Origin of the sequence: Neisseria animalis (assembly GCF_900636515.1) — a bacterium.
In the GTDB taxonomy this organism is placed as follows: domain Bacteria; phylum Pseudomonadota; class Gammaproteobacteria; order Burkholderiales; family Neisseriaceae; genus Neisseria; species Neisseria animalis.
Map to the genome: position 1 here is coordinate 2015563 of NZ_LR134287.1, position 115343 is coordinate 2130905.

Below are 115343 nucleotides of genomic sequence, written 5' to 3' on the forward strand. Positions count from 1 at the left end.
ATGTTCTTGGTGCACCCGACTTTGACCGATGAGGAAATCGCGTTCTGTCAACAAGAGATTGCCAAGGTTCTGACGCGCGCCACCCGCACCTGAATTTGATGATACAACCCATTTTGCAGACGGCCTGAAACCCCGATACCGCAGCCGGAAACCGAATATATGGCTGCAAAATACGCTTTTGACGCCGAAAGGCCGTCTGCACATTCCGCACACAAACCGATATGATTTTGGAACACCTGCTTGCCCTGCCGCGCACCGCCAAGAAAGTCTTGTTTGTCGGCCACGACATCATGATGATTTTCGCCGCGTTCTGGTTTACCCAGCGTTTGAAGGCAGACTATTACCAAGAATGGAGCGATCCGGCCAACTGGCTGGCATTCGCCGCTACGGTTGTCCCGACACTGCTGGTCTTTATGCGCTTGGGGCTGTACCGGGCTGTGATCCGTTATCTCAATATGCGCGTACTGGCGGTTGCAGTGGCCGGCAGTTTATCATCCACCGTATTCTTCTTTCTCAGCGTTCTGTATTTCGAGCAGCTCCGGCTGGCTTTGCCTGTCGTGTATTTCGTCTTGCTGCTGGTACTTACAAGCGGCTCGCGCCTGCTGCTGCGTGCCGTTTTGGCAGAGCGGCGCGGCCACTCCGTACCCGTTTTGATTTACGGTGCGGGCAAATCAGGTCGCCAGCTTTCGGAAGCCCTCCGCCAGAATGCCGCCTACCGCCCCGCCGCCTTTATTGACGATGCGCCGGACAACCGCCACATCAATATCCGTGATTTGACCGTTTATCCGCCGTCCGAAATCGGGCGGCTGGTGCAAAAATACGGTATCCGCAAAATCCTGCTCGCCCTGCCGCACACCGCTGCCGACAAGCGCGCCGCCATTATCCGCAGTCTCGAACCTTACGGCTGCGAAGTGCTGACCATTCCGGCGGTAAACGATTGGATAGGCGGGAAAATCAGCGCCGGTTCGCTGCAGAAAATCTCCGTCTCCGATTTGCTCGGCAGAGCCAGCGTTGCCCCCGTGCCCGAACTGATGCGCGCCGACATCAGCGGCAAAACCGTGATGGTTACCGGTGCGGGCGGCTCTATCGGCGCGGAATTGTGCCGCCAGATTGTGCAACAGCAGCCCGACCGCTTGGTGTTGTTCGAGCTGTCGGAATTTGCACTTTACAACATCGAACGCGAATTATCGGAATTTCAAACGGCCTCGGGCGGCCAAACCGAAATTCTGCCTCTGCTCGGCTCCGTGCAGGACGAAGGCCGTCTGCATCAGATTATGGCTGCTTTCCGTGTCGATACCGTTTACCATGCCGCCGCCTACAAACACGTTCCCTTGGTCGAATTGAATACCGTAGAAGGCATACGCAACAATATTTGGGGTACGCTCCACTGCGCCCGTGCCGCCCGCGCCGCCGGTGTAACCACATTCGTGCTGATTTCCACCGACAAAGCCGTCCGCCCCACCAATACCATGGGCGCCAGCAAGCGCATGGCCGAGTTGGTTTTACAGGCGATGGCGGCGGAACCCGGGCAAACCACCCGCTTCTGTATGGTACGTTTCGGCAATGTTTTGGGTTCGTCGGGATCGGTTGTTCCTCTGTTTGAGCAGCAAATCTCACGAGGCGGCCCGATTACCCTGACACACCCCGACATCACCCGTTATTTCATGACCATACCCGAAGCCGCCCAACTGGTCATACAGGCAGGCGCGATGGGCAAAGGCGGCGATGTATTCGTACTCGACATGGGCGAGCCTGTCCGCATCATGGATTTGGCCGAACAAATGATCAGATTGAGCGGCATGAAACTGAAAAACAGCCAACACCCCGAAGGCGACATCGAAATCCGTATCAGCGGTTTGCGCCCCGGCGAAAAACTCTACGAAGAACTGCTTATCGGAGACAATGTCAGCCCGACCGGCCACCCGCGCATTTTAACCGCCAACGAAACCATGCTTCCCGCCGCCGAGTTGGGCAGCCTGCTCGAACGCATCGACACCGCCTGCCGCCAAGCCGACCAAGCCGCACTGCGCGCACTGCTTTTGGAAGCACCCACCGGTTTTGCACCGAAAGACGGCATCTGTGATTTACTTTGGCAGCAAAAGGCCGTCTGAAAAACAGGCATTTTGCAGACGGCCTTTTATCGTTATCACACGGAATCAAACCGACCGCAAAGCCGCATACAGTACAAAAAATACAAACAATACGGCTCGGCAGCCCGGCCGCGCGCCAACGGCTTGGTTCAGCCTTTGCTTTGAGCAAGGCGCAACCGCGCTGTATCATGCCGTGTGAAACCATCATATCCTTTGAACATCACGGATTGAATATCATTGGCCGCATGGCCGGCGATAGAATCCAATCCTACCGTTTTCCCTGCTACCGCCATGAACCTGCATTTCCTGCTTTCCGCCGCCCTCGCCTTTTTGTCCGTTACCGCCCATGCCGCGCACGGCTTGAGCTTGGGGCAGCCGCTGCAATATGCGGCAGACTTTCAGGCTTTCCGTTATGTCAATCCCAACGCTCCCAAAGGCGGCACGTTCACCCTGCCTGCCGCCGGAAGTTTCGATACGCTGAACCCGTTTACCCTCAAAGGCGACCACGAGGTCGGCATTACCATGCTGACTTTGGATACGCTGCTGGAAAAAAGCTGGGACGAGCCGTTTGCCATGTACGGGCTGCTGGCACAAGATGTCCGCGTGGCGGCAGACGGCCTGTCAGTAACATTCACCCTCAACCCCAAAGCAACATTCCACAACGGCGACCCCGTATTGGCAAAAGACGTTGCCGCATCGTTCCGCACGCTGACCGCCGACCCTGCTGCGGCACCGATGTATAAATTCTACTGGGGCGATGTCTCCAAAGTGGAAACCCCGTCTCCCCGCACCGTTGTGTTCCGTTTCAAACAGCGCAATTCCGAACTGCCGCTGATTCTGGGCGAACTGCCGGTGTTTTCCCATAAAAGCTATCCGCAAGATCTGGCGGCCGCGGCCAATACCCTGCCCATCGGTTCCGGCCCTTACCGTTTTGCCAAAGCCGAAAGCGGCCGGTTAAGCGAATACCGCCGCGACCCGCACTATTGGGCGCAAAACCTGCCCACGCGCAAAGGACGTTACAACTTCGATACCGTCCGCTTCCGCTATTACAAAGACGACAGCGTCCGTATCGAAGGCATCAAGGGCGGCCGGTATGACTTCATGCAGGAAAATGTCGCGCGAAACTGGGAGCGCGCCTATCCCGACAGCGCATTGCACAAACGCCATCTCTCCAAACACGAATGGGCGCACCGCAACACCGCCGGTATGCAGGGTTTTGTGATGAACACGCGCAAACCGCCGTTCGACAATATCCTTGTACGCCGCGCGATGGTGGAAAGTTTCGACTTTGAAACCGTCAACAGCCGTCTGTTTTACGGTTCATACCGCCGCAGCAACAGCTTTTTTACCAACAGCACGCTGGCTGCTGCCGGCAAACCGCAGGGCGCGGAGCTTGCTCTGTTGAACACGTTGAAACCGCAACTGCCGCCGCAAGTGTTCGACGAAAAAGTCCCCGAACCGCCGCAAACCAATCCCGCTTCAGGTGTCCGCCCCAACCTGCTCAAAGCGCGCGCGCTGCTGGAGCAGGCAGGCTACCGCTACCATCAAGGCATACTGAAGGATAAAAACGGCAAACCGCTGACCTTTGAATTTTTATCGCCAAGCAAAACCTACGAACGTGTTACCGCCAAATGGCAGCGCGATTTGGCAAAACTCGGCATTAAAATGACCGTCCGCATCGCCGATCCCGCCGTTTACCAAAAACGCATGAACGGTTTTGATTTCGACATGACCATCACCGTCTATGCCAACAGCAACAGCCCGGGCAACGAGCAAGCCGTGTATTTCGGTTGCGAGGCCGCCAAAACAGACGGCAGCCGCAACTGGGCGGGCGTGTGCAACCCTGCTGTTGAAAAGCTGCTCAAGCGTTTCGAGCATTTCAACAGCCGCGCCGAGCTGGAAACCGCTGCCCGCGCCCTCGACCGCGTGATCCGCCACCAATACATCATTGTACCGAACTGGTATGCCGATACATTCCGCGTCGTTTATCGCGACAACTTGGGCATTCCCGCCCGTATGCCCTTGTATTATTACCCGACCGAATGGGCATTAAGCAGCGGTTGGCGCAAAGCCCGTCCGTAACACGCAACCGCTCCATTCAGAAGCTGTCGCCCTGTTTGGGAAGGTGTGGCAATCAAAGAACAAAAAGGCCGTCTGCAAAATACGATATTTTGTCCATCGTATTTTACAGACGGCCTTTTCAGCATTTTATAGTCGAATAAAATAAGAATGAGACAAGGCAGCGAAGCCGCAGACAGTACACATAGTACGGCAAGGCAAAGCAACGCTGTATCATTCTTATTTTAAATGACTATATCGGCAATCTGTCGGACTGCCGCCCGATTTCAATACCGCATCCGATTTGCCGACCGCGTGTTAACGCAAACTGCTGACAATACCGTTCACACCGGCTGCTTCCGCCAAACGGTACAGCACTTCCTGCGGCATATCGTTGTGCCACAGGCGCGTAATATTGGCGATAACCGGCAAATGGGTCACACGGCGCACCCGCACGATAGCGTCCGTATCCAAACGATAAGCGTGTTCCGGCTCAAAACTGAGCGTACCGGCTTCACCCAAAATAATATGGCGGTTGCCGCGCAGGGCAATATGTTCCGCCGCCACCAGCCAATCATCGGCGCGGTGGTGTTTGTCTTTGCACAACACCACCGGCGTATTCAGACGGCCTACTTCGTCCTGAAGCGCGCGGTTGCTCATCAACTCCCCGCCCAAATACAAAATATCCGCCTCCGCATTCAAAGCCGCCTCAATCTGGCGCACATCACGGATACGCACCAGCACCGGCTTGCCCGCCTCATGCAGCCGCACAATATCCGCCTTCATTGCCTCGGTTTGCGCCTTCTCGCTGCTGGTATCCACTTCCGCATAAGGGCGGACCGACAAATAAAACGGATCGAGAAACACCGCGTCCGCACGATCCGCACGGCTGTCGTGTGCAGCAATGTCCAGCATACGGTCTGCACCGAAGGCCACCCCGCGGACTTGAATCACGCTGTTTTCCGCTTGGCTTTCGCGGCTGATGATTTTCCAATCGTTCAACACACGCACCACCCGCTCTACCCCGGGCAGATTTTCCAAATCATTCGGGCTGAACACACGCTCGTCGCCCACCGCACCGATAATCGTCCGCTCTTCGCCGCGTGAAATATGCTCCTGCAAGCCGCGGCTGCGGATAAAATCCACGACACCGCCCACCGCCGCATCACCCGCCTGCTTCTGCATCACAATAATCATGTTTGTTCCTTTTCAAGCAATGCGCCGATATTAACACACTTCCTTATGCTCAGGCCGTCTGCAAACCGGTTTTGCAGACGGCCTTTAACAGCAAAACAAGGCCGTCTGCGGTTTTTCTTTGCCTTCTTTGTTAAACAATCATCAATTTATCCTGATTAATTTCAATAAGTTAAAAAGAAATCTGAAAATCAGCCGCCCAATACTGTTGACAAGTTCAAACACAATCTCTAAAATACGCAGCTTATCGGGTCGTTAGCTCAGTCGGTAGAGCAGCGGACTTTTAATCCGTTGGTCGAAGGTTCGAATCCTTCACGACCCACCAGATATTCAAAAAAGCCCAAACGAAAGTTTGGGCTTTTTTGTTTATTCGTATTTAAAACGGCGATACCGCGTATTTATAGTCGAATAAAATAAGAATGAGACAAGGCAGCGAAGCCGCAGACAGTACACATAGTACGGCAAGGCAAAGCAACGATGTATCATTCTTATTTTAAATGACTATACAACGCGATACCGCCGTACTCCAGTTTATCCGCTGTCAGTCCATCATCTTTTTGCCCAAAATCAGAATATCGGCCGGACTGCCGTCCAAATCGCAGACTTGCGGCAATCTGCCCCACTCCTGAAAACCTTCCCGATAAAACAAGCGCAAGCTGGCATGGTTGTGTGCAAAAATAACCGCCAGAATATTGCGTATGCCCAAAGACGGCGCGCGTTCCAGCATATCGCGCAACAATATCCCACCCACGCCGACACCGCGCATATCGCGGCGGACATAAATACTGATTTCGGCGCTGATATGATAGGCACGGCGCGGATAATAGTCGCTGAAACTGCCCCAGCCCAAGATTTCCCCCGCTTGATTTTTCAACACCAGCAGCGGCCGTTTGCCGCCATGCGCGTCAAACCAAGCCTGCCTATCCGCCACGCTGACCGCTTCCAAATCGGCAGTCGATTGCCGCGATGCAACCGTACTGTTGTAAATCTCAACGATGGACGGCAAATCCTGCTGTTTTGCTTCCGCGATAACATACTGCATTTTGCAGACGGCCTTTCTTCACAGCCATACAGACGGCAAACCACTTTCATGCCGTCTGTATTTTAAGGGTAACATCTTTTACTGAATCAGTTTCGATACAGTTTTGAATGCCGGATGCTTGGCATCTCCCAGCAGTTGGAACAATACGCTTTCGCTGTTGGAAACCACCGCCCCGGCATCGCGCATTTGCTGCAAGGCATTGGCTTTATTGTCGGGGTGGCGCGAGGTCGTACAGTCAAACGGCACATACACCGCCAAACCTTTTGCCCGCAAGTCCAAAACGGTTTGCAGCATACAAACGTGTGCTTCCGCACCCAGCAAAATCACATTCCGGATATTTTTTGCTGCCAACACCGCTGCCACTTCGTCGATCACAGCGGAAAAACGCGTTTTCTCAAATACCGGCGCATCACCCAACAGCAACTGCACCGCCGCCGTTGTTTTACCCAGACCTTTCGGGTATTGCTCGGTTGCGACAAGCGGTACGCCCAAAGCCTGCAATCCTTGCAGCACAATGCGGCTGCGCTCGACCATTTTCTCCGCTTCATAGAGCGCGGGCAACAAACGCTCCTGAATATCCACAACAATACACAAAGTATTTTCACTGTTCATTCTTTTCTCCTTTTTTGATGATTGTTCAGGCTTCCGGCAGGCGAATCATCCAAACGGCTACCGCGGCACAACATATACTGACTGCCGCCGGAATATGCCAAGCATCAAGATGCCAAAACAGAAAGCCGCAGGATAAAGTCATCATGCCGACTGCCAGAATTTTAGCGCGGCGCGGTACGGCGCGATTGCGCTGCCAGTTTTGCACCATCGGCCCGAAATAATGATGCCGGTACAGCCAGCGGTGGAAACGCGGCGAGGCTTTCGCCCAACACGCGGCGGCCAGCAGCACAAACGGCGTTGTCGGCAATACGGGCAGAAAAATACCGATAATGCCCAAAGCCAAGGCCAATGAGCCGCAACACCAGAAAAAATAACGGACCAGCATGGTCAAAACCTACTCTTGTCCCGCATGAAACGGGCAGCGCGGAATCTCCAGCTTGTCCCACCCTTCTTTACCCATGCGCTCCAGCAATTCGATATTGCGCCCGAAAATCGCTTCCGCATCAGGAAAAGCCTCGGCCGCCTTAGCAATGCTGTCTTCCCTGATTAAGTGCAGCGTAGGATACGGACTGCGGTTGGTATAGTTGCCGATGTCCTCTGCTTCCGTACCCTCAAATTGAAAATCAGGGTGAAACGGCGCAACCTGTATGACTCCCTCCAAGCCGTTATCCGATACCGCTTGGTCGGCAAGGTCGAGCATATCGTTAAACTGCAGAAAGTCTCCGAACAATGCAGGGTGTACCAACAGTGTGGTTTCCAACTCTTCCGGCGGCGTACTGCCCAATAATTGCAGCTCGCGGTCAAGATCTTCCAAAAATCCGTCCAAATGGCGGGCTTGGCTGACGGCAATCCGCACCAGATTTTTCACATACGGCGCTTTGGCAAACGGACAAAGATTCAGCCCGATAACGGCTTTTTCCAGCCATTGGCGGGTATGCTCGGTAACAATGGTTTGATCAGGCTGTGTCATATCCTACTCTGCTTAAAAATTATGCCCAAGTATAACAAAAACCCAAGCCGTCCGAACATCTTGCCCTTCACAACCCAAACAGCCGCATAATCCTACCGCCTGCGGTTTGCAGCCTGATTCGCGGCAACGGGTTTACTTGGCAAAAGCAGCATCGTCCACTTCGATTATTGTCCATGCGACTGCCTCGCAGTATTCGGATTGCGCCGTAATGGGCGATACTGCTTGGCTTGGAAGGCATATCCATGCCGTCTTCAATCATGCCCTCAATCTGGAAGGCTTCGGCAAGGCACGCATCGGCAACAGCAGCCTTTTCAGTATCGCCCGACGGGATAGCAGCCCGGCAAATCGGGAATCATGACACCATAATTGCCCTTGCCTTCGTCTCAATATAAAGCGGCCGGGTAATAAATCATCATCAACCTTTCCCGACAGGGCGGCGGGAGAACCCCCTTAGGCGGAACTCTTAAAGGATTGGTTGCAACTTGCCCCTATTCCGTTCAAACACCAATTTTGCAGACGGCCTGATAACAGCCCAAAGCCTGATTTTGCCGCACTCAAGCAGTATAGGCCGTCTGCAAATGCGGCAATGAAAATTTGATCTTGTCGGGAAAGGCAGTATAGAAAATCCCGTGCAGAACGCCGCCAATGTTTGCCTTTATCCTGCTTAAACACCAATTTTGCAGACGGCCTGATAACAGCCAAAAGCCTGATTTGACCGCATACAAGCAGCGCAGGCCGTCTGCAAATACGCAATCAGCGTTTGATACCGCTCAAACGTGCCCAACCTTCTTCAATTTGCGCCGGTTCGATGTCGAACCATTGTCCGTAGATTTCGCTCAATTCTCCGACCTGTTCGTCCAGCAGACCCGACAAGACAATGCGGCCGCCGGTTTTGGTACGCGCCGCCAGCATTTCGCCGAGCATACGCAGCGGGTTGGCGAGGATGTTTGCAACGACAACGTCAAACTGCCCTGCAGGCAGGCCGTCGGGCAGGAAGAAGCGGGCTTGGACATTGTTTTGCGCGGCATTGTCGTTGCTGGCGCGGATAGCCTGCTCGTCAATGTCCACACCGGTGGCGGAACCTGCGCCGAGTTTGAGTGCGGCAATCGCTAAAATGCCGGAGCCGCAGCCGTAATCGAGCACGCTTTCGCCGCCTTTAATCCCGCTGTCGAGCCATTGCAGGCACAGACGGGTGGTCGGGTGGCTGCCGGTGCCGAAGGCAAGACCGGGGTCGAGTTGCAGGTTGACAGCGTTGCCATCGGGCGCGTCGTGCCAAGACGGGGTAATCCACAGGCGGTCGGAAATCTGTATCGGGTCGAACTGGGCTTGTGTGAGGCGTACCCAGTCCTGATCCGGCAGGATGTCGTTACTGTATTCCGGATTCTGAAGGCCGCATATTTCGGCGGCGGCGGCAACGACGGCAGCGGCATCGTCGTGTTCGCCCAACAGCGCGACTACCTTGCTTTGTTGCCAGACTTGCTCTGCCGGCATACCCGGCTCGCCGAAAATGGCCTGCTCGTTTTCCGTACCGGCGTAAGCATCTTCGATGGCCGCCGAAAGTGCTCCGCACTCCATGAGTGCATCGGCCAAGCCTTCGGCGATGGAGTCGCTGACTGAGATGGTGATTTGTTGGTATGACATAAAAACTTTCTGAAAATGGGCAAGGTATGCAAAAACACCCTTGCCGGATAAAACATTCTTTAAAATGAAGCCGTATCCGCCCCGCCGTCTGAAAAGTTTTTCCCTTCGGTGCAGAGCAAGGAGAGCAGCTTGTCTTTTATAGTCGAATAAAATAAGAATGAGACAAGGCAGCGAAGCCGCAAACAGTACACATAGTACGGCAAGGCAAAGCAACGCTGTATCATTCTTATTTTAAATGACTATATATCGTGAATGAAAATAAAAAAGCTGAGGCGTTGGCTGCCCCTTGTTCAAAGAGGAGGTTTGGTCAAGCTACCGGGGCAAGTCAGCCCACCCGTACGCTTGTACGGTTTCCAACTTGCCAACTTGTCTCTTGCTGATGTCCATACACTATGTATCAGGGTATTTTAGCGGATAAAGTAAGGCTGAAAAAGCGGATTTCTCAATTTAAAGGCCGTCTGAACATGAGATTCAGACGGCCTTTAAGGTCGTTATCGGCGGGTAAGTCCTACTCAGCCAATTTTTCTTTGCGCGCTTCCAGCCAGTGTTCCAGATAGTGGATGCTCACGCCGCCTTCGGAAAAGCCGGGATCTTGGAACAAATCGCGGTGCAGCGGGGTGTTGGTTTTGATGCCGTTTACCGCCAGCTCCGCCAGTGCCACACGCATTTTTGCCATAGCCTGCTCGCGGTCTTTGCCGTGTACGCAGATTTTACCGATCAGGCTGTCGTAGTTGGGCGGAATGCGGTAGCCTTGGTAGATGTGGCTGTCCACGCGCACGCCCAAACCGCCCGGCAGGTGGCAGAATTCAATCAGGCCGGGGCTGGGGATAAAGTTGTACGGATCTTCGGCGTTGATGCGGCATTCAAATGCATGGCCTTCCAAAACAATATCGTCTTGCGTGTATTGCAGCGGCAGGCCGGCAGCCACGCGCAACTGTTCCTGCACGATGTCTACGCCGCTGATCAGCTCGGTAACAGGGTGTTCAACCTGTACGCGGGTGTTCATCTCGATAAAGAAAAACTCGCCGTCTTCATACAAAAATTCAAACGTACCCGCGCCGCGGTAGCCGATGCGTTTGCAGGCTTCCACGCAGGCTTCGCCGATTTTGGCGCGTTCTTCCGGCGTGATGCCCGGAGCGGGTGCTTCTTCGATGACTTTTTGGTGGCGGCGCTGCATCGAACAGTCGCGCTCGCCCAGATAAACCGCATTGCCGTGTTCGTCGGCCAAAACTTGGATTTCGACGTGCCGCGGGCGTTGCAGATAACGCTCCATATACACCATCGGATTGCCGAATGCGGCACCGGCTTCGGTTTTGGTCATTTCCACCGAGCGGATTAAATCTTCCCTTTTCTCTACCACGCGCATACCGCGGCCGCCGCCGCCGCCGGAGGCTTTGATGATGACGGGAAATCCGACCTTATCGGCAATTTTCAGAATCTCTTCTTCATCGTCGGGCAACGCACCGTCGGAACCGGGCACACAGGGCACGCCCGCTTCAATCATCGCGTGTTTTGCAGACACTTTGTCGCCCATCAGGCGGATGGTGTCGGCGCGCGGGCCGATAAAGATAAAGCCGGATTCTTCCACCTGTTCGGCGAAGTCGGCTCGTTCAGCCAAGAAGCCGTAACCGGGGTGAATGGCATCGGCACCGGTTACTTCGGCGGCGGCAATCAGCGCGGGAATGTGCAGATAACTTTGCGGAGAAGGTGCAGGGCCGATGCAGACGGATTCGTCTGCCAGTCTGACATGGAGGCTGTCTTTATCTGCCTCGGAGTGTACGGCAACGGTAGCAATGCCCATTTCACGGCAGGCACGCAGCACGCGCAGGGCGATTTCGCCGCGGTTGGCAATCAATACTTTTTTCAACATGATGGTTTTCCTGTGTTTTCAGACGGCATTACCGGCATCAGGCCGTCTGAAAAGTTTATACTTCAAATGTTCCATAAAAATTTCAGACGGCTTGAACCTGCCGTCTGAAACGGAATTATTCGATGATAAACAGCGGCTCGCCATACTCGACCGGCTGGCCGTTTTCCACCAAAATTTCTTTTACCACACCTGAAGTTTCCGCTTCGATTTCGTTCATCAGCTTCATGGCTTCGATGATGCACAAAGTGTCGCCGGCCTTAACAGTTTGACCCACTTCCACAAATACCGGAGAACTCGGGCTGGGTGCACGGTAAAACGTACCGACCATCGGTGATTTTTGCGCCTTGCTCAAATCGCGTACCGCCGGAGCAGCCGCTTCAGGAGCCGCCGCAGCAGCTGCCGGTGCGGCAGCCGGAGCAGATGCGGCAACGGCCGGAGCCGGAGCTGTATAAACCGTTTGAGCGGTGGCGCGGGTAATACGCACTTTCTCTTCGCCCTCGGTTACTTCGATTTCGGCAATGCCCGACTCTTCAACCAAATCAATCAGTTTTTTTAATTTGCGCAAATCCATTTTGTAGTCCTTTCCGAAACAGCGGAAGTGCCGTATTCAGCTTTTAATAGTTACCGCAGACAATGAAACACCTGTATTGTCTGTTGCCGCCGCCCGCAAAATCAAATATACAGACGGCATATAATCTCCATATTCCGACACGAAAACCTGACAATCAGTCGGATTTAAGCAGGCTATTTTCCCGAACTTGCCGACAAATGTCTAGCAAAATCTGGCAAAAAACTGCTTTTAAGCAAAAATTGCCGGATTTTGCCCGAAGCATGCAAAGTATGCCAAAAATAAGAGTATTTATTCTAATTTATTGGTTTGACACTCAAACAGGCCGTCTGCAAAAAACAAAATTGCGTATAATACGTCTGTTTTGATACCCCGCAACGACAATGAATATTTCAGACTTCGACTTCGCACTTCCCGAAGCGCTCATCGCCCAACATCCGCCCGAAATACGCGGCAGCAGCCGTCTGCTTGCCGCCCTGCCCGACACGCCGCTTGCCGACAGAAACTTTGCCGATATTACCGACTATATCGCCGCCGGCGACGTTTTGGTATTCAACAACACCAAAGTCATGAAAGCGCGGCTGTTCGGGCAAAAGGCCAGCGGCGGCAAAATCGAAGCCTTAATCGAACGCGTTTTGGACAACCATACCGCACTGGCACATATCCGTTCTTCCAAATCACCCAAGCCCGGCACCGAACTGATTTTTGAAAATGCCCTCCGCGCAGTGATGACAGAGCGCGCCGGCGAGCTCTTCTGTTTGCGTTTTGAAGGCACGCAAACCGTATACGAACTTTTGGAACAATACGGCAAACTGCCCCTGCCGCCCTATATCGAACGCGCCGCCGACGGCAGCGACGACAGCCGCTACCAAACCGTTTACGCTAAGCATCAGGGCGCAGTCGCCGCGCCCACTGCAGGCCTGCACTTTACCGATGAGTTGCTGACGGCATTGCGTGCCAAAGGCGTACAGACAGCAGAAGTTACCCTGCACGTCGGAGCCGGCACTTTCCAACCCGTGCGCGTTGAAAACATTGCCGAACACAAAATGCACAGCGAATGGTTCGACATTCCCTCCGAAACCGTTGCCGCCATACAAGCCGCCCAAGCACGCGGCAGCAAAATCTGGGCAGTCGGCACCACCTCCATGCGCGCACTCGAATCCGCCGCCCAAACAGGCAGCCTGAAAGCAGGACAGGGCGACACCGATATTTTCATCACCCCGGGCTACCGTTTCAAAGTCATCGACCGCCTGATTACCAACTTCCACCTGCCGAAATCCACCCTGCTGATGCTGGTCAGCGCATTTTCCGGCATGGAACACATCCGCAACGTCTACCGCCACGCCATCGAACAGCAATACCGTTTTTTCAGCTACGGCGATGCCATGATTTTGGGAAGAAAAGAAACAGAATAAACTTTCGGGGTTTGATGAGACAGAGCAACAAAGCGCGGCAAGGCTGTATCATGCCGTGAACATTACCCTAAATATAGTCGAATAAAATAAGAATGAGACAAGGCAGCGAAGCCGCAGACAGTACACATAGTACGGCAAGGCAAAGCAACGCTGTATCATTCTTATTTTAAATGACTATAGAACATTCGTCTCAAAACTCACTCCAAACAACCAAAGGCCGTCTGCAAAATCCCTATTTATCGGATTTTACAGACGGCCTTTCTTTCGTTTGACACACAAATCAAACGGCATCTGAGCAGACAAACACGATACCATCGAACCCGCTGTTTGCCCGACAGCAACCACCTATCCTGAGCAGCATGAATCCATACCCAAACTGATCTATCCTTTCCGCCCCATCTGCCGAAATTTGCGCCCATACCGTTTCCGAATATCCGCCCACAGCAAAAGGCCGTCTGCAAAATCCCTGTTTTATCGGATTTTACAGACGGCCTTTCTTTCGTTTGACACACAAATCAAACGCCATCTGAACAGACAAACACGACACCATCACGCCTGCTGTTTGCCCGACAACAATTACCTATCCTGAGCAGCATGAATCCATACCCAAACTGCTCTATCCTTTCCTCCCCATCTGCCGAAATTTGCGCCCATACCGTTTCCGAATATCCACCCCACAGCAAAAGGCCGTCTGCAAAACACCAAATCATTTTTGCGGCACAAAAAACCGCCGGTAATCCGCAGCCTTTGCAGCAGGGCGCAGCGGATCAGCCGTAGTGGAAACGGAACTCCTGCACCAAATCCGCGCTCAAACTTTTCGCCACCGGGCAGGTATATGCCGCCGCTTCCAAAACAGCGCGGCTTTTGCCGTCCAGAGCGGCACTCAGATAAAAATCCACCGCCACTTTCGCCACCCGGCGCGGATCGGCGGCCATCTCCTTCTCCACCTCCGCACGCGCCCCGGCCAAATCCAAGCCCATACTTTCGGCCTTGATGCCCATAATCGTCAGCGCACACGCCGCCAGCGAAGACGCCAGCAAATCCGTCGGCGAAAACGCCTCACCCTTGCCGTTGTTATCCGTCGGCGCATCGGTAGAAATCGTGTCGCCGCTTTGCAGATGGGTTAAATCGTTATGGAGTTGTCCGGTGTAGCGGATGGTAGCGATGTGGGGCATGGGTTATTCCTTTTCCATTGTTGCAGCGAATCCTTCGGACTCTAATCTTTTGATCAATAAAGGAAGGGTGTTTGCCTGATGCCAAAACCATTCCGGAAAAATACTGGATATGCCGTGTAAGTGGATAGCGTTTGTCTTACATCGGAAAACTCAGGCCGCAGGCGGCGAAGCGGCCGTTTTCCGATACTGTCCGCGTGCGCAGAATTCAATGATTCCGTGGTCGCGTAAGATTTGCAACTGTTGGCGGATTTTGTCTTTTACATGGTGGTTGTTGGGAAAACGGCTCTGCAAGTGCGCTTCAAACGCATACATTTGTGCAAGGGTAAATTGCGGCGGCAAAATGTCAATGCATTTCATGACAGCCAGCAACCATCCTTTCGCTTCGTTTCGTTGTGTGCGGAGAAACAGCGTCTCCCGCCATTGCCGCAATACTTGCTCCTGACTGACTGCTCCGTTTTCATCAAGTAAAACAATCTGTCCGTGCTTCGGTAAAGTACGCAGATTGATGGAACACATAATATAATCAGGCCGCCCTTTCAGCCCTTTGTTGCGCGGGACAATCATGTCTGCCGTCATAAAATGTTTGGGCACCAACACCAGCCGGTTAACCGTATACTGTTGTGCATTGTACGACAAAAAGAAAAAATTGGGATTACTGTCCGAGCGGATGCGTTCAAGCATGGTGTGGTACGCACCGTCGGCAATGCTGTTGCCGATACGTCTGCTTTTGCTTTTCAACTCATACTGCTCGCCGCAAACGGAGCAAAAAAAGTCTGCCACCGGCTGATTGTTAGCAAATCTGCCAATCGGCCTGCTTCCGCAGCTCGGGCAATATCCGTTTTCCTGCATCCATGTTTCCGTCAGTACCCGCATTTTCTGTGATTGGCTCCAGTATGCCTGCACCAGTTCAAGTTTAAAATCCAATTGCATAAATTCCCCAAGCCGCTTTCCGTAACAACACCAAAAATGCATGAAAAGGCCGTCTGCAAAAATCACTTGTAAAAAACTGCACGTTTTCAGACGGCATTGCAGCATTCACAATACTTCCAATTTCGCAAACTTGGTATCCAACTCCTTCACGCCCTCCTTGCCGAAGTTAATCGTCAGCCGTGCCGATTCGCCTTTGTCTACCGCATCGATGATAACGCCGGTGCCGAATTTGGGGTGGCGCACGTTTTGGCCGATTTTGAAGCCGCCGTAGGTTTTTGCTGCTTGGTAGGTTTCGGCGGCGCGGATGTCGCTGCGAGGTTTGGGCGTGTCGAAAGCGGCGAACGCCGTTTTTTTCGGCGATAGGTAGTGCAGTACTTCGGGCGGGATTTCTTCGACGAAGCGGGATACGATGCCGAATTGGGTTTGGCCGTGCAACATGCGCTGTTGCGCCATGGTGATGTAGAGGCGTTTGCGGGCGCGGGTGATGGCGACGTACATCAGGCGGCGTTCTTCTTCGAGGCCGCCGCGCTCGGCGAGGCTCATTTCGCTGGGGAAGCGGCCTTCTTCCATGCCGGTGAGGAAAACGGCATTAAATTCCAAGCCTTTGGAGGCGTGGACGGTCATGAGCTGCACGGCATCTTCGCCTTGTCCGGCTTGGTTTTCGCCGGATTCCAGCGCGGCGTTGCTGAGGAAGGCCAGCAGCGGGAAGGCGGGGTCGGCGGCGGTGTTTTCGGGCAGGATTTCAAAGTTGCTCTCTTCGGGTTTGAACTCGATGGCGGCGTTGACCAGCTCGTCGAGGTTGTCGAGGCGGTCTTGGTGGTCGCCTTTTTGGGTTTGGTAGTATTCGGTCAGGCCGCTGTCTTTGAGGATACCTGCAAGGATTTCAGGCAGACTGAGTTGGCCGACTTGGTTGCGGAAACTTTCAATCAGGCGCACAAAGGCGGCGGTTTTGGCGGCTTTCGCACCTGCATTGCAGGCGGCCTGCCAGAGTGAGATGCCTTGTTCGGCGGAGGCCGTCTGAAGATTTTCGATGGTGCGTGCGCCGATGCCGCGCGGGGGCATATTGATGACGCGCAAGAGGGCGTTGTCGTCGTCGGGGTTGACGGCGAGGCGCAGATACGCCAGCGCGTGCTTGATTTCCTGCCGTTCGTAAAAGCGCAGGCCGCCGTAGATTTTATACGGCACGCCGGCGCGGAACAGGGCTTGTTCGATGACGCGCGATTGGGCGTTGCTGCGGTAGAGTACGGCCATTTCGGAAAGCGGCCAGCCTTCGCGGTGCAGCGATTGGGCTTCTTCGGTGGTGAATTGGGCTTCTTCGAAATCGGTGGGAGCGGAGAGGTAGCGGATTTTTTCGCCGGCTTCGGCATCGGTGCGCAGGTTTTTGCCCAAGCGTTCGTCGTTGTTTTCAATCACGGCGTTGGCGGCGGCGAGGATGTTGCCGACGGAGCGGTAGTTTTGTTCGAGCTTGATTGGTGCGCCGATTTGAAATTCGTGCATCAGTGCGGTCATGTTGCCGACATTCGCGCCGCGGAAGCGGTAGATGCTTTGGTCGTCGTCGCCCACGGCAAACACCGCCGCCGAACTGCCCGCCATCAGTTTCAGCCAAGCGTATTGCAATTTGTTTGTATCTTGAAATTCGTCTACCAGAATATGGTTGAAGCGGTTTTGGTAGTGTTGGCGCAGGATGTCGTTGCGTTGCAGTATTTCGTAGCTGCGCAGCATCAGCTCGGCGAAATCGGCCACGCCTTCGCGCTGGCAGATTTTGTCGTATTCGGCGTAGCACTCGATCATGCGGCGGGTGTGCGGGTCTGGGGCATCCAGATGCTCCGCGCGCAGGCCGCTTTCTTTTTGCGCGTTGATAAAGCCTTGCAATGTGCGCGGGGCGATGATTTCTTCGGCGATATTCAGCGATTTGAGCAGGCGTTTGATGAGCGAAAGCTGGTCGCCGGAATCGAGAATTTGAAACGATGCGGGCAGATTTGCCTCGCGGTAGTGCAGGCGCAGAAAGCGGTGGCAGAGGCCGTGGAAAGTACCCAGCCACATGGCGCGCACGTTTACCGGAATCATTGCGCCCAGCCGGGTCTGCATTTCTTTGGCGGCTTTGTTGGTAAACGTCACCGCCATGATGCTGTGTACACTGGCTTGGTGCGTTTGCAGCAGCCATGCGATGCGGGTGGTCAGTACGCGGGTTTTGCCGCTGCCCGCGCCCGCCAGCACCAGCGCGGACTGCGGCGGCCAAGTGACGGCGGCGAGTTGTTCGGGGTTCAAACCCTGTAAAAGCGGGACGGAAGGTTCGGGAGCGTTGGGAAACATGGTGAGGCCGTCTGTAAATTTCTGAATGCGTTATTGTAAAGGAAAACAGTGTGCCATGCTGTTTGAAAACCGTTCGGATTCGGGCGGTTTCCGAAAAAAGGGAAGCGGCAAATCAGCAGCGTTACTCTGTTTTCTTCCGTTTCCGTGCCTTGGGGTGGGCATCGTCGTATACTCTTGCCAAGTGGTCGAAATCCAATTTGGTATAAATTTGTGTGGTTGAAAGATTGCTGTGTCCCAACAGCTCCTGAACCGCCCGAATATCGCGCGAGGCTTGGAGCAAGTGGCTGGCATAACTGTGGCGGAGCATATGCGGAGAAATATGCTGGCCGTTGCCTTGGGCAGCCGCCCATGTCTGCAAGCGTTTTTGGATTTGCCGCTGCCCGAGCCGTCCGCCTTTTTGGTTGGTAAACAATGCCGTTTCCCCTTCAACCGCCGCACGGTGCGGCAGATAGGCGCGAATGGCTTCGATACTTTTGCCGACCAGCGGTACTTGCCGCTGTTTGTTGCCTTTTCCCGTTACCGTTACCCAACCTTCTTCCAGCAAAACATCATTCAAATTCAACGCAACCACTTCACTCAAGCGCAATCCGCTGCCGTAAAACAACTCAAAAACGGCATAATCGCGCAACGCCAGCGGCTCGTTTTCGCTGCCTTGGTCGAGCATATGATTCAACTGTTCCTGCTGCAATGCTTTCGGCAGCCGCTCTCCGGCTTTCGGCGCTTTCAGATTCACTGTCGGGTCGGCACTCATCGCCCCCTGCCTGACCAACCAAGCGCAATATTGCCGCCAAACCGATAATTTTCGCGCCAAACTGCGTTCATGCAGCCCTTGTTGCGACAATTTTTTCAATGCCGCCACAAAATCACCGCGCCCCAAATCCGCACTATCTCCATTGGATTTTATCTCAAGCATACGGTTCAACTGCGCCAAATCGCGCCCGTATGCCGCAACGGTATGTGCCGATTTGCCCTGTTGCTGCAAAACCAGCAGATACGCCTGCTGGCGTTCGGTAAACTCCGGTAACTTCATTTTTCAGACGGCCTCCAACACATTTTTTAATTTTTCGGGCAGACGGCAGACTTTTTGCGCGGCATAATCGAAACACACCATGCCGGTTTGCACTCGGGCAATGCTCATGCCGTCTGCAAAACGGGTAATGTGGTACAGCAATGTAAAACCGCCCCTGCCGATTTCCGCCGCACCCATTTCCACACGCAAGCGGTCGCCATAATGCCCCTGCGCCAGATATTGCACCGCCGCATCCGCCATAATCAGCCCCGCGCCGCCCGCATCCAACTCGCTCCACCCCGCCGCCGCCAGCCAGCGCAAACGGGTTTCGTGACAAAGGCGCAGCACGGCATCATTACTCAAATGGTTGCCGTAATTCAAATCGCCGACCTGCACGGCAATATCGGCGGAGAACAATACTTTTTCAGGCAAAGAAACGGTAATACGCGGCACAGCCACTCCCCATGTTTCCAAACAGTTGATATAGTTTTCCATTATAGCCTACCCGTTCATTTCGCGCCGTCCGCATTACCTCGCCGGCTGCCAAATCTGCCCTTTTTCATTTTCCACACCGCTTTTCCGTCATTTTGCAGACGGCCTAAAATTCATTTCAAAAGAACATTATTAACATATAAAATGAATGTAGGGTGATGTAGTTTTTTCGCCCGAAAACCATTATAATTTGCGGCAGCATTGATTCAATATCCACCCTCAAGGAGATTTTTATGGCTCTCGTATCCATGCGCCAATTACTCGACCATGCCGCAGAAAACAGCTACGGCCTGCCCGCGTTTAATGTCAACAACCTCGAACAGATGCGTGCGATTATGGAAGCGGCCGACCAAGTCAACGCGCCGGTCATCGTACAGGCCAGCGCAGGTGCGCGCAAATATGCCGGTGCGCCGTTTTTACGCCATCTGATTTTGGCGGCAGTCGAAGAATTTCCGCACATTCCCGTCGTGATGCACCAAGACCACGGCGCATCGCCCGACGTGTGCCAACGCTCGATCCAACTCGGCTTTTCGTCCGTGATGATGGACGGCTCGCTGATGGCCGACGGCAAAACGCCTTCCAGCTACGAATATAATGTCGACGTTACCCGCACCGTGGTGAATTTCTCACACGCATGCGGCGTTTCCGTCGAAGGCGAAATCGGCGTTTTGGGCAACTTGGAAACCGGTGAGGCAGGCGAGGAAGACGGCGTGGGCGCGGTCGGCAAACTGAGCCACGACCAAATGCTGACCAGCGTGGAAGATGCCGTACGCTTCGTGAAAGACACCGGCGTGGACGCACTGGCGATTGCGGTGGGCACCTCCCACGGCGCATACAAATTCACCCGTCCGCCCACAGGCGACGTATTGCGTATCGACCGCATCAAGGAAATCCACGAGGCACTGCCGAACACACACATCGTGATGCACGGCTCCAGCTCCGTACCGCAAGAATGGCTGAAAGTGATTAACGAATACGGCGGCAACATCGGCGAAACCTACGGCGTACCGGTAGAAGAAATCGTCGAAGGCATCAAATACGGCGTACGCAAAGTCAACATCGACACCGATTTGCGTCTGGCCTCTACCGGTGCAATCCGCAAATTCATGGCGGAAAACCCGGCCGAATTCGACCCGCGCAAATATTTGGCGAAAAGCGTCGAAGCCATGAAACAAATCTGTCTCGACCGCTATCTGGCATTCGGCTGCGAAGGCCAAGCCTCGAAAATCAAACCGGTATCACTGGAAAAAATGGCGGACAAATACGCCAAAGGCGAATTGGATCAAATCGTAAAATAATCTGACCGAATACCGAAATCAAACAGGCCGTCTGTAAATTCTTTGATAATCAGGGAATTTTGCAGACGGCTTGTTTCTTGGCAAATGATATAGTCGAATAAAATGAGAATGAGACAAGGCAGCGAAGCCGCAGACAGTACACATAGTACGACAAGGCAAAGCAACGCCGTATCATTCTTATTTTAAATGACTATAAAACAAGACCAAGCGGCAATGCTGTAAACCATACAGATGGTGCAACAACACGCAACAATATCGTATCAATCCAACGAACAACCATATGTGCAGCCGTTATGATTTGCCGCCCTATTTGGAAACGGTAAGCGGTATTTTGCAGACGGCCTGAGTCGGTTGGAATCGTTTTTTGTATTCAGGCGGATGGGCTGCCTGCTATGGATATTTTTACCGCAAACAGGTGTAAAAGGCCGTCTGCATTTTCGACATGGTTGTTTCAGCCCTATCGCTTCGTCAGATGTTCATGGCGGCAAACCGCAGGCAGCGCGGGGAATACAGCTATGCTTTATTGCCCTTGCGAAACGGCTGTAAAAGCAATAGGTTGAGCCCTTTGCAAAATTCATTGCAAGAGCTTATAGCGGCGGCTTATACCCCCGCCCGTTTGCTTGGGCTTTTTTAAAGGGGTAACTTTTGCAAGGTATTCAATTTTCGGGGGTGTAAAACCCGCCCCTACCATCGGTTTTGGTTTGTTTCCTGTTTTTTTGCAAAGGTCTCAGGGTGTGATTTTCTATAGTCGAATAAAATAAGAATGAGACAAGGAAGCGAAGCCGCAGACAGTACACATAGTACGGCAAGGCAAAGCAACGCTGTATCATTCTTATTTTAAATGACTATAAGGATTGATTGTTTGAGGGACTCTTGGTGCTGTCTATACGTTGCGGCTTTGGGATTGTGGTCTGAGGTTGTATTTTTTCGAGTTGTGTTTTTCAATCAAACGTAAAAAAGCCTGCTTTGCAGCAGGCTTTTTTTCAGACTATCCGTAACGGATTAGAATTTGTGGCGCAGGCCAACCAAACCGGCAACGGTTTGTACTTTGTGAGGACCGTCTTCAGCAGAACGCAACCAGCCGGCAGATACCAAAGCAGTAGTGCGTTTAGAGAAGTCGTAGTCAGCACCCAAGATTACTTGGTCGTATTGAGTGCCTTTTACGTTTTCGCCGTCAACTTTGGCTTTGAAACCGTGTGCGTAAGAGATACGCGGAGTTACGTTGCCGTAACGGTAAGCGGCAGTAGCAGCCACTTCAACGGTTTGTACGCCTTTGCCGTCTTTAGCAGTGCCGTCTTTTGCTGTTTTGTTTGAACCGAATACTGCGTGGCTTACGCTGTCAGCGTTTTTAGGAGTTACCGCACCGTTAGCCAAAGTTTCTGCGTATTCGCCGTAAGTTTGCCAGTTTTTGGTGTATTGACCGGAAACAGCTACCAACAGGTTGTTGGCATCGTAACCTGCAGTCAGGCGGTGTACTTGACCGTCTTTCAGGTTGTCGTTGGTGTTTTTACGGTAACCACCGGCGTATTGGCCGAAGAAACCTGAGTTTTCGTAGTTCAAACCGGCGAAGTATGCTTCACGGCTCGGAGTTTTGTGGGTGTGTTTGTCATCAGGGTTTTGGTTGTCACGCGGTGCGTATTGTACGCTGGCGCTGAAGCCTTCAAATACAGGTGAGTCGTAGCGTACAGATACTTCACGGTCAGATACGCGTTTGAAAGTACCCAAGTGCAGGGCGTTGTTGTTGCCTTCCCACGAATCAATCGCATCGTCGCTGTCTTTTACAACAGTGTCCAGCTTACCGGCGCGGATTTTACCGAAGTTGCCTTCCAAGCCGATGAATGATTCACGAGTACCCCAGCCTTCGTCAGTACCGGCGATAGAAGCGCTTTGCTCCAATTGCCAAATGGCGTTCAGGTTGTTACCCAAGTGCTCGTGACCTTTGAAGCCGATGCGTGAACCGAAGTCGGCGATTTCAGTAGCAGTAGAAGATTTGCGGTTTGCGCGTTCCTTCACGTCTACAACAGTGTAAGTACCTACTTTAGTTTGAGATACTTCAACGCCTGCTTTTACTTGACCGTACAGGGTTACGTCAGCCATTGCTGCTACCGGCAGAGCGGCCAGAGTCAGGGCAATCAGTGATTTTTTCATTGCTGTAATCCTTTTCTTAAACTTGTGGAACAAGCCTCAACGTGTGCTTCGGCTTTGTTGTATTCACCGCTCTTTGTCTGCGGTTCATGCCGTCAATATAGTGGCTTTATTTTCAAAAAACAAATTTTCAAGGCTTTTTCTGTTCGGCGGTAAGAAAAACAGTTGTTTTTTTCCGACACTTTTACCGCAAAACCCTACTCTGCTCCGTATTCATCATTTCATACGAAATAATCAGTGTTGTTGCGGTTTAGCCAAAGGAAAGGCTTGTCCAAGCTGCCGAAGCGGTAAGTGTGCCGCCCTGTAGTGTTTTACTGCCTGCGGCTTTGTTACTTGGTTTCACTTCGTGTGTTTCAACGATAAAAGCCGTCTGCAAAATCGGATTTGCAGACGGCTTTCCGGCTATCCGCCGTCGGGCAGCTCCGCCGAGCCCATGCGCCGCAAGATGATGTTGGTTTTTCCCCTCAGGCGTTGGCTTTTGGGATTGTCGGCATAAAACAACGGCGCGGGAACGCGGGCGGCCAGCGCGGCGGCCTGCTGTTTGCTCAATTTCTCTGCGGATTTTTTGTAGAATTTCTGTGCGGCGGCTTCTGCTCCGAATACGCCGTAATCCCACTCGATGACGTTCAAATACAGCTCGAAAATACGGTCTTTGTCGGTAACCGCCTCCATCATTGCGGTAATGGCGGCTTCTTCTGCTTTGCGGATATAGCTGCGGCTGTCGTTCAAAAACAGGTTTTTGGCAAGCTGCTGGCTGATGGTTGAGCCGCCTGCTTTGACTTTGCCGCTTTTTTCGTTGCGCTTGATGGCGTTTTGTATGCCGTTCCAATCAAAACCGGAATGCTCGGCAAATTTGGCATCTTCGGAAGCAATCAGGGCTTTTTTGAGATTGGTTGAGATACTGCGGTAGTCCGTCCAGCGGTAGTCCAGCGTTATATCCCGCCCTTCTTCGGCAAACTGGCTCATTCGCATACTCATGAATGCCGTCTGGTGCGGAGCAACGGCGCGATAAGTAATGATGTTGCCGTACACATAGGCATTAAACAGGATAAAAGCAGCGATGGGGAGGGCAAGCAGCCATTTGAAAATACGCATGGCGGTCTTTCTGTATCTATATAATAGAATGGAATAAAACAGACGGCATACCGTAGCTTGTGGTGAAAAACGGCTTACAGGCTTTTCATGTATTCAAACACCGGCTTGATGTCCGGCTCAAACCCGCGCCACAGCGAATAGGAAAACGCCGCCTGCCCGACCAGCATACCTAAGCCGTCTGCAGTTTTCGCCGCACCTGAAGATCGGGCAAACTGTAAAAACGGTTCAGCATCTTTACCGTACACCATATCATAAGCCAAGCTGCATTGCGCGAACACTTCCGGCGCAACGGCCGGTATCTCGCCGCTCAAACCACCCGATGTTCCATTAATCACAATATCGAAATGCGCGGCAGGCAGCTCCGCCAGCGGCAAAGATTCGATTCCGAACCGCTCCGCCGCTTCCCGCGCTTTCTCATCAGTGCGGTTGGCGATGACAATGGAAGCGGGATTTTTCTCCAACAATACGGGAATCACACCGCGCACCGCACCACCCGCACCAATCAGCAGCACATTCTTACCGGCAACTTCCACACCCTGCGCGTGGATAATATCGTTGACCAAACCCACTCCGTCGCTGTTGTCGCCGCGGAATCTGCCGCCGCCCAAAGGAATAATGGTGTTGACCGCACCCGCCGCCAAAGCCCTGTCCGAATGCTCGTCCACAAAACGATACGCATCCAGTTTGAACGGAACGGTTACATTCGCTCCCAGCCCTCCGGCGGCAAAAAATGCCCGCGCCGCTTCATCAAAGCCGCCGATTTCGGCAAAAATACGCTCATATTCGATTTCAACATTTTCCTGTTCCGCAAATTTTTGATGAATCTGCGGCGATTTGCTGTGGGCGACAGGATTACCGAATACGGCATAACGCGGTTTCTGTTTCATGATTCCAAAATTCCGTGTTGGGCGAAAGATTCCATTATAACGGATTTTGATGATTTGTCCTTTGCTTTCAACCCAATAGCCAAAATGTAAAATTGTTGACAATCAAGTCTGCGGAAACTATATTTTCCGACTGACTTCCCGCGCATTTTCAGACGGCACCGCCGCGCAAAGCGTGATAGAATAACACTTTCCAGATTCCCTTTATCAGGAGCGACACCATGTCCATCAAAGACGTTGTAAAACTGATTGAAGAAAGCGAAGCCCGCTTTGTTGACTTGCGTTTTACCGACACAAAAGGCAAGCAGCACCACTTCACCATCCCCGCCCGCATCGTACTCGACGACCCCGAAGATTGGTTTGAAAACGGCCAAGCATTCGACGGCTCTTCAATGGGCGGCTGGAAAGGTGTACAGGCTTCCGACATGCAGTTGCGCCCCGATGCCTCTACCGCATTCATCGACCCGTTTTTCGACGACCCTACCGTTGTCATCACCTGCGATGTCATCGACCCTGCTGACGGCCAAGGCTACGACCGCGACCCGCGCTCCATTGCCAAACGTGCCGAAGCCTATTTGAAATCGTCAGGCATCGGCGACACCGCCTTCTTCGGCCCCGAGCCTGAATTTTTCGTGTTCGACGGCGTAGAATTTGAAACCGCCATGCACAAAACCCGCTACGAAATCACTTCCGAAAGCGGCGCGTGGTCAAGCGGCAAACACCTCGACGGTCAAAACACCGGCCACCGTCCGATGGTAAAAGGCGGCTATTCGCCCGTTGCACCGGTTGATTCGGGGCAAGATTTGCGCTCCGCCATGGTGAACATCTTGGAAGAAATCGGTATCGAAGTGGAAGTCCACCACGGCGAAGTCGGTACAGGCAGCCAAATGGAAATCGGTACCAAATTCGGTACGCTGGTCAAACGTGCCGACCAAACCCAAGACATGAAATACGTTATCCAAAACGTCGCCCACAACTTCGGCAAAACCGCCACTTTCATGCCGAAACCCATCATGGGCGATAACGGCAGCGGTATGCACGTCCATCAATCCATTTGGAAAGACGGTCAGAACCTCTTCGCCGGCGACGGCTATGCCGGCCTGAGCGATACCGCCCTTTACTACATCGGCGGCATCATCAAACACGCCAAAGCCCTGAACGCGATTACCAACCCTTCCACCAACTCTTACAAACGCCTCGTGCCGCACTTTGAAGCACCGGTAAAACTGGCTTACTCTGCCAAAAACCGTTCCGCCTCTATCCGCATTCCGTCGGTCAACAGCGTTAAAGCCCGACGCATCGAAGCGCGTTTCCCCGATCCTACCGCCAATCCGTATCTGGCCTTTGCCGCCCTGCTGATGGCCGGCTTGGACGGTATCCAAAACAAAATCCACCCGGGCGATCCGGCAACCAAAAACCTGTACGACCTGCCGCCGGAAGAAGACGCACTCGTACCGACCGTATGCGCCTCTTTGGAAGAAGCACTGGCAGCCCTGAAAGCCGACCACGAATTTCTGCTGCGCGGCGGCGTGTTCAGCAAAGACTGGATCGACAGCTACATCGCCTTCAAAGAAGAAGACGTGCGCCGAATCCGCATGGCTCCGCATCCGCTGGAATTTGAAATGTATTACAGCCTGTAAACCGACAGGTTTCATGCCGGTAAGCCGTCTGCAAAACCGCATCTGCCGGTTTTGCAGACGGCTTTTTCTTTGCCCGCCGCATTTTGCAGACGGCATAACACCCAACTAAAAAGAATTAAATGCCAATTTAAATAAAAAACTAAAATTTAAAATCTAAAAAATAAAATAAATAAAGTTTTTTGAAATAAAATTGCCAAACATCAGATAAAACACTTGTTCAATTTTTACAAAACCGTTAATCTGTTCACATATTCAGAATAAGGACAAGCCATGCAAAGCTACCAAACCGACGATATTAAAATCAAAGAAGTCAAAGAACTGCTGCCGCCGATTGCCCACCTGTACGAACTGCCGATTAGCGAAAAAGCGGCAGAGCTGGTTCACCAAACCCGCCACGAAATTGCCGATTTGGTACACGGCAAAGACAAACGCCTGCTGGTCGTTATCGGCCCCTGCTCGATTCACGATCCCGAAGCTGCCTTGGAATACGCACAACGCCTGCTGACCTTGAGAAAAAAATACGAAAAAGAGCTGCTCATCGTGATGCGTGTTTATTTTGAAAAACCGCGCACCACCGTCGGCTGGAAAGGATTGATTAACGATCCGCATTTGGACGGTTCTTTCGACATCAACTTCGGTCTGCGCCAAGCGCGCAAATTGCTGCTGACCCTGAACAACATGGGCATGCCCGCCTCCACCGAGTTTCTCGACATGATTACGCCCCAATATTATGCCGATCTGATTTCATGGGGCGCAATCGGCGCGCGCACCACCGAAAGCCAAGTCCACCGCGAACTGGCCAGCGGCTTGTCCTGCCCTGTCGGTTTCAAAAACGGTACCGACGGCAACCTGAAAATCGCCATTGACGCCATCGGCGCGGCCAGCCACCCCCACCACTTCCTCTCCGTCACCAAAAGCGGACATTCCGCCATCGTCCACACCAGCGGCAACCCCGACTGCCACGTTATCTTACGCGGCGGCAAAGAGCCGAATTACAGCGCGGAACACGTCCAATCTGCAGCCGAACAGCTTGCCAAAGCAGGCGTTACACCCAAGCTGATGGTCGATTGCAGCCACGCCAACAGCCGTAAAGACTACACGCGCCAGATGGAAGTTGCCGCCGACATTGCCGCCCAACTGCGTAACGGCGAAGACAACATCATGGGGGTCATGGTAGAAAGCCATCTGGTCGAAGGCCGCCAAGACAAGCCCGAAACCTACGGCCAAAGCATTACCGATGCCTGTATCGGCTGGGACACCACCGAAGAACTGCTCGCATTGCTTGCCGAAGCCAACCGCACGCGCGTATAACCTTCTTCAAGTACACAAAGGCCGTCTGCACATTGCCAAATATGCAATTTGCAGACGGCCTTTCGTTTCCCGACCATACCGCCCGAACCAATTCAAGCAATTCAAACAACAGCCTGAAAATGCAGACGACATTTTTTATCAAATAAAGTACAATATTGTATAGTCGAATAAAATAAGAATGAGACAAGGCAGCGAAGCCGCAGACAGTACACATAGTACGGCAAGGCAAAGCAACGCTGTATCATTCTTATTTTAAATGACTATACTTCAATACAAGCGCTTGGTAATCGTTTACCAAACATCATCTCAACCCCGCCATCACACAATTTACCGCATATGAAGACACCAGCCAGCCAGCCAGCCAGCCAGCCAGCCAGCCAGAATATGATATAACTTTTATCGTACCTGTCTATAACACGGCAGAATATTTATCACAATGCTTAAACAGCATCATCGCTCAAAACGTCCGCAAAGAAATCATCGCCGTTGACGACGGCTCTACCGACACCAGCGGTCAGATTCTGGCAGAGTTTGCCGCCAGCTATCCCTTTATCCGCATCTTAACGCAACAAAACCAAGGCGTTTCCGCCGCCCGCAATGCAGGCTTGCGCGCGGCAAAAGGGCGTTATGTACAGTTTGTCGATTCCGACGATTACCTGTTGGCCGGCTGCGCGTATCAAACCTATATCCAGCATATGCAGGAACACGGTGTCGCCATGCTGAAAGCCCCTGCCGTTTGGGAACAGTCCGAAATCGTTCCTGCACCCGTATTGGAAGACACCTCAAAAGCCTTTGTCGAAATCTACAAAGAAAAGCAAGGGCGCAGCCAGCAGCTTGAGATCGCCGGCTCGGAAAAATTTGTTGAAGCCCTTGCCAAAGAGCGTTTTCTGGTCGAGCTTTGGGCGTATATTTTCGATATCGAATATCTGCGCCGCCAGCAACTTCATTTCGATGAAACCCTTACCCACGGCGAAGATTTATACTTTGTTGTCCAAGCCTTAACTGCCGCACCATGCAAAATCATGGAAAGCAGCGAGATTGTCTATTACTACCGCTACCGTCAAAACAGCGCCATGAACAAAGCAAACGATGCCGGCGCCGTTGCAGGTTTCATCAAAACTAAAAACGCCATGCTCCGCTATATCCTCCATGCAGACTTAACGCCGCAAATGCGGATCAATACATTGATATTGGGATTTTGCTGCCTGAACAATATTACCGGAAAATATTTCACCCTCGACCCGAACGCCAAGCAATCGCTCAACGATCACTTTACGCTTGATTTATACGGCCTGTTTGAGTTTTTCAACGCATTATGCGCACAAAAAAGAGGTACAGCCGCACCGAGTTGGGCACCGCTGCGCCAAGTATTCCGTCAAACATTCTAAGCCGAAACAGCAACCGCTAAAAAAGGCCGTCTGCAAAATCCGCCTTTCATACAGGCAATTTGCAGACGGCCTTTTTTGGTTTAAAAGATTGTTTTATAGTCGAATAAAATAAGAATGAGACAAGGCAGCGAAGCCGCAGACAGTACACATAGTACGGCAAGGCAAAGCAACGCCGTATCATTCTTATTTTAAATGACTATACCTTGAAAAATCAGCGGTTGGAACCTTTAACCATATCCATCAGAAACAAACGGCAATCCAAATTACCGTTGTACAGCGGAATTTTACGCTTGGGCGACAGGCGCAGATATTTCGGCATTTCACGATCGCCGGTAAACATACCCACCAGCCAGCCGGCATAGTGCTGCTTCAACCACGAGCCAAGCTGCGGATACAGCGCCTGCAACGCCTGAACTTCTGCCAAGCGCACACCGTAAGGCGGATTGGAAATCATCACGCCGCCTTCCCCATTTGGCCGCACATCTTGAGCGTCTGCCATCTGCCAGCGGATAATGTCGTCCACTTCGGCAGCTTCGGCATTTGCCTGCGCCGCGCGTATCATTTGGCGGTCGTTGTCGCTGCCGGAGATGGGCACCGGCGCGGTACGGATTTGTTCGCGCGCCTGTTGGCGGATGGCCACCCACGCTGCCTTATCGAAGTTCTGCAATTTTTCAAACCCGAAACGGCGCATCAGCCCGGGCGCGCGGCGGGTAGCAATCCAAGCCGCTTCCACCGCCAGCGTACCGCTGCCGCAAAACGGGTCTTGAAACGGCTGTGAGCCGTCGTATCCCGCCAGCAGCAGCAAGCCCGCCGCCAGATTTTCGCGCAACGGTGCTTCGCCGGTATCTTGGCGGTATCCGCGCTTAAACAGGGCTTCCCCCGAAGTGTCGATAAAAATCTGCACATCGCGCTCGCCGATAAAAGCGTGTACGCGCACATCGGGGCGGATTTTGCCGACACTCGGCCGCGCATCATAAATATCGCGGAACGCATCGCACACGGCATCTTTGATTTTCAGTCCGATAAAATCCAGACTTTTCACATTGGCGCGTTTGCCTTCCACCTTGACCTTAAACGTCTGCTCCAGCGTAAACCAGTTGAACCAATTAATGCTTTTCGCCAATTTGTAAATATCGTTTTCATTGCGGTAGCCGCCTTTGCCCAAGCGCAGCAGAACGCGGCTGGCCGTGCGCGAATGAAGGTTGATGCGGTACACCTGCTCCATCGTTCCCCTGCAGGAGACACCGCCGTCCACCGCCCGAATATCGGTGCAGTCAAGCCCGGAGAGTTCTTCGGACAACGGTGCTTCCAAACCGCGCGGACAAGTAATAAATAAACTGTATTGGGTCATGTTTCGTGACTTTCCGGATAAAGGCAGGCTTACCCTGCAAGCGGACTGTCCGAACGCAGCATACGCTTTTTTGCAGACGGCATTTCAAGCCCAAAGGCCGTCTGCAAATCGGATATGCGGCCGGACAAAAATATAGTCATTTAAAATAAGAATGATACAGCGTTGCTTTGCCTTGCCGTACTATGTGTACTGTCTGCGGCTTCGCTGCCTTGTCTCATTCTTATTTTATTCGACTATAAAAAACCAAGCAAACCGCAATGTCTGATGGTGAACCACGGCAAACGGCCGCGGAGCATACTATTCGGATAAAAGGCGTGCTTTAAACATCGCGTCTTTCATCTGGCGGACGGCTTCGGGCAAGCCCAAAAATACCGCTTGGGAAATCAGCGAATGGCCGATGTTCAATTCCTTAATGGCAGGAATTTTGGCAATCGGCGCAACATTGTGTATCGTCAGACCGTGCCCCGCGTTGACCACCAAGCCCAAGCCGTCTGCAAAATCCGCACCCTCTTCAATCCGGCGCAACTGCCGCGCGCGCTCTTCGTGGTTCGGCGCATCGGCATACGCGCCGGTATGCAGCTCAATCACCGGCGCACCGACTTCTTTTGCCGCGCGGATTTGCGCTTCATCGGCATCGATAAACAAAGACACCCGAATCCCGGCGCGGGTAAGGGTTTGCGTAAATTCGGCAATTTTCTCCTGCTGCGCCAATACGTCCAAACCGCCTTCCGTGGTAACTTCCTGACGTTTTTCCGGCACAATGCAGACATCTTGCGGCTGCACGGCAAGCGCGTTGTCCAGCATTTCTTCTGTTAATGCCATTTCCAGATTCAAACGTGTGCGGATCGCGTTTTTCACCGCAAACACATCGGCATCTTTGATGTGGCGGCGGTCTTCGCGCAAATGCAGGGTAATCAGATCCGCACCGTGGGTTTCCGCAATCAGCGCGGCCTCAACCGGGCTGGGATAAGTGGTTCCGCGTGCATTACGCAGGGTGGCGACATGGTCGATATTGACACCTAACAGCATGGCTTGTCCTTTCCATAAAATCCAATGCCCGTATTGTGGCACAAAAGCCGTCTGCAAATACAGCCGTTTCCGCCAATATAGTCGAATAAAATATAGTCGAATAAAATAAGAATGAGACAAGGCAGCGAAGCCGCAGACAGTACACATAGTACGGCAAGGCAAAGCAACGATGTATCATTCTTATTTTAAATGACTATAAAAATGATACAAGGCAGCAAAGCCGCAGACAGTACAAATAGTACGGCAAGGCGAAGCAACGCTGTATCATTTTTATTTTAAATGACTATAAAACACCAAACAGCCAAACAAACACCGCCCACGCTACATTTCCTGCGGATCGACATCGACACTCCAGCGGATATGACGGTCGCTGTCCTGCTTCAAAACCTGAAGCCACAAATCCAACGCATAATGCAGGTTTTTCCGCGAAGAAGATTCCAAGAAAATTTGGGCGCGTTCCCGCTCGGCAAGGCGCACCATCAGCATGGGCGCGGCACCAAACTGGGTAACGCCTTCGGGCAGCAGCGGCTCGACAAGGGCTTTGATACCGTTCAGAAAATCCATGGCCTGAGCCACATTCGGCGCATCGGCGCGAATGGCGGTCTGAAAGCCGAACGGCGGCATGTCGAACAATTTGCGTTCTGCCAGCTCCCTGTCGGCAAACAGGCGGTAGTCCTGCATCTTCACCGCTGAAAATACGGGGTGTTCGGGAAGCTGGGTCTGAATCAGCACCCTGCCGGCTTTATCGGCACGCCCCGCCCTGCCCGATACCTGCATCAGCTCGGCAAACAGGCGTTCCGGCGCGCGGAAGTCAGAACTGTACAAACTGCCGTCTGCATTTAACACCACCACCAGATTCAGGCGCGCGAAATCATGCCCTTTGGCAATCATCTGCGTACCGACCAATATATCCACGCCGCCTTCGCGGATACGGCGGTACAGCTCCGCCCAATCGTCTTTGTGGGCGGTACTGTCCCTGTCCACGCGCACCACTGCCGCCTGCGGCAACAGGTTTCTCAACATTTCTTCGACACGCTGCGTACCCTGCCCGACGGCGGTCAAATCCTGATTGCCGCAATCGGGACATTTATACGGCACGGGTTCGCGGTGGTCGCAATGGTGGCAGCGTAATTGGCGCACGCGGCGGTGCAACACCATTTTGGCAGAGCAGTTCGGGCAGCCGAAAGTATATCCGCAATCTCCGCAAAACAGCGCGGGCGAAAAACCGCGCCGGTTCAGATACACCAAGGTCATGCCGCCGTTGCGGTAGTTTTCCTGAATCAGCGACAATGCCTGCGGCGAAAAACCGTTGTCCAATTGCAGACGGCCTACATTCAGAATATCCACCTGCGGCAGCTTGGCGGCGGTGTGGGCGCGCTGCGGCAACTCCAGTAAACGGTATGCGCCGTTCTGCGCCTTGTGCCAGCTTTCCAAACTCGGCGTAGCGCTGCCCAAAACAATCGGGCAGGCTGCCTGCTTCGCCCGCCAAACAGCCAAATCCCGCGCATGATAACGCAATTCGTTGTCCTGCTTGAACGAAGAATCGTGTTCCTCGTCTACCACAACCAGCCCGACATCGGGCAGCGGCGCAAATACGGACAAGCGCGTGCCGATAATCAGCTTCGCCTGCCCCAACATGGCGCGCAAATAATCCTGCGTGCGCCGGCCGGCCGCGGTCTGGCTGTGCAGCACGGCAGTCGGCACATCGGCAAACCGCGCTTCCACGCGTTTGAGCAGTTGCGGCGTCAGATTGATTTCGGGCAGCAAAAACAAGACCTGCCGGCCTGCTGCCAAAACCTTTGCCATCACATCAAAATAAACTTCGGTTTTGCCGCTGCCGGTTACGCCGTACAGCAAAAACGGTTGGAAACGCCCGAATGCCGTCTGTATTTCGGCCGATGCGTTTTGTTGCGCTTCGTTCAGGCAATATGCAGACGGCCTGAGCAAGGGTTTGGCCGCCGATTGGGCGGTTATCCACCCCTGCTGCGCCCATTCTTCCAACAGTTTTCCCGCTTGGCTGTTAATCTGTTTCAGCGCGGGCAGCGGCAGGCCGTCCGTATCGGCCAACGCCTGCCACAACGCGGATTTTTTATGGAAACGTGCGGGCGGCGGCGTTTGCATTCTGCCCGTTTCGCTCAAACCGTAAAACAGCGGCGGCTCGGGCAGCACAACAGGCTTGGCGTCTTTCAAGCCCTGCGGCAGCGCGGCGGCAACCGCCTGCCCGAGCGGATAATGATAATAACGCGCCGCAAAAGCCATCAGCTTGCGCCAAGCCTCCGGCAACGGCGGTTCGGCGGTAAAGGCCGTCTGTATTTTTCGGATTTTCGCCGTATCGATGTCGGGCGTTACGCCGGTCGCCCAAACGATGCCTGTCTGCGGTTTGCCGCGAAACGGTACGACCACGCGCACGCCTTCGGCCAACGCCGTGTCGTGTGCGTAGGTCAAGATACCGTCCGAAAGCGGTACGTTCAAAGCGATATGGTGGTAAATCATAAAATACGGCCAATGTTCTGAGGGGAAACGTCAATCATGCCCATGATACGGCAACGCGTGCCGATAAGGTATGGTTGCTCCGCGTGAGTGTGGAACGGCATTGCCGCGCTTTGCGGTACGGTTTGTGCCGTCTGCGGTTTGCCGCCCTGCCCCGGTATTCGTGGAAATTGTTCTATATTTTTCCGCGCTCCGGCTGGTTTCGGCAATATCGTCATTAAACTCTGCATGATACGGTGTTGCCGCACTTGGTTCAAAGGTGGAGTCACTATAGTCATTTAAAATAAGAATGATACAGCGTTGCTTTGCCTTGCCGTACTATGTGTACTGTCTGCGGCTTCGCTGCCTTGTCTCATTCTTATTTTATTCGACTATAAAATGCCGAAGCAGCACACCCGCAGCCCGTACGCCCGCACCGTCTTCGGCTTTGCTGCTTTGTTTCATGCGGCGGTTCGACAATGCGATACACGCGCCTCAAATACACATTTCAAAACACAAACCCCAAAACACTCATTCCAATATTTCAGGCCGTCTGAAAACAGGCTGGCGGAACCGGCGGTTTCCTTGCAACCTTTTTCAGACGGCCTGAACGGTAAAATCTGCCGATATTGCCTAGCGCGGCGGTTGCCCATCTCAAGCAAATCATGCCTGATAATCGGCCATTCCGGTGCGGCACCGGCAGACTGTTCGGACGGCAAGTGTCTTACCTGCTGTCGGCTTATTGGTTTTTCTCGATGATTTCCTGCAACATCGGCATCGGGCTGTAACCGCTTTGGGTACGTCCGTTCGGGAACACCAGCGTCGGCGTGCCGTTGAAGCCCAGCTGCTCGCCCAAAGAAGTGGTTTCCGCTACCGGATTTTCGCAATTTGCTTCGCCTTGCGGCATTTTGCCGCCTCGCATCCAGTCGGTCCATGCTTTGGTCGGATCAGGCTGACACCAAATGATTTCCGCTTTGCGCGCCGCATCGGGGTGCAGGCTGGCAATCGGCATCATGAAGGTATAGATGGTTACGTCGGTCATCTTGGCAAATTCAGCCTCCAAACGGCGGCAGAACGGGCAATCGGGGTCGGAGAACACGGCGATTTTCAAGTTGCCGTTGCCACGCACTTCTTTAATGGCCTTATCCAGCGGCAGGCTGGAAAAATCGATTTTGTTCAATTCGGCAGCACGCTCGTCGGTCAGGCTTTTTTGGCTGTTGATGTCGATTAAGTCGCCCACCAGCATATAATTGCCCGCCGCATCGGTATAGACAATCTGTTTGCCGCTCACCACCACTTCATACAGTCCGCCAACCGGCGTTTCGCCTACGCTGATGACTTTCAAACCCTGACTTTCATAGGTTTTTTCCAGCTTGGCTTTCAGCGATTCGGCGACGCTTTTGTCGGCTGCCTTGCCCGAAACGGCGGCGGTTTGCGCGGCGGGGGCGGCAGCCGGCTTGCCTTCATTGCCGCAGGCGGCCAGCGGCAGCAGAAGCAGGGAGAGTGCGGTGCGTGTAAGGATTTTATTCATGTTTGGTTGCGTATATTCTTGAAAAGCAGTCATTGTATCAAAATTTACTTTTAAAATGGCATAAATGCGGCGTTTTGCAGACGGCCTGACTGTGCAGGATAACGGCACAGGCTTTACCTGCCCGAAACACGGGGCGTACAATAACCGGCTTTGCCACCACGCTGTGCCGTCATGGAAACTGCTTTTTTGCTCGCCGGAAAAATCGCCGAATTAACTTTGATTGTGTTGATGGGTTTTACGCTGGTCAAACTCAAACTGCTGAAGTCGGAGCAAAGCTATCCGCTGTCGGTGATTGCGCTGTACCTCATCAGCCCGTCGGTGATGCTTCATGCGTTCCAAACGGATTATTCGCCTGAAATTGCAGACGGCCTTTGGCTGTCGCTGAAGCTGGCGGTATTGTTCCATATCGTGCTGATACTGCTCGGCAGGCTGCTGAAAGCGTTGTTCCGTTTGGACGCTTTGGAACAGGCGGCGATGGTCTATACCAATTCGGGCAATCTGATTATTCCGCTGGTCGCCGCGATTTTCGGGCCGAAGATGGTTATCTACACCAGCGGTTTTATTATTGTTCAGATGTTTTTGTTTTGGACGCACCTGCGTATCCTGCTGTGCGGCAGCGGCAAACTTTCGTGGAAAACCGTGCTGACCAATATCAATATCCTCGCCATGCTTGCAGGTGCCGCCATGTTTGTCCTGCATATCAAACTGCCGGCCGCCATAGACGGCGCGTTGGCAACGGTGGGCAGCATGATCGGGCCGGTTGCCATGCTGGTTGCCGGCATGCTGATTGCCTCGCTGCCGCTGAAATCCATCGCGCTATCGGGACGCATTTACCTGATTGCGCTGCTGCGGCTGGCGGTTATTCCGCTCCTGCTGCTGTTGCTGCTGAAAGCCGGCGGTTTTGCAGACGGCAGCGAACTACATTCCACCGTTGTCCTCATCAGTTTCCTTGCCGCCATCAGCCCTGCCGCCGCCACGGTGACGCAAATGGCGTTGGTGTACGGGCAGAATGCAGACAAAGCCAGTGCGATTTACGGCGTAACCACCCTGCTTTGCGTCATCACCATGCCGCTGATGATTGCGCTGTACCAATGGATTATGTAACGCACGCAGCCCGTCTCCGTACCATACCGCACAAAGCGGTATCTTTGCAGCCTTCCGTCTTCATGCCGTCAAAAGGCCGTCTGCAAAACAACATCTTGCTGTTTTGCAGACGGCCTTTCGCAGTCGGGCAAAGAATAAAACCGGCAAACGGCAGCAACGCCGTACCGTTTTTATTCTAAGCGGTTCTATCCTGCACCATGCGTTCGGATTATGCGCCGAATACTTTAAAACGCTCTTCCAGCGGTGCAAACTCTTTTTCTCCGGCCGGAGCGGCAATACCGCCGATTACCATTTGCGCGCGCAGTTTCCAGCTTGCCGGCAGACCGTATTCCTGAGCAATCGCAGCGTCCGGCAGCGGGTTGTAGTGTTGCAGGTTCGCGCCGACACCGGCAGCCGCCAAAGTCGTCCACACGGCGTATTGGGTCATTGCATTGGCATGATCCGCCCAAACAGGGAAGTTTTCGGCATAAGAAGGGAACTGTTCCTGCAAGCCTTTTACAACATCTTGGTCTTCAAAAAACAAAACCGTTGCGGCAGCGGCTTTGAACATCGCCAATTTTTGGGCAGTCGGCTCGAATTTGTCGGCAGACACAATGGCGCGCAGAGCTTCTTCTACAAAACCCCATACTTTCTCATGCTCGGCACCAAACAGGGCAACCACGCGGGTAGATTGGGAATTGAACGAAGACGGCGTGTGCAGTACGGCGTGTTCGATGATTTTGTTGATTTCCTCGTTGGAAACCGGCAGTTCTTTGTTTAAAGCGTAAATGCTGCGGCGGATTTCGGCAGCCTGCTGTACATCTTGGTAAGCCATGATTTTTCCTTTTCTGTTAACGGACTTGCTGAATACAGTCAGCCAGTTTACTGTTTATTGAATTTATTGTCCAACGCCCACGCGCCTGCGCCGGCGGCGGCAATATACAAGAAAATAAAGCTGAACAGCGCGGCAGCTTCACCGCCGTTCATAAACGGTACCAACGGCGTGGTGGCTGCATGGCCGATAAAATAAGCTGCCGCCATCTGGCCGGACAAAATAAAGGCAACCGGGCGGGTAAACAGCCCCAACAGCAGCAGCAAACCGCCGAAGACTTCCAAAATACCGGCAACGCCGTACATCGAAGCCAGTTGCAGACCGTCGAACATTTCCACATAAGGAATGCCGAACAGCTTTGCCGTACCGTGCTGGACAAACATATAGGCAGCGGCAACCCGCAATACCGACAACAAGACAGGTTGGAATTTGTTTAAAAAGTTCATGAGTGAATCTGATTTATGAATTCGGGAATGTGTGCAGTATAGATAGTTTCCATCAGTTAATATATACTGTTTTTATTGATACAACTTTTCCTGACAGGAAATCATGGATACCCTCTTCAGCCTGAAAGTCTTCCGCCAAGTGGTGCAAAACGGCAGTTTTACCCGCGCTGCCGAACAGTTGGGCATTTCCACCGCTATGGCAAGCAAGCACGTCAGCCATTTGGAAAATTCCATTCAGGCCAAACTGCTGCACCGCAACAGCCGCAACCTGCACCTGACCGAAGCAGGCGAAGAATATTACCGCCAATGCAGCTACGCGCTCGACACGCTTGATACCGCCGCACAAGTGGCCGCCGGCGGCACCGACATACCGCAGGGAACTTTGCGCGTTACCATGCCTTTATGGTTTGCCAACAGCCTGCTCAGCCGCTGGCTGGTCGAATACCGCCGCCGTTATCCCGAAGTGACCCTCGATTTGGTACTCGACAACCGCCACATCGATTTGATTGCCGAAGGTTTCGACCTTGCCTTGCGCGTTGCCCGCACTCCCTCGCCGTCGCTGATTATCAAGCCTCTGGCGAAAATCGAATTTGTCTTGGTCGCCTCGCCCGACTATCTTGCCGAGTACGGCACGCCTGCCACACCCGAAGAAGTCATGAACCATCAGGCCGTATTGCCCACCTACACCGATATGCGCCATTTGAATGCCGTCTGCAAATCCAGCGGCGAAACCACCGTTATCGACCTGCAGCCCGTTATGCAGACCGACAATACTTTAATGATACGTTCGCTGGTCAAAGCGGGCGGCGGTATCGGCTGCCAGCCGGTGTGGGCGGTACAGAAAGATTTGGAAGAAGGCAGTCTGGTACGCCTTCTGCCCGACTACACCATGATGTGCGAGCAGCTCAACGCCGCCTATATCGACCGCACTTTCCTCAGCGCGAAAGTCCGCAGTTTCATTGATTTTCTCAACGAAAAAATCAGCCAAAGCCACTTGTAGCCGACAGAATACCCAAGCGCGTACAAAGGCCGTCTGCAAAAAGGCCAAACGGCACAAACGCTTGCGGGAAAACCTCTATTGCCTTATCATTCATATATATATTTCAAATAGATAACGATACAATCATGAAAAAAATCCTCGTTACCGGCGGCGCCGGTTTTATCGGTTCGGCAGTTGTCCGCCACATCATCAACGATACGCAAGACAGCGTGGTCAATGTTGACAAGCTGACTTACGCCGGTAATTTGGAAAGCCTGAACAGTGTTTCAGGCAATCCCCGTTATGCTTTCGAGCAAGTGGATATTTGCGACCGCGCAGAGCTTGACCGCGTATTTGCACAACACCAGCCCGATTTGGTGATGCACTTGGCAGCGGAAAGCCATGTCGATCGCTCCATCGACGGTCCTGCGGCGTTTATCGAAACCAACATCGTCGGCACTTACACGCTCTTGGAAGCCGCGCGCGCCTATTGGCAATCCATGCCGTCTGCAAAACAGGCCGCCTTCCGTTTCCACCATATTTCCACCGATGAAGTGTACGGTGATTTGCACGGCACCGACGATTTGTTTACCGAAACCACGCCCTACGCGCCGTCCAGCCCCTACTCCGCCTCCAAAGCGGGCAGCGACCATTTGGTGCGCGCATGGCTGCGTACTTTCAGCCTGCCGACGATTGTCACCAACTGCTCCAACAACTACGGCCCTTACCACTTCCCCGAAAAACTGATTCCGCTGATGATTCTGAACGCACTCGACGGCAAACCGCTGCCCGTTTACGGCGACGGCATGCAGATTCGCGACTGGCTGTTTGTCGAAGACCATGCGCGCGCGCTTTATCAAGTCGTTACCGAAGGCAAGATCGGCGAAACCTACAATATCGGCGGACACAATGAAAAAGCCAATATCGAAGTGGTAAAAACCATTTGCGCGCTGCTGGAAGAGCTGCGCCCCGAAAAACCGGCCGGCGTAGCGAAATACGAAGACTTGATTACCTTTGTCAAAGACCGTCCGGGGCACGACGTGCGTTACGCCATCGATGCAGCGAAAATCGGCCGCGAGTTGGGCTGGAAGCCGCAGGAAACCTTTGAAAGCGGCATCCGCAAAACCGTGCAATGGTATTTGGACAACACCGAATGGTGGCAGCACGTACTCGACGGCTCCTACAACCGCGAGCGTTTAGGCGCGTAAACATTCCAACCGTTTTGCAGACGGCATCACCGCTCATCAGGCCGTCTGCAAAACCGATACCGCAGCCAAAACAACAAGCGGCACAAGGCGGATTTCAAACGGCATACCGCCCTGCCAAGGCCGTCTGCAAATCAAACCGTGAGAAATATATAATCGGATAACACAAAATATAGTCGAATAAAATAAGAATGAGACAAGGCAGCGAAGCCGCAGACAGTACACATAGTACGGCAAGGCAAAGCAACGCTGTATCATTCTTATTTTAAATGACTATAAAACCATGCCGCAAAGCCGCAGGCAGTACGAATCGGCAAACTTACGTTCAACAGTTTAATCAAGCCCTCTCTTTAAGTAAGGCAAAGCAGCACGGTATCATTTTGTGTTCCACCACGATAAAAATAAAGGAAGAAACATGAAAGGCATCATACTCGCCGGCGGCAGCGGCACGCGCCTCTACCCGATTACCCGAGGCGTATCCAAACAGCTCCTGCCCGTTTACAACAAACCGATGATTTATTACCCCCTGTCGGTACTCATGCTGGCGGGTATCCGTGACGTTTTGGTCATCACCACCCCCGAAGACAACGAAAGTTTCAAACGGCTGCTCGGCGACGGTTCAGACTTCGGCATCAACCTTTCCTACGCCGTCCAGCCCAGCCCCGACGGTTTGGCGCAGGCATTCTTAATCGGCGAAGAATTTATCGGCAACGATTCGGTTTGTCTGGTATTGGGCGATAATATTTTCTACGGCCAACACTTCTCCCAATCGCTGAAAGCAGCGGCAGAGTTTGTGGAAAACGGCGGCGCCACCGTATTCGGCTATCAGGTGAAAGGCCCCGAGCGTTTCGGCGTGGTGGAATTTGACGAACACTTCAAAGCACTTTCCATCGAAGAAAAACCCAAAGTGCCGAAATCCGATTGGGCGGTCACCGGCCTGTATTTCTACGACAAACGCGTGGTGGAATTTGCCAAACAAGTCAAGCCCTCCGAACGCGGCGAGCTGGAAATCACCAGCATCAACCAAATGTATCTCGAAGACGGCAGCCTGAACGTGCAGCTTTTGGGGCACGGTTTCGCTTGGCTGGATACCGGTACGCACGACAGCCTGCACGAAGCGGCCTCTTTTGTGAAAACCATCGAACACGTCCAAAACCTGCAAGTGGCGTGTCTCGAAGAAATCGCTTGGCGGCAGGGCTGGCTGAGTTCCGAACAAGTTGCAGCCTTGGCAAAACCCATGTGCAAAAACGAATACGGCCGATATCTGCTGAAACTCGTTGAAAAACACAATATGCCGTCTGCAAACCGCGCATAAAGTGTCCGATACACACCCTGTCCGACACCAAAATCCGCAACCCGACACCATTTACCCCGCAGGCCGTCTGCAAAAACAAGGAACACCATGAACATCATCGACACCCGAATCCCCGAAGTCAAACTGCTCGAACCCAAAGTATTCGGCGACGAGCGCGGCTTTTTTATGGAAACCTTCCGCGATGAATGGTTTAAAACCCATGTTGCCGAGCGTACTTTTGTGCAGGAAAACCATTCCAAATCCACCAAAGGCGTATTGCGCGGCCTGCACTATCAAACGGAAAACACCCAAGGCAAACTGGTGCGCGTGGTGTCTGGCGCAGTATTCGATGTTGCCGTCGATATGCGTAAAGACTCGCCCACTTTCGGGCAATGGGCAGGCGAAATCCTCTCGGCCGAAAACAAACGCCAACTGTGGGTACCTGAAGGTTTTGCCCACGGATTCTATGTCTTGAGCGATGAAGCGGAGTTTGTCTACAAATGCACCGATTATTACAATCCGCAAGCCGAGCATTCGCTGATTTGGAACGATGAAACCGTCGGTATCGAATGGCCGCTGGAAGGCGAACCTTCCTTGTCCGCCAAAGATTCAGCAGGCAAAATCCTTGCCGAAGCCGCCGTGTTTTAATCCTTAACCTTTCCCCAAAGCCGTCTGCAAAATGCGACAATGCCGTATTTGCAGACGGCTTTCAGCATATTATCCATGACACATTCTTCCTTCCATTCCCTGATTATCGGAGCGGGCGCGGCCGGCATGATGGCGGCAGCGCGTATCGGACAGCGCGGCTTTTCCGTTGCCCTGATAGACCATGCAAGCAAAATCGGAGAAAAAATCCGCATCTCCGGCGGCGGGCGCTGCAACTTTACCAATCTCAACCTCAACGGCAACGACGGTTCCTCATATTACGTTTCGCAGCAGCCGCGCTTCGTCCGCCATGCCCTGTCGCGGTTTTGCGCCCACGATTTCGTCCGCATGGTCGAAGCACACGGCATCGCCTATCATGAAAAACACAAAGGACAACTGTTCTGCAACGGCAGCGCTCAGGAAATCATCTCCATGCTGCAACGCGAATGCGACCAAGGCAGCGTTTCTTGGCATACCGGCTGCACCGTCCAAGCCGTAACCGCCCTTTGCACACCGCCGGAACACAACGCCGAGCGCTTTGAAATCCGCACCACACAAGGCACATTCCGCTGCCGTCATTTAATCGTTGCCACCGGCGGGCTTGCTGTTCCCGCCATCGGCGCCACCGCGTTCGGCTATGAAACCGCCAAGCAGTTCGGGCACAGCATTGTGCCGCCGGAAGCCGCCCTCGTTCCCCTGCGTTTCGCACATTGGGCAGACAACGGTTTCGACGCGCTCTCCGGTATCGCCTTGCCCGTCCGCATCAGTACCGGCACAGGCAGGCAGTGCGTGTCGTTTGATGAAGACTTGCTGTTCCGCCATAAAGGTTTGAGCGGCCCTGCGGTATTGCAGATTTCCAGCTACTGGCAGCCGGGCAACAGCCTGACCGTCAACCTCGTTCCCGATACCGATTTGTCGGCAGCATTGTGCAGCGGCAAATCCGGTCAGAAAATCCAACTCAATACCGCTCTGAAACAGCTCTGCCCCGCCCTGCCCGACCGCCTGCTGGATTTCTGGCTGGCACAGCCCGAATTTTCCGCCCACGCTGCACAAAAATGGGCAGATGTTCCAAACGCTTTGCTGCATCAACTGGGCAACAGCCTGAACGCTTGGACGCTGCTGCCCAGCGGTTCGGACGGCCACAAAAAAGCCGAAGCCACGCGCGGCGGTGTCAATGTTAAAGAAATCAACCCGAAAACCATGGAAAGCCGTCTGCAAAACGGGCTGTACTTCATCGGCGAAGTCATGGACATTACCGGCTGGCTCGGCGGCTATAATTTCCAATGGGCATGGGCTTCGGCGGTCTGCGCGGCAGAAGCGGTTGCATCAGACGGCGCGGCATAACCAAACAAGCCGAGACCTTTGCCAAAACAGGAAACGAAGCAAAACTGATGGCAGGGACGGGTTTACGCCTGCCCGAAAATCGAATAAATATAGTCATTTAAAATAAGAATGATACAGCGTTGCTTTGCCTTGCCGTACTATGTGTACTGTCTGCGGCTTCGCTGCCTTGTCTCATTCTTATTTTATTCGACTATACCTTGAAAAGTTACCACGTCAAAAAGCCCAAGTGGTCGGGGGCAAAACCCGCCCTGCAAGCCCTTGTCATGATTTTTGCACAGCTCTCAAGCTGCCGTTTTTTCAAAATTTTTTGGCAATTTTGCTGCTTTTCTCCGCATTTTCCATAAATATCCCGATTTTAACGCCAAACACCAAAGCAAAAGCCGTCTGCAAAACGATGTTTCAGACGGCTGTTTTTTCTTGAACATTTTATTCCAAAAAGATAATCCGAACGCCGTTTTATTGCGCCTGAAAGTATCGTTCCGCTGCCCGATTGCCCATATTCTCTTTGCACAAACGTCTCAACTTCTGTAAAAATAAGCCCTGTTTCCATTAAAAAAAGAAAAGGATAATTCATTATGTCGTTTCTCGCTTCACTCAGCGCGCAGTTGACCCGTTTTACCGCTGCTGTAATTATCCTTGCCGCCGTGGTCGCCATGATTGAGCCGGCCTCTTTCGCTTGGGTAAAAGGCGATACGCAGATTATCGTACTGGGGATTATCATGCTCGGCATGGGCATGACTCTGGGTAAGGAAGACTATCTGATTTTGGCACAACGCCCGCTGGATATTTTCATCGGCGCGGCGGCGCAATACACCATTATGCCGCTGGTAGCGATTGCGATTGCCAAGGTCTTCAACCTTTCTCCCGGGCTGACTTTGGGCTTGGTTCTGGTCGGCACCTGCCCCGGCGGTGTCTCCTCCAACATCATGAGTTTTCTGGCAAAAGGCGATGTGGCATACTCGGTAGGCATGACCACTGTTTCCACCCTACTCGCGCCGGTAATGACTCCGCTGTGGTTGATGTATCTGGTCGGCGAAACAGTAGATATGGACGGCTGGGCGATGTTCAAATTCATGCTGCTGGTTACGCTGCTGCCTGTTGTCATCGGTTCGGCCGCCAATATGTTGTGGCACAACAAACACTGGTTTGCCGAAGTACGCGCCACCATGCCGGGCGTAGCGGTGTTGGCGTTTGCCTGCATCGTCGGCGGCGTAGCGGCGGTACACGGACACCGCTTCATGGAATCCGCGCTGGTGATGGTGTTGGCGATTGCGGCACACAATATCTGCGGTTATGTATTGGGCTTTTATTCGGGCGCATTATTCGGTATGTCCACCGCCAAAAAACGGACTTTATCGATTGAAGTGGGCGTACAAAATGCAGGTTTGGCCACCGGATTAAGCGCAAAATTCTTCCCTGCCAACGCCGAATCCGCCGTAGCCACCGCCGTTGCCTGCGTCTGGCATTCGGTATCGGGTACGGTTCTCGGCAACCTGTTTGCTTGGTGGGACAAACGCAAAGCCGGTTAAAACTGCCTGTTTCTGAAACGTACAAGCCGTCTGCAAAACAGCCGAATCGCCATCATGCTGTTTTACAGACGGCTTTTTCAGGCTACGGGCGAATCTGACTGTGCCGCCGCCGTACAAACCGCAACTGCTGCGGCATTTTCCTGCCGCCATCACAACCCGGCACGGCACGATGGCGCACGGCAGTATCGGATTTGCAAACAGCAGACGGCCAAACCATCGAAACCGCAAAGCTGCCGCTCTGCACAGCCTGCCCTCTTGGCGGGTTCTGTATCATCTGCTTATGTTTAGCGCACCCAAATCGGGTTGCTCATTTATAGTTATTTAAAATAAGAATGATACAGCGTTGCTTTGCCTTGCCGTACTATGTGTACTGTCTGCGGCTTCGCTGCCTTGTCTCATTCTTATTTTATTCGACTATATTTTCCCCGATACGGCAAACACTTGCGCGCCATTTCTTGCGCCAATTCCCGCCATACTGACGACCAGTCGTCAAACGTCTGCTTGCGGAACAATCTTGCGGCGCTGTACCACGGACTGTCGTGCCGATCGAGCAACCAACGGAAATCAGCATGATAACCGAGCAAAATCCATGTTTCCTTACCCATACCCGCCGCCAAATGCGCGACGCTGGTATCGACGCTGATTACCCAATCCATCTGCGCCGTCAAACCGGCGGTTTCGGCAAACGAGTGCAGCGGATAGTGGTGCAGATTGGCCACCGCAGCAGCGGCAGACTGTTCCTCAGTCGGGATGACCTGCTGCAAACAGAAAAAATCGGCAGGATAGTCAAACAAAAAAGCAATGTCCGACAACGCCACATTCCGCTGATGCTCGATATTGGCACGGGCGGAAGTCCAAACCAAACCGATTTTGGGGCGGCTGCCGAAGCCGTCTGCCGATAATTTGTGCTGCCAAGCTGTCCGAATATCGGGCGGTGCGTGCAAATAGCCTTGCGGATACGGAATATCGTTGAGTGTCGGCGTAAACACCTGCGGCAAATCCATAACGGAAATCTGCGCTTCGACACCCGCAGGCGGCAGGCCGTCTGTAAAAATATGCACACCCGGATAGCTGGCACGAAACAAGTCTTCCAAGCAGGCATCGCACTTGAAAACCACATCAAATCCGTATGCCTGCAATAGCGGGATATAACGCGAAAAATGCAGCGTATCGCCCCAACCTTGTTCTTCATACACCATCAGACGGCAAGGGCGGCGCACATCACGATTCCACAGCGGTACGGCGGCATCTTGATAACGCTCCAACTCGGGCATGGCCGCGGCGCGGTGTGCATAATACTGCCAGCCCTGCCGGTAATCGCCCTCGCGCAACAGCAAAATGCCTTTGGAAGCCAATGCGCCGGACAAATCCGGTTCGATAGATAAGGCGGTTTCGACATCGGCACGCGCTTCAGCGTACCGTTTCAACACCTGATAAATCATGGCACGGTTTTGATAAGCGCGCGCCTTGCTTTGGTCTTGCGCCAAATAGCGGTCGTACCATGCCAGCGAGCGCAAGAAGTCCTGCAGACTGCCACTCTGCTTCGCCATTTGAAAAGAAGCGATACAGAGTTTTTCCAGCATGGCCAAATGCGTGGGCGCAAAACGGCAGCCCGTTTCATAACTGACAACCGCTTCTTCCAAGCGCGCCAGCTCTTCCAAAATCACACCTTGTACATAATACGACTGCCCGTAGCTGCCGTCCTGCGCCAGCGACCGTTTTACCAGTATCAACGCCGATTCCGGCCGGACAAACGCGCAGGCCAACGCCATCATGGTCAGCAATTCCGCGTCATTGGGATTTTCAGGCAAAGCCGCCTCCAGCAGCATCAATGCCTGTTCATACTGCTGATTATTGATGAGACTGCTGCTCTGTTGCCATAATTCGTCGTGCATGGTGTGCTTTCTCTTTATAGTCGAATAAAATAAGAATGAGACAAGGCAGCGAAGCCGCAGACAGTACACATAGTACGGCAAGGCAAAGCAACGCTGTATCATTCTTATTTTAAATGACTATACCAACTGCCGTAAGGAAGAGGATATGCCGTCTGCTTTTCGGACATACGGACACCCAAAAGCCGCCTGAAACCTGATTTCAGACGGCTTTTCAAGATTCCGTGATTATTGCAAACGCTGCGCTTCCTGACGAACGGCATTGACGACATCTGCACCGAACAATGCGTTGACATCGGTTTCATCGAAAACGTATTTCTCATGGCAGAAATCGCAATCGACGGCCACGCTGCCCTGCTCGGCCACCACGCTGCCTACCTCTTGCCCGCCCAACATCAGCAGCATATCGCTCACTTTGCCGCGCGAGCAGGTACAGGCAAATTCAATGGTTTCCGGCTCGAATACGCGCGGCGGCGTTTCATGGAACAAGCGGTAAAGCAGATGTTGGGCGTCCAAACCGGTCAGCTCTTCGGCAGTAACCGTCTGCGCCAGCGTGCTGACGTGTTCCCATGCTTCCTCACCCAGCTCTTCTTCCGGCAGACGCTGTACCAGCAATCCGCCGCAAGCCTCATCAGAAGCCGCCAATACAATATGCGTATCCAACTGTTCGGAGCGTTTCATATAGTTCACCAGCATTTGTGCGATGCTGTCTCCCTCCAGCGGCACAACACCCTGCCACGGCTCGGCATCTTTCGGCTGCAACGTTAACACAAACACGCTGTTTTCTCCCAACAGCTCCGCAAGACTCTCGTTGTCACCGATTTCGGCAGTTTCGTCCCAACGGGCAGTGGCTCGGACGGTTTGTTCGGACGTGGCTTCGACAACCAGCATTTTCAGACGGCCTTGCCCCTGAACCTGAACAATCAATGTTCCGTCGATTTTCAAATTGCTCGACAACAGCGCACCTGCTGCCAGCAATTCGCCCAATGCACGGCGAATCGCGGCAGGATAGTGCTTCTGCCGTACAATGTGCTGCCATACGTTTTCCAAACGGACGTGCAGGCCGCGTACCGGCATATCGTCAAAAATAAAACGGGTACGGCAGTCGGCGCGGTTGACGGCTGCCGGAGTATGTTGTGTCATGTTATTCCCAATCAAATCAATAACGGTTTTCACGCTAATATGGTTGCTTAGGCAAATAAATCAAGACTACAGACGGCATTGCCGCACCATGCCTTGCCCGCTGCCGCCATCGGCTATACAATTCCATCATCTTACCGACGGATAATCCCATGAAAGCTATGATTTTGGCCGCCGGGCGCGGCGAACGGATGCGCCCGCTTACGGACACCTGCCCCAAACCGCTGCTGCGTGTCGGCAGCGAACCGCTTATCGGTTGGCATTTGCGCCGCCTGAAAAATGCAGGCATTACCGAAATCGTCATCAACCATGCTTGGCTGGGCGGGCAGATTGAAGCAGAGCTGGGCAACGGCGCTCGTTACGGCGTTCACATTGCTTACTCTCCCGAACGCTCCGGCGGTTTGGAAACTGCGGGCGGTATTGCCACCGCCCTGCCGCTGTTGGGCGAACAGCCGTTTTTGGTGATCAACGGCGATGTTCTGACCGATATTGATTTTCAGACGGCCTTTACCGCGGCAGACGGCTTATCCGAACAAGGTCTGCTGGCTCATCTTTGGCTGGTGGACAATCCTCCGCATCACCCCGAGGGCGATTTCGGTCTGCTGCCCGACGGTCTGGCTGCTGCCGACAACAAACAGGGAGAGGCGCTGACCTTCAGCGGTATGGGCGTGTACCATCCGTCGCTGCTCAAGCACACGCCTGCACATCAAGCCGCCAAACTCGCGCCGCTGCTGCGCGCAGCCATGGACAACCGCCAAGTCCGTGCGGAAAAACACCACGGTTTGTGGCTGGACGTAGGTACGGTCGAGCGGCTGGAAGAAGCCAACCGTCTTGCTGCCTCTTGGTAATCGATCCGACAGCCATTATCTGCACATCATTCCAATGGCGGCACATCGAAAGCTGCACACGCCGTGTATTTCAGATAAAACGCTCTTATTCTCTTCACTCAGCCTTATTCTTTTGAAGATACACCGTTTTTGCGGCTGATGTCCAAAACCGCCATTCCGACCAAACGGCAGAAGCCGATACTGCTGCCGCCTGCTCAGTCAGTATATGTTCAAACAATCTGCCAAACCGTGATGAAAACTGAATTACCGTCGCCGGCACCTGCCATGTTGTCGGCGGTTTCGCGGATTTATTCCACTTTTCCACATGCAAAAACACCTATGCCGTCTGCAAAATACGGCATTGACTGTAATCGGGTCAAACACCGCATTTTGCAGACGGCATAAATATAGTCGAATAAAATAAGAATGAGACAAGGCAGCGAAGCCGCAGACAGTAGACATAGTACGGCAAGGCAAAGCAACGCTGTATCATTCTTATTTTAAATGACTATATCATCGGCATCACGCAAAATAAAACAAAGCAGCAAAACCGCAGACAGTACAACAGCGGATTGGCTGCTTTGGCAGCTTAAATATAGTCGAATAAAATAAGAATGAGACAAGGCAGCGAAGCCGCAGACAGTACACATAGTACGGCAAGGCAAAGCAACGCTGTATCATTCTTATTTTAAATGACTATAGCCCTTTTCTTTGAGCAAGGACGCATCATTCCGTATGGAACAGCCATAACAAAAAAGCCTGCATACGCAGGCTTTTTTCAAATTACTGTTCGGTATTTTGATGGCGGCGCAAAATAGCGGGCACTTCAAAATCGTCCAAAACAGCTTGGTTGCCGAAGTCGGCAGCGGTCAGGTTCATACCGCGCGTACCGCGACCTGAACGTACCAGACCTTCAATATTGCCCTGTTGCTGGATTTGCTCCGGCACGGTTTTTACCGCATTGGAAACCACCGCCGCAGGACTGCCGCTTTCTTTCAAACCGGTAGCGATGATGGTAACGCGAATAGCATCTTCGCTCATGTTTTCATCTTCCGCCGTACCGACTTTGCATTCCGCATCAGGATGGGCATTGGAGTTGACCGCTTTCATGATTTCGCGGTATTCGGACATTTTCAGACAGCCCGGTGCAGTAGTGATGTTCACCAAAATGCCGCGTGCGCCGTCTAAGGTTACATCATCCAAGAACGGGCTGGAAATCGCTTGTTCGGTTGCCAGACGCGCACGATCGATACCTTGTGCGAAACCCGAACCCATCATGGCCATGCCTTTGATACCCATCACATTTTTTACATCGGCAAAGTCCAAGTTCATAAAGCCCGGACGGGTAACGACTTCCGAAATACCGGCCACGGCATCGCGCAATACGGTATCTGCCAAACGGAACACTTCGCGCATATTGGCATCTTCGCCCAATACGTCGAACAATTTGTCATTCGGGATAACAATCAGCGAGTCAACATTGGCTTTCAACTGCTCCAAGCCTGCTGCGGCAACATTGACACGTTTGTTACCTTCCAAACCGAACGGACGGCTCACGACTGCTACGGTCAGGATACCCATTTCTTTGGCAATTTCAGCCACTACCGGAGCAGAACCGGTACCGGTACCGCCACCCATGCCGGTGGTAATGAACAGCAGGTTTGCGCCGCGGATGGCATCTTCAATCACTTCGCGCTCTTCTTGCGCTGCCGCACGGCCGATTTCGGGATTTGCGCCCGCACCCAAACCTTTGGTCAGGTTTGTACCCAACTGGATACGCTTGGCGGCTTTGTTTTGACCCAAAGACTGCGCATCGGTATTGGCACTGATTAAATCTACGCCTTGAATAGTGTTTTCCACCATATTGTTGATGGCATTACAGCCACCGCCGCCCAAACCGATTACTTTAATTACCACTGGGCCGGTAACTGACTCGGCTACATCGTAAACAAAATCCATTCGTATGCTCCTCCGCGCTCTGTTTTGAGGACGGTTTATTCATTCAACAATCTTTTACATTATATAAGAAGTATCTGCACGCTGGCAAAATACTTCTTATTATCAGGCCGTCATGACTTTTACAGACGGCCTGTTTTGGTAAAAATCAGACAGTTTCCGGTTTTACGCTTAGAAAGTATCGCTCAACCATTTTTTGATTCTTGCCCATACGCCCATCTGGTCGCCATGATCGCCGACCACTACCGCGCCGCTTACCGGACTGCCGTCTTCTTCGCCGCGCGCGGCTTCCAACAAGCCGATGGCCGTGGCGTAACGGGGATTGCGGACACGCTCGGAAACTCCGCCGATTTCATGAGGAATACCGATACGCGCCGGCAGGTTGAAAATTTCTTCTGCCAATTCGACAATACCGTTGAGCATGGACGCTCCGCCGGTCAGCACGATGCCCGAAGTCAGCACTTCTTCCGGGAAACCTGCACGGCGCAGTTCGTTCAGCGTCAGTTCCAAAATTTCTTCCACGCGCGGCCCGATGACGCTGGCCAACACGCGGCGCGAGATTTGGCGCGGATTCCGATCGCCCACGCTCGGCACTTCTACCATTTCATCTAAATCTTCCATGGTCGGAATGGCCGCGCCATAGTGGATTTTGATGTATTCGGCGGCATTTTGCGGGGTACGCAGTGCTTGAGCCAAATCTTTGGTAATCAAATCGCCGGCCACGGGAATGACGGCAGTATGGCGGATAGCGCCGTTGGTGTAAACGGCGATGTCGGTTGTTCCGCCGCCGATGTCGATAACGCACACGCCCAAATCTTTTTCATCTTCGGTCAGCACCGCTTGGCTGCTTGCCAGCGGCTGAAGCATAATCTGCTCCATTTGCAAGCCGCAGCGGTGGATACATTTTTGGATATTCTGTAAGGCGGTATTCGCGCCGGTAATGATGTGCACGCGGGTTTCCAAACGCACGCCGCTCATGCCGATAGGCTCTTTAACGCCCGGCTGGTTATCGATGATGTATTCCTGAACCACAGTATGCAGGATATTGTGCTCGGAAGGAATTTTAACGGCTTTGGCGCTTTCGATGGTGCGGTCGATGTCTGCTTGCGACACTTCGCCGTTGGTGATTTTTACCACGCCTTCGGAATTAATGCTGCGAATATGGTTGCCGGCAATACCGGTGGTAACATGGGTAATTTTGGTATCGGCCATCAACTCGGCTTCGTGCACCGCCTGCTGAATTGCCTGTGCGGTAGCGTCGATATTGGTAACCATACCGGCTTTCAGGCCGCGCGACGGTGCCTGACCCAAACCGACGATATGGATTTCATTATCTTCCTGCACTTCGCCGATAAGCGCGATAACTTTGGACGTACCGATATCTAACGCGCTGATGTATTTGTTTTGCTGTTCCATAAATTCCCATTCATTTCGCTAAATGTTATCTGTTTTGTTCTGTCAGGCCGTCTGCAAATTATTCGGACGGCCTGTCTGAGGTAGGTTTGTGACGCACGGAAAATCCGTCTTTATAACGCATATCTACATAAAGCAGGCTGTCGCGCTGTTTTTCCAGCAAGGCAGGCCATGCTTCGGCAAAATGCCGGAGGCGTTGTGTCTCGTTTTCCCTGCCCAGCCGCACGGTAATGCCGTTGTCCAGCACAACCTGCCATGCCGAGCGGGGCGTATAAATCAGTTTGTTGATGGTCAGACCTAGGGAATCCAAAATATCGGCAAACTCCCGATAATGTCTGACCATGTCTTTGCCGGTATTCGGCTCGCCTGAAAACAGTGGCAAATTTTCTTCAACTTCGGCTTGGAAAACATTGCCTTTGGTGTCCAGCAAACCGCCGCTCTGCCATCGGGCAAGCGGGATACGTTCTTCCAAGATAATCTCTACCGTATCCGGCAGACGGCGGCGCACCAAAACGGAATCCGTCCATGCCAGCTTTTGAAAAGCCTCGCCCGCACCATGTACGTCGGCACGGAAAATGTTGCCACGCATATATTGTTGGGCAATATTTTGCAGCTCTTTGCCGTCTGAATATTTCAGCTTACCTTGAATGGCTACCTGTTTCACCGGAAAGTGGTCGGAATTGTATACCCATGCCACGCCCGTACCGATCAGCAGCAACACCATCAGCACCATCAGCCAGCGGGTCAGCCGCCCCATTGCAGTTGCATCATCCCACATGAGCAGTTTTCAAAATTTCAATACATAAATCGGCGAAATCCATGCCTACCTGTGCTGCGGACTTCGGTACCAAACTGTGATCGGTCATACCCGGCAGGGTGTTGATTTCCAACAAATATAATTTGCCGTCTGTATCTTTCAGAAAATCCACACGCGAGCAGCCTTGTGCGCCGACTGCCTGCGCGCCGCGCACAGCCAATTCGCGCATGAGCTGCTCGTCTGCTTCGCTCAAATCGGACGGACATTGGTAAACGGTATCGTTGCGGTTGTATTTGGCTTCGTAATCGTAAAATTCAGTAGCCGGAATGATGCGGATACTCGGCAAAGCGTGGCCGCACAATACCGGACAGGAATACTCTCCGCCACCGACAAAGCGTTCGGCGATGATTTCGCCCTGCAGGTGTTTCAATTCCTGATATACCGTTTGCAGACGGCCTGCTTCTTTGACTTTGACCACCCCTACGCTGCTGCCTTCCGCTGCGGGCTTCACAAACATCGGCAAACCCAGCTTGCGCTCAATTTCGGCAAAATCGCTGTCATCGTGCAAGACGGCAAATTCCGGCACGGGCAGACCCAAAGCCTGCCAAATCAGCTTGCTGCGGTATTTGTCCATACCGATGGCAGAGGCAGTCACACCACTGCCGGTGTAGGGAATACCCAGCAGCTCCAATGCGCCCTGCACGGCGCCGTCTTCGCCGTAAGTGCCATGCAGGATATTGAATGCCGTCTGAAAGCCCTGTGCTTTCAGCTCGCCCAGCGGCGTTTCTTTAGGATCGAACGTGTGCGCGTCTATACCCTTGCTCCGCAAGGCTGCCACAATCGCTGCGCCGCTTGCCAGCGACACTTCACGCTCACTGGAGAAGCCGCCTGCCAATACGGCAACTTTACCAAAATTTTGCATATTGTCTTTCTGTATTTTATTTTGTTGCAGACTGCCGTCCCATATCGGGAAGTGCAATCTGCTTTTATTATCATTATATGTTAATTGTATAACAAATACGCACTTTTGCAGACGGCTTTCAGCGTTTCATGCCGTCTGCAAAATGCCTTACTGATTATTTGGCGGTCATATCCACCAATGCCTGAGGCACACGATTGATACTGCCCGCGCCCATGTTCAGCAACACATCTCCGTCTTTGAGAATATCCAGCAGCATTTGCGGCAAATCGCCCACTTCCGCACAATACAGCGGTTCGACTTTACCGTATGCCCGGATACTGCGCGCCAATGCGCGGCTGTCTGCTTCGGCAATCGGCGCTTCTCCTGCGGCATACACTTCGGTCAGCACCAGCGCGTCCACCGTGTTCAACACTTTGGTAAAATCTTCAAACAAATCGCGTGTACGGCTGTAACGGTGCGGCTGGAAGGCCAGTACCAAACGTTTTTCGGGATATGCGCCGCGCGCCGCCGATAAGGTTGCCGCCATTTCTACGGGGTGGTGTCCGTAATCGTCCACCACCAATGCGGTTCCGCCGTTCGGCAAAGCGATATCGCCGTATTTTTGGAAACGGCGGCCGACACCTTCAAAGCCCAACAAGCCTGCCTGAATAGCTTCTACCGATGCACCCACTTCCAATGCCACACTGATGGCAGCGAGTGCGTTTAAGACATTGTGGCGACCGGGCATATTCAATACCACTTCAAACGGCTCTTGCTCGTGGCCTTTCATGTTCACGTGCACCGTAAACTTCATTTGTGCGCCGATATTTTCGATGTCTGTCGCGTAAACATCGGCGGTATCTTCCAAGCCGTAAGTGGCATAAGGTTTGCTGACTTTCGGCAAAATCGCACGGACGTGTTCGCTGTCGATACACAAGAACGCTTTACCGTAAAACGGCATACGGTGGATAAAATCGATAAACGCCTGATGCAGCTTATCCACACTGTGTCCGTAAGTATCCATGTGGTCTTCGTCGATATTGGTCACCACCGACATAATCGGAGTCAGGTGCAGGAACGAAGCATCGGATTCGTCCGCCTCAGCCACAATATATTCGCCTTTACCCAAGCGGGCGTTTGTTCCCGCCGCATTCAATTTACCGCCGATGACGAAAGTCGGATCAAGACCTGCCGCGCCCAAAATCGAAGCCGTCAGGCTGGTGGTCGTGGTTTTGCCGTGCGTACCGGCAATGGCAATGCCGTCGCGGAAGCGCATCAATTCGGCCAGCATCAGCGCACGCGGGATAACCGGAATCTGCTGTTCCTGAGCCGCCACCACTTCGGGATTGTCTTTTTGCACCGCAGTGGAAGTCACCACCACATCTGCACCATTAACATGCTCTGCAGTATGGCCGGGATAGACTTGAATGCCCAAGCTGCTCAAATGTTCAGTCATTGCGCTGCGTGCCTGATCCGAACCGGAAACCTTAAAGCCCAAATTGTGCAACACTTCGGCAATGCCGCTCATACCCGAGCCGCCGATGCCGACAAAGTGAATATTGGTTACTCGATTTTTCATCATGGCTGCTATCCCGAAAATTCTACATAAAACTGCTATTTTAAAGGGCTGCGGCAATCTGCGCCATTGTTTTATTGTAAAGGATTTTTAACAAATCAAAACCGATTATATTCAAGTTTGCCACACGTTGTTTTTCATGCCTGCAAACCGCCTGCCACGCCGCTTTCATGCCGTCTGCAAAACAGAAAAACGCAAAGCGGAAGCACAGCCCTTGTTACCCGCAAGCACCTTGCAAACCATCACTTCTTTCCAAGCCGGAAAGGCCGTCTGCAAAACCGTTACAGTGGTTTCGATTCCGATGCGGCAAGACCGTAACAAGTTATGCAGCAAAACCCGCCAAGCCGTATCAAACCAAATAGGAAAAAACTGTACCACTTGGCCACACCACACTTCCCAACGGCAATCCATTTTCATAATTTTCACATCGATTACACAGTCGGCAGCTATAACCGCTCACAGCCGAACAAAAGGCCGTCTGCATTTTGGCTTGCCGCAACATGATTGATGCGAAACCAATATACAGACGGCCTTTTATTCTTTTTGCCACTATTTGACCAGCTTCAAACCCTTCTTCGGCGAGGCCGGTTCAGATTGCACCGCTGCTTTTTCATCTGTATCCGCCAATTCGGATTGTGCGGTGGCGGTTTGCTCGTCAGGCCGGTATTCTTCCAATTCAAAACCCAAGCCCTCGCCGCTCTCCCGGGCAAAAATATGGACAACATGCCCGACCGGAATCCAAATATCGTGAGACACCCCGCTGAAACGGGCCGCGAAATGAACCCAATCATTATCAATCGTCAGATTCGAACTGGCTACCGGGCCGATATTTAGCACGATTTGCCCGTCTTTCACATATTGTCCCGGCACGCGCGTATGCTCGTTTACCCATGCGAGAATATGCGGTGTTTGATTGTTATCCAAACACCATTCATACATCGCACGCAAAAAATAAGGCTTGGTCGAAGTTGTCATCAATCACTCCGGCTTAACGGCGCATGGCTTTTTCAGCAGGGGTCAGCGCCTCGATAAAGGCTTCACGCTGAAAAATACGTTCGGCATATTTCAATAAAGGCGCGGCAGTTTTGCCAAGTTTGATGTCGTAATAATCCAAACGCCACAACAACGGTGCCAAGGCAACATCAATCATGGAAAAATCATCGCCCAAAATGTATTTGTTTTTCGCAAAAGCAGGAGCAAGCATGGTCAAACCGTTGCCGATGGCTTCGCGGGCTTTTGCCTGTTCTTTATTGCTTGCTTCTGGGTTTTCCAAAACCTGCACCAGACTAAACAATTCTTTTTCCATACGGTGCAGCACCAAGCGACCACGACCGCGCATCACCGGATCGCCCGGCATCAGCTGCGGATGCGGAAAACGCTCATCGATGTATTCATTGATAATATTAGACTCATGCAAAACCAAATCACGCTCAACCAGCACCGGCACTTGGTTATACGGATTCATTATCGCCAAATCTTCGGGCTTATTGAAAATATCCACGTCTTTAATTTCAAAATCCATGCCTTTTTCATATAACACAAAACGGCAACGCTGACTGAACGGGCAAGTAATGCCTGAATATAATGTCATCATGGTATTTGCTCCTGACAGCCGTTTTTGCAGACGGCCTTTATCCAATATAGAAACTTAATTATGCGATTATAGCCGATTGCGGTTTTTAAATCCAGAAATTCAATATAACCATATGATTTTAAATCATATATTTTAATGTTTGCCATAAGCAGCAAGCATCTGTTCTCGCCATATAAAAAGGGTAAATAAAAAGAGCAAACCCTTGCGGATTTGCCCTTTTGTCTGAATCTGAACCGATTAGTGAACATCTTTCCAGAATTCTTTTTTCAGGAAGTACGCCAGCGGCAGCATAACGGCCAACAGGAAAATCAGCACGATATAGCCGGTACGGTGGCGTTGCAGTTGAGCCGGCTCGCCCATGTATACCAAGAAGTTTACCAAGTCGCGCGCATAGGCATCGTACTCTTTCTCGATAACATTGCCATTCGGCAGGCGGCGGCTGTGCAGGCCGGTAGATTCCCAGTAGAGCTTAGGCTCTTTTACGCCGTGCTCGTTTTCAACCCAAACCGGCTGGCCTTTACTGTCCAGCTCAACGGCTTTCACACCTTGCTGCTCCCACAGCGGGTGCGGCATACCGACTTTATCGAATACGGTGTTGTTCCAACCGTTCGGACGGGTCGGATCTTTATAGAAACCACGCATATAGGCATACAGGTAGTCTGCGCCGCGAGAACGGGCAATCAGGGTCAGATCCGGCGGTGCCGCACCGAACCATTTTTCACCGTCTTTCGGATTCATCGCCGACAACATGACATCACCCACGTTATCGGTGGTAAACATCATGTTCGCTTTGATTTCGTCGTCAGTCAAACCGATGTCTTTCAGGCGGTTGAAACGCATACCGGTTGCAGAGTGGCAAGACAGACAGTAGTTGGTGAAAATCTGTGCGCCGCGCTGCAGGCTCACTTGGTCTCGCAAATCGATGTCGACTTTTTCATAAGTTGCATGACCACCTGCGGCAACCGCCATGCTCATGGGCGCTGCCAGCAACAAGGCAGCAAACCAGTTTTTCAAAGTTTGTTTCATTTTCGCTGCCCTCATCAGATATTGGTTGCAAACAGGTAAGCACCGACCACGGTAATGGCAACGTAAACAAAGAACATGATTTTTTGTTTCGTGGTGCTCATGGTTACGCGTTCAGGAACCGGCTTGTTGGAATCCAGCTTGGTATAGAACGGCATACCGAGGAAGAAAGCAAAGTAGATAACGGTCAGGATACGGGCCACCAGCGTACGGGTATCGGTAGCAACCAACGCACCCAAAATACCCAAGCCGATGAAGGAAATCACAAACAGTACAACGGCTGTTTTGAAAATCGGACCACGGTAACGGATGGATTTCACTTCGCCTTTATCCAACCACGGCAGCAAAGCAATCAGAACCACTGCCGCGCCCATTGCAATCACACCCCAAACTTGAGTACCCATGAAAGAAGGTACGGCACGCAAAATAGCGTAGAACGGAGTAAAGTACCATACCGGTGCAATGTGTGCAGGTGTTTTCAGCGGGTTGGCCGCATCAAAGTTTGGTGCTTCAAGGAAGTAGCCGCCTCCTTCAGGCGCAAAGAACATCACGGCACAGAAGACAATCAGGAATACCACTACGCCCAAGATGTCTTTTACGGTGTAGTACGGATGGAACGGGATGCCGTCCAAAGGAACGCCGTTTTCATCTTTGAGTTTTTTGATTTCCACGCCGTCAGGGTTGTTCGAGCCGACTTCGTGCAGGGCGATGATGTGCGCCACAACCAGACCAATCAACACCAGCGGCACGGCAATTACGTGCAAGGCAAAGAAACGGTTCAGGGTTGCGTCGGATACGTTGAAGTCACCGCGAATCCAAGTAGACAAGTCCGGACCGATGACCGGAATGGCGGCAAACAGGTTGATAATTACCTGTGCGCCCCAGAACGACATTTGACCCCAAGGCAACAGGTAGCCCATAAAGGCTTCGGCCATCAGCGCCAAGAAAATCAGCGAGCCGAACACCCACACCAATTCGCGCGGTTTTTTGTACGAACCGTACACCAAGCCGCGGAACATATGCAGGTAAACAACAATAAAGAAGAATGATGCGCCGGTAGAGTGCATATAGCGGATAATCCAACCGCCCGACACGTCGCGCATGATGTATTCTACTGCAGTAAAGGCTGCCGGCAGGTGGTAGGCATTCAGGTTGCCGTCCGGCTTGTAGTTCATGGTCAGGAAGATGCCGCTGACGATTTGAATCACCAACACGAGCAGCGCCAGCGAACCGAAGTAATACCAGAAGTTGAAGTTTTTCGGTGCGTAGTACTCGCTCAGGTGCTCTTTCCACATTTTAGACAAGGGGAAACGGTCGTCCACCCAGCCTAACAATGCTTTTGCTTTGTTATTGGTTTGGTTTGCCATAGTTCAATTCCTTATTATCAGTCTTCGCCTACCAAAATAGTGGTATCGCTCAGATATTTATAAGGCGGTACGACCAAGTTGGTCGGTGCGGGAACACCTTTGTACACGCGGCCGGCAATGTCGAATTTCGAACCGTGGCAAGGACAGAAAAAGCCGCCTTTCCAATCCGCGCCCAAATCTGCCGGAGCAACATCGGGACGATAGGTCGGCGAGCAGCCCAAGTGGGTACAGATACCGATTGCGACAAAGATATTCGGCTTAATCGAACGGTTTTCGTTTTTCGCGTATTCGGGCTGTTGATCTGCTTCCGAGTTCGGATCGGCCATTTCGCCATCAACGGCACGCAAATCTTTGAGCTGCTGCTCCGTACGGTTGAGCACGAAAATAGGTTTGCCCTGCCATTCGGCGGTAATCATCTGACCGCTCTCGATTTTGCTGACGTCGACTTCAACGGCAGCACCGGCAGCTTTGGCTTTTTCCGAGGGGAAGAAGCTGGCTACGAAAGGCGTTGCTACGCCCAAGGCCGCAACACCGCCCGCGCCGCAGGTTGCGAGCGTCAGGAAACGGCGGCGGCCGTTGTTGATTTCTTGATTATCCATATATTCAGTCGTCCTAATGTTGGGAATACCGAGCCATTAAACAATGTAATTCTACCTATTTTGTCGTGATACTCAAAGCATTATTTAAAATAAGGTAAAGATTTTGTGATATTTCTCAATGTTATTGTCGCAAAAGCCGTCTGCAAAACCGATTTATCCGATTTTGCAGACGGCCTTTGAGCGTTACACCGGATTGTTTTCATCAAAATGACACACCTGCACGCCGAACCGGTGCGCCAGCGCGTCGCCCAAGACGCGCACGCCGTAACGCTCGGTTGCGTGGTGTCCTGCTCCGACAAAGGCAACGCCGGTTTCATTGGACAAATGGTATTGCGCTTCGGAAACTTCGCCGGTTACATACACATCGGCTCCTGCCTCAATGGCTTCTTGGAAAAAGCCTTGCGCGCCGCCCGTGCACCACGCCACCCGCTTAATCTGCTTATCCAAATCACCGATAACCAAGGGTTTGCGGCGCAATACACTTTCAAGGCCGTCTGCAAATTGCGCCAACGTCTGCACTTGGGCGGTGCTGCCGATATTCAACAGATTCTGTTCGCCGAAACACGCCTCCGTCTGCCAGCCCAACTGTTTGGCAAGCTGCGCGTTGTTGCCCAACTCCGCATGGCCGTCCAATGGTAGATGGTAGCCGACCATATTGATTTGGTGTTTCAACAAGGTTTCAATCCGCGCTTTTTTCCAGCCGGTAATGGTCAGCGGTTCGCTTTTCCAAAACATACCGTGATGCACCAGCAACATATCCGCATGTTCGGCAACCGCAAAATCAATCGCGGCTTTGCTGGCGGTAACCGAGGTTACGATTTTGGCAACCTCTTCCCTGCCCTCGACTTGCAGACCGTTGGGCGCATAATCTTTATAGGCGGCGGCCTGCAGCGTTTCATCACACCAAGCCAGTATTTCCTGACGGGTTGTCATAACAGTTCCCTCAATAAAGTTTGCATTGTTTGAAATTTACCGAACCGGTTATTTTATTATGAAAACTGCCGCAGCGGTGGATATTTCCCCATCGAGCGGTTTCATGAGCAGTTTGGCGGCAAAAAACCGCTACTTCTCAATTTGCAGACGGCATTTTATTCAGAATTTGCATATCAACATGAATTATTTTAATATTGTCGCATTTTTACATACCCGTGCTGTCTGAAAGATTGCTTTTATGGATTCCTTTATCGAACTGCGCCACCTCAAAACTTTACTGGCATTGGAAGAAACGGGCAGCGTTTCTCTTGCCGCCAAACGGGTATTTCTCACCCAATCCGCCCTTTCCCACCAAATCCGCGCTTTAGAAAATTATTACGACACACCACTGTTTGAGCGCAAGTCCACGCCGTTTCGCTTTACTCCTGCCGGTATGCGGCTGCTGCAACTGGCACACGACCTGTTGCCGCAAGTGGCAGCGGCGGAACGTGATTTGGCGCAAATTATCGAAGGAGAGGCAGGCGAATTGCGCGTAGCAGTAGAATGCCATACCTGTTTCGACTGGCTGATGCCGGCAATGGGAGAGTTCCGCCCGTTGTGGCCGCAAGTGGAATTGGACATCGTTTCCGGTTTCCATGCCGATCCGGTCGGACTGCTGCTGCAACACCGTGCCGACATTGCCATTGTTTCCGAAGCGGAACCGCAAACCGGTATTACCTATTTCCCGCTGTTTTCCTATGAAATGGTCGGCATATGCGCCAAAGATCACCCCTTGGCGGCAAAACAGGTTTGGCAGGCAGAAGACTTTGCCGATGAAACGCTGATTACCTACCCCGTACCCGATGATATGCTCGACCTGCTGAAAAAAGTCCTCCTTCCGCGCGGCATCAATCCCCAACGCCGCCACAGCGAGCTGACCATCGCGATTATCCAACTGGTGGCCAGCCGTAGGGGCGTTGCCGCGCTGCCGTATTGGACGGTTATGCCTTATCTGGAAAAAGACTACGTGATTGCCCGTCCGATTACTGCAGACGGCCTGCGTAGCGAATTGTATGCCGCCATGCGTAGCGAAGATGCCGGTAAAAGCTATCTGGACAATTTCTGCCAAATCGTCCGCGACCGCAGCTTTGCCGACTTGGAAGGTCTGAGCGTTTTGGAAATGAAAAATTAATTTGGGCAGAGGTGCAAACCGAACCGTCATTGCCCGTACCACACAACAGGCCGAGACCTTTTGCAAAACTCATGACAAGGGCTTGCAGAGGCAGGGTTTACGCCCTCCCGCTTGCTTGGGCTTTTTGAAATTGTGAATTTTCCAAGGTATTCAATTTTCGGGCAGGTGTAAAACCCGCTCCCAGCATCGGTTTTGGTTTGTTTCCTGTTTTTACAAAGGTATCAGGCCGTCTGCAAAATGCCTGAAAACAGGGTTTCCCGTTTCAGCCATTTTGCAGACGGCCTTTTTATAGTCGAATAAAATAAGAATGAGGCAAGGCAGCGAAGCCGCAGACAGTACACATAGTACGGCAAGGCAAAGCAACGCTGTATCATTCTTATTTTAAATGACTATACAACTGTTTCTCTTTGCATGGAAACCAAGCGGCAAACCGCAGGCGGTACAAACACGCACAACACATTGCAGCCACACCGCCCAAACCGAATTGGCGCAACTGCCGCCGTTTCCTGCCCGTTGCCCTCCCTATCCCTTCAGCCGTATCCGATGCGGGATTTATCGAAATCCCGATATTGCTAGCGTTCGCAATCGCTCAAAATTTTCCGATATACGGCTTCCGGCACATAGCGGCCGATGGTATCGCGCCAGCCTTCCGGCCCGACCAATCCTTTCACCATTGTTGAAGACACCTCGGCGATTTCGCGCGGCGGCATCAACAATACCGTTGTGATTTCAGGCGCAAGATCGCTGTTGATGTAGCGCATCGTCCGCTCGTATTCGTAATCGCTGCCGCTGCGTATGCCGCGCACCACAAAACGCGCACCGACTTCACGGGCGAAATGTACCAAAAAACGGTTTTCAAATACGCGGATTTTTACATTCGGCAAATCAGCGGTTACAGCCTCCAGCATTTCCTGCCGCTCTTCTATGGTGTAGGTACTGCGTTTTTCAGGATTAACGCCGAGGGCAACGACCAATTCGTCAAAGAGTGCGGCGGCTTCGCGTATCATCCACAAATGTCCGTTGGTCGGAGGATCGAAACTGCCGGCATAAACGGCGCGGCGTATGGTGGTATTCATGAACGGTTGTCTGTCGGAGAAAACGACCAGCATAACGGCACACAGGAAAAGTGTCAAAGAAAAGCCGCCCGAACACGGTTTCAACGCGAAATCGGCGATTTCCGTCAAACCCCGTCCGGACGGCTTGGGTGTTCCGACAATTCTTAGTCGTCGTTATTGAACGCCAGCAGAATGTTCAACAGGCTGCTGAAAATATTGTAAATCGAGATAAAGATGGTCAATGCCGCGCTGATGTGGCTGTCTTCGCCGCCGTCAATCACTTGGCGCACTTGGAACATAATCAGCAGCGAACTGAACAGCACGAAACCTGCGGAAATGGTCAGGCTCAGCGCCGGAATGTTCAAAAACAGATTGGCAACCACCGCCATCATCAAAATGACCACGCCGACAGTCAGGAAGCGGCCCAAAGAGCTCATATTGATGTTGGTGCGGCGCGCCATGGCAGCCATGGTAAAGAATACGGCTGCCGTCATCGCCGCAGCGATACCGACGATTTGCGCGCCGTTGCTGATGCTCAAGGCATATTGCAGCAGCGGGCTGATCATCACGCCCATACCGAAAGTGAACACCATCAGCAATGCCACGCCGGTATTGCTGTAACGGTTGCGCTCAATCATGAAACACATACCGTAGAAAAAGGCGAATACGGCGATAATGCCCATCCAGCCGCCGCCCAACGCGGCCATGATATTGAAACCGCTCTGGCCGCTGATGTACGCGCCTGCCACCGCCGGCAGGAAAGACAGAGCCAGCAGGTTGTAGGTTTTACGCAGTACTTCGTTCTGTTGAACCGCGCCGGTTTGAGTGTAGTCGTAAACGTCGTTTTGCATGGCGTTTGCTCCAATAAGTGTGTGTTTAAAGTAAATAGACTAAACGAACGGGGATTTTAACAGCAAATCATGCTCGTTGGGTAAAATTTCGCATATTTTTGCTGCTTTTTCATGCATCTGCTCAATACAGACGGCCTTGCGCCACCCATATACTCCTGCGTTTACAATATTTCCTGCCTCATACTGCTTTACAAGCGGTTGCCGTTTTGCCCGATATGCTGTCGGGCGCATCAGGAAAACCGTTTGCAAAACAATTTCATATTCTATGTTTCCCCTTAGTATAGTCGAATAAAATAAGAATGAGACAAGGCAGCGAAGCCGCAGACAGTACACATAGTACGGCAAGGCAAAGCAACGCCGTATCATTCTTATTTTAAATGACTATATAACCACGTTGGGGCGTTTATCCCGCTTTCAACTTTCCCAAACCGAAAAAGGCCGTCTGCAAAACGGCTAACACGCAAATTTGCGGTTTTACCATTTTGCAGACGGCCTTTTTTCGGCAAATCATGCTGCCGACAGCCTGATTGATTCCTGTTTATTCTTGGGGAACGTAACCTTGCACCGCATCCGCACCGTCGCCGAAGAAATAATTTTCCATCTGCTGTGCCAGATATTCGCGGGCGCGCGGGTCGGCCAAGCTCAAGCGGTTTTCATTAATCAGCATGGTTTGGTGGCGCGTCCATGCGTTCCATGCTTCTTGCGATACGTTTTCAAAAATGCGTTTGCCCAATTCGTTGGGCAGCGGCGCGAATTTCATGCCTTCGGCTTCTTTGCCGAGCTTGACACACTGAACCATACGGGTCATGACTTTTCCTTTTGATAGCGGTTTCAAACAGCGTTTATTGTAGCCGATTGTTCCATACGGCGAAAGTCTGAGCGGCAAACTCGGTTATTGGCCGGCAAACTGCGGCGGAATACACAAAAAGGCCGTCTGCAAAAAGACTTCGGAACATCATAATCGGCGTTCCCTGCTTTTTATAGTCATTTAAAATAAGAATGATACAGCGTTGCTTTGCCTTGCCGTACTATGTGTACTGTCTGCGGCTTCGCTGCCTTGTCTCATTCTTATTTTATTCGACTATACAGACGGCCTTTCTGCGGCTTTCCGGCTTAATTGGTGCCTTCAGGATTCATGCGGGCATGAGTGTCGTTGTGGCCGATACCGTTGGGCGTACGTACGCCGGTCGGGGCAACGGTGTATTTCACGCGGTCGTCGTATTTGGCCGAATGGATAGTGGTATCGTATTTTACTTCAGTCAAACCGACAATTTCGCCGTGGTCGTTGGCGTGATCCCATTTGGGCATGGGAGAATCCGCGGCAGCAATGGAAGCGGCGGTAGCGATGGCGGCGAAGAATGCGAATTTTTTCATGATGTAGTTTCCTTTCAAACTTATTGTTTCAGAGACACTGAATGGGTTGTTTGTGTCGATGGAGTGCATTCTATGCCTGCATTTTTGGCAGATAAACCACCGTTTGGTTAATACAACTTCAACAAATAGGAAACAATTCATTTGGAATATTGGCTTATTCAATAACTTTCAGAAACTTACCCCGATAAAAAGGCCGTCTGCATATTGCGGTTTTGCAGACGGCTTTTACGTTTTTATCCGCTTATCTTACAAAATGTAAACAAAAATCTGCGAGTTCCGACCGTTTTCCAAATAATCGCGGCGGCGTTCTTCGGGCAAATCCGCCAACGATGCCGTCTGAAAACCGCGTTCGGCAAACCATTCTCCGGTATGGGTGGACAAGGCAAACAGTTTTTTCATGCCGCGCGCGCGCGCTTCGGCAAATAAATGAGACAGCAGCTTTTCGCCGTAGCCGCCCTCCTGCGCGTCGGGCGAAACCACCAAACACGCCAGCTCGCCGCAATCGGCTTCTTCAAAGGTTTTTAATGCCACACAACCGTAAATATGCCGGTCGTGTTCCAATACCGAAAAGCTGTGAATTTGGTTTTCCAAATACTCTCGGCTGCGGCGCAGCAAAATGCCTTGCTCCTCCAGCGGGCGGATTAACGCCATGATGGTGGGAATGTCAGCATTGTGCGCCTGCCGGATTTTCACGAAAGAATCGCGGGCAATGGAAGTTCCCGCACCGTGGCGGGTAAACAGCTCGCGAATCAGTGCGCCGTCGTCGCGGCCGCTGAGTACCTGCGTGCGGCTGACGCCATGCTCCACCGCATGGACGGCATAATGGAGCAGGCGGTTTTGCTGCGTTTGCACCTGCCCGTTTTCAAGCAGTTTGCGCGCCTCTGCGGAAGAAAGATTGGTTTGCAGACGGCCTGCTTCGTCTAAAATACCTTCCTGTTCAATCAAATAAACCAATTTTTCCGCTTGAAGGGCGATGGCGGCGGCTTCCGCAATATCGCCCATGCTCAAATTGAAGGTTTTGCCGCTGGGTGAATGACCGATGGGGCTGATGAGCACCAATGCGCCGTTGTCCAGACGCTGGCGGACGGCCTCAGTGTCGATTTTGCGGACCACGCCGGTATAGCCCATGTCGATGCCGTCGATCACTCCCAACGGTCGGGCAGAAAGAAAATTACCGCCCGCCACCGCCAACGGCTTACTGCGCTGCGGAAATTGGGCAATGCTGCTGCCGAGTGCAGCTTCGATGTCGCAACGAATCATGCCTGCGGCTTGTTTGGCGTATTGCAGCGTGGTTTCATCGGTAATGCGGCGGTTTTGATGGTATTGCGGTACGCTTCCGGCAGCCGCGGCCAAACCGTCTATCTGCTTGCGCGAACCGTGTACCAGCACCAAACGCACGCCGAGACTGGCCAGCAGGTTCAAATCGGCTGCCAACCGCTTGAGCGCATCTCCCTCCAGCAGGCTGCCCGCCACACCGATCACCAGCGTTTTACCGCGAAGATAATTGATGTAAGGCGCAGCTTCACGGAAATCACCGACAAAACCGACAGATGTATTCATGGTTTCTCTAGATGGCCGTCTGCAAAATCACGCTACGCCGTAGCGTTCGCGGTAGGCTTTGACCGGCTCGAAATAGCCGCCAAATTCGCTGTTGTTTTGCAACAGCGTAAACAAATCATTCAAGTTGGCAATTGATACCACCGGCAGACCGTATTGCTGCTCGACTTCCTGCACGGCAGATAATTCGCCCGTACCTTTTTCCATGCGGTCGAGTGCGATGGCGACGGCAGCGGGAACAGCACCTTCCGCTTCAATCAGCTTCACCGACTCGCGCACGGAAGTACCGGCGGAAATCACATCGTCGATAATCAGCACGCGGCCTTTGAGCGGCGCACCGACCAACACACCGCCTTCGCCGTGGTCTTTGGCTTCTTTGCGGTTGTAGGCAAACGGCACGTTGACGCCTTTTTCCGCCAGCATCATCGCCGTTGCCGCCGCCAAAATAATGCCTTTGTAGGCCGGGCCGAACAGCATATCAAATTCGATTTTGCTTTCGATAATCGCCTGTGCGTAAAACTTGGCCAGTTGCAGGGTAGAGGCACCGTCGTTAAACAGTCCGGCATTGAAAAAATACGGCGACTGACGGCCGGCTTTGGTGGTGAACTCGCCGAACTTCAACACATTTTGCGACAGGGAGAATTTCAAAAAATCTTGGCGGAAATCAGACATGTTCGAGCTTTCCAGAATAAAAAGTTTCCAATACCGGCGATTATAAAGGATAGTAAAGAAAAGGTTAAGCCGTCTGCAAAAGCCGTACCGCCGCAAGGTTTTTCAGACGGCTTGGCGGGCAAATTTCAGTTACAATACCGCTTTACCATTACTTTGTACCAAACATCATGCTGAAAATCATCTCCGCCAACGTCAACGGCATCCGCTCCGCCTATCGAAAAGGTTTTCTCGAATACATCGCCGAATCAGGCGCGGACATTGTCTGCGTGCAGGAACTCAAAGCACAGGAAGCGGATTTATCGGACGACATGAAAAATCCGCACGGCATGCACGGCCATTGGCATTGCGCCGAAAAGCGCGGTTACAGCGGCGTGGCGGTGTACAGCAAACAGCAGCCCGACCGCGTGCAAGTGGGCATGGGCATCGAGGAGTTCGACCGCGAAGGGCGCTTTGTGCGCTGCGATTTCGGCAAATTGAGCGTGATTTCGCTGTATCTGCCCAGCGGCACCAGCGCGCCGGAACGCCAAGAATTGAAATACCGTTTTTTAGATGCGTTTTACCCCATGCTCGAAGCCATGAAAGCGGAAGGGCGAGATGTGGTGGTGTGCGGCGACTGGAACATCGCCCACCAAAACATCGATTTGAAAAACTGGAAAGGCAACCAGAAAAACTCAGGCTTCCTGCCCGAAGAGCGCGAGTGGATCGGCAAAGTCATCAGCCGGCTCGGTTGGGTGGATATGTGGCGCACGCTCTATCCCGAAATCCCCGGCTATACTTGGTGGAGCAACCGCGGGCAGGCGTATGCGAAAGACGTAGGGTGGCGTATCGATTATCAGATGGTTACGCCCGAGCTGGCGCAAAAAGCCGTCTCTGCCCATGTTTATAAAGACGTGAAATTTTCCGACCATGCGCCCTTGGTGGTGGAGTATGACTATGCCGTCAAATAAAATATTCGGCCGCTACGCTTGGAATGAAAACGGACGTACCGGTATCGGTGCGGCTTGGATTATGACGGCATTGCTGCTGCCGATGGCCGTATGGGCTGTCTTCATGTATGCCCGCATTTCCGGTATGCTGCCGCCCACCAAAGCCGACTGGACTTGGGCAGCGGTATGGCTGCTGCTCTGCCTGCCCTGCCTGCTGGTTGCCGCAAAATATTTCGGCTGGAAAGGTTGGCGGCTGTTCGGCAATACGGCTGTCTGCCTGCTGATTTGCGCTCTGCTGAATGCGTTGGGCGGATTACTGATTGCGCTGACTTTGGCAGATTGGCTGCGTTAGGCCGTCTGCAAAAAGGGCTTGCCATGAACACTTCAAACCTCGAAGATTTAACCCTGCTGCTGATTGATGACGGCGACATCCCTGCCGCATGGCTGGAGCGTTGGGCGGTCAGCTATCCTGTGAGCGTACAAACCGCCGCTTCACGCAATCAAAGCATTCACTGCTGGCAGGAAAATATGCAGACGGCCTTTAACGGCATTGCGGCACAACACATCGCCGTAGTCGCCTACGGTGCGGGCGTATCGGCGTTTTTGGCTTGGCTTTATCAGGCAGACATCAACGCACAGCGGCGCCTCTGCAACATTATTTTGGTTTCGCCCCGAGCGGACGCATTGCCCGACGATACCGAACACACTCTGATACGCGCCCGCTGCCCCTGCCGTACGGCGTTGGTTATCGGTCAATCCAAACCGGCATACCGCGAATGGGCAGCCAAACAGGCAGCACTCTGGCAAGCCCGATTGCTGGTTTCCCCCTACCCTGCTCCGCTGGATTCCGTTTCCGGCGGCTGGCAATGGGGTATGAAGCTGATGCAGGAAATGTTGTTGAGCCCTTAGCTGTCAGGCGGTTGTGATGATCGGTTCACACAGATTGAGACCTGTGCAAACAAAACAGGAAACGAATCAAAACTGATGGCAGGGGCAGGTTTTACACCCACCCGAAAATTGAACGCCTTGAAAAACGGAGAACTTCAAAAAGCCCAAGCAGGCAGGTGTAAACCCGCCCTACCAGCCCTTGTCATGAATGTTGCAAAGGTCTCGGATTGAAACAAAGCAGCAAAGCCGCAAGCAGTACTGATGATACGGATTACGGAGCGGCAGACTTGCATTTCGGCAGCTTGGTTAAGTACCCTCTCCAAGCAACACTCAACAAGGCTGTATCTTTTTGCATGGGATAACAATGGATAACACTATAGTCATTTAAAATAAGAATGATACAGCGTTGCTTTGCCTTGCCGTACTATGTGTACTGTCTGCGGCTTCGCTGCCTTGTCTCATTCTTATTTTATTCGACTATAAAAGGCCGTCTGCAAAATCCTGATTGGTTTGGATTTTGCAGACGGCCTTTTTAATGATTTCTGCCAAACATCAATCAGCGCACATCGACAAACGCGCTATTGTGCAAATCGCGCAGCAGGTCGGTAGTGGCTTGTTGTGCTTTTTGCTGCGACAGGTATTGGCGCACGGAATTGCGGCGGCGTTCTTCCGGCGTACCGGCATCGCGCACTTCGTTCAGCTTGATGATGTGCCAGCCAAACTCGGTACGCACCGGCGCGCTGATTTGTCCGGGTTTGAGTTTGTGCACGGCATCTTCAAATTGAGCAACCATCATGCCGTCTGCAAACCAGCCCAAATCGCCGCCGTTGCCCGCGCTGACATCTTGCGAATACTGCTGTGCCAATGATGAGAAATCCGCGCCGCTGCGGGCTTGGGTATGGATTTTCCGTATGCTGCTTTCGGCGGCGGCAGCGGCGTTATCGTTGTCAGCTTTCAGCAAGATGTGTTGCGCGCGGTATTGGCGCATCGGCTCGCCTTCCGGCAAGGCTACGCCCTGCTGTTCGGCTTGGGCGATGAAATGGTCGATTTCAGACTCGCTCACACGGCTGTTCTGCATGACTGCCTGCTGGCGTACTTTTTCCATGATGATATTGTCGGCAATACTGCGGCGCACGGCTTTGGAAGCGTTTTTCAAAGACGGATTGGCGGCAATCACGGCATCGATTTCGGCTTCGCTGGCACGGATATTGCGGCGTTTGCCTGCCTGAACAATCAGAGATTGGTTAATCATCTGCGCCAAAACCTGACGGCGCAAATCTTCATCGTTGATTTTCTCGCCCTTGGGCAAATCACGGCGGGCATCGGCAACCGCTTGGGCAACCTGCCGTTGGGTGATAACTTCGTTGTCCACAACGGCGGCAATGCTGTCGGACGGTTTGATGTCGGCTGCCAATGCAGTATTCAGGCCGGCACCGATTGCGGCGGCTAAAATCAGTTTTTTCACATTCATGGTTTGACTATCTCATTGGTTTTGCGGTAGCCGGGAATGGCAAGCCGCAGTGTTTCAAATGGGTTTTGACCGATGTTGCTCAGGTCTTTAAGCTGAAGGTTGAATAAAACGGCGTTTTTACGGCTGTGTTCGCCGGTAACATAGCGTTGAGCAACGATGCTGGCACTCCAACAGCCGCAGTTACTTTTGTATTCTGCGCCAACCAGCATATCCAGCGGACGTTTGGCTTGGAGTTCGTAGTTGAATCGTGCCACGCCGTAGAGGTTTTTGGCAAGCGGCCATTGTGCGGCCACGTCTATCTGCTTCAGTTTGTCGTAGTAATAGCTGCCGTTGCTTTGCAGGTATTGCTGCTCGTTGCGCCCGTATTTGTAACGCGCACTCAAAACTTTGCCCGGCTCGGGGTTGTAGATAATGCCGGCGGCGTAGCTCTCGAAACGCTCTTCGTTTTGGTTGTAGTGTGCGTCCGTATGCAGGCGCACGCTGTCGGTCAGGTTGCCGTGTGCGAAGGCCACCCAATCGGAGCGGTTGCGCGTGTATTCGCCGACACGCCCGTCAAGCATGACGTTGTCGTTGGTGAAGTAAAACTTCTGCCCGATACCCGCCCGAAACAGTTCCGCACCGTTTTTCGGGTTCAATAAGCGGCTCTGTACGGCAGTCGACAGGCTGTTGGCCGAATTGACTCGGTCGTAGCCGGAGTAAATGTTGTCGCGGAACAACTGGGCGTATTTGAAGCTGTTTTCCGACGTATCGAAATTAGGCAGGTTGCTTTGCGATTTGGTCGGAATATAGTTGTAAAACAGGCGCGGTTCGAGCGTTTGGATAAATGATTTGCCAAAAAACTCCGCATTACGTTCAAACGTCATACCGGAATCAACGCTGAACATCGGCAGGGTCAGGCTGGCATGCCGCCCCGCTTCGCCGTTGAAACTGTCCAAATCGTAACGGGCATAATGCAGGCTTGCTTTTGGACGGATATAGCCCCATTCGTTATGAAAGTCCCATTTTACAGACGGCGAAACAATCAAGCGGTTGCCGCTTTGTTTGCTGTCGTGGTCGAAACGGGTAAACTGCCCGAACAGGTTGATTTGGGCATTGCCGGTATTTTTGCTCCAGCTGGCCGACAGACGCGGCAGAATGGCATACGGCTCGTCTTTATAACCGTTTTCATTGGCCAGTGTTTGGTATTTCTGCGCCATCAGCGAGCTGCCGAACTGCCCGCCCCATATGCTGCGGTTGTAGTTCAACCATGCTTGGCGGTTGAGGTTGACGTTATCGGCAATATCGCCCTGACTGTAAAAATCACGGTAATAATCGTTGTCGGAAACATGATTGAAGTCCACACCGCCGCTCAAATGGTCGCTGAAAGTGTGGTTGTGCTGCCACAGCACTTGGGAGCGGTTGTTGCGGTCGCTCTTCTTATCATGCGGCATCCAGTTGCCTTCGAGTTTGCCGGAATACGCCGGCTCAAGATAGCGCACCTGCCCGCCCAAGCGCACGCCGCGCCTGCTGATGACACCGGGGGTAACGGTTGCATCGAGATTGGGCTTGAGGTTCAGATAATACGGCAGCGACAATTCGAAGCCGTCCGAACCGGTGGAGATGTTCGGCACGAGAAAACCGCTCTTACGGCTGCCGTTAAGCGGGAAATCCGCCCACGGCGTGTACAAAACGGGTACGCCGCCGAACACCAGCGCGGCATTTTTGGCCACACCGATTCCGCTTGCTTCGTCCGCCTCTACGCTTTTGGCTTTGATGTACCAAGACGCATCGCCCGGCGAACAGGTGTTGAATTTGGTATTGACCAGATGATACAGCCCCGGCCCTTTCATTTCTGCTTTTTCGCTGACGCTTTGCAGACGGCGGCCTTCGCGTTCGGTAGCCATGCGGACGTTTTCGCTGATGCCCGTGCGGTCGGTTAAGTTGTAAGTCAGCTCTTTACCGCTGACCACCGAGCCGTTTTGATACAGCTTGTATTGATCGCCTGCGGTAACAGTATCGCTGGCTTGGTCGTATTCCGCCCAATCCGCATTCAAGATTTCCTGATTGCGTTCGATAACCACATCGCCTTCGGCACGGACTTTGGCGATTGTACCGCCTTGCCCGTCGTCTTGGTTCTGACCCTGTATGTAATCAGCGGTTACACGGGTATAGTCGGGCGGCAGCGGGTCTTCGCCGCTGCGCATAATGTCTTCTCCCGCCTGCTCCCGCGCCAATGCGTGTGCTTGGGCGGCGACGGTTTCATCACTGCAAAACAAACAGGTTTCGCCCAGCGACAGTGCTTCTTCCCCGCCGGCAGGCAGATTTTCCGCCGTACTTTCCGCTGCGCTTTCTGCCGTATTTGCAGACGGCCTTTCGGCAACTTCGGCGGCTTTTTTTGCCTCTGCTTTGGCTTCGTCTGCAAACGCGGCGGTTTCTACCGGCACATAATCCGCCACATCGGGAACAAACGATGCTGCCTCCTGAGCCGCCGCAGCCGTACTGAAGCCGACGCTCAGGGCAAATACCAGAGGTTTGAGTGAAAATAAACGAGCCAAAGTTGCCCCTTAAAACGGTTTGCCAGTTAGAATAGCGTTTATTTTAACCTGAAAAATAACGAAACTGCTATGCAACGACAAATTGAATTGAAAAATTGGCTGGAAAGCGTTTACCCCGGCCGGCCTTTCGAGTTGAGTTTTGCGGCGGCCGATGCCGATTTCCGCCGCTATTTCCGCGCCGCTTTTGCAGACGGCCATACGGTGGTCTGTATGGACGCGCCGCCCGATAAGATGAGTGTTGCGCCGTATTTGAAAGTGCAGAAGCTGTTTGACATGGTGAATGTGCCGCAAGTTCTGCACGTTGACGAAACGTTGGGCTTTATGGTACTCAACGATTTGGGCAGCACGACTTTCCTGACCGCCATGCAGCAGGAAACTTCCGAAGCGGCACACAAAGCATTGCTGCTGGAAGCGGTTGACGAACTGGTCGAACTGCAGAAAGCCAGCCGCCCCGAAGTGCTGCCCGAATACGATTATGCCGTCATGCTGCGCGAAATCAATTTGTTCCCCGAATGGTTTGTAGCCAAAGAATTGGGTAAAACTTTGAATTTCAAACAACGCCAACTCTGGCAGCAAACTGTCGACACCCTGCTGCCGCCCCTGTTGGCGCAGCCCAAGGTATATGTCCACCGCGATTACATCGTGCGCAACCTGATGCTGCAAAACGGCCGCCCCGGGGTGCTCGATTTCCAAGATGCGCTTTACGGCCCGATTTCCTATGACTTGGTGTCATTGTTGCGCGATGCGTTTATCGAGTGGGAAGAGGAATTTGTTTTGGATTTGGTTATCCGCTACTGGGAAAAAGCACGCGCCGCCGGTTTGCCCGTGCCTGCCGAGTTCGACGAATTTTACCGCTGGTTCGAGTGGATGGGCGTGCAGCGGCATCTCAAAGTAGCCGGCATCTTCGCCCGTCTCTACTACCGCGACGGCAAAGACAAATACCGCCCCGAAATCCCGCGCTTTTTGAACTATCTGCGCCGCGCCTCCCGCCGCTACATCGACCTCGCACCGCTTTACGCACTCTTGGTCGAACTAGTGGGCGATGAGGATTTGGAAACGGGTTTTACGTTTTAATCCGAATTCCGGCTGAAAGGCCGTCTGCAAAATCACGTTTTTGCAGACGGCCTTTTATAGTCGAATAAAATAAGAATGAGACAAGGCAGCGAAGCCGCAGACAGTACACATAGTACGGCAAGGCAAAGCAACGCTGTATCATTCTTATTTTAAATGACTATAACGTCAAACCACAGCCTGATACCGCACCGGCGGCACAGCGCGGTTTATCCCTTTCCGTTACAACCAAACCGGCCGATACCTCTGATTTTTTAATTTGATTTGGTTCACTCTTTCCCATCGTGAAAACCAAAGCAGCCATGCGGTATATTTCAAGCACGCGGTTTTACAGACGGCATAAGCGTTTGTTTGCTGATTGGCGGTCATGGTAAAAAGGCCGTCTGTAAAATGCCCGATTTGCAGACGGCCTTTTAAGGTCAAGCCACAGCCTGATGCCGCACCGCCGTATCAGGCTTATTTAAAATGACTATATATTCTTGCCTAAATCGCTGTAATTGTTCACAATCCATGCCGTCTGCAAACAGCTTTTTTATTTACCGCACCGTATGGCTTTATTCTTTATCCGTCGCCCTGTATTTGCTTGGGTGTTATCGATTTTCATCACATTGGCGGGCGCGTTGTCTGTTTTCAAGCTGCCGCTGGAACAGTATCCCGATATTGCACCGCCGCAGGTTTCTGTGGTGGCGCGCTATACCGGCGCATCGGCGGAAACGGTCAATGACTCTGTGGCTCAAGTCATCGAGCAGCGCATGACCGGTTTGGACGGGCTGATGTACATGAGTTCGACTTCCGATTCTTCCGGCCTCTCGCGCACCACCATTACCTTTGAACCGGGCACGGACATCGATGTGGCACAGGTACAAGTGCAAAATGCGCTCCAGCAGGCATTGTCGCGCCTGCCCGAAGCGGTACAGCAGCGCGGCGTAACCGTTACGCGCGGCGGACAAGACAATCTGGTTACTTGGATGTTTTACACCGAAGACCCAAGCGTGCCGCGCGTGGCGGTAACGGACTACCTCTCCAGCAATCTGGTGGACGTACTGGGTCGAGTCGACGGCGTGGCGGAAGTACAGCTTTACGGCAGCCCTTATGCCATGAGAATCTGGCTCGATCCGCACAAGCTGGAGCAATACCGACTGATGCCGTCTGATGTCCGCGCTGCCTTAGACAGCCAAAACACGCAGGTATCCGCCGGCCAGCTCGGACAACTGCCTTCCGTGGAAAACCAAATGCTGAATGTGCCGATACGCGCGCGCAGCAAACTGCAAACGGTTGAGCAATTTGAAAATATTATTCTGAAAAGCGACGGCAGCGGCGCGGCGGTATTCTTGAAAGATGTGGCACGGGTGGAACTGGGCGCGGAAAGCAGCGATGTGAACACGCGCTTCAACGGACACACCGGCGGGGCATTGGGCATTATTCTGGCAGACGGTGCCAACGCTTTGGAAACGGCGGCGGCGGTTGAACAGAAAATCCGCGAGATTGAGCCGTCTTTCCCTTACGGCCTCAAAGCAGTTACCAGCCAAGACAGCGTACCGTTTGTGAAGGCTTCGCTGAAAGAAGTGCTGAAAACGCTGGCGGAGGCGGTGGTCTTGGTGGTGCTGGTGATGTATCTGTTTTTACAGAGCTGGCGCGCTACCCTGATTCCGGCAATCGCCGTACCGGTGGTGCTGATGGGAACGCTGGGGATTTTGGCGGTATCGGGCTACTCAATCAATATGCTGACCATGTTTGCGCTGGTACTGGCCATCGGCTTGCTGGTGGACGATGCGATTGTGGTGGTGGAAAATGTCGAGCGTGTGATGCACGACGAGGGTTTGGACGCGCCTGCCGCCACGGAAAAATCCATGCGGGAAATTTCTTCCGCGCTGGTAGGCGTAGGCTTGGTGCTGTCGGCGGTATTCGTACCGATGGCATTTTTCCCGGGTACGACCGGCGTGATTTACCGCCAATTTGCCGTTACCCTGATTGCAGCGATGGGCTTTTCGGTGATTGTTGCCTTAACCTTATCACCGGCTTTGTGCGCGCAGTTTTTAAAACCCAAAGCCCGCAACAAACCGGCCAAAGGGCTGTTTCGCGGGTTGTTTGCCGCATTCAACCATCGCTTTGATGCGCTTTCCGCCCGCTACGGTACGCTGTCGCACAAATTATTTGAGCGCGGCAGGCTGATGGCGGCGGCATTCTTGGCGGTTATCGCTGCTTGTGCCGTACTGTTCTACACATTACCGACTTCGTTTCTGCCCGAAGAAGATCAGGGATTTCTGCAAGTCAACGTTACTCTGCCGCCCGGTGCTACCGATGCCCGCTTGCGCGAAACGCTGGCACCCTTGGAACAATATTTCCACGACCAGCCCGAAGTCGCTACGGTGATGACGTTGACCGGCATTCGCGGCAATCAGGGTTTCGGCTTGCTGACCGTCCGCCTCAAGCCTTGGGAAGGGCGCAGTCCGGAACAATCCGCTGCCGCCCTCGAATCACGCGCCGCCCAAGCGTTCCGACAATATAAAAACGCTAAAATTTTTGTCAATATGCCGCCTGTTGTACGCGGTTTGGGCTCTGCCGGCGGGTTGAGCTTCGTATTGAAAGATACAGACGGCAAAGGTTATGATGAACTGAATGCGACCAAAGACCGCTTAATCGGACTGGCAGAACAAAGCAAGCTGATTCGCAGCGTCCGCGCCAACAACCAAGAACCGCGCAGCCAGTTGGTTGTAGAAGTAGATGACCGCGCCGCAGTTGCCCATCAAGTTGCGCTCGGCGATGTCAACACGCTTTTGTCTCACGCGCTCGGCGGTGCATACGTCAACGATTTTATCCACAACGGCCGTGTCAAACGCGTCTATATCCAAGCCGATGCGCCTTTCCGTATGCAGCCGCAAGACATCGGCCAATGGAAAGTGCGTAACGCACAAGGTGAAATGATACCTTTGTCTTCATTCAGCGCTTTACGCTGGGAAGTCGCCCCGCCGCAACTTATCCGTTTCTCCGGCAGTCTGGCCATGAATATGCAGGCTGCCGCCGCCGACGGCATCAGCTCGGGCGAGGCCATGGCAGAATTGCAGCGGCTGGTCGAAGCCCTGCCCCACGGCTATCAAATCGAATGGACGGGCGCATCTTTGCAGGAACAGCGCGCCGGCGCGCTCGCACCGCTGCTGTATGTATTGTCGGTATTATTCGTTTTCCTGTGTCTTGCCGCCTTGTATGAAAGCTGGAGTGTGCCGCTGGCTGTAATGTTGTCAGCGGTATCGGGCGTACTCGGCGCATTGCTGTTTACCGGTTTGCGCGGTTTGGAAAACGATGTATTTTTCCAAGTCGGCCTGCTCGCCACCATCGGGCTGGCTGCCAAAAATGCGATTTTGATTGTCGAATTTGCCGTACAACTGCAAGCGCGCGGACATTCGCTGCGGCAGGCTGCCGCCGAAGCCGCCCGTCTGCGGCTGCGCCCGATTGTGATGACTTCGCTGGCATTCGGCTTCGGTGTGATACCGCTGGCTTTGGGAACAGGGGCAGGAGCGGCTTCAAGGGTTGCCATCGGTACGGCAGTATTGGGCGGCACGGTGGTTTCTACCATTTTAGGCTTGTTGTTCGTACCATTGTTTTTTGTTTGGATACGCGCGTGGTTTGCACGGAAAAAAGCCGTTTGAAAAACCACTTCCAAGCTGCCAAACCCATAAAGGCCGTCTGCAAATTGAATTTTGCAGACGGCCTTATGTTTCCTTATACCTTACTACGCCTTATATAGTCGAATAAAATAAGAATGAGACAAGGCAGCGAAGCCGCAGACAGTACACATAGTACGGCAAGGCAAAGCAACGCTGTATCATTCTTATTTTAAATGACTATACCTTAACGATGTACCCGCTTCGATTAACATTTCGCTTGCTGGAACATCTGCCACACCGGCCGGCAAGATTCGGGCAACTCGGGGCATGCGCCCAGCACGCCTCCGGAAAAATCGTTCGGACGGTGGAAATCGCTGCCTGCCGAGGCCAGCAGACCATAACGCTCGGCAAGCAGCGCGTAGTTCAGGCGGTCGTTTTTGCTGCAGTTTCCGCTATGTACTTCAATCGCCGCTCCGCCTGCCGCCTTAAATTCTTCAAACAAATTGCGCTTGGCGGTGGCAGACAAGTCGTAGCGCATCGGGTGGGCAATCACGGCGATCCCGCCCGCTGCGGTAATGGCGGCCACGCATTCCGCCAAATCCGCCCACTCGTGCTTCACGGAACAGGATTTGCCGTCGCCGAGATATTTGGTAAACGCCTGCTGCTTGTTGCGGACATGACCTTCCTGAATTAAAAATTCGGCAATATGTGTCCGGCTGGCCATTTCAAGATTTGCCGCCAATGCCAGCGCGCCTTCGTATGCGCCGTTTATGCCTTTTTTCGCCAGCTTTGTGGCAATATTTTCCAGTCTTTGCAGACGGCCTTGCCGCACGCGAACCAGCAGGTTTTGCAGGCTTTCATTATGCTCGTCAAAATCCAAACCGACAATATGCACGGTTCTGCCGCGCCAAGTTACGGAAACTTCTACGCCGTTGACAAAAGCCAAACCCAAGCGTTCCGCTTCCGCACGCGCCTCGGCCAGCCCGCCCGTGTGGTCGTGATCGGTCAGAGACAACAGGGTGCAACCGTTGCTTTTTGCCAAGCGCACCACTTCTGCAGGCGGCAGCTTGCCGTCTGAAACCGTAGAATGGCAATGCAAATCTATCATTTACCGCTGAGCCTTACTGTTTCGACGGCAATTTCCGCCACATCGTCCGCGCTGTGCGGCAAAGCCAGCGACCGCGCATTTTCCGCCCATGCCAAGCATTTTTCCCTGTCCAGTCCGCCTAAAACTTCTGCCAGCCTTTCCGCCGTCAGCTGGGGCTGCGGCAGCAGCAGACCCGCCTGCGCATGAATCATAAACCGCGCATTGGCAGTTTGGTGGTCGTCCACCGCATGGGGATAAGGAACCAACAGCGCGCCCACACCCGCTGCCGTCAATTCTGCAATGGTCAATGCTCCGGCACGGCAAACCACCAAATCCGCATCACGATAGGCGGAAACCATATCGGTAATAAACTCGACACACTCCGCTTCAACGCCCAATTTGTCGTATTCCCCTTGGAGGCTGCCCAATTTATTGCGTCCGGACTGATGGTAAATTTGCGGACGCTGCGCCTCAGGCAGCAAGGCCAAGGCTTTCGGAAGTGTCTGGTTCAGAATATCCGCCCCCAAACTGCCCCCCATTACCAACACTTTCAGGCGGCCTGCCCTTCCGGCAAACCGCTCTGCCGGCGGCGGCAGGTTGGCAATATCCGCACGCACCGGATTTCCGACCAATCCGTTTTCATGATTAAATGCCTTCGGAAACGCATACAACACCCGCTCCGCCCAACGGGAAAGCTGCCTGTTGGACAAACCGGCCACAGCATTTTGCTCGTGAATCACAATCGGAACGCCCGACAGCTTGGCCGCCACACCGCCGGGGAAGGTGACGAAACCGCCAAACCCGATAACGCAGGCCACCCTGTGCTTTTTGATAATCCGAACCGCCTCGCGCACGGTTTTAAACAAGGTAAAAGGCAGCATCAGCTTACGCTTCAAGCCGTTGCCGCGCACGCCTTTAATCGCCAGCGTTTCCAACAAAATATCGTATTGGGGCACGATGCGTGTTTCCATCGCCCCCTCGCTGCCCAGCCAAATCACATGATGCCCCCGCGCACGCAAAGCGTCCGCCACAGCCAGCGCAGGAAAGATATGGCCGCCGGTACCGCCTGCCATCACCATAAAAGTCTTGCCGCTCATCGGTTTATTCCTCTACTTGGTAACCGCGCATCTTGCGGCGGTTTTCAAAATCAATCCGCAACAGCAGCGTCATGCACACCAGCATCACCAACGCCGCCGAACCTCCGTAAGACATCAGCGGCAGCGGCAGCCCTTTTGTCGGCAGCATACCGATGTTCACGCCGATGTTGAAAAAACTCTGAATGCCCAGCCAAACGGCAATACCGTTGGCCACATACGCGCTGAACGTCAATTCCAAATCCCTCGCCTGCTTGCCGATAGACAAGGCTCTCAAGACCAGCCAGCCGTAGCAAAATACCAGCAGCAGCATACCGAAAAAACCAAATTCTTCGCCGATAATCGCAAAGATGAAATCGGTATGCGCTTCAGGCAGATAGAAACGCTTTTCCAAACTTGCCCCCAAGCCCACACCGAACCACTCGCCGCGTGCAATCGCCATCAAAGAATGGGTCAGCTGATAGCCTTTATCCAGCGGGTCGCTCCACGGATCGAGAAAACCCGTTACCCGCGCCATACGGTAAGGAGCAGCCATAATCAGGGCGGCAATACCCAGCAACACCATACTCAGCATGACGCCGAAATACCGCCACGGAAACCCTGCCAAAAACAGCATGCCCGTCACAATCACCACCACCACGACTGCCGATCCCAAATCAGGCTGCAACAACATCAGCAAAACACCGAAACCGATCAGCGCACCGGGACGCAGAATTTTCGTCCACTTCTGCAACACTTCCGCTTTACGCATAAACAGGCTGGCCAGATACAGCACCGCCGCCAATTTGAACATTTCAGACGGCTGCACGTTGAACGGGCCGATATGCAGCCAGCGCGTTGCACCGTTGATTTCGCGCCCGAATCCCAGCACGGCCATCAACAACAGCAGGCACAGCACGAAATACCACGGCATCATGCGTTTCCACATATTCATGCTGACAAACGACAAACCGACGCAAGCCACCACGCCCAAGAAGATAAACAATGCCTGCCTTGTCAAAAAGAAATACGGATCGCCGCTGCCTGCCGCTGCATAGGCAATCGAAGCCGAATAAATCATCAGCAGACTAAACGCCGTCATCAAAGTCACCATCCACAGCAGCGACACATCGAATTTCTGTCCGCTGCGGACAATCGGACGGTCGAGCAACTGCGCCGCCCCCGTGCGGAACCGGCGGACGGGGCGGAGGTCGGAAAGTTGGGAAAAGATATTCATGGGTTGCTTTTATTCGTTTTTTATTTTGCAGACGGCCTTTGAGCGGTTATGCCGTCTGCAAAACCGCCGAAACGGGCATACAGACGGCTTCAAACACCTCACAACGCCTTAAACGCCTCGACAAACACTTCGGCGCGGTGGGCGTAACCTTTAAACATATCGAAGCTGGCACAGGCCGGGCTGAGCAAAACAATATCGCCCGCCTCTGCTTGGGCGTAGGCGGTTTGCACGGCCTCGTCCATACCGGCGCAATCGGTCAGTGCCACGCCGCAGCCTTCCAAATCGCGGCGGATTTGCGGCGCATCCGTGCCGATCAGCAGCACGCCTTTGGCCTTGCCTTTCAAGGCTTCGCGCAAAGGCGTGAAGTCCTGTCCTTTGCCCATGCCGCCGAGAATCACCCACAGCGGGCTTTGCAAACCGGCAATCGCGGCGGCGGTCGCCCCGACGTTGGTGCCTTTGCTGTCGTCGATAAAGGTAACGCCGTTTTTCTCGCCGACCTTTTCCACACGGTGCGGCAGGCCTTGGAAGGTTTTCACATGCGCCAGCAGCTCCTCCCTCGGCAGGCCGACGGCTTCGCACAGGGCAACGGCCGCCAGAACATTGGCGGCATTGTGCAGCCCCTGCAGCGGAATATCTGCCGCCGCAAGCAAATCGCTGCCGCCGTTTTTCAGACGGCCTGAAGCGCGGTCAAACCAATATTCGGCTTCGCGCTCCAACGAAAACCACTGCACATTGCGGCCGCTGCGTTTCATGGCGCGGCAGAATACGTCATCGGCATTCAATACCTGTACGCCTTCTCCGCGGAAAATTTTGTCTTTGGCGTGTGCATAATCCAGCAAATCGTCGTAGCGGTCGAGGTGGTCTTCGGAAATGTTCAACACTGTTGCCGCGCTCGGGCGCAGGCTTTCGGTGTTTTCAAGCTGGAAACTCGACAATTCCAACACCCATACATCGGCCTTCCTGCCGCCCCGCTGCAATTCGGCTTCCAACACGGGCGTGCCGATATTGCCTGCGACAACGGTATCGAGGCCGCATTTGATACACAGATAACCGACCAGGCTGGTGACGGTGGTTTTGCCGTTGCTGCCGGTGATGGCGATGACTTTGTCGCCGCGCCCTTCCAACACGCCCGCCAAAATCTCAATATCGCCGATGACGCGCCCGCCGCGCTGCTTAAACGCCTCAATTTCGGGCGTGCGCTCGGAAATGCCGGGACTCAGGGCGAGGATGTCGAAACCGTTGTCCAGTGCCTCTTTCAGACGGCCTGTATAGAAAACCAGCCCTTCGAACATTTTACCGATTTGCGATACGCGCTCTGCTTTCAATTCCGCATCGTAAGCGGAAACCTGCGCCCCTGCACGACGCAGAAACGCAATCATGGAGATGCCCGTACCGCCGAGGCCTGCAACTAAGATTTTTTTGTTTTGCCAATTCATTTTATTTAACCGTATCGGGTGCGGCATGAATCGTTTGCAGACGGCCTGCCGCTATCAAAGGCCGTCTGCAAAATCATGCCCTTATTCAAAAAAGCCTTCAATGCCGTATTCCGCCAATACCGCTTTTAATTCGGGTATCCGTGCTTCGGGCTTGCCCGCCATCGGCGGTTGCGGCGGCGGATAATCCGGTTCGTGCCGGTTGCGCATCCAGTCGCCCAAAGCAAACAGGCGGATTAAAACGGCTTCGGCGTAATCGGTTTGCACCGCCAATTCGCGCAAGGCTTGGGCGAAGCAGGCAATCCACTGGTTGCGCGTCTGCATATCCACTTCAAACGGCATATGCCGCTGACGCAGGCGCGGATGGCCGTGTGCCTCTTCATATAAAGGCGGCCCGCCGAGCCAGCCGCTTAAAAATTTAAACAGGCGGTCGCGGGCATAGTCCAAGGTTTCGCCGTGGGTTTGGCGCAGTTCGGCGTATTGCGGCTCCAAATCCATCAGGTCGTAAAAGCGGGTGACGATTTCGTCCACGCCCTTATCCGCACCGAGCAGATTGTAAAGAGTGGTCATTTTTCAGACGGCCTCTGTCTTCATCAAGACGGTGTTTGTCGGTTAACGCAATTTCAGGCTGCTCAAGCCGACCAGCACCAGCACGATTGTGATAATCCAAAACCGCACGACAACCTGCGTTTCTTTCCAGCCTTTTTGCTCGTAATGGTGGTGGATTGGCGCCATCAGGAAGATGCGTTTTTTAGTCCGCTTGTACCAACCGACCTGCAACATGACAGAAACGGCCTCCACGACAAACAAACCGCCCATGATGACCAACACAAATTCCTGACGGATAATCACCGCCACCGTACCCAATGCCGCGCCCAAAGCCAATGCGCCCACATCGCCCATAAATACTTGTGCGGGATAGGCATTGAACCATAAAAAGCCCAGACACGCACCACACATGGCGGCACAGAACACCACAACCTCGTTTGCGCCGCTGACATAAGGAAGCTGGAGATAGCGCGCAAATTCGGCGTGCCCCGTCGCATAAGCGAATACCGCCAAACCGCCGGCAACCAGCACCACGGGAAACGCAGCCAAGCCGTCCAAGCCGTCGGTCAGGTTGACCGCGTTGGACGTGCCGACGATGGTCAGGTAGCTCAATACCAAAAAGCCGAAAAATCCCAAAGGCAGGGCAATTTGTTTGAAAAACGGAACAATCAGAATATCGTTGGCACTGCCGCTGGCAAGGAAAAACAATGCCAAACCCGCACCGAGGGCAACGGCGGTCTGCCACACCATCTTGAAGCGCGCCGATACGCCGTTCGGGTCTTTATAAACGACTTTGCGCCAGTCGTCGTAAAAACCGAGTGCGCCGGTCGCCAGTAACACGCCCAATAAAATCCAAATATAAGGATTCGCCCAGTTGCCCCACAACAAGGTCGATACGGCAATCGCGGTCAGAATCAGCGAGCCGCCCATGGTCGGCGTACCGTTTTTCACCAAATGTGTCTGCGGCCCGTCGGTACGCACGGCTTGGCCGACTTTCAACGCGGTCAGCTTGCGGATGGTCCACGGCCCCAAAAGCAGAGAAAACGCCAATGCGGTCAATGCCGCCATGACCGCGCGGAATGTGGTGTACTGGAATACGTTCAGCGCGGAAAACCAGTCGCTGAAATGGGCAAGCCATAAAAACATAAAAGGTCTTTCTTTTTGGTTGTTATGTGTTTGGTTAAAAGCCGTCTGCAAACCCTGTATCGGATGGGGTTGCTTTCGACACGTTATACTTTTTGTGTTGAAAAATCGGAGGTATGATCGGCGGCAGTTGCTCAAGAGCAACCGTACTCAAGTTTATTCCGCCAGCTGCCAACAGTTATTTTTTCATATCTTTCTTCCCGAAAAATCCTGTTATACGCTCGGAAATCCTCTGCGCCTTTCCATAGGGATATGATAGAAAATTAATGCCCGCTCTGTATGCTTCCGCCTGCTGATTTTACAGACGGCCTTACTGTACCAGCAGTGCTTCGACCACTTCTTCCATCTTCATAAAGCGCGAACCTTTTACCAATATGTTCGCACCTTCGGGCAAATCGTGGCTCATCACTTGTACCAGAGGATCTTTATCAACAAACCACAAACCGGCCGCACCGAAAGTTTCCGCCGCTTCCACGCTGTTATCGCCGACAAAATAGGCAGATTCAATACCTTTGCCGCGTGCATATGCGCCGACTTCGGCGTGCATGGCGGCGGCTTCCGTTTCACCCAACTCGCCCATATCGCCCATCACAAACACGCGCGGGGCAGGCAGCGCGGCCAATACATCAATGGCGGCTTTCATGCTGTCGGGGTTGGCATTGTAGGTATCATCGATAACCGTTGCGCCTTTGATGCCTTGTTTGATTTGCAGACGGCCTTTGATGTTGCTGAAATCTTTGAGGCCGTCTGAAATCTGTTGCAAACTCAATCCGGCGGCGCGTGCCAGCGCGGCGGCGGCACAGGCATTGGCAACATTGTGGCGTCCCGGCACAGGCAGCACGGCTGCCGCGCGTTCATCGCCGCACACCAAATCAAATCCGCACGACAACGGTTCCAACACAATATGTTCGGCATGTACATCGCCGCGCTCCGCACCGAAAGTCTGCGTTTTCAGACGGCCTGCCGCCGCTTTGAAGGTGTCGGCATTCGCATCTTCCGCCGGAATCAGGGCGAGGCCGTCTGAAGACAGGCCTTCGTAAATTTCACTTTTCGCCTTGGCAATATCGCCCACACCGTCGAAGCCGCAGCCGACATGGGCGCGCAAGGCATTGTTGACCAGCGCCGCATCGGGGCGGGCGATTCGGGTCAATACCGATAATTCGCCGAAATGGTTCATTCCCATCTCAATCACGGCGTAGCGGTGTTTTTCGTTTAACTTCAACAGAGTGAGCGGCAGCCCGATGTGGTTGTTGAAATTACCCGCCGTCGCCAATACCGCTTCTCCGCCAAAGGCGTGGCGCAATACGCCCGACAGCATTTCCTTCACCGTGGTCTTGCCGCTGGAACCGGTAATGCCGAACACAAACGGGTTTACATTGTCGCGCCATGCCGCCGCCAGCGTTTGCAGCGCAGCCAAGGTATCGTCTACTTTCAGCGTACCTGCCAAACCTGCACAGTCTTCACGCGACACTACTGCCGCCAGCGCACCGCGCGCCAACACGTCTCCAACAAAATCATGCGCGTCAAACCGCTCACCCGCCAATGCAAAAAACACATCACCGGCCTGAATATCGCGGCTGTCGGTCACAATGCGGTTTACCGCGTGATTTGCAGACGGCATGGGCAGATTGAGGGTTTGGCAGATGAAGGCGAGATCTAGGGGTTTCATAATGGGTTTCGTTTATATTACTTTTAAATCAAGGAAATATGCACGACAACATTTCATCGCGCATATCCGTTTATTCACGCAAATCTAGGCTGTGCGGCAAATCTGTCTCAACCATCAATCCGTCTCGACAATCAAACGGACAAGCGCAGCAATAACCGCTTAAACAAAGCAACTGTTCCCAATATTGCCGCTTTGGGCTGCTTAACTGCTTTCAGGCTGTTTCCGACAATCGGCAAGCTGCTGTGCCACCGTTCCGCTCACACCCTTCCTGCTTTTGCAGACGGCTTATCGGTTTTGGTCTATCAAAGGATAAGGATTGACTGCGCCGCCGAGGGTCGGATACACGCCGTAATGCAGGTGCGGCTGAGTGCGTTTGGCGTTGCCGGTGTTGCCGACCGTGCCGATTTTCTGCCCTGCTTTGACTTTTTCATACAGGCGGACGCGTATGCTGTCGAGGTGTGCATAATAATGCCATGCGCCCGCGCCCTGTATGCCGACGACTTTACCGCCGAGTTTGTTTTTGCCGGCTTTGGTCACGATGCCGTCTGTGGTGCTGCGTACTGCCGTGCCTTTCTTGGCAAAAATATCGACGCCTTCGTGTTTGCGTCCGCCGCTGCGGGCGGCCTGCCAAGTGTCTTGGAAATACTGCCCGCGCACGGGATTGGGCAGACTCATCATTTCCGGCGGAGCGGCGTTGCGTAATTGGTTGATTTCGGCATGAGGGCGTTTGGGTGTACCACAACCGGACAGCAATATGAGAAAAATACCGGAAAATACGGTAACAATCAGATTTTTCTTCATATTTATCCCTATTTGCAGCAACCATACCGAAGTATCTTGACCCGCATTGGATTTGCAGACGGCCTTTTCAAGCGTTTAGGCCGTCTGCTTTTTTAATCGGCCAGTGCTAAGTTACTGTAACAACCCATGCGTACTTTCTTACATGGTTGCGAGGCGCTATTTAGCCTCTTTCTTTTGCTGCTCTGTTTTTAAAATCACTTGATACTGCTCCATTGCAACTCTGAAGTCGGTATCGGCAGCTTCCGCATCGCCTGCTTGGAAAGCAGTTTCCGCACGGCCGAAATGCTCTTCGGCCGTTTTCCATTGCTCGGGATAGTTCTCGGCATACTTTTCGGCGTAGGAGCGGTTGTCCATCACTAAATGGCGCAGTCCGTGCAAGGTGTATTGCGGATTGACGCTGTGGCTGGTTTTATCGAATTTGAATGTACCGTCTTCGGCGGTAGTTTGTGCGGTTTGCGGTAAACCTTTGCCCTCTCCGCCGCAGGCTGCCAATACGAAGGCTGCCAATACGAAGGCTGCCAGCACTAAGGCAACAGGGGATTTCCATTTGCTCACGCCTTATCTCTTTCTGCCAACGCGCGTTCGGCAATTTCAAAATCGGAAAAGTGGTGTTTTACGCCTTTGATGTCCTGATAGGTTTCATGGCCTTTGCCTGCAATCAGGATAATGTCGTGCGAAGCGGCGTTTGCCACAGCATATTCGATGGCGGCTTTCCGGTCGCTTTCGATTTTTTCGGGATTGGGTACGGCCGGCAGAATATCGTTAATGATGTCTTGCGGCTCTTCCAGCCGGGGGTTGTCGCTGGTCACAACGACTTTGTCCGCGCCTGCTGCCGCCGCTGCACCCATCAACGGGCGTTTGCCCCGGTCGCGGTTGCCGCCGCAGCCGAATACGCACCACAAATCCGCACCCTCGGGCTTGATTTCCTGCAAGGTGGACAATGCTTTTTCCAAAGCATCCGAAGTGTGGGCGTAGTCCACTACCACCAGCGGCTTGCCTTCGTTCATCATACAGTCCATGCGGCCGGTTGCCGGACGGATTTGCGCCAATGCTTCCAATACTTTATCCAAAGGATAACCTTCGGCACACAACACGCCGACACAGGCGGCAAGGTTTTGTGCGTTAAACCGGCCAAGCAGACGGGTTTTGCATTCGCCCCTGCCCCACGGTGTTTCCAAAACAACTTTCATGCCATCTGAAGATGCGGCAAATCCGGCAATACGAATGGCTGCCGTTTCTCCGAAACCATAACCGTACACAGCCAAATCAGGGCACTCTTTTTGCAGACGGCCTGCCAATGCCGAACCGTATTCGTCGTCAACATTGATGACTGCATTTTTCAAGCCGTTCCAATAAAACAGCCGTGCTTTGATTTCGCCGTAGGCCGCCATCGTGCCGTGATAATCCAGATGATCCCGGGTCAGATTGGTGAATACGGCCGTCTGAAAAGGTACGCCGTTGACCCGGCATTGATCCAAACCATGACTGGATACTTCCATGGCGGCAGAGGTTGCGCCCTGCTGCTTGAAACGGTGCAGCAGGGTCTGTACGGTGACCGGATCGGGCGTGGTATGGCTGGTTTCTTCCAGTTGCCCCCAAAAGCCGTTACCGACCGTACCGATAACGGCGCACTTCCCGCCCAGCAAATCGGCGGCCTGAGCAAGCCATTGCGTGATGGAAGTTTTACCGTTGGTTCCGGTAACACCCCAGATTTTCAGGCCGTCTGCAATATTGTTGTAAACTTGCGCTGCCAAAATGCCTGCACGGTGTTTTAAATCACGGATGCCTTGATTGGGAACCGCCCAATCTTCATTCCAAACGAAACTGCCGTCATCGTCCCAAAATACAAAAGCCGCGCCATTTTGAATGGCAGCCGGAATATAGCTGCGGCCGTCTGCATATTCGCCTTGGCAGGCAATGAAAATATCGCCGTTTTGAATCCGGCGGCTGTCCGAAAGCAACAACCGCCCTGCTGCGTTTTCACACAGCAGAGCAGGCAAATCGGTTTCAGCCAAAGGACATAATTTGCTGAACATTGGTTTTCCCAAATCGATAATATGTTGCAGTAATGCTTGGCAGCCGTTATTTCGTTGAATTTGCTGCCACGTTTGTCAGCGGTTTGGTCGGTGATACGCCCAAAACATTCAAGCTGCCCGACATTACGTCTTTAAATAAAGGACCTGCCACCGCACCGCCGTAATAACCGTTGGCACTCGGCTCGTCTATGCTGACCGCCACAATCACCCGCGGGTTTTTGGCCGGCGCGAAACCGACAAACGAAGCCACATACTTACCGGAGTTATAACTGCGGTTGATTAGTTTTTTTGCCGTACCGGTTTTGGCGGCAACATCAAAACCCTCTACCGCACCTGCCGTACCCGTACCGCCTGTTTCGGTAACCGCCACCATCATTTCCCGAACCTTACGGGCGGTTTCAGGCTTGATGACCTGTTGGCCTTTCGGCGCGACGGCCTGCTTTTCAAAGCTGACCGGCAGCAGCTTGCCGTCTGTTGTCAGCACCGTGTAGGCACGCGCCATCTGCAGCAGGCTCAACTGCAAGCCGTAGCCGTAAGACATGGTTGCCTGCTCAATCGGCTGCCATTTCCGCCAGCTTCTCAACAAACCGGCCGTTTCACCCGGGAAACCGGAATGCATTTTCACGCCGATGCCGATTTGATGGTAAAAATCGTACATTTCCTGCGGCTTGAACATGGCGGACAATTTGCTCGTACCGACGTTGGACGATTTCTGCATGATGCCGCGCAAATCCAAAGTAGGATACAGATGGGTATCTTTTACCGTGGCCGTACCGATTTTATAAGGCATGGTACCGAACACATCTGTCGGCGACACTTTGCCCGAATCCAATGCTTTGGCAATAATAAACGGCTTGATGATCGAACCCGGTTCAATCATATCGGTTACCGCACGGTTGCGGCGCTGTTCGCTTTTCGCTTTACCCGGCTCGTTCGGATCATAAGCGGGGCTGTTTACCAAAGCCAGAATTTCTCCGGTTTGTGCATCCAACACCACCACCGTACCGGCTTTGGCTTTATGATGGCTAACAGCTTTATTCAACTCTTCGTAAGCCAGCGTTTGAATGCGTTGATCCAAAGAAAGCACCATGTCATGGCCGTTTTTCGGATCTTTATTGCGCGGGGAGTCCAAGCCATCCACGATATTGCCTTTTTTATCGCGTAACACGACTTTCGCACCATCTTCACCGCGCAGACTTTCTTCACGCGAACGCTCCAAACCTTCTTGGCCGACACCGTCGATATTGGTAAAGCCGATAATATGGGCAAACAGATTACCCATAGGATAATGGCGTTTCAGCTCTTTTTGGAAGCCCAAACCCTTGATGTCCAAAGCAGCAATCTCTTCAGCTTTTGCCGGACTCAACTGGCGTTTGAGATAAACAAAATTCCGGTCTTTCCTGCCCAAACGCTCACGCAGAGTTTCTTCCGACACACCGGTAATTTCCGACAGCTTCAAAAACTGTTCAGCAGTCGGCACTGTTTCCATCGCAGACGGATCGGCATACAGGGATTCGGTAGGTGCGCTCAAAGCCAAAGTTGCCCCATTGCGGTCGGTAATCGTACCGCGCATGGCAGGCAGGGTCAGCGTACGGACAAGACGCTGGTCACCCTGATTTTTCAAAAACTCATGCTGGGTCGTCTGCAAATACATACCGCGTACCAGCAGCGCACCAAACGCAACCGCCATCAAGCCCAAAATCAAACAGATACGCCCATCACTGGTGATGGGTCTTTTGACTTTGGACTGCTTGGGCAGCATTTGCGGTTTATATTCGTTCTTAATCAACATGATTTTCTCTTCGGCGGAGTATCCGAGTAAGCAGCTTACTCCATAACTTATTTATACTTATTAAAACACCTGAATTTGCGCGCCGGGCAGCCCGACATCCTTAGGATAACGGCCCCGTCTGCCCTGTTGTACGACCGGCTTTTCAATAATAAAGAACAAAACAACGCCATATTCCTGATTCTTGATTACTGCCTGCCGCATAAGCGGTTATTTTCCGCGCTCGACCATAACCGTATTGTGTGCTGCCGGAGGTTTCAGCTTCTGCTTTTCCGCTGCAACCTTAATCAGCTTGTGGTTGGCCAGACGCGCCTGCTCCAGCTTCAAGCGGGAAAAATCTTCCTCCAGCTTGATTTCCTGCTTTTGCGCCTTATCCAACTCAATAAAATGCTGGCGGGACTGATTTTGCACCGTAACCACAAAAAAGCCCGATACAAATGCAGCCAGCAATAAGATAATGTTTAATTTAGTCATCTTGTTGTTTTTCAGACGGCCTTATCGCCTGCCAAAGCCGTCTGCCTGCTTATTCTGCTGCAAACTCGCCGCCCGTACGCTCCGCAACCCTCAACACCGCACTCCGCGCCCGCGGATTCGCGGCAATTTCCGTGCTGCTCGGCTTGACGGCCTTACCAACCAATGCTAACGGCGGTTGAGGCAAATCGGTCTCTTTAACAGCCGCCCAGCGCGGCAGCGGCGCATGTTGGGAATGCTTCTTCATAAACTGCTTGACGATGCGGTCTTCCAAAGAATGAAACGCAATCACCACCAAACGCCCCCCTTGCTTCAAACGGCGCGCCACCTGCGGCAATACTGCCTCTACCTCTTCGAGCTCACGGTTAATAAAGATGCGAACTGCTTGGAAGGTACGTGTCGCCGGATCTTGGCCGCGCTCGCGAGTACGGACGTTTTGCGCCACGAGCTGCGCCAGCTTGCGGGTTGTATCAATGGGCTGTTCTTGCCGTTGCGCCACAATGGCGCGCGCAATCTGGCGACTAAACCGCTCTTCACCATAATTCTTGATTACCTCGTGTAATTCCTGCTCGCCGGCAACGGCAATCCATTCGGCTGCCGACATTCCGCGCGTGGGATCCATACGCATATCCAGCGGCGCATCAAAACGGAAACTGAATCCGCGCCCGCCTTCGTCAATCTGCGGCGAAGAAATACCCAAATCAAACAATGCACCGTCGATTTCACCGATACCCAGACTATCCAAAGCCGTCTGAAAAGTAGCGAAACCGTCATGCACCACACTCACGCGCTTATCACGGGCAGCCAATTCCTGCGCCACCGCAACAGCCTGCGGATCTTTGTCGAACACCACCAAACGCCCCTGCGCGCCCAAACGCGACAGAATCAGACGGGAATGCCCTCCCCTTCCGAACGTACCGTCAACGTACACGCCGTCTGCTTTGAGTGCCAACGCATCAACGCCCTCATTCAGCAAAACGGTGATATGTTGGTAAGTTTCGTTCGTGCTCACAGCTGCAAATCCGTTTGGCTTAATTGGAACGCCAGCTCGTCGGCATCGGCATCGAGTGCCTGATTCATCTCATGCTCCCAATGTTCGCGACCCCACAGCTCCATGCGGTTTGCCCGCCCCACCAGCGTTACTTCTTTTTCAAAATCGACACGGCGGCGCAGGTTTGCAGGCAGCAGCACGCGCCCGGCACTGTCCCACTCCAGCGTATCGGCATTGTGCAGCAACAGATTCTGATAGCGCTGCAACATTGGATTGCCCGCCGTTTTCAATGCCAAAAGCTGCTGGGACACCCGCTCCCACTCGGCTTCGGGATACATCAGTATCTTTTGGCGCGAATCCAGCGTCACCACGACAGCAGGCGTATAACGGCGCAGCAAAAGCTCGCGGAATTTGGCAGGAATCGCCAACCGACCTTTGCTGTCTATACTCAATTCATGAGAACCGCCAAACACACCGTACCCTTTAAACAATCGTGGAAACAAAAATCCGATTTGATATGAAATTCGGAGCAGCAGATGACACTTTCACCCACTTTACCCCACTATCCGACACTATAAAAAATTTTACTTATTCGGTCAAATCATGCCGTCTGAAAAACCGACAACCAAACCTTGAAAAATGTTCTTTAAATACAATGATATAAACAATTAACCCTACAATACGCAAGGATTAAAAATCCAATATCCCACACTTCAAATACCATATCTTGTATTTAAACTACAAAAAACATACCAGATATTGTGTTCAAGCCACTTATCCGGCAGCCATTCCGTTCACGTTATAATATGCGGGAAAATCCTTAATTTTTACATTATCTAACAGTCATGAAACCCCAAATCCCCACACCTTCCGACGATGCGCTGGCCACAAGCCGTGCGCTAAAACAGCTCATCGCTGCCGAAATCGAACGCACAGGCCAGCCGATGGCTTTTTCCCGTTTCATGGAGTTGGCACTGTACGCCCCCAAATACGGCTACTACACCGGCGGCAGCAGCAAAATCGGAGCGCACGGGGATTTCATTACCGCCCCTACCCTATCGCCGCTGTTTGGCAAAACTTTGGCCAAACAGCTTGCCGCACTGCTGCCGCAAACCGCCGGAAGCCTTTACGAGTTTGGTGCCGGAACGGGCGACTTGGCCGCCGTTTTGCTGGAACAGCTTGCAGACGGCCTTCACCATTACTACATCATCGAAGTATCGCCCGAACTTGCCGCCCGCCAGCGCGAACAAATCGCCAAACGGGTTTCGCCCGAACTCGCGCAAAAAGTGGTGCATTTGCCCACCCTTCCCGATGCGTTTGACGGCATCATCATCGGCAACGAGGTTTTAGATGCCATGCCGGTCGAGCTGGTTTGCCGCCAAAACGGTTCGTTTTCCCGAATATGCGTCGGCCTGCAAAACGGAGAATTCATCCAAACATCAGAACTGCTTACCGACCCAAACCTGCTGCACGGCGCGGCACAATATTTCCCCGAAACCGAGCCTTACACCAGCGAACTGCACCCTGCCCAATACGCCCTCCTCCGCACAATCGCTGAGCGTTTGACACGCGGCGCGGCAATCCTGATCGATTACGGCTTCGATGCTGCCCAGTATTACCACCCGCAGCGCAACAGCGGCACGCTGATCGGCCATTACCGCCACCACACCGTACACGATCCCTTTTTCCACGTCGGGCTGACCGACTTAACCGCCCACATCAACTTTACCGACATTGCCCAAGCCGGTACCGACGGCGGTTTGGACTTAATCGGCTACACCACCCAAGCCCATTTCCTGCTCAACCTCGGCATTACCGACTGTCTGGCACAAAGCGGCGCCGCCGGCTCCGCAGCGTATTTGCGCGAAGCTGCCGCGGTACAGCAACTCATCAACCAACACGAAATGGGCGAGTTGTTTAAAGTCATCGCTTTCGGGCGCGGCATCGACATCGATTGGCAGGGCTTTGCTTTTGGCGATATGTGCCACAAACTGTAAAAAAGGCCGTCTGCAAAATCCGCCCTATCCGTTTTGCAGACGGCCTTTTGCCGTTTAGTTAATATTTTTTCTATTTAAAATCAAAATATAAACAGATTAACTGCAAATAACCCTTGCCATCTGTTCAAAAAAACATATAATAGCGACTTCACGAAACGGCGAATTAGCTCAGTCGGTTAGAGCAGAGGAATCATAATCCTTGTGTCCGGGGTTCGAGTCCCTGATTCGCCACCAAGGGGGTATAGCTCAGTTGGTAGAGCGCTTGCATGGCATGCAAGAGGTCAGCGGTTCGATCCCGCTTACCTCCACCAAGATTCAAAAAAGTCCTTACTTCGGTAAGGACTTTTTGTTTTATCCGCTTTTCCTCATGATGGCCGAAATGCCGTATTTGCAGACGGCCTCTGCACCTGAAAATAATCATTTCATACATCATGATACCGCGTTACTGCACTTGCTCGCCGCCTGCGGTTTTGCTGCGGTGTTTCGCTTTGCCCTATCCGACTGTATAACGGAACGGCATAAACAAAAAAGCCGACAGCAGCAAACATCTTGCCGACGGCCGATACCGTTATGCTCCGAGTTTGTTCCGCTCCCCGCCGCTTTTCGTGGCAACCGCCCTAAAGCCGTCTCAAACCCGATAACGGCAAACTTTGTTACAATACCGTTTTTCTTATAGACAGGTTATCCGATGACCGAATCCCGTTCCGGCACACTGCGCCAAATTTTTTCGCGCCGTATGCTGATCTGCATTTTCACCGGCTTTACTTCCGGTCTGCCGCTGTATTTCCTCATCAACCTGATTCCCGCATGGCTGCGCAGCGAACACATTGATTTGAAAACCATCGGCCTGTTTGCCCTGATTGGTTTGCCGTTTACTTGGAAATTCGTCTGGTCGCCGCTGATGGATGCGGTGCGCCTACCCCTGCTCGGCCGCCGGCGCGGTTGGATGCTGGTAACGCAAGTCTGCCTGCTGGCTTCCTTGGCCGCCTATGCCTTTCTGAATCCGCACCGGCATATGGCCGTGATTATGGCTTTATCCTTTGTGGTCGCCTTTTTCTCCGCCAGCCAAGACATCGTACTGGACGCATTCCGCCGCGAAATCCTACCCGACAACGAACTGGGTTTGGGCAACGCCATCCACGTCAACGCCTACCGCATTGCCGCGCTCGTACCCGGTTCGCTGAGTCTGGTTTTGGCAGACATCATGCCTTGGCAGAATGTTTTCGTGATTACCGCGCTGTTTATGATTCCCGGCCTACTGATGACGCTTTTTTTGGCACGCGAACCGGAATTGCCGCCGCAGGCTCCGCGTACCTTGCAGCAAACCATCGTCGAGCCGTTTCAAGAATTTTTCACCCGCAAAGGCGTGCGGCAGGCACTGATGGTGCTGGCGTTTATCTTCTTCTACAAACTCGGCGACAGCATGGCCACCGCGCTGGCCACACCGTTTTATCTTGACATGGGCTTCAGCAAAACCGACATCGGTCTGATTGCCAAAAACGCCGGATTATGGCCGGCAGTGGTTTTCGGCATCATCGGCGGCATCTGGATGCTGAAGCTGGGCATCAACAAAGCCTTATGGCTCTTCGGCGTGGTTCAGTGGGTAACGATTTTGGGCTTTGTCTGGCTGGCAAGCTACCAGCATTTTGATACCATCGGCATGAACGAACGCATTATGCTGGCGGTTGTTATCGGTGCAGAGGCAGTCGGTGTCGGTTTGGGCACGGCAGCTTTCGTGGCGTATATGGCGCGGGAAACCAATCCTGCCTTTACCGCCACGCAGTTGGCTCTGTTTACCAGTCTCTCCGCTGTGCCGCGCACGTTTATCAACGCCACGACCGGCTACTTGATCGAATGGCTGGGTTATGTCGATTTCTTCTGGCTGTGTTTCATACTCGCCGCCCCCGGAATGCTGCTGCTGTTCAAAGTCGCGCCGTGGCACGGTGAAAAGCAGAATACAACTCAAACCGCCGTTTAAGAGATATAGTCATTTAAAATAAGAATGATACAGCGTTGCTTTGCCTTGCCGTACTATGTGTACTGTCTGCGGCTTCGCTGCCTTGTCTCATTCTTATTTTATTCGACTATATTTGCTTGATAAGCTGCACAAAAGCCGTCTGCAAATCCTGACATATGGATTTGCAGACGGCTTTATCATTGCATCGTTATCAAACACGGAACAATACGGCGTTGCCGTAACTTGCTCCAAGAAAACCTGACCCCACCAATCCGCCAGCCGCCCCGCTTTCTACTGTTGCAGCTTTGTTGTTTTGTTTCACCCCGGATTATCCGACTCTATCCGTCATGCTCAACGGCAATGTCCATGCCGCCGAACAGCAAAACTTACAACAAATTTTTATGCAAAACGGCAACAGGATTTGTTGCTGCCCTGCCGCGTTTATTCAATGCCCAAGCGTTCCATACGGTAACGCATGGAGCGGAAACTGATGCCCAACAGCTTGGCTGCCTGTGTGCGGTTATAGCGCGTTTGTTGCAATATTTGGCGGATAATATCGCGCTCCACCTCGTCCAAATAATCCTGTATCTGCATGGTACGCGGATCAAAAGCCTGCAAACAGCCTGCCGAAGCCACGCTTTCTGCCGTACAAACCAACGACGGCCGCTCTGCGGTTTCCGATTCCGACTGTCGGTCTGCAGAATGTGCAGACGGCATTTGGATTTGCAAATCGTCCAACTGAATCACATCTCCCACCGCCAAAGCAACGGCGCGTTCCAAAATATTTTCCAGCTCGCGGAAATTGCCCGGATAGCTGTAATGCCGCAACGCGTCCTGCGCTTTCGGGCTAAGCGTATAACGGCGGTTCTTACAATGTTTATGCAGCAGGTAGGTAATCAACGCGTCCATGTCTTCGCGCATTTCGCGCAACGGCGGCATTTGGACGGACACGACATTCAAGCGGTAATACAGGTCTTGACGGAATGCGCCGCTTTCCACCAAGGCTTCAAGATTTTTATGGGTGGCGCAGATAATCCGCACATCGACAGCGGTTTCCTGTGCATCACCAATACGGCGGACGGCTTTTTCCTGAATGGCGCGCAACAATTTAACCTGCATGGCCAGCGGCAAATCGGCCACTTCGTCCAAAAACAGCGTGCCGCCGTCTGCATATTGGAAAAAACCGCTGCGGTCTTGATCGGCTCCGGTAAAGCTGCCTTTTTTATAACCGAAAAACTCGCTTTCCATCAGATTTTCGGGAATCGCACCGCAGTTGACGGCAACAAACGGCTTGCCTGCGCGTTCGGACAGCTCGTGTATGGTTCGCGCCGCCTGCTCTTTGCCCGTACCCGATTCGCCTGCGATATAAACGGGAACATTGCTGCCTGCCAAACGCCGGATTAAATGGCGGGCTTCCACCATCTGCGGAGAACCGCCCAACAATCTGGGCATATCCGCTTCTCCGCCGACTTGCGGCTTGCCGGCAATGCTTTCCGGTTCGGACGGCACATCGTTTTTTTCCTGAACCATGCCGTCTGCAAACAACGGCATGGTATTCTGCGGCGGCGTTTCTGCTGCGGGTTGAGGTGCAGACGGCTCTGCCGGCGCGCGCGGCGGTGCGGTTTCGTTGTTTTCATTAACGCTGATGGCAGATTTGACCAGCGAGCGCAGTTGGGAAAGGGTTATCGGTTTTTGCAGGTAGTCGAACGCGCCGGCTTTCAAAGCTTCTACTGCCTGATCGGCATTGCCGAACGCGGTAATCACGGCAATCGGCGTATCCAGCATCAATTCGTTCAAATACTGCACGACTTCCAAGCCCGAACCGTCGGGCATACGCATATCGGTCAGCACCAGCGAATAACGGTTGCCTGCCAGCTTACTTTTGGCTTCTTCTACGCCGACGGCCGTATCGACTTGCAAACCCATTTTCATCAGGGTCATTTCCATCAGGTCGCGGATATCCGCTTCGTCGTCTACCACCAATACCGGCTGTTGCAATCTACTCATTACTCTCTTTCGGCAAAATCAGTTCAAATCCGTTCATTTCCGGGCGGTACTGCAACTGCCCGAAATTGGCATGTGCCAGCTCCAGCGCCACATACAGCCCCAAACCCGTTCCGCTTTTTTTGTCTGTGGTAAAAAAAGGATCGAAAAGACGGCTGCGGTTTTCCACCGGCACGCCTTGTCCGTTGTCCGATACCACGATGGAAATATGCGAATAGCCGCTCGGGCGCATCAGCACCGTTACCGCATTCTCATCTTGACGGCTGTGCTTCCAAGCATTGTTGCACAAGTTCCACATGATTTGCTGCAAATGCATAACATCGGCAACGGCGGTCAAATTGTTGCCGTCCATTCTCATGTGGATACAGCCGACGGCTTGCGGATTGTTCAGGACAAACTCCTGCTTGAAGGATAACCAGAACTTCATCAGGTTGACCGCCTCCCTTTTGAAGCCGTCCCGCTTGTTCATCATCGACACTTCTTCCAGCATTTTATCGATACGGCGGATATTGCTGTCGATGATGCCGTACAGTTTACACTTCACCCCGTCTTCTTCGCCCTCTTGCAGCAAATCGCTGGCATGGCGTATGGCAGACATCGGATTGCGGATTTCATGCGCCAGATTGGACGTAAGCTGCCCCAACGAGGCCAGCTTGGTGGACATTGCTTCAGCCGCCACTTCGCGCAATGAGCGGATATACAGAATCAGAAATTCGCCCTCTTCCTGAATCAGCGGCACGGCGCGCACGTGCATAACCTGCTGGGCAACACGGATATCGGTTTCAAACGACTTTTCGGGAAACACATGCCACCGCTGTACCAGCTCCGAAAACGCCGTTTCATGAAAGCCGACCATCATGGCCGGAAAATATACTTTTGCTTTGCGGTTGAAAAACCAGACCTGCTGCGCCGCATCAATAACCACCACAGCTTCCTGCACACTGTTGATGACCATGCGGTTGACCCCGCTCAACTGGTTTACCGCCTGCTGGCTGTGTTCGGCAGACTCATTGGCTTCCTTCAAATGTCCGGTCACAAAAGAAATTAAAAACGCCACCAAATAGGCCGCACCAATCAGTATCACCGCCCGCAATACCTGATCGGTATACCATTCGAGCGGATTGAAGCGGATACCCTCCCCCAAAAGCAGGTTGAACACAATCAGCATGGCGGTATAGCTGGCATACAGCATGGGATAACGCCCGTAACTGAGCAGGCAGGAAGTGGCCACAAACGGCAACACCAAAATCCCCAAACCCGTTTCCAAGCCGCCGACCACATATACCAACAGCATCATCATGCTGATGTCGACAGCGGCACTGGCATTAGGCAGATCCAAACTCTGCAACTGCCAGTCGGGGCGAAAAATTGTCAGGAAAATCAAAAAAGTGTAGAGCAAGACCCAGCTGTAAAACTCAACACTGGGAAAATTGAAATTGTCGGGATTGAGTGCAGAGTCGGTGGAAAGCAGTTGGAAAATCAGCAGCGGCAGCACAATGGCGATACGGGCGATATTGACCAAGCCCGGAATTTTGCCGCGCTGCGCCTCCCAACTTTGTTGTCTGAACGAATATCCGCCCATGATTTCCGCCTCCGAAACGAGCTACATATGCCGTCTGCATTTTCAGACAGCCGCTATATACCGCACCGCAGATTGGTTAAAAATATAGTCATTTAAAATAAGAATGATACAGCGTTGCTTTGCCTTGCCGTACTATGTGTACTGTCTGCGGCTTCGCTGCCTTGTCTCATTCTTATTTTATTCGACTATACATCAACAATAATGACATCATATACAAAAAAACACCCTGCCACCGCAAGCGCATCAAACAACTTTTGCCGGCCGTGTACCACCACAGGCTTGTTCTCCGTTTGCTTTATCCTAACGCACTGCCCGCCCGAAACAGGCCGTCTGCAAATTCGACAGGTTGTGCAGTAATGGGATTTTGCAGACGGCCTTGCATGATGAAAAAACATCTGTTGTATTGCTGCAACCTGATTCATGCTGCCTGCATGACGCGCAAGCCGGTGCGTGCGGTACGGCTCGAAACTTATCCTCTGATTAAAAGGCCGTCTGAAAAGTTCAGACGGCCTTTTCTTCTGCCATATTATACTTGAATGTATTACCTTTGGTGATGGCGATACGGTTTGTCGTCAGTCAAACAAGCCTTTCAAACGGCCGGACAACTCCAAAGCCTTACCCTTGCGCCCGCGCTTGCCTTCGATATCGATGATTTCCACCGTATTCTTGTGTGCCGCACCGCGTTTGCCCACGCTTTCCAGCGTGATGGTCGGCTCGGTAGTCGTGCTGACGCTGATCATGTCTTCGCCCTCTGCCAAGCTGATAAACTGCAAGCCGCGCCCTTTTGCCATCACTTTCAACTCGTTCAACGTAAACGCCAAGGCACGGTTCTCGCCGGTAACCGCCACGACTTTGCAGTCGGGGTTGATGAGGGAGGAGACATAAACATTCACAGGCGGCAGTACGGTTTCGCTTTCGTCCAAAGCCATCACAACCTTGCCTGCTTTGATGCGGCTGACCATGTCGCCGAGTTTGGCGATGAAACCGTAGCCTCCGCTGTTGCTCAGCAGATAGTGCCGGTCGGGCAGGCCGGTCATCATGGCCACCACATGCGCGCCGTTTTGCAATTCGATTAAGGACGAAACCGGCACGCCGTCGCCTCTGCCGCCCGGAATTTCTGCCGCATCGAGGGTGTAGGTGCGGCCTTTGGAATCGAGCACCACCACCGGCCACACGGTGCGCCCTTCCAATACCTGCTTCAGGCCGTCGCCTTCTTTAAATGTGGTTTGCCCCAAGTCCAAATTATGGCCGACACGGCTGCGGATCCAGCCTTTGTTCGACAAAATCAGCGTAACCGGCTCGTCGGCGGTGGTTTGCGTGAGGGAGGCGCGGTCGGCTTCTTCCACCAGCGTGCGGCGTTCGTCGCCAAACTGCTTCATATCGGCAGTCATTTCTTTGATAATCAGCTTTTTCTTTTCACCCTCGTCCGACAGTAAAGTATTCAGACGACCTTGCTCTTCCTGAAGTTCGGCCAGTTCTTTTTCCAGCTTGAAGCCTTCCAGCCGCGCCAGTTGGCGCAGGCGGATTTCCAGAATGTCTTCGGCTTGGATTTCGCTCAGGCCGAACGCCGCCATCAGGTCGGCTTTCGGCTCGTCGCTTTCGCGGATGACGCGGATTACTTCGTCGATGTGCAGAAAGGCTTTCAGACGGCCTTCCAAGATATGCAGGCGTTTTTCCACTTGGGAGAGGCGGAATTGCAGACGGCGGGTAACGGTGGTCACGCGGAAATCCAGCCATTCCTGCAAAATGGTTTTCAGGTTTTTCTGCGCGGGGCGGTTGTCCAAACCCATCATCACCAAGTTCACCGAAACATTGCCTTCCAGCGAGGTTTGCGCCATCAGCGTGTTCATAAACGCTTCCGGCTCGATGCGGCTGGATTTCGGCTCGAATACGAGACGCACGGGGTGTTCGCCGTCACTTTCGTCGCGTACTTTTTCAATTAAATCCAACATCAGTTTTTTGGTGTTGAGCTGGTCTTGGTTGAGCTGTTTTTTGCCCGCTTTCGGCTTAGGATTGGTTTGCTCTTCGATTTCGGCCAGAATTTTTTGCGCGCTGGTGTTCGGTGGCAGCTCGGTAACAATCACGCGCCATTGGCCGCGTGCCAGTTTTTCGGTTTCATAACGCGCCCGAACGCGCACGCTGCCCTTGCCGCTTTCGTACATCTGGCGCAAGTCGTCGGACGGGGTGATGATTTGGCCGCCGCCGGCAAAATCCGGAGCGGGAATGTAGGCCAGCAAATCGGCGGTTTCCAAATTGGGCTTTTTCAGCAGCGCAATGGCGGCTTGGGTGACTTCGGTGAGGTTGTGCGGCGGAATTTCCGTCGCCATGCCCACGGCAATGCCCGATGCGCCGTTGAGCAGCACCATCGGCAACCGCGCGGGCAACGCAACCGGCTCTTCAAACGCGCCGTCGTAGTTCGGTACAAAATCCACCGTGCCCTGATTGATTTCGGATAACAGCAGCTCCGCAATCGGCGTTAAGCGTGCCTCGGTATAACGCATCGCCGCCGCGCCGTCGCCGTCCCTCGAGCCGAAGTTGCCGATGCCGTCGATTAAGGGATAACGCAGCGTGAAATCCTGCGCCATGCGCACCATTGCCTCATAGGCCGAACTGTCGCCGTGCGGATGGTATTTGCCCAAAATTTCGCCGACCACGCGCGCCGACTTCACCGGTTTGGCACCCGCCGTCAAACCCATATCGCGCATGGCGTACAGAATCCGCCGCTGCACCGGCTTCTGGCCGTCTGAAACTTCGGGCAGGGCGCGGCCTTTGACCACGCTCATGGCGTATTCGAGATAGGCGCGTTCGGCATATTGGCCGAGCAGCAGGTAATCTTCGCCGATGGCGGCGGGAGCGGGAGTAGCGGGAATATCGTTCATGTAAGGCGGGAAATACAAATAAAAAAGAATGGGGCATATTGTAAAGCAAAACAGGGGATTTCGCTCAACTTGCGGCGTTCTCGCTATCGCCTGACCACACGGAAGCAAACGAGGTAGTAACACCCAAAACCAGACAGGGTGGCCGATTTTCTGCTTAGGCCGTTCGGCTGCTCCATCTTTGTGCAGGGCGCAGGCAAGGCCGTATGATGCCGTATCAAACAACCATAAAATCCAAAGGCCGTCTGCAAATGTCCGCACCCAAATTGGGTATGCAAACATTTTGCAGACGGCCTTGAAGGTTTGAAACAATCCGGTTTCGCTTATCCTTCAAACTTTTTGAACACCAAAGTACCGTTGGTGCCGCCGAAGCCGAAAGAATTGGAAATGGCGACATCGATTTTCACGTCGCGCGCTTCGTTGGCGCAGTAGTCCAAATCGCAACCGGCTTCAATGTCTTGCTCGAAGATGTTGATAGTTGGCGGTGATTTTTGGTTGTGAACCGCCAATACGCTATATACAGCTTCCACGCCGCCGGCCGCACCCAGCAGGTGTCCGGTCATGGATTTGGTGGAGTTGACCACTACATTTGCAGCATGCTCGCCCAAAGCGCGTTTTAATGCTTTGGTTTCGTTGGCATCGCCTAGCGGTGTGGACGTGCCGTGTGCATTGACATAATCCACATCGGCCGCGTTCAATCCGGCATCTTTCAGGGCGCGGGTTACTGCCAGTGCCGGCCCTTCTTCGTTTGGCGCGGTAATGTGGTAAGCATCGGAACTCATGCCGAAGCCGACCAGCTCGGCGTAAATTTTCGCCCCGCGTTTTTTGGCGTGTTCCAACTCTTCCAACACCAGCACGCCCGCGCCTTCGCCGATAACGAAGCCGTCGCGGTCTTTGTCCCACGGACGGGAAGCGGTAGCCGGATCGTCGTTGCGTGTGGAAAGTGCCTTCATGGCGGCGAAACCGCCCACGCTCAACATATTAATCGTACCTTCCGCACCGCCGGCAACCATCACGTCGGCATCGCCGTATTTAATCAGACGGGCCGCATCACCGATGGAGTGTGCGCCGGTGGTACACGCGGAAACCATACCGTAGGAAGGGCCGCGATAGCCTTTGAGAATGGTGACATGGCCGGCAATCAGGTTAATCAGCGAGCCGGGAATGAAAAACGGGTTGATTTTGCGCGATCCGCCTTCTTGTACCGCAATGCCAGTGGCTTCAATGCTGGGCATACCGCCGATACCGGAGCCGATGTTCACGCCGACTCGGTCTTTATCCAAATCGGGCGTATCGTCCAAACCGGCATCGGAAATGGCCTGCAGGGCAGCAGCCAAGCCGTAGTGGATAAACACATCCATGCGGCGGGCTTCTTTGGCGCTGATGTATTGACCGATGTCAAAACCGCGTACTTCGCCTGCGATTTGGCTGTTGATTTCAGATGCGTCAAAGCGGGTAATTAAACCGATGCCGCTTTTGCCTGCGAGCAGGTTGCTCCATGCTTCGGCGACGTCGTTGCCGACCGGTGATACTTGGCCAAGACCTGTAATGACTACTCTTCTCTGACTCATGATAATCTCGCTAGTAGATGGGACAATGTCTCAATCGGACAATGCCGTCTGAATATTCCGACCCTGCCCTGTTGGGCATACTGTCGGAAAACAAACCGAATGGCGGCAAAAAGCAACACAGCCGTCTGAAAATCTGCCGCGACCAAATAAGGTAAAAGCCTCTGTTTGCTTATGATGCAGCAGAGGCTGATATACTTTACCGTTTACCGCTGAAAATTAGCCGTTGTGGGCGTTGATGTAATCGATAGCCAGTTGTACGGTAGTGATTTTTTCGGCATCTTCATCAGGGATTTCGCAACCGAATGCTTCTTCCAAAGCCATTACCAGCTCAACGGTATCCAAAGAATCCGCGCCCAAGTCGTCTTGGAAAGAGGACTCGTTTTTCACTTCGGCTTCATCTACGCCCAGTTGTTCAGCAACAATTTTTTTAACTTGTTGTTCGATGTTTGACATGTCAGTCGTTCCTTATATGCCTTACGGCGGGTTTAGAAAAAGGTAATCGGTGCTATTTTACCGAATCGGATTAGAGTTTTCCATCTAAAAATGTGTTTTTTGCACATCCGCACGGCAACTCCCGTTACTCGGCATATTAGCACAGGGCGATTTTATCCCACAAGCAGCTTTTTGTTTTTATTTATTATCAGATACTTGCATAGCAAAAATCAGAAACATTCGCTGTTTTGCAGACGGCCTTGCACGTCTTTTCCACTGCACAAACTCCCTTTCCGGCCCGCTCTTCGGTTAAAATACACACAAAATCCTCAAGGAAACATCATGGAAGCCACCGTCTATCTGGAAGACAACGAATACATCGCCTTGTGCGACCTGCTGAAACTTGCCGGCCTTGCCGAAAGCGGCGGTCAGGCGAAAGCCTTTATTGCCGAAGGTTTGGTTTTCCGCAACGGTGAGGTTGAGACACGAAAAACCGCTAAAATCCGCGGCGGCGAAGTGATTGAATTTGACGGTGCACGCTTGGACATTGCCGATGGATACGACCCTGAAGAATAAAGCGGAAACCCTGTTGGGCGAAACGCTGCTGGACGAACCCGTCCGCCCCGAAAGTTGGGAATGCTGCGGCAGCGACTGCGGCGATGCCTGTATCCAAACCATCTATTGGGACGAAAAAGCCCGTTACGATGCCCAGCAAAAACGCCTGCAGGCTTTACTGCCGTCTGCAGACGACGCATAAGACTGCCCGCGCAGTCCGGCAGATACATTGCCGCCTTGCCGAAGCCGTCTGCAAATTGCCGCATGAAAGGCAGATTTTGCAGACGGCCTTTCTGCCCAAACAGCCGCCTTGCGCCGTTTTCACCCCTCAAACTTCATTCCGCTGCCAAACGGTTTTCTGTGCAAACACCTGTTTATTGTCGGTAAACTTCACGCTTTCCAACACCAACGCCCACACATCGCTTTTCATGGCGCGGGCAACAGGGTGCGCTTGGTAAAACAGCGCACACGCGGTTTTTCGCTCCGCTTCATCTTCAATGATTTCCGCCCGCGCCTGAAATTGGATACCGCGGATTTGCGCCAAGCTCTTCGGCTGCCCCGCCACCGTCCCGGCAATACGCGGATTGGCCGACATCAGCACCCCATGGCGCGTGGTGCGCGAAGTCAGCACAATCAGCCTTCCCGCCTGCAAATCCGGCACATAAAAACAACACGCGCTCCAAATATCGCCCTCATGCGCCGCCGCCAAGCTGACCACATGATTTTGGCGGAAAAACGCAGCGATATGATCAGGTATCGGATTCATCACCACTCCCCTTCGGCAAAACCGTTATTTTACGCCCGATTTCGCCCGAGCCGCCCCATTGCCGTTGTTTTTCTCATTTTCAACGCGCTTTCCGGCAAAAGAAAATACGGTAAAATATAGTCGAATAAAATAAGAATGAGACAAGGCAGCGAAGCCGCAGACAGTACACATAGTACGGCAAGGCAAAGCAACGCTGTATCATTCTTATTTTAAATGACTATAACTTCAAACCCATTACCGCACACGCCGACCATGAAACGCCCTGCCCCACAGCACCGCAACCGCGGCTTCAGCCTGATTCAGCTTCTGGCGGCAACCGCCGTCTTAGCCGTTCTTGCCGCTACCGCCCTGCCCGCTTACGACCGCCATATCCGCGACAGCCGTTTGCGCGAGGCACAAGCCGCCCTGCTGGAAAATACCCAATATTTGGAAAAATACTATCTGCAAAACGGCCGCATCCGCAGAAATACAGCCAACTGGCCGGATCTGCCGCTGACACAGACCGACACATTCTGCATCCGCTTCAGCAGTCAGGCGCGCGGACAAACCGAAAACCGCGAAGGCAAATTCACCCTCAAAGCCGTCGCCTTCGACAAAAACCGCGAACCGCGCGTATTGAAAATCAACGAATCTCTGACCACCCTTATCTGCCAAAGTTCCGACAGCCGCTGCGACGACGGGCTGCCCCACTTCCCCGGCAATTCGGACAATGATAAAGAATGCACGGTCTTCCAGCATTAATCCGCCCATCGCAAAGGCCGTCTGCAAAACGAAATGTGCAGACGGCCTTTTATACTCGGATAACAAAAAATAAAACAAAACAGTACAACCGCCCACCATACGGACAGTACAGACGGCAGACGTACCGCTCCCGAACTCGGCCAGTTCCTCTCTTTGAAGAAAACACCGTATCAGGCAATATTTAATAACCGTTGTCTGCCACAAGCAGACAGAGCAAAGCGTGCAACAGCCCTTTTTCAACAGCCTGCATCAACACCGCGCCGACATTTGAAAACGGCAATATCAATCCAGCGACCGCAAACAGGAAACCAAATCTACCGTATCGCGCCGATTTTATCCTGCACAGCCGCCTGCCTGCCCGAACAAAAATAAAACCGCTTTGGCATATAATCCAAAGCGGTTTTGTAATATGGTCGGAATGAGAGGATTCGAACCTCCGACCCCTTCGTCCCGAACGAAGTGCGCTACCGGGCTGCGCTACATTCCGAATAAGCGAGTATTATAAACCCTGTTTTCCCCGTTTGGCAAGCTGTTTGCACACAAAAGCCGTCTGCAAATGCCAACACCGCCCAACGCTCAACCGCACCGGCACAGCCGCTGCCAATACAGCTTTGCAACAAAGCAACATGGCGAAGTCGTGCGGCAGCCGTTTTCGGCGGTATGCTCACCATATCGTGATGGGAAAAAATGAAACGTTTGTCGGGTAAGTTTGTCGGATAAAGCAAACCGATGGCGGCAAGGACTTTGCGCTTGACGAGTTATTTTGGGGCGTCTGAAGAGCGGTCGACCAAGCATTCAAGACAAAACTGCACGGCATAAAGGGCTTTCTGGTAAGTGGCGTTATCGGTAAAGGTCAGATAGCTACGCATCATGCGTGGGCTAATGCCGATAAGTTCGGCAACTTCACGCCGGGTTAAGCCAGTTTTTTCAATCAGATCACGCAAATAATCGGGGTTTAGATTGTAACGGGTTTGGGCGTTTGGTTTCATCAAGCCTTCCAAAAAGCCCCGCATGGGTGCTTGGCGTTGTTTAAAAATCCACGGCACAAATATAGCGAAGGCGGCAGCAATTTCGGCAATTTCGGCAAAAACCACAATCGCCAAAGATAATATCCGGTTTCCTTGCGTGCCCATATTTGGAAACCGCAAACCTATTTCCAAGTCAGCGCCAAATCATAAAGTGCTTTCTTACTTTCGCCGGTAATTTTCGCCGCCAAATCCGCCGCCTGTTTGGTCGGCAGCTCGGCCGCCAGAACCTTCATCACCTGCTGCGCTTCTTCGGGCAGTCCGCTGTGCTTTTCCTTACGGGCGGGGTGGAGGATGAGCACCATTTCCCCGCGCGTTTGGTTGCTGTCGTTTTGCAAGGCCGTCTGTACTTCGGCCACGCTGCCGCTTAAAAAAGTTTCAAACGTCTTGCTGATTTCGCGTGCCAACACAATTTCGCGATCGGGAAAACGCGCCGCCATCTCCGCAAGCGATGCCTCGATACGGTGCGGCGTTTCAAACATCACAACCGGATAATCCGCCTCTTCCCATTTTTCAAACAATTTTTGGCGTTCGCCCGATTTCGGCGGCAGAAAACCGTTGAAATAAAAGTCCGGTTCGGCCACGCCCGCCACGCTCAACGCACCCATTACCGCACTCGCTCCCACAACCGGCACCACTTTAAATCCCGCTTCGCGCACGCGTGCGGCAAGTTTCGCCCCCGGATCGCACACGGCCGGCGTACCCGCATCGGACACCTGCGCCACCATCAGGCCGTCTGCAAGATAAGCGGTGATTTTGTCGGCCATCTGCTGCTCGTTGTGTTCGCGCACGCTCACCAGCTTGGCCTGTATGCCGTAGGCACTCAGAAGCTGCGCGGTCACGCGCGTATCTTCGGCGCACACGATGTCGGCACTTTCCAACACCGCCAACGCGCGCAGGGTAATGTCGGCCAAATTGCCGATGGGTGTGGCGACAACGTATAATGTTTGCGGTGCAAGGCTGTCGCAGGCTTTTTGATAGTGTTTCTGTATCATGGGTTTGAGGCCGTCTGAAAAAATAGAAAATCATTATACACGGGAAAAAATATGCGTTTGAACCACAAACAGGGCGAAGCGGGGGAAAATGCGGCGTTATCGTTTTTGGAATCGCAAGGCTGCAAACTGCTGGCACGCAACTGGCATTGCACCTACGGTGAAATCGACCTGATTGTCAAAACCGGCGGTATGATTTTGTTTGTTGAAGTAAAATACCGCAAAAATAGCGGTTTCGGCGGAGCCGCATACAGCATTTCCCCGTCCAAATTATTGAAATTGCAACGAAGTGTAGAGTATTATCTGCAACAACACGGCCTGAGCAACGCACCGTGCCGCTTGGACGCGGTGCTGATTCAGGGAAACAGTACCCCGGTTTGGGTGCAAAACATCACAGGTTGATTAAATCCATGACCACATTGCAAGCGCGGGCAGCCGCGCATTTCGAAGAGAGCATCAAGGCCAAGCAACAGGCGGCGGAAGTGCTGGCCGAGCCTACCGCACAGGCCGCACAACTGATGCTGGAATGCCTGATGAACGACGGCAAAATCCTCATCTGCGGCAACGGCGGTTCGGCTGCCGACGCGCAACATTTCGCCGCCGAAATGACCGGCCGTTTTGAGAAAGAACGCATGGAACTGGCGGCGGTCGCACTGACCACCGACACCTCCGCCCTCACCGCCATCGGCAACGACTACGGTTTCGAGCACATTTTCAGCAAACAGGTCCGCGCACTCGGCCGCGCCGGCGACATATTGGTCGGCATCTCCACCTCCGGCAATTCCGGCAACGTCATCGAAGCCGTCAAAGCGGCACACGAACGCGATATGCACGTTGTCGCCCTGACCGGCCGCGACGGCGGCAAAATCGCCGCGATGCTGAAAGACAGCGACGTGCTGTTGAACGTCCCCCACCCGCGCACCGCCCGCATTCAGGAAATCCATATCCTGCTGATACACGCCCTGTGCGACTGTATCGATTCCACACTGCTGGAAGGTTTCTGACCCTCTCTTTTGCAGACGGCCTTTCCAAACAGCAAAAGCCGTCTGCAATCTTGTTTTCACCCTCCGGAAGGACTGTTATGAAAATCAAGCAATATGCCAAACCCCTTCTCACCGCCGCCGTATTGTCCCTGACCCTCAGCGGCTGCGTCAGCGCACTCATCGGCGGAGCCGCCGCCGGTACCAAATCCGCCATCGACCGGCGCACCACCGGCGCACAGGCCGACGACAACGTCATGGCATTGCGTGTAGAAACCACCGCGCTGTCCTACCTGAAACAAAACAATCAAATCACAGGATACACGCCGAAAATCAACGTTGTCAGCTACAACCGCCGTCTGCTGTTGCTCGGCCAGGTTGCCAGCGAAGGCGAAAAACAATTTGTCGAACAAGTTGCCCGTTCCCAACAGGCAGCCGAGGGCGTTTACAACTACATTACCGTAGCCACCTCCGCCCGTTCGTTCGGCAACATCAGTGCCGACACATGGAGCACGTCCAAAGTGCGCGCCTCGCTGTTGGGCATCAACCCCGCCACCCAAGCGCGTACCAAAATCGTTACCTACGACAACGTAACCTATGTAATGGGCATTCTGACACCCGAGGAACAAGCCGCCGTTACACATAAAGTCAGCACCACCCTCGGTGTACAGAAAGTCGTTACCCTGTACCAAAACTACACCGCCCAATAACCGAAACGCACCAGCCGTTGAACACCGCCGCCAAAGCGCCGCAGCGGAAGTTTGACGGCTGCTGCACCAAACCGCCCGTATCTGCCATTTTACAGACGGCATACCGGCTGCCGAACCCCACGGATACCGTTTTATGTCCCAATCTTTCCGCCTCAAACCCAAACACCTGATTACCCTGACACTCGGCATCTGCCTGATAGCCGTCATCGCCCTGATTGTCGGTATTTTCAACACCTTCAAACCCCGCAGCGAAGCGCGCACGGCTCAAGAACCGACCCGCTCCCCCGAACCGAACCGCGTAGAAGTTTGGAAACCCGAAGGCTCGACCCGTCAAGGCACCATCGTACTCAACCCCGAAAGCGGCCAGTCCCGACCGGCAACCCGACCCGCAGCCGCCCCGGCAAATTCAGAGCGCACGGAATCTGCCGAACCCGCTCCAAGCTGCACCCAACCGCGCCCGCAACCCCGCCGGCCGGTTGAAAACAGCGATAACGATACGGCATACGAACCGCCTGCCCGCACCGCTCCGGCACGCGAACCCAAACCCGAACCCCGTGCCGAACGCCCCGTACCCCCGAAACCACAAGCCGACAGCAAACCCGCTGCCGCACCGCAGCCCAAACAAGCTGCCCAACCCAAACCCCAGCAACACAAAGAAGTCATTGACAACTTATTTTAACCCTCCCCCTTTTCAGACGGCCGAAGCCGTCTGAAAACCACAAGGAAACCCATGGACACAGTCATCATCAAAACCCCCGAAGAAATCGAAAAAATGCGCGAACTCGGCCGTCTTGCCGCCGAAGCACTCGACTACATCGGACAATTCGTCAAACCCGGAGTAACCACCAACGAGCTGGACAAACTCATCTACGACTACCATACCGAAGTACAAGGTGGCTACCCCGCACCACTCCACTACGGCAATCCGCCCTACCCCAAATCCTGCTGCACATCCGTCAACCACGTTATCTGCCACGGCATTCCCGATGATAAACCGCTCAAAGAAGGCGACATCATCAACATCGACGTAACCATCAAAAAAGACGGATTTCACGGCGATTCCAGCCGAATGTTTGCCGTCGGCAAAATCAGCCCCATTGCCCAACGCCTGATTGACGTGACCCACGCCTCCATGATGGCGGGTATCGAAGCCGTCAAACCCGGCGCAACCCTCGGCGACATCGGCCACGCCTGCCAAACCGTTGCCGAAAACGCCGGCTATTCGGTTGTGCAGGAATTTTGCGGACACGGCATCGGCCGCGGCTTCCACGAAGCACCTCAAGTCGTTCACTACGGCAAAAAAGGTCAAGGCATGGTCTTAAAACCCGGCATGATTTTCACCATCGAGCCGATGATCAACCAAGGCAAACGCCACTTGCGGATTTTGGCAGACGGCTGGACAGTCGTTACCAAAGACCGCTCCCTCTCCGCTCAATGGGAACACGAAGTTCTCGTTACCGAAACCGGCTACGAAATCCTAACCGTCAGCCCCGCTACCGGTAAGCCTTGATTTCAATATAAAAAACATTGAAGGCCGTCTGCAAAACGGTTGGACCGGTCTTACCCGCCAAACCGTTTTGCAGACGGCCTTCAATAACATCTTGGCACTTGACACACCGCCATTCCAACTCCTTAGCGGCTTCAAGATTCTGACCGCTGTCTGAATTTGCCTGCCTTGCACATCTGCCCGAACCCGTTTCCCACTTCCCCCGCTTCTATGAGTCTGCCTTATCCGGCTGACTTACCCCATGCACCTTGCAGGCATCTCATCATTAATCCTTCTGATTTCCATTTTGATAAATTTTGTTTCACTGTGTAAAAATTCGCCTAGCACCCTTGCATAATTAACATCAAACCATTGAAAAACTTTAATTATTGAAATTTTTATACCCACACAGACAATCCGGAAATACCGTAAAAATACGGCAAACCGGCCGCATTTATCCTATACTTAAAGAAAAATGCCCGATACCAATATCCGTTACCCCTACTCCGTTTTCGGGCCGGCACGGTGAAACAGAATAAGTCGCATAAGAGCCGAAACGAGCCGCATATTGCTTCATTTTGTTTCACCCGCAAACATGATGTGTATGTTTGCCCAACAGAAGGAATATTTCATGAAATCTTTTGACAAAATAGACAATATCCGCGAAATCCGTAAAAAACTGGGACTGAACCAAATCGATTTTTGGAACAAAATCGGTGTTACCCAATCCGGAGGTTCCCGCTACGAATCCGGCCGCAATATGCCCAAACCCGTTCGCGAACTGCTGCGTTTGGTACACATCGAACAGGTCGACTTGGCAAAAGTCAGCCGCGATGATTTGGCCGTTGCCGCCTTATTGAAAGAGCGCAATCCCGAGTTGTACGCCGAGCTGAAAAAAGAGGCCAAAAGCGGGAAAAAATAATCTCATGCCGTCTGCAAATCGGTTTTCACGGTTCGTTTGCAGACGGCATTTCCATATTCTCCATACCCGTAAACACCAAACCGATACCCCGACAGCACCGCCCGCATACTGCCGCCATCGGAAAACCGCATCAGCCCGCCCGTATGCAAACAAGCCGTCTGAAACCCTTTCTCCGCATTTTCAGACGGCCTTTTTGCGTTATAATGCTGTCAGATTTTTTCAAACATTCAATATCAAACCCACCATGCTAGACAAATACAATCCCGCCGAAATCGAAACCAAACATTACGCAAACTGGCAAGAAAAAGGCTATTTCCAGCCGCATATGGACGCTTCGCAAGAATCGTTCTCCATTCAGCTTCCGCCGCCGAACGTCACCGGCACGCTGCACATGGGTCATGCCTTCAACCAAACGATTATGGACGGCCTCACCCGCTACTACCGCATGAAAGGCCGCAACACGGCTTGGATTCCGGGCACCGACCACGCAGGCATCGCCACGCAGATTGTGGTGGAACGCCAATTGGGCGAGCAAGGCGTGTCGCGTCATGATTTGGGTCGCGAAGCGTTTTTGGCGAAAGTGTGGGAATGGAAGGAGCAATCCGGCGGCACGATTACGCAGCAAATGCGCCGCGTGGGCTGCTCCGCCGACTGGACGCGCGAGTATTTCACCATGGACGACACCCGCGCCGAAGTGGTGACCGAAGTCTTCGTACGCCTGTTTGAGCAGGGTTTGATTTACCGCGGCAAGCGTTTGGTGAACTGGGATCCCGTGCTCGGAACCGCCGTTTCCGATTTGGAAGTGGAAAGCGTGGAAGAGCAAGGCTCGATGTGGCACATCCGCTATCCGCTGGCCGACAATCCTTCAGACGGCCTGATTGTGGCGACCACCCGCCCCGAAACCCTGCTGGGCGACGTGGCGGTGGCGGTACACCCCGAAGACGAACGCTACGCGCATTTAATCGGCAAAGAATTGCTGCTGCCGCTGACCGGCCGCAAAATCCCCGTGATTGCCGACGAATATGTGGAAAAAGACTTCGGCACCGGCTGCGTGAAAATCACCCCCGCGCACGATTTCAACGACTACGAAGTCGGCAAACGCCACGACACGCTGCTGGTCAATGTGTTTGATTTGACGGCCAAAGTACTGGCACAGGCCGAAGTGTTCAACTTCCAAGGCAAAGCGCAACAAGGCTTTGCCCTGCCCGAAGCCTATGCCGGCCTCGACCGTTTCGCCGCCCGCAAGCAAATGGTGGCCGATTTGGAGGCGCAGGGCTTGCTGGCAGCCGTGAAACCGCACACGCTGATGACCCCGAAAGGCGACCGCACCGGCTCCGTCATCGAACCGATGCTGACCAGCCAATGGTTTGTCGCCATGAGCGCGAAACCCGACGGCGGCGAACCGGAAAGCGAATTTAAAGGATTGAGCCTGTCTGAAAAAGCCAAAAAAGCGGTGGACAGCGGCGCGGTGAAATTCATTCCCGAAAACTGGGTCAATACCTACAACCAATGGATGAACAACATCCAAGACTGGTGTATTTCGCGCCAACTGTGGTGGGGACACCAAATCCCTGCATGGTACGACGAAAACGGCAACGTATTCGTCGCCCGCAGCGAAGCCGAAGCGCAAAAACTTTCAGGCAGCCAAAACCTCACCCGCGATGAAGACGTACTCGACACCTGGTTCTCCTCCGCGCTGGTGCCGTTTTCCACTTTGGGTTGGCCGTCTGAAACCGAAGAACTCAAAGCCTTCCTGCCGAGCAATGTATTGGTAACCGGCTACGAAATCATCTTCTTCTGGGTGGCGCGCATGATTATGATGACCACCCACTTCACCGGCAAAGTGCCGTTTAAAGACGTGTACATCCACGGCATGGTGCGCGACCACGAAGGCAAGAAAATGTCCAAATCCGAGGGCAACGTCATCGACCCCGTGGATTTGATTGACGGCATCGACTTGGAGCAGCTGCTGGTCAAACGCACCACCGGCCTGCGCCGCCCCGAAAAAGCCCCGCAAGTGGTGGAAGCCACCAAAAAACTCTTCCCCGAAGGCATTCCCGTATTCGGTGCCGACGCACTGCGCTTCACCATGGCGAGCTACGCCAGCCTCGGCCGCAGCATCAACTTCGACTTCAAACGCGCCGAAGGCTACCGCAACTTCTGCAACAAATTGTGGAACGCCACCAATTTCGTACTGATGAACGTGGAAGAAAAAGACTGCGGCCAAGACGAAACCCAGCCGCTGGCCTATACCTTCGCCGACCAATGGATTATCGGCCGCCTGCAGCAAACCGAAGCCGCCGTTACCGAAGCCTTCGACACCTACCGCTTCGATTTGGCCGCGCAAACCCTGTACGAATTTGTGTGGAACGACTTCTGCGACTGGTACATCGAGCTGGCCAAAGTACAGCTGCAAACCGGCTGCCCGACCACCCAGC

At 53.0% G+C, this 115343-nt stretch carries 103 protein-coding genes and 4 tRNA genes (2 of these 107 only partly in view); 39 read left to right on the forward strand and 68 right to left on the reverse strand.

The genetic code is table 11. The features are described from left to right. The 3 genes from EL111_RS09370 to EL111_RS09380 form a co-directional block, all read left to right on the forward strand. Positions 1-93, forward strand: partial view of a DegT/DnrJ/EryC1/StrS family aminotransferase gene (locus EL111_RS09370; protein WP_123795034.1) — the end only. Its footprint begins 1086 nt before the window's first position; the window shows 93 of its 1179 coding nt (coding positions 1087-1179); its start codon lies beyond the left edge, outside the window; its stop codon occupies positions 91-93. A 128-nt stretch (positions 94-221) separates the two neighbouring features. Beyond that, entirely contained in the window at positions 222-2111 is a 1890-nt protein-coding gene (locus EL111_RS09375) for a polysaccharide biosynthesis protein (protein WP_123795035.1), read from the forward strand. 270 nt (positions 2112-2381) lie between these two features. After that, positions 2382-4172 (forward strand): extracellular solute-binding protein, encoded by a 1791-nt coding sequence (locus EL111_RS09380; RefSeq protein ID WP_123795152.1) that lies wholly within the window; start codon positions 2382-2384, stop codon positions 4170-4172. A 294-nt stretch (positions 4173-4466) separates the two neighbouring features. Here EL111_RS09380 and EL111_RS09385 read toward each other — a convergent pair whose 3' ends face one another. Then, a complete protein-coding gene (locus tag EL111_RS09385) occupies positions 4467-5345 on the reverse strand; it encodes a chorismate mutase (RefSeq protein WP_123795036.1) in 879 nt (292 codons plus the stop codon). Positions 5346-5591: 246 nt separating this feature from the next. On the opposite strand from EL111_RS09385, the gene EL111_RS09390 reads away from it, so the two are divergent. Beyond that, positions 5592-5667, forward strand: a tRNA-Lys gene (locus EL111_RS09390). Positions 5668-5883: 216 nt separating this feature from the next. Here EL111_RS09390 and EL111_RS09395 read toward each other — a convergent pair. From EL111_RS09395 to EL111_RS09410, 4 genes are all read right to left on the reverse strand, one after another. Next, positions 5884-6384 carry a GNAT family N-acetyltransferase gene (locus EL111_RS09395; protein ID WP_123795037.1) on the reverse strand — a complete coding sequence of 167 codons (501 nt, stop codon included), beginning with the start codon at positions 6382-6384 and terminating at the stop codon, positions 5884-5886. 78 nt (positions 6385-6462) lie between these two features. Next, complete coding sequence (locus tag EL111_RS09400) at positions 6463-6996, reverse strand: isochorismatase family protein (protein ID WP_123795038.1); 534 nt, start codon at positions 6994-6996, stop codon at positions 6463-6465. A gap of 25 nt (positions 6997-7021) precedes the next feature. Then, the gene (locus tag EL111_RS09405) at positions 7022-7378 is read right to left on the reverse strand and encodes a YbaN family protein (protein WP_162842967.1); all 357 of its coding nucleotides are present in this window, start codon (positions 7376-7378) and stop codon (positions 7022-7024) included. Between the two features lie 12 nt (positions 7379-7390). Continuing rightward, positions 7391-7966, reverse strand: a complete 576-nt coding sequence (locus EL111_RS09410; protein ID WP_123795040.1) for a DUF1415 domain-containing protein — start codon at positions 7964-7966, stop codon at positions 7391-7393. Between the two features lie 136 nt (positions 7967-8102). Between EL111_RS09410 and EL111_RS09415 the strand changes: the two genes are divergently transcribed. Next, entirely contained in the window at positions 8103-8324 is a 222-nt protein-coding gene (locus EL111_RS09415; protein WP_123795041.1) for a hypothetical protein, read from the forward strand. Between the two features lie 395 nt (positions 8325-8719). On the opposite strand, the gene prmA is transcribed toward EL111_RS09415, so the two are convergent. From prmA to accB, 3 genes are all read right to left on the reverse strand, one after another. Next, positions 8720-9607: a 50S ribosomal protein L11 methyltransferase gene (gene prmA / locus EL111_RS09420; RefSeq protein ID WP_123795042.1), complete on the reverse strand. Its 888-nt coding sequence runs from the start codon at positions 9605-9607 to the stop codon at positions 8720-8722. Positions 9608-10115: 508 nt separating this feature from the next. Then, on the reverse strand, positions 10116-11477 hold the full coding sequence (gene accC, locus EL111_RS09425; RefSeq protein WP_123795043.1) for an acetyl-CoA carboxylase biotin carboxylase subunit: 1362 nt from the start codon (positions 11475-11477) through the stop codon (positions 10116-10118). A 115-nt stretch (positions 11478-11592) separates the two neighbouring features. Beyond that, positions 11593-12048, reverse strand: a complete 456-nt coding sequence (gene accB, locus EL111_RS09430; RefSeq protein ID WP_123795044.1) for an acetyl-CoA carboxylase biotin carboxyl carrier protein — start codon at positions 12046-12048, stop codon at positions 11593-11595. A gap of 380 nt (positions 12049-12428) precedes the next feature. Here accB and queA point away from each other — a divergent pair, with 380 nt between their 5' ends. Together queA and EL111_RS09440 are read left to right on the forward strand one after the other, a co-directional pair. Next, positions 12429-13460 carry a tRNA preQ1(34) S-adenosylmethionine ribosyltransferase-isomerase QueA gene (queA, locus tag EL111_RS09435; RefSeq protein ID WP_123795045.1) on the forward strand — a complete coding sequence of 344 codons (1032 nt, stop codon included), beginning with the start codon at positions 12429-12431 and terminating at the stop codon, positions 13458-13460. Between the two features lie 594 nt (positions 13461-14054). Next, positions 14055-14237: a hypothetical protein gene (locus tag EL111_RS09440; protein WP_123795046.1), complete on the forward strand. Its 183-nt coding sequence runs from the start codon at positions 14055-14057 to the stop codon at positions 14235-14237. Here the strand turns inward: EL111_RS09440 and EL111_RS09445 are convergent. From EL111_RS09445 to EL111_RS09465, 5 genes are all read right to left on the reverse strand, one after another. Continuing rightward, positions 14228-14635, reverse strand: coding sequence for an OsmC family protein (locus EL111_RS09445; RefSeq protein ID WP_123795047.1), 408 nt, complete (start codon positions 14633-14635; stop codon positions 14228-14230). The genes EL111_RS09440 and EL111_RS09445 overlap by 10 nt on opposite strands. A gap of 150 nt (positions 14636-14785) precedes the next feature. Beyond that, the gene (locus EL111_RS09450; RefSeq protein ID WP_123795048.1) at positions 14786-15565 is read right to left on the reverse strand and encodes a DpnI domain-containing protein; all 780 of its coding nucleotides are present in this window, start codon (positions 15563-15565) and stop codon (positions 14786-14788) included. Between the two features lie 105 nt (positions 15566-15670). Further along, positions 15671-17878 (reverse strand): UvrD-helicase domain-containing protein, encoded by a 2208-nt coding sequence (locus EL111_RS09455; RefSeq protein ID WP_123795049.1) that lies wholly within the window; start codon positions 17876-17878, stop codon positions 15671-15673. Between the two features lie 121 nt (positions 17879-17999). Further along, positions 18000-18908, reverse strand: a complete 909-nt coding sequence (gene xerC, locus EL111_RS09460; protein ID WP_123795050.1) for a tyrosine recombinase XerC — start codon at positions 18906-18908, stop codon at positions 18000-18002. Between the two features lie 3 nt (positions 18909-18911). Continuing rightward, complete coding sequence (locus EL111_RS09465; RefSeq protein WP_123795153.1) at positions 18912-19340, reverse strand: acyl-CoA thioesterase; 429 nt, start codon at positions 19338-19340, stop codon at positions 18912-18914. A gap of 272 nt (positions 19341-19612) precedes the next feature. On the opposite strand from EL111_RS09465, the gene fba reads away from it, so the two are divergent. Beyond that, a complete protein-coding gene (gene fba / locus EL111_RS09470; RefSeq protein ID WP_123795051.1) occupies positions 19613-20677 on the forward strand; it encodes a class II fructose-bisphosphate aldolase in 1065 nt (354 codons plus the stop codon). 1002 nt (positions 20678-21679) lie between these two features. On the opposite strand, the gene porB is transcribed toward fba, so the two are convergent. The 3 genes from porB to aroE all read right to left on the reverse strand — a co-directional run bounded on the left by porB (position 21680) and on the right by aroE (position 24804). Further along, on the reverse strand, positions 21680-22825 hold the full coding sequence (gene porB, locus EL111_RS09475; protein ID WP_123795052.1) for a trimeric porin PorB: 1146 nt from the start codon (positions 22823-22825) through the stop codon (positions 21680-21682). Between the two features lie 399 nt (positions 22826-23224). After that, on the reverse strand, positions 23225-23917 hold the full coding sequence (gene mtgA / locus EL111_RS09480) for a monofunctional biosynthetic peptidoglycan transglycosylase (protein ID WP_123795053.1): 693 nt from the start codon (positions 23915-23917) through the stop codon (positions 23225-23227). 74 nt (positions 23918-23991) lie between these two features. Continuing rightward, positions 23992-24804 carry a shikimate dehydrogenase gene (aroE, locus tag EL111_RS09485; RefSeq protein WP_123795054.1) on the reverse strand — a complete coding sequence of 271 codons (813 nt, stop codon included), beginning with the start codon at positions 24802-24804 and terminating at the stop codon, positions 23992-23994. A gap of 218 nt (positions 24805-25022) precedes the next feature. Here aroE and glnA point away from each other — a divergent pair, with 218 nt between their 5' ends. From glnA to EL111_RS09500, 3 genes are all read left to right on the forward strand, one after another. Continuing rightward, entirely contained in the window at positions 25023-26441 is a 1419-nt protein-coding gene (gene glnA, locus EL111_RS09490; RefSeq protein WP_123795055.1) for a type I glutamate--ammonia ligase, read from the forward strand. A gap of 270 nt (positions 26442-26711) precedes the next feature. Then, on the forward strand, positions 26712-27752 hold the full coding sequence (aroG, locus tag EL111_RS09495) for a 3-deoxy-7-phosphoheptulonate synthase AroG (RefSeq protein WP_123795056.1): 1041 nt from the start codon (positions 26712-26714) through the stop codon (positions 27750-27752). A 398-nt stretch (positions 27753-28150) separates the two neighbouring features. After that, positions 28151-29140, forward strand: coding sequence for a glycosyltransferase (locus tag EL111_RS09500; RefSeq protein WP_231998447.1), 990 nt, complete (start codon positions 28151-28153; stop codon positions 29138-29140). Positions 29141-29351: 211 nt separating this feature from the next. On the opposite strand, the gene EL111_RS09505 is transcribed toward EL111_RS09500, so the two are convergent. The 5 genes from EL111_RS09505 to EL111_RS09525 all read right to left on the reverse strand — a co-directional run bounded on the left by EL111_RS09505 (position 29352) and on the right by EL111_RS09525 (position 35520). Then, the gene (locus tag EL111_RS09505; protein ID WP_123795057.1) at positions 29352-30491 is read right to left on the reverse strand and encodes a THUMP domain-containing class I SAM-dependent RNA methyltransferase; all 1140 of its coding nucleotides are present in this window, start codon (positions 30489-30491) and stop codon (positions 29352-29354) included. Positions 30492-30788: 297 nt separating this feature from the next. Then, entirely contained in the window at positions 30789-31520 is a 732-nt protein-coding gene (pdxJ, locus tag EL111_RS09510; protein ID WP_123795058.1) for a pyridoxine 5'-phosphate synthase, read from the reverse strand. 321 nt (positions 31521-31841) lie between these two features. Beyond that, complete coding sequence (locus EL111_RS09515) at positions 31842-34013, reverse strand: primosomal protein N' (protein ID WP_123795059.1); 2172 nt, start codon at positions 34011-34013, stop codon at positions 31842-31844. A 437-nt stretch (positions 34014-34450) separates the two neighbouring features. Beyond that, positions 34451-34708, reverse strand: coding sequence for a hypothetical protein (locus EL111_RS09520; protein ID WP_123795060.1), 258 nt, complete (start codon positions 34706-34708; stop codon positions 34451-34453). A 20-nt stretch (positions 34709-34728) separates the two neighbouring features. Beyond that, positions 34729-35520: a DsbC family protein gene (locus EL111_RS09525; RefSeq protein ID WP_123795061.1), complete on the reverse strand. Its 792-nt coding sequence runs from the start codon at positions 35518-35520 to the stop codon at positions 34729-34731. A 171-nt stretch (positions 35521-35691) separates the two neighbouring features. Between EL111_RS09525 and EL111_RS09530 the strand changes: the two genes are divergently transcribed. Next, positions 35692-36624, forward strand: a complete 933-nt coding sequence (locus EL111_RS09530) for an AEC family transporter (RefSeq protein WP_123795062.1) — start codon at positions 35692-35694, stop codon at positions 36622-36624. Positions 36625-36832: 208 nt separating this feature from the next. On the opposite strand, the gene EL111_RS09535 is transcribed toward EL111_RS09530, so the two are convergent. Then, positions 36833-37438 carry a nitroreductase family protein gene (locus EL111_RS09535; RefSeq protein WP_123795063.1) on the reverse strand — a complete coding sequence of 202 codons (606 nt, stop codon included), beginning with the start codon at positions 37436-37438 and terminating at the stop codon, positions 36833-36835. Positions 37439-37485: 47 nt separating this feature from the next. Next, complete coding sequence (locus EL111_RS09540; RefSeq protein WP_123795064.1) at positions 37486-37881, reverse strand: DoxX family protein; 396 nt, start codon at positions 37879-37881, stop codon at positions 37486-37488. 103 nt (positions 37882-37984) lie between these two features. Between EL111_RS09540 and EL111_RS09545 the strand changes: the two genes are divergently transcribed. The 5 genes from EL111_RS09545 to EL111_RS09565 all read left to right on the forward strand — a co-directional run bounded on the left by EL111_RS09545 (position 37985) and on the right by EL111_RS09565 (position 43348). Beyond that, complete coding sequence (locus tag EL111_RS09545) at positions 37985-38881, forward strand: LysR family transcriptional regulator (protein WP_123795065.1); 897 nt, start codon at positions 37985-37987, stop codon at positions 38879-38881. Between the two features lie 125 nt (positions 38882-39006). Beyond that, positions 39007-40068: a dTDP-glucose 4,6-dehydratase gene (rffG, locus tag EL111_RS09550; protein WP_123795066.1), complete on the forward strand. Its 1062-nt coding sequence runs from the start codon at positions 39007-39009 to the stop codon at positions 40066-40068. Between the two features lie 412 nt (positions 40069-40480). Beyond that, a complete protein-coding gene (gene rfbA / locus EL111_RS09555) occupies positions 40481-41380 on the forward strand; it encodes a glucose-1-phosphate thymidylyltransferase RfbA (RefSeq protein ID WP_123795067.1) in 900 nt (299 codons plus the stop codon). Positions 41381-41467: 87 nt separating this feature from the next. Continuing rightward, positions 41468-42007 (forward strand): dTDP-4-dehydrorhamnose 3,5-epimerase, encoded by a 540-nt coding sequence (gene rfbC / locus EL111_RS09560; RefSeq protein ID WP_123795068.1) that lies wholly within the window; start codon positions 41468-41470, stop codon positions 42005-42007. Positions 42008-42082: 75 nt separating this feature from the next. Then, positions 42083-43348, forward strand: a complete 1266-nt coding sequence (locus EL111_RS09565) for a BaiN/RdsA family NAD(P)/FAD-dependent oxidoreductase (protein WP_123795069.1) — start codon at positions 42083-42085, stop codon at positions 43346-43348. A 355-nt stretch (positions 43349-43703) separates the two neighbouring features. Here EL111_RS09565 and EL111_RS09570 read toward each other — a convergent pair whose 3' ends face one another. Continuing rightward, positions 43704-43922, reverse strand: coding sequence for a hypothetical protein (locus tag EL111_RS09570; RefSeq protein WP_123795070.1), 219 nt, complete (start codon positions 43920-43922; stop codon positions 43704-43706). A gap of 1 nt (position 43923) precedes the next feature. Between EL111_RS09570 and EL111_RS09575 the strand changes: the two genes are divergently transcribed. Beyond that, entirely contained in the window at positions 43924-44877 is a 954-nt protein-coding gene (locus EL111_RS09575; RefSeq protein ID WP_123795071.1) for a bile acid:sodium symporter family protein, read from the forward strand. Between the two features lie 401 nt (positions 44878-45278). Here EL111_RS09575 and EL111_RS09580 read toward each other — a convergent pair whose 3' ends face one another. After that, positions 45279-46772 carry a tetratricopeptide repeat protein gene (locus tag EL111_RS09580; protein ID WP_123795072.1) on the reverse strand — a complete coding sequence of 498 codons (1494 nt, stop codon included), beginning with the start codon at positions 46770-46772 and terminating at the stop codon, positions 45279-45281. Between the two features lie 225 nt (positions 46773-46997). Then, positions 46998-47912 (reverse strand): Hsp33 family molecular chaperone HslO, encoded by a 915-nt coding sequence (hslO, locus tag EL111_RS09585; protein WP_123795073.1) that lies wholly within the window; start codon positions 47910-47912, stop codon positions 46998-47000. Positions 47913-48061: 149 nt separating this feature from the next. Here hslO and murU point away from each other — a divergent pair, with 149 nt between their 5' ends. Beyond that, a complete protein-coding gene (gene murU, locus EL111_RS09590; RefSeq protein WP_123795074.1) occupies positions 48062-48757 on the forward strand; it encodes an N-acetylmuramate alpha-1-phosphate uridylyltransferase MurU in 696 nt (231 codons plus the stop codon). A 762-nt stretch (positions 48758-49519) separates the two neighbouring features. Here murU and ftsZ read toward each other — a convergent pair. The 11 genes from ftsZ to EL111_RS09645 all read right to left on the reverse strand — a co-directional run bounded on the left by ftsZ (position 49520) and on the right by EL111_RS09645 (position 60855). Next, positions 49520-50695 (reverse strand): cell division protein FtsZ, encoded by a 1176-nt coding sequence (gene ftsZ, locus EL111_RS09595; RefSeq protein ID WP_123795075.1) that lies wholly within the window; start codon positions 50693-50695, stop codon positions 49520-49522. Between the two features lie 168 nt (positions 50696-50863). Then, positions 50864-52108: a cell division protein FtsA gene (gene ftsA, locus EL111_RS09600; RefSeq protein WP_123795076.1), complete on the reverse strand. Its 1245-nt coding sequence runs from the start codon at positions 52106-52108 to the stop codon at positions 50864-50866. A 58-nt stretch (positions 52109-52166) separates the two neighbouring features. Beyond that, on the reverse strand, positions 52167-52883 hold the full coding sequence (locus EL111_RS09605; RefSeq protein ID WP_123795077.1) for a cell division protein FtsQ/DivIB: 717 nt from the start codon (positions 52881-52883) through the stop codon (positions 52167-52169). Further along, a complete protein-coding gene (locus tag EL111_RS09610) occupies positions 52873-53784 on the reverse strand; it encodes a D-alanine--D-alanine ligase (RefSeq protein WP_123795078.1) in 912 nt (303 codons plus the stop codon). Before EL111_RS09610 ends, EL111_RS09605 begins: the two co-directional genes overlap by 11 nt. A 154-nt stretch (positions 53785-53938) precedes the next feature. Beyond that, complete coding sequence (gene murC, locus EL111_RS09615) at positions 53939-55345, reverse strand: UDP-N-acetylmuramate--L-alanine ligase (protein WP_162842963.1); 1407 nt, start codon at positions 55343-55345, stop codon at positions 53939-53941. A gap of 543 nt (positions 55346-55888) precedes the next feature. After that, on the reverse strand, positions 55889-56314 hold the full coding sequence (locus EL111_RS09620; RefSeq protein WP_123795079.1) for a ClpXP protease specificity-enhancing factor: 426 nt from the start codon (positions 56312-56314) through the stop codon (positions 55889-55891). Between the two features lie 13 nt (positions 56315-56327). After that, entirely contained in the window at positions 56328-56933 is a 606-nt protein-coding gene (locus tag EL111_RS09625; RefSeq protein ID WP_123795080.1) for a glutathione S-transferase N-terminal domain-containing protein, read from the reverse strand. 237 nt (positions 56934-57170) lie between these two features. Further along, positions 57171-57959: a cytochrome c1 gene (locus EL111_RS09630; RefSeq protein WP_162842964.1), complete on the reverse strand. Its 789-nt coding sequence runs from the start codon at positions 57957-57959 to the stop codon at positions 57171-57173. 14 nt (positions 57960-57973) lie between these two features. Further along, the gene (locus tag EL111_RS09635; RefSeq protein WP_123795082.1) at positions 57974-59323 is read right to left on the reverse strand and encodes a cytochrome b; all 1350 of its coding nucleotides are present in this window, start codon (positions 59321-59323) and stop codon (positions 57974-57976) included. A gap of 17 nt (positions 59324-59340) precedes the next feature. Continuing rightward, positions 59341-59922, reverse strand: a complete 582-nt coding sequence (gene petA, locus EL111_RS09640) for a ubiquinol-cytochrome c reductase iron-sulfur subunit (RefSeq protein WP_123795083.1) — start codon at positions 59920-59922, stop codon at positions 59341-59343. A gap of 183 nt (positions 59923-60105) precedes the next feature. After that, positions 60106-60855 (reverse strand): Nif3-like dinuclear metal center hexameric protein, encoded by a 750-nt coding sequence (locus EL111_RS09645; RefSeq protein WP_123795084.1) that lies wholly within the window; start codon positions 60853-60855, stop codon positions 60106-60108. A gap of 238 nt (positions 60856-61093) precedes the next feature. On the opposite strand from EL111_RS09645, the gene EL111_RS09650 reads away from it, so the two are divergent. Continuing rightward, on the forward strand, positions 61094-62026 hold the full coding sequence (locus tag EL111_RS09650) for a LysR family transcriptional regulator (RefSeq protein WP_123795085.1): 933 nt from the start codon (positions 61094-61096) through the stop codon (positions 62024-62026). A gap of 572 nt (positions 62027-62598) precedes the next feature. Here EL111_RS09650 and coaD read toward each other — a convergent pair. The 6 genes from coaD to pyrE form a co-directional block, all read right to left on the reverse strand. Next, positions 62599-63102 (reverse strand): pantetheine-phosphate adenylyltransferase, encoded by a 504-nt coding sequence (coaD, locus tag EL111_RS09655; protein ID WP_123795086.1) that lies wholly within the window; start codon positions 63100-63102, stop codon positions 62599-62601. A 143-nt stretch (positions 63103-63245) separates the two neighbouring features. Beyond that, complete coding sequence (locus EL111_RS09660; RefSeq protein ID WP_123795087.1) at positions 63246-63932, reverse strand: Bax inhibitor-1/YccA family protein; 687 nt, start codon at positions 63930-63932, stop codon at positions 63246-63248. 538 nt (positions 63933-64470) lie between these two features. After that, positions 64471-64740: an oxidative damage protection protein gene (locus EL111_RS09665; protein WP_066077043.1), complete on the reverse strand. Its 270-nt coding sequence runs from the start codon at positions 64738-64740 to the stop codon at positions 64471-64473. 305 nt (positions 64741-65045) lie between these two features. Beyond that, a complete protein-coding gene (locus tag EL111_RS09670) occupies positions 65046-65306 on the reverse strand; it encodes a hypothetical protein (RefSeq protein WP_123795088.1) in 261 nt (86 codons plus the stop codon). 246 nt (positions 65307-65552) lie between these two features. Then, entirely contained in the window at positions 65553-66866 is a 1314-nt protein-coding gene (gene argA, locus EL111_RS09675) for an amino-acid N-acetyltransferase (RefSeq protein WP_123795089.1), read from the reverse strand. A 27-nt stretch (positions 66867-66893) separates the two neighbouring features. After that, the gene (gene pyrE, locus EL111_RS09680; RefSeq protein ID WP_123795090.1) at positions 66894-67535 is read right to left on the reverse strand and encodes an orotate phosphoribosyltransferase; all 642 of its coding nucleotides are present in this window, start codon (positions 67533-67535) and stop codon (positions 66894-66896) included. A 167-nt stretch (positions 67536-67702) separates the two neighbouring features. Here pyrE and EL111_RS09685 point away from each other — a divergent pair, with 167 nt between their 5' ends. Genes EL111_RS09685 through EL111_RS09695 form a run of 3 tightly spaced genes read left to right on the forward strand, consistent with a single transcriptional unit; the run spans position 67703 to position 69370 of the window. Next, complete coding sequence (locus EL111_RS09685; protein WP_123795091.1) at positions 67703-68482, forward strand: exodeoxyribonuclease III; 780 nt, start codon at positions 67703-67705, stop codon at positions 68480-68482. Further along, positions 68469-68813 (forward strand): hypothetical protein, encoded by a 345-nt coding sequence (locus EL111_RS09690; protein ID WP_123795092.1) that lies wholly within the window; start codon positions 68469-68471, stop codon positions 68811-68813. The genes EL111_RS09685 and EL111_RS09690 overlap by 14 nt, the downstream gene beginning before the upstream one ends. Positions 68814-68836: 23 nt before the next feature. Beyond that, positions 68837-69370, forward strand: a complete 534-nt coding sequence (locus EL111_RS09695) for a serine hydrolase (protein WP_123795093.1) — start codon at positions 68837-68839, stop codon at positions 69368-69370. 535 nt (positions 69371-69905) lie between these two features. Here the strand turns inward: EL111_RS09695 and EL111_RS09700 are convergent. Beyond that, complete coding sequence (locus EL111_RS09700) at positions 69906-70820, reverse strand: peptidylprolyl isomerase (RefSeq protein ID WP_123795094.1); 915 nt, start codon at positions 70818-70820, stop codon at positions 69906-69908. After that, complete coding sequence (locus EL111_RS09705) at positions 70817-73354, reverse strand: LPS-assembly protein LptD (RefSeq protein WP_123795095.1); 2538 nt, start codon at positions 73352-73354, stop codon at positions 70817-70819. The genes EL111_RS09700 and EL111_RS09705 overlap by 4 nt, the downstream gene beginning before the upstream one ends. 69 nt (positions 73355-73423) lie before the next feature. Here EL111_RS09705 and amgK point away from each other — a divergent pair, with 69 nt between their 5' ends. Together amgK and EL111_RS09715 are read left to right on the forward strand one after the other, a co-directional pair. Continuing rightward, complete coding sequence (amgK, locus tag EL111_RS09710) at positions 73424-74428, forward strand: N-acetylmuramate/N-acetylglucosamine kinase AmgK (RefSeq protein ID WP_123795096.1); 1005 nt, start codon at positions 73424-73426, stop codon at positions 74426-74428. Positions 74429-74973: 545 nt separating this feature from the next. After that, positions 74974-78072 carry a multidrug efflux RND transporter permease subunit gene (locus tag EL111_RS09715; RefSeq protein WP_123795097.1) on the forward strand — a complete coding sequence of 1033 codons (3099 nt, stop codon included), beginning with the start codon at positions 74974-74976 and terminating at the stop codon, positions 78070-78072. 223 nt (positions 78073-78295) lie between these two features. On the opposite strand, the gene EL111_RS09720 is transcribed toward EL111_RS09715, so the two are convergent. From EL111_RS09720 to mraZ, 14 genes are all read right to left on the reverse strand, one after another. After that, positions 78296-79138 (reverse strand): PHP domain-containing protein, encoded by an 843-nt coding sequence (locus tag EL111_RS09720; RefSeq protein WP_123795098.1) that lies wholly within the window; start codon positions 79136-79138, stop codon positions 78296-78298. Continuing rightward, the gene (gene murG / locus EL111_RS09725) at positions 79135-80214 is read right to left on the reverse strand and encodes an undecaprenyldiphospho-muramoylpentapeptide beta-N-acetylglucosaminyltransferase (RefSeq protein ID WP_123795099.1); all 1080 of its coding nucleotides are present in this window, start codon (positions 80212-80214) and stop codon (positions 79135-79137) included. The genes EL111_RS09720 and murG overlap by 4 nt, the downstream gene beginning before the upstream one ends. 4 nt (positions 80215-80218) lie before the next feature. Further along, positions 80219-81427 (reverse strand): putative lipid II flippase FtsW, encoded by a 1209-nt coding sequence (ftsW, locus tag EL111_RS09730; RefSeq protein WP_123795100.1) that lies wholly within the window; start codon positions 81425-81427, stop codon positions 80219-80221. Positions 81428-81525: 98 nt separating this feature from the next. Continuing rightward, entirely contained in the window at positions 81526-82863 is a 1338-nt protein-coding gene (gene murD / locus EL111_RS09735; protein ID WP_123795101.1) for a UDP-N-acetylmuramoyl-L-alanine--D-glutamate ligase, read from the reverse strand. Between the two features lie 81 nt (positions 82864-82944). Further along, positions 82945-83430, reverse strand: a complete 486-nt coding sequence (locus tag EL111_RS09740) for a group II truncated hemoglobin (protein WP_123795102.1) — start codon at positions 83428-83430, stop codon at positions 82945-82947. 42 nt (positions 83431-83472) lie between these two features. Then, positions 83473-84555: a phospho-N-acetylmuramoyl-pentapeptide-transferase gene (gene mraY, locus EL111_RS09745; protein WP_123795103.1), complete on the reverse strand. Its 1083-nt coding sequence runs from the start codon at positions 84553-84555 to the stop codon at positions 83473-83475. A gap of 307 nt (positions 84556-84862) precedes the next feature. After that, a complete protein-coding gene (locus EL111_RS09750; RefSeq protein ID WP_123795104.1) occupies positions 84863-86221 on the reverse strand; it encodes a UDP-N-acetylmuramoyl-tripeptide--D-alanyl-D-alanine ligase in 1359 nt (452 codons plus the stop codon). A 285-nt stretch (positions 86222-86506) separates the two neighbouring features. Then, positions 86507-87022, reverse strand: a complete 516-nt coding sequence (locus tag EL111_RS09755) for a M23 family metallopeptidase (protein WP_123795105.1) — start codon at positions 87020-87022, stop codon at positions 86507-86509. A gap of 156 nt (positions 87023-87178) precedes the next feature. Next, complete coding sequence (locus EL111_RS09760; protein WP_123795106.1) at positions 87179-87577, reverse strand: hypothetical protein; 399 nt, start codon at positions 87575-87577, stop codon at positions 87179-87181. Further along, entirely contained in the window at positions 87574-89058 is a 1485-nt protein-coding gene (locus EL111_RS09765) for a UDP-N-acetylmuramoyl-L-alanyl-D-glutamate--2,6-diaminopimelate ligase (RefSeq protein WP_123795107.1), read from the reverse strand. The genes EL111_RS09760 and EL111_RS09765 overlap by 4 nt, the downstream gene beginning before the upstream one ends. Before the next feature lie 46 nt (positions 89059-89104). After that, positions 89105-90850, reverse strand: a complete 1746-nt coding sequence (penA, locus tag EL111_RS09770) for a peptidoglycan D,D-transpeptidase PBP2 (protein WP_123795108.1) — start codon at positions 90848-90850, stop codon at positions 89105-89107. 207 nt (positions 90851-91057) lie between these two features. Next, positions 91058-91321, reverse strand: a complete 264-nt coding sequence (gene ftsL / locus EL111_RS09775) for a cell division protein FtsL (RefSeq protein ID WP_123795109.1) — start codon at positions 91319-91321, stop codon at positions 91058-91060. Between the two features lie 49 nt (positions 91322-91370). After that, positions 91371-92330, reverse strand: coding sequence for a 16S rRNA (cytosine(1402)-N(4))-methyltransferase RsmH (gene rsmH, locus EL111_RS09780; protein ID WP_123795110.1), 960 nt, complete (start codon positions 92328-92330; stop codon positions 91371-91373). Then, positions 92327-92782 (reverse strand): division/cell wall cluster transcriptional repressor MraZ, encoded by a 456-nt coding sequence (mraZ, locus tag EL111_RS09785; RefSeq protein WP_123795156.1) that lies wholly within the window; start codon positions 92780-92782, stop codon positions 92327-92329. The genes rsmH and mraZ overlap by 4 nt, the downstream gene beginning before the upstream one ends. A gap of 372 nt (positions 92783-93154) precedes the next feature. Here mraZ and EL111_RS09790 point away from each other — a divergent pair, with 372 nt between their 5' ends. From EL111_RS09790 to EL111_RS09805, 4 genes are all read left to right on the forward strand, one after another. Beyond that, complete coding sequence (locus EL111_RS09790) at positions 93155-94306, forward strand: class I SAM-dependent methyltransferase (protein ID WP_123795111.1); 1152 nt, start codon at positions 93155-93157, stop codon at positions 94304-94306. Positions 94307-94463: 157 nt separating this feature from the next. Beyond that, a tRNA-Met gene (locus EL111_RS09795) sits at positions 94464-94540 on the forward strand. A gap of 1 nt (position 94541) precedes the next feature. Further along, a tRNA-Ala gene (locus EL111_RS09800) sits at positions 94542-94617 on the forward strand. 377 nt (positions 94618-94994) lie between these two features. Continuing rightward, a complete protein-coding gene (locus EL111_RS09805) occupies positions 94995-96284 on the forward strand; it encodes an AmpG family muropeptide MFS transporter (protein WP_123795112.1) in 1290 nt (429 codons plus the stop codon). A gap of 420 nt (positions 96285-96704) precedes the next feature. Here the strand turns inward: EL111_RS09805 and EL111_RS09815 are convergent, their stop codons facing one another. The 5 genes from EL111_RS09815 to acpP form a co-directional block, all read right to left on the reverse strand. Next, positions 96705-98270, reverse strand: a complete 1566-nt coding sequence (locus EL111_RS09815) for a sigma-54-dependent transcriptional regulator (RefSeq protein ID WP_123795113.1) — start codon at positions 98268-98270, stop codon at positions 96705-96707. Continuing rightward, entirely contained in the window at positions 98263-99849 is a 1587-nt protein-coding gene (locus tag EL111_RS09820) for an ATP-binding protein (protein ID WP_123795114.1), read from the reverse strand. The genes EL111_RS09815 and EL111_RS09820 overlap by 8 nt, the downstream gene beginning before the upstream one ends. Positions 99850-100421: 572 nt before the next feature. After that, a complete protein-coding gene (gene parC, locus EL111_RS09825; protein WP_123795115.1) occupies positions 100422-102728 on the reverse strand; it encodes a DNA topoisomerase IV subunit A in 2307 nt (768 codons plus the stop codon). 320 nt (positions 102729-103048) lie between these two features. Then, the gene (fabF, locus tag EL111_RS09830; RefSeq protein ID WP_123795116.1) at positions 103049-104296 is read right to left on the reverse strand and encodes a beta-ketoacyl-ACP synthase II; all 1248 of its coding nucleotides are present in this window, start codon (positions 104294-104296) and stop codon (positions 103049-103051) included. Positions 104297-104512: 216 nt separating this feature from the next. Further along, positions 104513-104749: an acyl carrier protein gene (gene acpP / locus EL111_RS09835; RefSeq protein WP_123795117.1), complete on the reverse strand. Its 237-nt coding sequence runs from the start codon at positions 104747-104749 to the stop codon at positions 104513-104515. 321 nt (positions 104750-105070) lie between these two features. Between acpP and EL111_RS09840 the strand changes: the two genes are divergently transcribed. Next, positions 105071-105304, forward strand: coding sequence for an RNA-binding S4 domain-containing protein (locus EL111_RS09840; RefSeq protein ID WP_197717756.1), 234 nt, complete (start codon positions 105071-105073; stop codon positions 105302-105304). After that, positions 105282-105485, forward strand: a complete 204-nt coding sequence (locus EL111_RS09845; protein ID WP_123795118.1) for an oxidoreductase-like domain-containing protein — start codon at positions 105282-105284, stop codon at positions 105483-105485. Before EL111_RS09840 ends, EL111_RS09845 begins: the two co-directional genes overlap by 23 nt. 126 nt (positions 105486-105611) lie before the next feature. On the opposite strand, the gene EL111_RS09850 is transcribed toward EL111_RS09845, so the two are convergent. Next, complete coding sequence (locus tag EL111_RS09850) at positions 105612-106049, reverse strand: pyridoxamine 5'-phosphate oxidase family protein (RefSeq protein WP_123795119.1); 438 nt, start codon at positions 106047-106049, stop codon at positions 105612-105614. Positions 106050-106301: 252 nt separating this feature from the next. On the opposite strand from EL111_RS09850, the gene EL111_RS09855 reads away from it, so the two are divergent. Then, on the forward strand, positions 106302-106790 hold the full coding sequence (locus EL111_RS09855; protein ID WP_162842965.1) for a type IV pilin protein: 489 nt from the start codon (positions 106302-106304) through the stop codon (positions 106788-106790). Positions 106791-107200: 410 nt separating this feature from the next. Here EL111_RS09855 and EL111_RS09860 read toward each other — a convergent pair. The 3 genes from EL111_RS09860 to rsmI form a co-directional block, all read right to left on the reverse strand. Then, positions 107201-107277, reverse strand: a tRNA-Pro gene (locus EL111_RS09860). A 271-nt stretch (positions 107278-107548) separates the two neighbouring features. Beyond that, positions 107549-107950 (reverse strand): helix-turn-helix domain-containing protein, encoded by a 402-nt coding sequence (locus EL111_RS09865; protein ID WP_126325857.1) that lies wholly within the window; start codon positions 107948-107950, stop codon positions 107549-107551. After that, entirely contained in the window at positions 107941-108810 is an 870-nt protein-coding gene (rsmI, locus tag EL111_RS09870) for a 16S rRNA (cytidine(1402)-2'-O)-methyltransferase (RefSeq protein WP_123795122.1), read from the reverse strand. Before rsmI ends, EL111_RS09865 begins: the two co-directional genes overlap by 10 nt. Positions 108811-108861: 51 nt before the next feature. Here rsmI and EL111_RS09875 point away from each other — a divergent pair, with 51 nt between their 5' ends. From EL111_RS09875 to EL111_RS09905, 7 genes are all read left to right on the forward strand, one after another. Then, positions 108862-109209: a YraN family protein gene (locus EL111_RS09875; RefSeq protein WP_123795123.1), complete on the forward strand. Its 348-nt coding sequence runs from the start codon at positions 108862-108864 to the stop codon at positions 109207-109209. Positions 109210-109217: 8 nt separating this feature from the next. Next, a complete protein-coding gene (locus tag EL111_RS09880; RefSeq protein ID WP_123795124.1) occupies positions 109218-109811 on the forward strand; it encodes a phosphoheptose isomerase in 594 nt (197 codons plus the stop codon). 77 nt (positions 109812-109888) lie between these two features. Continuing rightward, entirely contained in the window at positions 109889-110497 is a 609-nt protein-coding gene (locus EL111_RS09885) for a BON domain-containing protein (protein ID WP_123795125.1), read from the forward strand. Positions 110498-110630: 133 nt separating this feature from the next. After that, positions 110631-111176, forward strand: a complete 546-nt coding sequence (locus EL111_RS09890) for a hypothetical protein (RefSeq protein WP_123795126.1) — start codon at positions 110631-110633, stop codon at positions 111174-111176. 51 nt (positions 111177-111227) lie between these two features. After that, entirely contained in the window at positions 111228-112007 is a 780-nt protein-coding gene (gene map / locus EL111_RS09895) for a type I methionyl aminopeptidase (protein ID WP_123795127.1), read from the forward strand. 607 nt (positions 112008-112614) lie between these two features. Then, entirely contained in the window at positions 112615-112905 is a 291-nt protein-coding gene (locus EL111_RS09900; protein ID WP_123795128.1) for a helix-turn-helix domain-containing protein, read from the forward strand. A gap of 244 nt (positions 112906-113149) precedes the next feature. Then, on the forward strand, positions 113150-115343 hold the 5' portion of the coding sequence (locus tag EL111_RS09905) for a valine--tRNA ligase (protein WP_123795129.1). The gene runs 638 nt beyond the window's last position; only the first 2194 of its 2832 coding nucleotides appear in the window; it begins with the start codon at positions 113150-113152; the stop codon falls past the right edge of the window.

Coding starts and splice junctions, on each gene's coding strand:
- EL111_RS09375 (WP_123795035.1), top strand. CDS start 222: ATGATTTTGGAACACCTGCTTGCCCTGCCGCGCACCGCCAAGAAAGTC.
- EL111_RS09380 (WP_123795152.1), top strand. CDS start 2,382: ATGAACCTGCATTTCCTGCTTTCCGCCGCCCTCGCCTTTTTGTCCGTT.
- EL111_RS09385 (WP_123795036.1), bottom strand. CDS start 5,345: ATGATTATTGTGATGCAGAAGCAGGCGGGTGATGCGGCGGTGGGCGGT.
- EL111_RS09395 (WP_123795037.1), bottom strand. CDS start 6,384: ATGCAGTATGTTATCGCGGAAGCAAAACAGCAGGATTTGCCGTCCATC.
- EL111_RS09400 (WP_123795038.1), bottom strand. CDS start 6,996: ATGAACAGTGAAAATACTTTGTGTATTGTTGTGGATATTCAGGAGCGT.
- EL111_RS09410 (WP_123795040.1), bottom strand. CDS start 7,966: ATGACACAGCCTGATCAAACCATTGTTACCGAGCATACCCGCCAATGG.
- prmA (WP_123795042.1), bottom strand. CDS start 9,607: ATGTCATACCAACAAATCACCATCTCAGTCAGCGACTCCATCGCCGAA.
- accC (WP_123795043.1), bottom strand. CDS start 11,477: ATGTTGAAAAAAGTATTGATTGCCAACCGCGGCGAAATCGCCCTGCGC.
- accB (WP_123795044.1), bottom strand. CDS start 12,048: ATGGATTTGCGCAAATTAAAAAAACTGATTGATTTGGTTGAAGAGTCG.
- queA (WP_123795045.1), top strand. CDS start 12,429: ATGAATATTTCAGACTTCGACTTCGCACTTCCCGAAGCGCTCATCGCC.
- EL111_RS09440 (WP_123795046.1), top strand. CDS start 14,055: ATGAATCCATACCCAAACTGCTCTATCCTTTCCTCCCCATCTGCCGAA.
- EL111_RS09445 (WP_123795047.1), bottom strand. CDS start 14,635: ATGCCCCACATCGCTACCATCCGCTACACCGGACAACTCCATAACGAT.
- EL111_RS09450 (WP_123795048.1), bottom strand. CDS start 15,565: ATGCAATTGGATTTTAAACTTGAACTGGTGCAGGCATACTGGAGCCAA.
- EL111_RS09455 (WP_123795049.1), bottom strand. CDS start 17,878: ATGTTTCCCAACGCTCCCGAACCTTCCGTCCCGCTTTTACAGGGTTTG.
- xerC (WP_123795050.1), bottom strand. CDS start 18,908: ATGAAGTTACCGGAGTTTACCGAACGCCAGCAGGCGTATCTGCTGGTT.
- fba (WP_123795051.1), top strand. CDS start 19,613: ATGGCTCTCGTATCCATGCGCCAATTACTCGACCATGCCGCAGAAAAC.
- porB (WP_123795052.1), bottom strand. CDS start 22,825: ATGAAAAAATCACTGATTGCCCTGACTCTGGCCGCTCTGCCGGTAGCA.
- mtgA (WP_123795053.1), bottom strand. CDS start 23,917: ATGCGTATTTTCAAATGGCTGCTTGCCCTCCCCATCGCTGCTTTTATC.
- aroE (WP_123795054.1), bottom strand. CDS start 24,804: ATGAAACAGAAACCGCGTTATGCCGTATTCGGTAATCCTGTCGCCCAC.
- glnA (WP_123795055.1), top strand. CDS start 25,023: ATGTCCATCAAAGACGTTGTAAAACTGATTGAAGAAAGCGAAGCCCGC.
- aroG (WP_123795056.1), top strand. CDS start 26,712: ATGCAAAGCTACCAAACCGACGATATTAAAATCAAAGAAGTCAAAGAA.
- EL111_RS09505 (WP_123795057.1), bottom strand. CDS start 30,491: ATGACCCAATACAGTTTATTTATTACTTGTCCGCGCGGTTTGGAAGCA.
- pdxJ (WP_123795058.1), bottom strand. CDS start 31,520: ATGCTGTTAGGTGTCAATATCGACCATGTCGCCACCCTGCGTAATGCA.
- EL111_RS09515 (WP_123795059.1), bottom strand. CDS start 34,013: ATGATTTACCACCATATCGCTTTGAACGTACCGCTTTCGGACGGTATC.
- EL111_RS09525 (WP_123795061.1), bottom strand. CDS start 35,520: ATGAATAAAATCCTTACACGCACCGCACTCTCCCTGCTTCTGCTGCCG.
- EL111_RS09530 (WP_123795062.1), top strand. CDS start 35,692: ATGGAAACTGCTTTTTTGCTCGCCGGAAAAATCGCCGAATTAACTTTG.
- EL111_RS09535 (WP_123795063.1), bottom strand. CDS start 37,438: ATGGCTTACCAAGATGTACAGCAGGCTGCCGAAATCCGCCGCAGCATT.
- EL111_RS09540 (WP_123795064.1), bottom strand. CDS start 37,881: ATGAACTTTTTAAACAAATTCCAACCTGTCTTGTTGTCGGTATTGCGG.
- EL111_RS09545 (WP_123795065.1), top strand. CDS start 37,985: ATGGATACCCTCTTCAGCCTGAAAGTCTTCCGCCAAGTGGTGCAAAAC.
- rffG (WP_123795066.1), top strand. CDS start 39,007: ATGAAAAAAATCCTCGTTACCGGCGGCGCCGGTTTTATCGGTTCGGCA.
- rfbA (WP_123795067.1), top strand. CDS start 40,481: ATGAAAGGCATCATACTCGCCGGCGGCAGCGGCACGCGCCTCTACCCG.
- rfbC (WP_123795068.1), top strand. CDS start 41,468: ATGAACATCATCGACACCCGAATCCCCGAAGTCAAACTGCTCGAACCC.
- EL111_RS09565 (WP_123795069.1), top strand. CDS start 42,083: ATGACACATTCTTCCTTCCATTCCCTGATTATCGGAGCGGGCGCGGCC.
- EL111_RS09570 (WP_123795070.1), bottom strand. CDS start 43,922: ATGAATTATCCTTTTCTTTTTTTAATGGAAACAGGGCTTATTTTTACA.
- EL111_RS09575 (WP_123795071.1), top strand. CDS start 43,924: ATGTCGTTTCTCGCTTCACTCAGCGCGCAGTTGACCCGTTTTACCGCT.
- EL111_RS09580 (WP_123795072.1), bottom strand. CDS start 46,772: ATGCACGACGAATTATGGCAACAGAGCAGCAGTCTCATCAATAATCAG.
- hslO (WP_123795073.1), bottom strand. CDS start 47,912: ATGACACAACATACTCCGGCAGCCGTCAACCGCGCCGACTGCCGTACC.
- murU (WP_123795074.1), top strand. CDS start 48,062: ATGAAAGCTATGATTTTGGCCGCCGGGCGCGGCGAACGGATGCGCCCG.
- ftsZ (WP_123795075.1), bottom strand. CDS start 50,695: ATGGATTTTGTTTACGATGTAGCCGAGTCAGTTACCGGCCCAGTGGTA.
- ftsA (WP_123795076.1), bottom strand. CDS start 52,108: ATGGAACAGCAAAACAAATACATCAGCGCGTTAGATATCGGTACGTCC.
- EL111_RS09605 (WP_123795077.1), bottom strand. CDS start 52,883: ATGTGGGATGATGCAACTGCAATGGGGCGGCTGACCCGCTGGCTGATG.
- EL111_RS09610 (WP_123795078.1), bottom strand. CDS start 53,784: ATGCAAAATTTTGGTAAAGTTGCCGTATTGGCAGGCGGCTTCTCCAGT.
- murC (WP_162842963.1), bottom strand. CDS start 55,345: ATGATGAAAAATCGAGTAACCAATATTCACTTTGTCGGCATCGGCGGC.
- EL111_RS09620 (WP_123795079.1), bottom strand. CDS start 56,314: ATGACAACTTCGACCAAGCCTTATTTTTTGCGTGCGATGTATGAATGG.
- EL111_RS09625 (WP_123795080.1), bottom strand. CDS start 56,933: ATGATGACATTATATTCAGGCATTACTTGCCCGTTCAGTCAGCGTTGC.
- EL111_RS09630 (WP_162842964.1), bottom strand. CDS start 57,959: ATGAAACAAACTTTGAAAAACTGGTTTGCTGCCTTGTTGCTGGCAGCG.
- EL111_RS09635 (WP_123795082.1), bottom strand. CDS start 59,323: ATGGCAAACCAAACCAATAACAAAGCAAAAGCATTGTTAGGCTGGGTG.
- petA (WP_123795083.1), bottom strand. CDS start 59,922: ATGGATAATCAAGAAATCAACAACGGCCGCCGCCGTTTCCTGACGCTC.
- EL111_RS09645 (WP_123795084.1), bottom strand. CDS start 60,855: ATGACAACCCGTCAGGAAATACTGGCTTGGTGTGATGAAACGCTGCAG.
- EL111_RS09650 (WP_123795085.1), top strand. CDS start 61,094: ATGGATTCCTTTATCGAACTGCGCCACCTCAAAACTTTACTGGCATTG.
- coaD (WP_123795086.1), bottom strand. CDS start 63,102: ATGAATACCACCATACGCCGCGCCGTTTATGCCGGCAGTTTCGATCCT.
- EL111_RS09660 (WP_123795087.1), bottom strand. CDS start 63,932: ATGCAAAACGACGTTTACGACTACACTCAAACCGGCGCGGTTCAACAG.
- EL111_RS09665 (WP_066077043.1), bottom strand. CDS start 64,740: ATGACCCGTATGGTTCAGTGTGTCAAGCTCGGCAAAGAAGCCGAAGGC.
- EL111_RS09670 (WP_123795088.1), bottom strand. CDS start 65,306: ATGAAAAAATTCGCATTCTTCGCCGCCATCGCTACCGCCGCTTCCATT.
- argA (WP_123795089.1), bottom strand. CDS start 66,866: ATGAATACATCTGTCGGTTTTGTCGGTGATTTCCGTGAAGCTGCGCCT.
- pyrE (WP_123795090.1), bottom strand. CDS start 67,535: ATGTCTGATTTCCGCCAAGATTTTTTGAAATTCTCCCTGTCGCAAAAT.
- EL111_RS09685 (WP_123795091.1), top strand. CDS start 67,703: ATGCTGAAAATCATCTCCGCCAACGTCAACGGCATCCGCTCCGCCTAT.
- EL111_RS09690 (WP_123795092.1), top strand. CDS start 68,469: ATGCCGTCAAATAAAATATTCGGCCGCTACGCTTGGAATGAAAACGGA.
- EL111_RS09695 (WP_123795093.1), top strand. CDS start 68,837: ATGAACACTTCAAACCTCGAAGATTTAACCCTGCTGCTGATTGATGAC.
- EL111_RS09700 (WP_123795094.1), bottom strand. CDS start 70,820: ATGAATGTGAAAAAACTGATTTTAGCCGCCGCAATCGGTGCCGGCCTG.
- amgK (WP_123795096.1), top strand. CDS start 73,424: ATGCAACGACAAATTGAATTGAAAAATTGGCTGGAAAGCGTTTACCCC.
- EL111_RS09715 (WP_123795097.1), top strand. CDS start 74,974: ATGGCTTTATTCTTTATCCGTCGCCCTGTATTTGCTTGGGTGTTATCG.
- EL111_RS09720 (WP_123795098.1), bottom strand. CDS start 79,138: ATGATAGATTTGCATTGCCATTCTACGGTTTCAGACGGCAAGCTGCCG.
- murG (WP_123795099.1), bottom strand. CDS start 80,214: ATGAGCGGCAAGACTTTTATGGTGATGGCAGGCGGTACCGGCGGCCAT.
- ftsW (WP_123795100.1), bottom strand. CDS start 81,427: ATGAATATCTTTTCCCAACTTTCCGACCTCCGCCCCGTCCGCCGGTTC.
- murD (WP_123795101.1), bottom strand. CDS start 82,863: ATGAATTGGCAAAACAAAAAAATCTTAGTTGCAGGCCTCGGCGGTACG.
- EL111_RS09740 (WP_123795102.1), bottom strand. CDS start 83,430: ATGACCACTCTTTACAATCTGCTCGGTGCGGATAAGGGCGTGGACGAA.
- mraY (WP_123795103.1), bottom strand. CDS start 84,555: ATGTTTTTATGGCTTGCCCATTTCAGCGACTGGTTTTCCGCGCTGAAC.
- EL111_RS09750 (WP_123795104.1), bottom strand. CDS start 86,221: ATGAAACCCCTAGATCTCGCCTTCATCTGCCAAACCCTCAATCTGCCC.
- EL111_RS09755 (WP_123795105.1), bottom strand. CDS start 87,022: ATGAAGAAAAATCTGATTGTTACCGTATTTTCCGGTATTTTTCTCATA.
- EL111_RS09765 (WP_123795107.1), bottom strand. CDS start 89,058: ATGTTCAGCAAATTATGTCCTTTGGCTGAAACCGATTTGCCTGCTCTG.
- penA (WP_123795108.1), bottom strand. CDS start 90,850: ATGTTGATTAAGAACGAATATAAACCGCAAATGCTGCCCAAGCAGTCC.
- ftsL (WP_123795109.1), bottom strand. CDS start 91,321: ATGACTAAATTAAACATTATCTTATTGCTGGCTGCATTTGTATCGGGC.
- EL111_RS09790 (WP_123795111.1), top strand. CDS start 93,155: ATGAAACCCCAAATCCCCACACCTTCCGACGATGCGCTGGCCACAAGC.
- EL111_RS09805 (WP_123795112.1), top strand. CDS start 94,995: ATGACCGAATCCCGTTCCGGCACACTGCGCCAAATTTTTTCGCGCCGT.
- EL111_RS09815 (WP_123795113.1), bottom strand. CDS start 98,270: ATGAGTAGATTGCAACAGCCGGTATTGGTGGTAGACGACGAAGCGGAT.
- EL111_RS09820 (WP_123795114.1), bottom strand. CDS start 99,849: ATGGGCGGATATTCGTTCAGACAACAAAGTTGGGAGGCGCAGCGCGGC.
- parC (WP_123795115.1), bottom strand. CDS start 102,728: ATGAACGATATTCCCGCTACTCCCGCTCCCGCCGCCATCGGCGAAGAT.
- fabF (WP_123795116.1), bottom strand. CDS start 104,296: ATGAGTCAGAGAAGAGTAGTCATTACAGGTCTTGGCCAAGTATCACCG.
- acpP (WP_123795117.1), bottom strand. CDS start 104,749: ATGTCAAACATCGAACAACAAGTTAAAAAAATTGTTGCTGAACAACTG.
- EL111_RS09840 (WP_197717756.1), top strand. CDS start 105,071: ATGGAAGCCACCGTCTATCTGGAAGACAACGAATACATCGCCTTGTGC.
- EL111_RS09845 (WP_123795118.1), top strand. CDS start 105,282: ATGGATACGACCCTGAAGAATAAAGCGGAAACCCTGTTGGGCGAAACG.
- EL111_RS09850 (WP_123795119.1), bottom strand. CDS start 106,049: ATGAATCCGATACCTGATCATATCGCTGCGTTTTTCCGCCAAAATCAT.
- EL111_RS09855 (WP_162842965.1), top strand. CDS start 106,302: ATGAAACGCCCTGCCCCACAGCACCGCAACCGCGGCTTCAGCCTGATT.
- rsmI (WP_123795122.1), bottom strand. CDS start 108,810: ATGATACAGAAACACTATCAAAAAGCCTGCGACAGCCTTGCACCGCAA.
- EL111_RS09875 (WP_123795123.1), top strand. CDS start 108,862: ATGCGTTTGAACCACAAACAGGGCGAAGCGGGGGAAAATGCGGCGTTA.
- EL111_RS09880 (WP_123795124.1), top strand. CDS start 109,218: ATGACCACATTGCAAGCGCGGGCAGCCGCGCATTTCGAAGAGAGCATC.
- EL111_RS09885 (WP_123795125.1), top strand. CDS start 109,889: ATGAAAATCAAGCAATATGCCAAACCCCTTCTCACCGCCGCCGTATTG.
- EL111_RS09890 (WP_123795126.1), top strand. CDS start 110,631: ATGTCCCAATCTTTCCGCCTCAAACCCAAACACCTGATTACCCTGACA.
- map (WP_123795127.1), top strand. CDS start 111,228: ATGGACACAGTCATCATCAAAACCCCCGAAGAAATCGAAAAAATGCGC.
- EL111_RS09900 (WP_123795128.1), top strand. CDS start 112,615: ATGAAATCTTTTGACAAAATAGACAATATCCGCGAAATCCGTAAAAAA.